The sequence below is a fragment of the Rahnella sp. ChDrAdgB13 genome, assembly GCF_017655185.1.
GTDB classification, from domain to species: domain Bacteria; phylum Pseudomonadota; class Gammaproteobacteria; order Enterobacterales; family Enterobacteriaceae; genus Rahnella; species Rahnella contaminans.
Window position 1 is genome coordinate 1 of sequence record NZ_JAEMGT010000035.1, and the last position, 112,203, is coordinate 112,203.

The 112,203-nt window shown below is 52.9% G+C and carries 118 protein-coding genes, 1 other RNA gene and 1 pseudogene (1 of these 120 only partly in view); 63 read left to right on the forward strand and 57 right to left on the reverse strand.

All coding sequences use genetic code 11. From position 1 onward, the window contains the following. Positions 1-59: 59 nt before the first annotated feature. The 3 genes and pseudogenes from J8X26_RS27650 to J8X26_RS27655 form a co-directional block, all read left to right on the forward strand. Positions 60-374 (forward strand): DUF6387 family protein, encoded by a 315-nt coding sequence (locus J8X26_RS27650; RefSeq protein ID WP_307803470.1) that lies wholly within the window; start codon positions 60-62, stop codon positions 372-374. A 109-nt stretch (positions 375-483) separates the two neighbouring features. Beyond that, a complete protein-coding gene (locus J8X26_RS11985) occupies positions 484-708 on the forward strand; it encodes an AlpA family transcriptional regulator (protein ID WP_244370531.1) in 225 nt (74 codons plus the stop codon). Between the two features lie 35 nt (positions 709-743). Beyond that, positions 744-1,082: pseudogene (locus J8X26_RS27655) on the forward strand (ORF6N domain-containing protein); the annotation flags it as partial. Positions 1,083-1,402: 320 nt separating this feature from the next. On the opposite strand, the gene J8X26_RS11995 reads toward J8X26_RS27655, so the two are convergent. Then, positions 1,403-1,594: a YlcI/YnfO family protein gene (locus tag J8X26_RS11995; protein ID WP_208951021.1), complete on the reverse strand. Its 192-nt coding sequence runs from the start codon at positions 1,592-1,594 to the stop codon at positions 1,403-1,405. Between the two features lie 205 nt (positions 1,595-1,799). Between J8X26_RS11995 and J8X26_RS12000 the strand changes: the two genes are divergently transcribed. The 10 genes from J8X26_RS12000 (at position 1,800) to J8X26_RS12045 (ending at position 7,357) form a co-directional block, all read left to right on the forward strand. Next, entirely contained in the window at positions 1,800-1,994 is a 195-nt protein-coding gene (locus J8X26_RS12000; RefSeq protein WP_208951022.1) for a host cell division inhibitor Icd-like protein, read from the forward strand. Next, a complete protein-coding gene (locus J8X26_RS12005; protein ID WP_208950987.1) occupies positions 1,987-2,178 on the forward strand; it encodes a hypothetical protein in 192 nt (63 codons plus the stop codon). Before J8X26_RS12000 ends, J8X26_RS12005 begins: the two co-directional genes overlap by 8 nt. After that, the gene (locus J8X26_RS12010) at positions 2,171-2,527 is read left to right on the forward strand and encodes a hypothetical protein (protein ID WP_208950988.1); all 357 of its coding nucleotides are present in this window, start codon (positions 2,171-2,173) and stop codon (positions 2,525-2,527) included. Before J8X26_RS12005 ends, J8X26_RS12010 begins: the two co-directional genes overlap by 8 nt. 9 nt (positions 2,528-2,536) lie before the next feature. Next, positions 2,537-2,779, forward strand: coding sequence for a DUF4222 domain-containing protein (locus J8X26_RS12015; RefSeq protein WP_208950989.1), 243 nt, complete (start codon positions 2,537-2,539; stop codon positions 2,777-2,779). Further along, a complete protein-coding gene (locus J8X26_RS12020; RefSeq protein ID WP_208950990.1) occupies positions 2,769-2,999 on the forward strand; it encodes a hypothetical protein in 231 nt (76 codons plus the stop codon). Before J8X26_RS12015 ends, J8X26_RS12020 begins: the two co-directional genes overlap by 11 nt. Further along, positions 2,996-5,131, forward strand: coding sequence for a DUF927 domain-containing protein (locus J8X26_RS12025; RefSeq protein ID WP_208950991.1), 2,136 nt, complete (start codon positions 2,996-2,998; stop codon positions 5,129-5,131). Before J8X26_RS12020 ends, J8X26_RS12025 begins: the two co-directional genes overlap by 4 nt. 340 nt (positions 5,132-5,471) lie before the next feature. After that, the gene (locus J8X26_RS12030; protein ID WP_208950992.1) at positions 5,472-5,930 is read left to right on the forward strand and encodes a single-stranded DNA-binding protein; all 459 of its coding nucleotides are present in this window, start codon (positions 5,472-5,474) and stop codon (positions 5,928-5,930) included. A 14-nt stretch (positions 5,931-5,944) separates the two neighbouring features. Continuing rightward, the gene (locus J8X26_RS12035; RefSeq protein WP_208950993.1) at positions 5,945-6,469 is read left to right on the forward strand and encodes a ProQ/FINO family protein; all 525 of its coding nucleotides are present in this window, start codon (positions 5,945-5,947) and stop codon (positions 6,467-6,469) included. Continuing rightward, on the forward strand, positions 6,466-6,690 hold the full coding sequence (locus J8X26_RS12040; protein WP_208950994.1) for a PerC family transcriptional regulator: 225 nt from the start codon (positions 6,466-6,468) through the stop codon (positions 6,688-6,690). The genes J8X26_RS12035 and J8X26_RS12040 overlap by 4 nt, the downstream gene beginning before the upstream one ends. A gap of 19 nt (positions 6,691-6,709) precedes the next feature. Next, positions 6,710-7,357: a hypothetical protein gene (locus tag J8X26_RS12045; RefSeq protein ID WP_208951023.1), complete on the forward strand. Its 648-nt coding sequence runs from the start codon at positions 6,710-6,712 to the stop codon at positions 7,355-7,357. Between the two features lie 951 nt (positions 7,358-8,308). Here J8X26_RS12045 and J8X26_RS27970 read toward each other — a convergent pair. Beyond that, positions 8,309-8,446 carry a hypothetical protein gene (locus J8X26_RS27970; protein WP_208950995.1) on the reverse strand — a complete coding sequence of 46 codons (138 nt, stop codon included), beginning with the start codon at positions 8,444-8,446 and terminating at the stop codon, positions 8,309-8,311. Positions 8,447-8,473: 27 nt separating this feature from the next. Here J8X26_RS27970 and J8X26_RS12055 point away from each other — a divergent pair, with 27 nt between their 5' ends. Genes J8X26_RS12055 through J8X26_RS12065 form a run of 3 tightly spaced genes read left to right on the forward strand, consistent with a single transcriptional unit; the run spans position 8,474 to position 9,707 of the window. Beyond that, on the forward strand, positions 8,474-8,908 hold the full coding sequence (locus J8X26_RS12055; protein WP_208950996.1) for a Dabb family protein: 435 nt from the start codon (positions 8,474-8,476) through the stop codon (positions 8,906-8,908). A gap of 43 nt (positions 8,909-8,951) precedes the next feature. Then, on the forward strand, positions 8,952-9,293 hold the full coding sequence (locus J8X26_RS12060; RefSeq protein WP_208950997.1) for a hypothetical protein: 342 nt from the start codon (positions 8,952-8,954) through the stop codon (positions 9,291-9,293). Positions 9,294-9,326: 33 nt separating this feature from the next. Next, positions 9,327-9,707: a hypothetical protein gene (locus J8X26_RS12065; RefSeq protein WP_208950998.1), complete on the forward strand. Its 381-nt coding sequence runs from the start codon at positions 9,327-9,329 to the stop codon at positions 9,705-9,707. A 79-nt stretch (positions 9,708-9,786) separates the two neighbouring features. On the opposite strand, the gene J8X26_RS12070 is transcribed toward J8X26_RS12065, so the two are convergent. From J8X26_RS12070 to msrP, 13 genes are all read right to left on the reverse strand, one after another. Then, positions 9,787-11,010 (reverse strand): XRE family transcriptional regulator, encoded by a 1,224-nt coding sequence (locus tag J8X26_RS12070; protein WP_208950999.1) that lies wholly within the window; start codon positions 11,008-11,010, stop codon positions 9,787-9,789. Further along, a complete protein-coding gene (locus J8X26_RS12075; protein ID WP_208951000.1) occupies positions 11,007-11,591 on the reverse strand; it encodes a hypothetical protein in 585 nt (194 codons plus the stop codon). The genes J8X26_RS12070 and J8X26_RS12075 overlap by 4 nt, the downstream gene beginning before the upstream one ends. 701 nt (positions 11,592-12,292) lie before the next feature. After that, positions 12,293-12,589: a DNA-binding transcriptional regulator Fis gene (gene fis, locus J8X26_RS12080; protein ID WP_004097144.1), complete on the reverse strand. Its 297-nt coding sequence runs from the start codon at positions 12,587-12,589 to the stop codon at positions 12,293-12,295. A 21-nt stretch (positions 12,590-12,610) separates the two neighbouring features. Continuing rightward, positions 12,611-13,576 (reverse strand): tRNA dihydrouridine synthase DusB, encoded by a 966-nt coding sequence (gene dusB, locus J8X26_RS12085; protein ID WP_152327373.1) that lies wholly within the window; start codon positions 13,574-13,576, stop codon positions 12,611-12,613. 399 nt (positions 13,577-13,975) lie between these two features. After that, a complete protein-coding gene (locus J8X26_RS12090) occupies positions 13,976-14,713 on the reverse strand; it encodes a carbonic anhydrase (RefSeq protein ID WP_208951001.1) in 738 nt (245 codons plus the stop codon). 147 nt (positions 14,714-14,860) lie between these two features. Next, positions 14,861-15,745, reverse strand: a complete 885-nt coding sequence (gene prmA / locus J8X26_RS12095; protein WP_208951002.1) for a 50S ribosomal protein L11 methyltransferase — start codon at positions 15,743-15,745, stop codon at positions 14,861-14,863. A gap of 44 nt (positions 15,746-15,789) precedes the next feature. Beyond that, entirely contained in the window at positions 15,790-17,235 is a 1,446-nt protein-coding gene (panF, locus tag J8X26_RS12100; RefSeq protein WP_208951003.1) for a sodium/pantothenate symporter, read from the reverse strand. Then, on the reverse strand, positions 17,225-17,473 hold the full coding sequence (locus tag J8X26_RS12105; RefSeq protein WP_104924224.1) for a YhdT family protein: 249 nt from the start codon (positions 17,471-17,473) through the stop codon (positions 17,225-17,227). The genes panF and J8X26_RS12105 overlap by 11 nt, the downstream gene beginning before the upstream one ends. A 75-nt stretch (positions 17,474-17,548) precedes the next feature. Next, positions 17,549-18,898: an acetyl-CoA carboxylase biotin carboxylase subunit gene (accC, locus tag J8X26_RS12110; RefSeq protein ID WP_101074928.1), complete on the reverse strand. Its 1,350-nt coding sequence runs from the start codon at positions 18,896-18,898 to the stop codon at positions 17,549-17,551. 11 nt (positions 18,899-18,909) lie between these two features. Continuing rightward, complete coding sequence (gene accB, locus J8X26_RS12115) at positions 18,910-19,374, reverse strand: acetyl-CoA carboxylase biotin carboxyl carrier protein (RefSeq protein ID WP_104924226.1); 465 nt, start codon at positions 19,372-19,374, stop codon at positions 18,910-18,912. A 32-nt stretch (positions 19,375-19,406) separates the two neighbouring features. Beyond that, on the reverse strand, positions 19,407-19,859 hold the full coding sequence (gene aroQ / locus J8X26_RS12120; RefSeq protein ID WP_152327367.1) for a type II 3-dehydroquinate dehydratase: 453 nt from the start codon (positions 19,857-19,859) through the stop codon (positions 19,407-19,409). A gap of 241 nt (positions 19,860-20,100) precedes the next feature. Then, entirely contained in the window at positions 20,101-20,703 is a 603-nt protein-coding gene (gene msrQ / locus J8X26_RS12125; RefSeq protein ID WP_152327366.1) for a protein-methionine-sulfoxide reductase heme-binding subunit MsrQ, read from the reverse strand. 16 nt (positions 20,704-20,719) lie between these two features. Then, on the reverse strand, positions 20,720-21,721 hold the full coding sequence (gene msrP, locus J8X26_RS12130; RefSeq protein ID WP_208951004.1) for a protein-methionine-sulfoxide reductase catalytic subunit MsrP: 1,002 nt from the start codon (positions 21,719-21,721) through the stop codon (positions 20,720-20,722). Between the two features lie 397 nt (positions 21,722-22,118). On the opposite strand from msrP, the gene csrD reads away from it, so the two are divergent. From csrD to tldD, 8 genes are all read left to right on the forward strand, one after another. Then, positions 22,119-24,053: an RNase E specificity factor CsrD gene (gene csrD / locus J8X26_RS12135; RefSeq protein ID WP_165061326.1), complete on the forward strand. Its 1,935-nt coding sequence runs from the start codon at positions 22,119-22,121 to the stop codon at positions 24,051-24,053. A gap of 355 nt (positions 24,054-24,408) precedes the next feature. Further along, positions 24,409-25,452: a rod shape-determining protein MreB gene (mreB, locus tag J8X26_RS12140; RefSeq protein WP_013577291.1), complete on the forward strand. Its 1,044-nt coding sequence runs from the start codon at positions 24,409-24,411 to the stop codon at positions 25,450-25,452. Between the two features lie 256 nt (positions 25,453-25,708). Beyond that, positions 25,709-26,716 carry a rod shape-determining protein MreC gene (gene mreC / locus J8X26_RS12145; protein WP_152327362.1) on the forward strand — a complete coding sequence of 336 codons (1,008 nt, stop codon included), beginning with the start codon at positions 25,709-25,711 and terminating at the stop codon, positions 26,714-26,716. Further along, positions 26,713-27,201, forward strand: coding sequence for a rod shape-determining protein MreD (gene mreD, locus J8X26_RS12150; protein WP_120508332.1), 489 nt, complete (start codon positions 26,713-26,715; stop codon positions 27,199-27,201). Before mreC ends, mreD begins: the two co-directional genes overlap by 4 nt. 7 nt (positions 27,202-27,208) lie before the next feature. Continuing rightward, on the forward strand, positions 27,209-27,802 hold the full coding sequence (locus J8X26_RS12155; RefSeq protein ID WP_152327361.1) for a nucleoside triphosphate pyrophosphatase: 594 nt from the start codon (positions 27,209-27,211) through the stop codon (positions 27,800-27,802). Continuing rightward, on the forward strand, positions 27,792-29,261 hold the full coding sequence (rng, locus tag J8X26_RS12160) for a ribonuclease G (RefSeq protein WP_013577287.1): 1,470 nt from the start codon (positions 27,792-27,794) through the stop codon (positions 29,259-29,261). The genes J8X26_RS12155 and rng overlap by 11 nt, the downstream gene beginning before the upstream one ends. A 98-nt stretch (positions 29,262-29,359) precedes the next feature. Then, positions 29,360-33,187, forward strand: a complete 3,828-nt coding sequence (yhdP, locus tag J8X26_RS12165; RefSeq protein WP_208951005.1) for an AsmA2 domain-containing protein YhdP — start codon at positions 29,360-29,362, stop codon at positions 33,185-33,187. 139 nt (positions 33,188-33,326) lie between these two features. Continuing rightward, positions 33,327-34,772 carry a metalloprotease TldD gene (gene tldD, locus J8X26_RS12170; RefSeq protein WP_165061332.1) on the forward strand — a complete coding sequence of 482 codons (1,446 nt, stop codon included), beginning with the start codon at positions 33,327-33,329 and terminating at the stop codon, positions 34,770-34,772. Positions 34,773-34,826: 54 nt separating this feature from the next. On the opposite strand, the gene aaeR is transcribed toward tldD, so the two are convergent. After that, complete coding sequence (gene aaeR, locus J8X26_RS12175) at positions 34,827-35,765, reverse strand: HTH-type transcriptional activator AaeR (protein ID WP_152327357.1); 939 nt, start codon at positions 35,763-35,765, stop codon at positions 34,827-34,829. A gap of 286 nt (positions 35,766-36,051) precedes the next feature. Here aaeR and aaeX point away from each other — a divergent pair, with 286 nt between their 5' ends. The 3 genes from aaeX to aaeB are packed head-to-tail and all read left to right on the forward strand — an operon-like array spanning position 36,052 to position 39,167. Then, a complete protein-coding gene (gene aaeX, locus J8X26_RS12180) occupies positions 36,052-36,255 on the forward strand; it encodes a p-hydroxybenzoic acid efflux pump operon protein AaeX (RefSeq protein WP_152327355.1) in 204 nt (67 codons plus the stop codon). A 7-nt stretch (positions 36,256-36,262) separates the two neighbouring features. Beyond that, positions 36,263-37,198 (forward strand): p-hydroxybenzoic acid efflux pump subunit AaeA, encoded by a 936-nt coding sequence (gene aaeA, locus J8X26_RS12185; protein ID WP_152327354.1) that lies wholly within the window; start codon positions 36,263-36,265, stop codon positions 37,196-37,198. A gap of 10 nt (positions 37,199-37,208) precedes the next feature. Next, a complete protein-coding gene (aaeB, locus tag J8X26_RS12190) occupies positions 37,209-39,167 on the forward strand; it encodes a p-hydroxybenzoic acid efflux pump subunit AaeB (RefSeq protein ID WP_165061334.1) in 1,959 nt (652 codons plus the stop codon). 66 nt (positions 39,168-39,233) lie between these two features. Here the strand turns inward: aaeB and J8X26_RS12195 are convergent, their stop codons facing one another. Next, a complete protein-coding gene (locus J8X26_RS12195; protein ID WP_208951006.1) occupies positions 39,234-39,815 on the reverse strand; it encodes a maltose acetyltransferase domain-containing protein in 582 nt (193 codons plus the stop codon). Between the two features lie 185 nt (positions 39,816-40,000). Between J8X26_RS12195 and J8X26_RS12200 the strand changes: the two genes are divergently transcribed. The 3 genes from J8X26_RS12200 to J8X26_RS12210 all read left to right on the forward strand — a co-directional run bounded on the left by J8X26_RS12200 (position 40,001) and on the right by J8X26_RS12210 (position 42,299). Then, positions 40,001-41,461, forward strand: a complete 1,461-nt coding sequence (locus J8X26_RS12200) for an NAD-dependent succinate-semialdehyde dehydrogenase (protein WP_165061338.1) — start codon at positions 40,001-40,003, stop codon at positions 41,459-41,461. A gap of 77 nt (positions 41,462-41,538) precedes the next feature. Continuing rightward, positions 41,539-42,000: a ribonuclease domain-containing protein gene (locus J8X26_RS12205; RefSeq protein ID WP_152327350.1), complete on the forward strand. Its 462-nt coding sequence runs from the start codon at positions 41,539-41,541 to the stop codon at positions 41,998-42,000. Between the two features lie 5 nt (positions 42,001-42,005). Continuing rightward, complete coding sequence (locus J8X26_RS12210; protein WP_165061611.1) at positions 42,006-42,299, forward strand: barstar family protein; 294 nt, start codon at positions 42,006-42,008, stop codon at positions 42,297-42,299. 47 nt (positions 42,300-42,346) lie between these two features. Here the strand turns inward: J8X26_RS12210 and yjgA are convergent, their stop codons facing one another. Further along, complete coding sequence (yjgA, locus tag J8X26_RS12215; RefSeq protein WP_101074947.1) at positions 42,347-42,898, reverse strand: ribosome biogenesis factor YjgA; 552 nt, start codon at positions 42,896-42,898, stop codon at positions 42,347-42,349. 216 nt (positions 42,899-43,114) lie between these two features. Here yjgA and pmbA point away from each other — a divergent pair, with 216 nt between their 5' ends. Both pmbA and cybC read left to right on the forward strand, forming a co-directional pair. Then, positions 43,115-44,455 (forward strand): metalloprotease PmbA, encoded by a 1,341-nt coding sequence (gene pmbA / locus J8X26_RS12220; RefSeq protein WP_015690526.1) that lies wholly within the window; start codon positions 43,115-43,117, stop codon positions 44,453-44,455. A 162-nt stretch (positions 44,456-44,617) separates the two neighbouring features. Beyond that, positions 44,618-45,004 carry a cytochrome b562 gene (gene cybC / locus J8X26_RS12225; protein WP_152327349.1) on the forward strand — a complete coding sequence of 129 codons (387 nt, stop codon included), beginning with the start codon at positions 44,618-44,620 and terminating at the stop codon, positions 45,002-45,004. Between the two features lie 667 nt (positions 45,005-45,671). On the opposite strand, the gene rnk is transcribed toward cybC, so the two are convergent. Beyond that, positions 45,672-46,082, reverse strand: a complete 411-nt coding sequence (gene rnk / locus J8X26_RS12230) for a nucleoside diphosphate kinase regulator (protein WP_152327348.1) — start codon at positions 46,080-46,082, stop codon at positions 45,672-45,674. Between the two features lie 399 nt (positions 46,083-46,481). Here rnk and J8X26_RS12235 point away from each other — a divergent pair, with 399 nt between their 5' ends. The 10 genes from J8X26_RS12235 to J8X26_RS12280 all read left to right on the forward strand — a co-directional run bounded on the left by J8X26_RS12235 (position 46,482) and on the right by J8X26_RS12280 (position 55,391). Beyond that, positions 46,482-46,832, forward strand: a complete 351-nt coding sequence (locus tag J8X26_RS12235; RefSeq protein WP_152327347.1) for a PRD domain-containing protein — start codon at positions 46,482-46,484, stop codon at positions 46,830-46,832. Between the two features lie 46 nt (positions 46,833-46,878). After that, positions 46,879-47,244, forward strand: a complete 366-nt coding sequence (locus tag J8X26_RS12240) for an SFCGS family glycine-rich protein (protein ID WP_152327346.1) — start codon at positions 46,879-46,881, stop codon at positions 47,242-47,244. Next, entirely contained in the window at positions 47,244-47,543 is a 300-nt protein-coding gene (locus tag J8X26_RS12245; protein ID WP_152327345.1) for a DUF4312 family protein, read from the forward strand. Before J8X26_RS12240 ends, J8X26_RS12245 begins: the two co-directional genes overlap by 1 nt. Before the next feature lie 32 nt (positions 47,544-47,575). Then, the gene (locus J8X26_RS12250; protein ID WP_101074954.1) at positions 47,576-48,352 is read left to right on the forward strand and encodes a DUF4311 domain-containing protein; all 777 of its coding nucleotides are present in this window, start codon (positions 47,576-47,578) and stop codon (positions 48,350-48,352) included. Positions 48,353-48,365: 13 nt separating this feature from the next. Beyond that, positions 48,366-49,013, forward strand: a complete 648-nt coding sequence (locus J8X26_RS12255) for a DUF4310 family protein (RefSeq protein WP_101074955.1) — start codon at positions 48,366-48,368, stop codon at positions 49,011-49,013. Between the two features lie 70 nt (positions 49,014-49,083). Continuing rightward, positions 49,084-50,217: an amidohydrolase/deacetylase family metallohydrolase gene (locus J8X26_RS12260; RefSeq protein ID WP_165061340.1), complete on the forward strand. Its 1,134-nt coding sequence runs from the start codon at positions 49,084-49,086 to the stop codon at positions 50,215-50,217. Then, a complete protein-coding gene (locus tag J8X26_RS12265; protein WP_208951007.1) occupies positions 50,207-51,334 on the forward strand; it encodes a DgaE family pyridoxal phosphate-dependent ammonia lyase in 1,128 nt (375 codons plus the stop codon). Before J8X26_RS12260 ends, J8X26_RS12265 begins: the two co-directional genes overlap by 11 nt. Continuing rightward, complete coding sequence (locus J8X26_RS12270) at positions 51,331-52,071, forward strand: KDGP aldolase family protein (protein ID WP_208951008.1); 741 nt, start codon at positions 51,331-51,333, stop codon at positions 52,069-52,071. Before J8X26_RS12265 ends, J8X26_RS12270 begins: the two co-directional genes overlap by 4 nt. 118 nt (positions 52,072-52,189) lie before the next feature. Further along, complete coding sequence (locus tag J8X26_RS12275) at positions 52,190-53,389, forward strand: lactonase family protein (protein ID WP_208951009.1); 1,200 nt, start codon at positions 52,190-52,192, stop codon at positions 53,387-53,389. 82 nt (positions 53,390-53,471) lie between these two features. Further along, positions 53,472-55,391, forward strand: coding sequence for a transcription antiterminator (locus tag J8X26_RS12280; protein ID WP_208951010.1), 1,920 nt, complete (start codon positions 53,472-53,474; stop codon positions 55,389-55,391). Positions 55,392-55,416: 25 nt separating this feature from the next. Here the strand turns inward: J8X26_RS12280 and npr are convergent, their stop codons facing one another. From npr to J8X26_RS12335, 11 genes are all read right to left on the reverse strand, one after another. Beyond that, positions 55,417-55,689: a PTS phosphocarrier protein NPr gene (npr, locus tag J8X26_RS12285; protein WP_112288366.1), complete on the reverse strand. Its 273-nt coding sequence runs from the start codon at positions 55,687-55,689 to the stop codon at positions 55,417-55,419. Further along, on the reverse strand, positions 55,686-56,540 hold the full coding sequence (gene rapZ / locus J8X26_RS12290; RefSeq protein WP_101074959.1) for an RNase adapter RapZ: 855 nt from the start codon (positions 56,538-56,540) through the stop codon (positions 55,686-55,688). Before rapZ ends, npr begins: the two co-directional genes overlap by 4 nt. A gap of 67 nt (positions 56,541-56,607) precedes the next feature. Next, the gene (ptsN, locus tag J8X26_RS12295) at positions 56,608-57,078 is read right to left on the reverse strand and encodes a PTS IIA-like nitrogen regulatory protein PtsN (protein ID WP_152327340.1); all 471 of its coding nucleotides are present in this window, start codon (positions 57,076-57,078) and stop codon (positions 56,608-56,610) included. A 109-nt stretch (positions 57,079-57,187) separates the two neighbouring features. After that, positions 57,188-57,475 carry a ribosome hibernation promoting factor gene (gene hpf / locus J8X26_RS12300; protein WP_013577259.1) on the reverse strand — a complete coding sequence of 96 codons (288 nt, stop codon included), beginning with the start codon at positions 57,473-57,475 and terminating at the stop codon, positions 57,188-57,190. A gap of 23 nt (positions 57,476-57,498) precedes the next feature. Next, complete coding sequence (gene rpoN / locus J8X26_RS12305) at positions 57,499-58,932, reverse strand: RNA polymerase factor sigma-54 (RefSeq protein ID WP_195815541.1); 1,434 nt, start codon at positions 58,930-58,932, stop codon at positions 57,499-57,501. A 99-nt stretch (positions 58,933-59,031) separates the two neighbouring features. Further along, positions 59,032-59,757, reverse strand: a complete 726-nt coding sequence (lptB, locus tag J8X26_RS12310; RefSeq protein ID WP_112288368.1) for an LPS export ABC transporter ATP-binding protein — start codon at positions 59,755-59,757, stop codon at positions 59,032-59,034. Positions 59,758-59,763: 6 nt separating this feature from the next. Beyond that, the gene (lptA, locus tag J8X26_RS12315; protein WP_208951011.1) at positions 59,764-60,321 is read right to left on the reverse strand and encodes a lipopolysaccharide ABC transporter substrate-binding protein LptA; all 558 of its coding nucleotides are present in this window, start codon (positions 60,319-60,321) and stop codon (positions 59,764-59,766) included. Then, the gene (lptC, locus tag J8X26_RS12320; RefSeq protein WP_152327337.1) at positions 60,299-60,868 is read right to left on the reverse strand and encodes an LPS export ABC transporter periplasmic protein LptC; all 570 of its coding nucleotides are present in this window, start codon (positions 60,866-60,868) and stop codon (positions 60,299-60,301) included. Before lptC ends, lptA begins: the two co-directional genes overlap by 23 nt. Continuing rightward, positions 60,865-61,431 (reverse strand): 3-deoxy-manno-octulosonate-8-phosphatase KdsC, encoded by a 567-nt coding sequence (gene kdsC / locus J8X26_RS12325; protein WP_152327336.1) that lies wholly within the window; start codon positions 61,429-61,431, stop codon positions 60,865-60,867. Before kdsC ends, lptC begins: the two co-directional genes overlap by 4 nt. A 16-nt stretch (positions 61,432-61,447) precedes the next feature. Then, entirely contained in the window at positions 61,448-62,434 is a 987-nt protein-coding gene (gene kdsD / locus J8X26_RS12330) for an arabinose-5-phosphate isomerase KdsD (RefSeq protein WP_152327335.1), read from the reverse strand. Positions 62,435-62,453: 19 nt separating this feature from the next. Then, a complete protein-coding gene (locus tag J8X26_RS12335; RefSeq protein WP_152327334.1) occupies positions 62,454-63,431 on the reverse strand; it encodes a calcium/sodium antiporter in 978 nt (325 codons plus the stop codon). 307 nt (positions 63,432-63,738) lie between these two features. Between J8X26_RS12335 and mlaF the strand changes: the two genes are divergently transcribed. The 7 genes from mlaF to murA all read left to right on the forward strand — a co-directional run bounded on the left by mlaF (position 63,739) and on the right by murA (position 68,627). After that, a complete protein-coding gene (gene mlaF / locus J8X26_RS12340; protein ID WP_152327333.1) occupies positions 63,739-64,542 on the forward strand; it encodes a phospholipid ABC transporter ATP-binding protein MlaF in 804 nt (267 codons plus the stop codon). A 10-nt stretch (positions 64,543-64,552) separates the two neighbouring features. Further along, positions 64,553-65,335 (forward strand): lipid asymmetry maintenance ABC transporter permease subunit MlaE, encoded by a 783-nt coding sequence (gene mlaE, locus J8X26_RS12345; protein WP_152327332.1) that lies wholly within the window; start codon positions 64,553-64,555, stop codon positions 65,333-65,335. Positions 65,336-65,338: 3 nt separating this feature from the next. After that, a complete protein-coding gene (gene mlaD, locus J8X26_RS12350) occupies positions 65,339-65,905 on the forward strand; it encodes an outer membrane lipid asymmetry maintenance protein MlaD (RefSeq protein WP_152327331.1) in 567 nt (188 codons plus the stop codon). 41 nt (positions 65,906-65,946) lie between these two features. Further along, entirely contained in the window at positions 65,947-66,579 is a 633-nt protein-coding gene (mlaC, locus tag J8X26_RS12355; protein WP_152327330.1) for a phospholipid-binding protein MlaC, read from the forward strand. Further along, on the forward strand, positions 66,579-66,887 hold the full coding sequence (gene mlaB / locus J8X26_RS12360) for a lipid asymmetry maintenance protein MlaB (protein WP_208951012.1): 309 nt from the start codon (positions 66,579-66,581) through the stop codon (positions 66,885-66,887). The genes mlaC and mlaB overlap by 1 nt, the downstream gene beginning before the upstream one ends. A gap of 160 nt (positions 66,888-67,047) precedes the next feature. Next, positions 67,048-67,302, forward strand: a complete 255-nt coding sequence (gene ibaG, locus J8X26_RS12365; RefSeq protein WP_152327328.1) for a BolA family iron metabolism protein IbaG — start codon at positions 67,048-67,050, stop codon at positions 67,300-67,302. A gap of 65 nt (positions 67,303-67,367) precedes the next feature. Next, positions 67,368-68,627, forward strand: coding sequence for a UDP-N-acetylglucosamine 1-carboxyvinyltransferase (gene murA / locus J8X26_RS12370; RefSeq protein WP_152327327.1), 1,260 nt, complete (start codon positions 67,368-67,370; stop codon positions 68,625-68,627). A gap of 81 nt (positions 68,628-68,708) precedes the next feature. On the opposite strand, the gene degS is transcribed toward murA, so the two are convergent. The 3 genes from degS to zapG all read right to left on the reverse strand — a co-directional run bounded on the left by degS (position 68,709) and on the right by zapG (position 71,791). Continuing rightward, positions 68,709-69,776 (reverse strand): outer membrane-stress sensor serine endopeptidase DegS, encoded by a 1,068-nt coding sequence (degS, locus tag J8X26_RS12375; RefSeq protein ID WP_152327326.1) that lies wholly within the window; start codon positions 69,774-69,776, stop codon positions 68,709-68,711. A gap of 87 nt (positions 69,777-69,863) precedes the next feature. After that, a complete protein-coding gene (gene degQ, locus J8X26_RS12380; protein ID WP_152327464.1) occupies positions 69,864-71,231 on the reverse strand; it encodes a serine endoprotease DegQ in 1,368 nt (455 codons plus the stop codon). Between the two features lie 158 nt (positions 71,232-71,389). Next, positions 71,390-71,791, reverse strand: coding sequence for a Z-ring associated protein ZapG (gene zapG / locus J8X26_RS12385; protein WP_013577242.1), 402 nt, complete (start codon positions 71,789-71,791; stop codon positions 71,390-71,392). A gap of 285 nt (positions 71,792-72,076) precedes the next feature. Here zapG and zapE point away from each other — a divergent pair, with 285 nt between their 5' ends. The 5 genes from zapE to sspB all read left to right on the forward strand — a co-directional run bounded on the left by zapE (position 72,077) and on the right by sspB (position 75,846). Next, a complete protein-coding gene (zapE, locus tag J8X26_RS12390; RefSeq protein WP_208951013.1) occupies positions 72,077-73,216 on the forward strand; it encodes a cell division protein ZapE in 1,140 nt (379 codons plus the stop codon). 318 nt (positions 73,217-73,534) lie between these two features. Beyond that, a complete protein-coding gene (gene rplM / locus J8X26_RS12395) occupies positions 73,535-73,963 on the forward strand; it encodes a 50S ribosomal protein L13 (protein WP_013577239.1) in 429 nt (142 codons plus the stop codon). Positions 73,964-73,979: 16 nt separating this feature from the next. After that, complete coding sequence (gene rpsI / locus J8X26_RS12400; protein ID WP_013577238.1) at positions 73,980-74,372, forward strand: 30S ribosomal protein S9; 393 nt, start codon at positions 73,980-73,982, stop codon at positions 74,370-74,372. A gap of 334 nt (positions 74,373-74,706) precedes the next feature. Further along, positions 74,707-75,348 (forward strand): stringent starvation protein SspA, encoded by a 642-nt coding sequence (gene sspA, locus J8X26_RS12405; protein WP_104924272.1) that lies wholly within the window; start codon positions 74,707-74,709, stop codon positions 75,346-75,348. 3 nt (positions 75,349-75,351) lie between these two features. After that, entirely contained in the window at positions 75,352-75,846 is a 495-nt protein-coding gene (gene sspB, locus J8X26_RS12410) for a ClpXP protease specificity-enhancing factor (RefSeq protein ID WP_152327323.1), read from the forward strand. Between the two features lie 137 nt (positions 75,847-75,983). On the opposite strand, the gene J8X26_RS12415 is transcribed toward sspB, so the two are convergent. Then, complete coding sequence (locus J8X26_RS12415) at positions 75,984-77,402, reverse strand: glutamate synthase small subunit (protein ID WP_152327322.1); 1,419 nt, start codon at positions 77,400-77,402, stop codon at positions 75,984-75,986. 9 nt (positions 77,403-77,411) lie between these two features. Continuing rightward, positions 77,412-81,869: a glutamate synthase large subunit gene (gene gltB / locus J8X26_RS12420; RefSeq protein ID WP_152327321.1), complete on the reverse strand. Its 4,458-nt coding sequence runs from the start codon at positions 81,867-81,869 to the stop codon at positions 77,412-77,414. 871 nt (positions 81,870-82,740) lie between these two features. On the opposite strand from gltB, the gene arcB reads away from it, so the two are divergent. Then, entirely contained in the window at positions 82,741-85,080 is a 2,340-nt protein-coding gene (gene arcB / locus J8X26_RS12425; RefSeq protein WP_152327320.1) for an aerobic respiration two-component sensor histidine kinase ArcB, read from the forward strand. A gap of 895 nt (positions 85,081-85,975) precedes the next feature. Next, positions 85,976-86,698: a monofunctional biosynthetic peptidoglycan transglycosylase gene (mtgA, locus tag J8X26_RS12430; protein WP_152327319.1), complete on the forward strand. Its 723-nt coding sequence runs from the start codon at positions 85,976-85,978 to the stop codon at positions 86,696-86,698. Between the two features lie 65 nt (positions 86,699-86,763). Here the strand turns inward: mtgA and dolP are convergent, their stop codons facing one another. From dolP to J8X26_RS12450, 4 genes are all read right to left on the reverse strand, one after another. After that, positions 86,764-87,339: a division/outer membrane stress-associated lipid-binding lipoprotein gene (gene dolP, locus J8X26_RS12435; protein WP_152327318.1), complete on the reverse strand. Its 576-nt coding sequence runs from the start codon at positions 87,337-87,339 to the stop codon at positions 86,764-86,766. 9 nt (positions 87,340-87,348) lie between these two features. Then, positions 87,349-87,939 (reverse strand): DnaA initiator-associating protein DiaA, encoded by a 591-nt coding sequence (gene diaA, locus J8X26_RS12440; RefSeq protein WP_013577230.1) that lies wholly within the window; start codon positions 87,937-87,939, stop codon positions 87,349-87,351. A gap of 30 nt (positions 87,940-87,969) precedes the next feature. Then, positions 87,970-88,338 carry a YraN family protein gene (locus J8X26_RS12445; protein WP_152327317.1) on the reverse strand — a complete coding sequence of 123 codons (369 nt, stop codon included), beginning with the start codon at positions 88,336-88,338 and terminating at the stop codon, positions 87,970-87,972. Between the two features lie 66 nt (positions 88,339-88,404). Continuing rightward, positions 88,405-90,432, reverse strand: a complete 2,028-nt coding sequence (locus J8X26_RS12450; RefSeq protein WP_208951014.1) for a penicillin-binding protein activator — start codon at positions 90,430-90,432, stop codon at positions 88,405-88,407. A 61-nt stretch (positions 90,433-90,493) separates the two neighbouring features. Here J8X26_RS12450 and rsmI point away from each other — a divergent pair, with 61 nt between their 5' ends. Both rsmI and rnpB read left to right on the forward strand, forming a co-directional pair. Further along, a complete protein-coding gene (rsmI, locus tag J8X26_RS12455; RefSeq protein ID WP_152327315.1) occupies positions 90,494-91,363 on the forward strand; it encodes a 16S rRNA (cytidine(1402)-2'-O)-methyltransferase in 870 nt (289 codons plus the stop codon). 25 nt (positions 91,364-91,388) lie between these two features. Continuing rightward, positions 91,389-91,767, forward strand: an RNA gene (gene rnpB / locus J8X26_RS12460) — RNase P RNA component class A. Positions 91,768-91,843: 76 nt separating this feature from the next. Here the strand turns inward: rnpB and J8X26_RS12465 are convergent. Next, positions 91,844-92,548, reverse strand: coding sequence for a pirin family protein (locus J8X26_RS12465; protein ID WP_208951015.1), 705 nt, complete (start codon positions 92,546-92,548; stop codon positions 91,844-91,846). Between the two features lie 110 nt (positions 92,549-92,658). Between J8X26_RS12465 and J8X26_RS12470 the strand changes: the two genes are divergently transcribed. Then, positions 92,659-93,564, forward strand: a complete 906-nt coding sequence (locus tag J8X26_RS12470; protein ID WP_152327312.1) for a LysR family transcriptional regulator — start codon at positions 92,659-92,661, stop codon at positions 93,562-93,564. Positions 93,565-93,606: 42 nt separating this feature from the next. On the opposite strand, the gene J8X26_RS12475 is transcribed toward J8X26_RS12470, so the two are convergent. The 10 genes from J8X26_RS12475 to J8X26_RS12520 all read right to left on the reverse strand — a co-directional run bounded on the left by J8X26_RS12475 (position 93,607) and on the right by J8X26_RS12520 (position 100,701). Further along, positions 93,607-94,590, reverse strand: coding sequence for a glutathione S-transferase family protein (locus J8X26_RS12475; RefSeq protein WP_208951016.1), 984 nt, complete (start codon positions 94,588-94,590; stop codon positions 93,607-93,609). Positions 94,591-94,725: 135 nt separating this feature from the next. Beyond that, entirely contained in the window at positions 94,726-95,118 is a 393-nt protein-coding gene (locus J8X26_RS12480) for a DoxX family protein (RefSeq protein ID WP_101074992.1), read from the reverse strand. A 242-nt stretch (positions 95,119-95,360) separates the two neighbouring features. Further along, positions 95,361-95,645, reverse strand: coding sequence for a YqjK-like family protein (locus J8X26_RS12485; RefSeq protein ID WP_152327310.1), 285 nt, complete (start codon positions 95,643-95,645; stop codon positions 95,361-95,363). Beyond that, complete coding sequence (locus J8X26_RS12490; protein ID WP_152327309.1) at positions 95,642-96,049, reverse strand: phage holin family protein; 408 nt, start codon at positions 96,047-96,049, stop codon at positions 95,642-95,644. The genes J8X26_RS12485 and J8X26_RS12490 overlap by 4 nt, the downstream gene beginning before the upstream one ends. A gap of 2 nt (positions 96,050-96,051) precedes the next feature. After that, positions 96,052-96,354 carry a YqjD family protein gene (locus J8X26_RS12495; RefSeq protein ID WP_152327308.1) on the reverse strand — a complete coding sequence of 101 codons (303 nt, stop codon included), beginning with the start codon at positions 96,352-96,354 and terminating at the stop codon, positions 96,052-96,054. Between the two features lie 136 nt (positions 96,355-96,490). After that, on the reverse strand, positions 96,491-96,868 hold the full coding sequence (locus J8X26_RS12500; RefSeq protein WP_152327307.1) for a DUF1090 domain-containing protein: 378 nt from the start codon (positions 96,866-96,868) through the stop codon (positions 96,491-96,493). 129 nt (positions 96,869-96,997) lie between these two features. Next, the gene (mzrA, locus tag J8X26_RS12505; RefSeq protein WP_208951017.1) at positions 96,998-97,381 is read right to left on the reverse strand and encodes an EnvZ/OmpR regulon moderator MzrA; all 384 of its coding nucleotides are present in this window, start codon (positions 97,379-97,381) and stop codon (positions 96,998-97,000) included. After that, the gene (locus J8X26_RS12510) at positions 97,381-98,061 is read right to left on the reverse strand and encodes a DedA family protein (protein ID WP_152327305.1); all 681 of its coding nucleotides are present in this window, start codon (positions 98,059-98,061) and stop codon (positions 97,381-97,383) included. The genes mzrA and J8X26_RS12510 overlap by 1 nt, the downstream gene beginning before the upstream one ends. A gap of 380 nt (positions 98,062-98,441) precedes the next feature. Further along, complete coding sequence (gene exuR / locus J8X26_RS12515) at positions 98,442-99,218, reverse strand: transcriptional regulator ExuR (RefSeq protein WP_152327304.1); 777 nt, start codon at positions 99,216-99,218, stop codon at positions 98,442-98,444. Between the two features lie 190 nt (positions 99,219-99,408). After that, positions 99,409-100,701, reverse strand: a complete 1,293-nt coding sequence (locus J8X26_RS12520) for an MFS transporter (RefSeq protein ID WP_152327303.1) — start codon at positions 100,699-100,701, stop codon at positions 99,409-99,411. A gap of 957 nt (positions 100,702-101,658) precedes the next feature. On the opposite strand from J8X26_RS12520, the gene uxaC reads away from it, so the two are divergent. The 4 genes from uxaC to J8X26_RS12540 all read left to right on the forward strand — a co-directional run bounded on the left by uxaC (position 101,659) and on the right by J8X26_RS12540 (position 106,819). Beyond that, a complete protein-coding gene (gene uxaC / locus J8X26_RS12525; protein WP_152327302.1) occupies positions 101,659-103,071 on the forward strand; it encodes a glucuronate isomerase in 1,413 nt (470 codons plus the stop codon). Positions 103,072-103,210: 139 nt separating this feature from the next. Continuing rightward, positions 103,211-104,662 carry a tagaturonate reductase gene (locus J8X26_RS12530; RefSeq protein WP_208951018.1) on the forward strand — a complete coding sequence of 484 codons (1,452 nt, stop codon included), beginning with the start codon at positions 103,211-103,213 and terminating at the stop codon, positions 104,660-104,662. 10 nt (positions 104,663-104,672) lie between these two features. After that, positions 104,673-106,163: a UxaA family hydrolase gene (locus J8X26_RS12535; RefSeq protein WP_152327300.1), complete on the forward strand. Its 1,491-nt coding sequence runs from the start codon at positions 104,673-104,675 to the stop codon at positions 106,161-106,163. Between the two features lie 92 nt (positions 106,164-106,255). Next, entirely contained in the window at positions 106,256-106,819 is a 564-nt protein-coding gene (locus J8X26_RS12540) for a YgjV family protein (protein WP_152327299.1), read from the forward strand. 23 nt (positions 106,820-106,842) lie between these two features. On the opposite strand, the gene J8X26_RS12545 is transcribed toward J8X26_RS12540, so the two are convergent. The 7 genes from J8X26_RS12545 to pyrB all read right to left on the reverse strand — a co-directional run. Next, positions 106,843-107,574: a proteasome-type protease gene (locus J8X26_RS12545; protein ID WP_152327298.1), complete on the reverse strand. Its 732-nt coding sequence runs from the start codon at positions 107,572-107,574 to the stop codon at positions 106,843-106,845. A 25-nt stretch (positions 107,575-107,599) separates the two neighbouring features. Next, on the reverse strand, positions 107,600-108,394 hold the full coding sequence (locus J8X26_RS12550) for a transglutaminase family protein (protein ID WP_165061380.1): 795 nt from the start codon (positions 108,392-108,394) through the stop codon (positions 107,600-107,602). Continuing rightward, the gene (locus J8X26_RS12555; RefSeq protein WP_152327296.1) at positions 108,394-109,335 is read right to left on the reverse strand and encodes an alpha-E domain-containing protein; all 942 of its coding nucleotides are present in this window, start codon (positions 109,333-109,335) and stop codon (positions 108,394-108,396) included. Before J8X26_RS12555 ends, J8X26_RS12550 begins: the two co-directional genes overlap by 1 nt. Next, positions 109,329-110,789, reverse strand: a complete 1,461-nt coding sequence (locus J8X26_RS12560; protein ID WP_152327295.1) for a circularly permuted type 2 ATP-grasp protein — start codon at positions 110,787-110,789, stop codon at positions 109,329-109,331. Before J8X26_RS12560 ends, J8X26_RS12555 begins: the two co-directional genes overlap by 7 nt. Before the next feature lie 208 nt (positions 110,790-110,997). Continuing rightward, a complete protein-coding gene (gene ridA, locus J8X26_RS12565; protein ID WP_101075009.1) occupies positions 110,998-111,384 on the reverse strand; it encodes a 2-iminobutanoate/2-iminopropanoate deaminase in 387 nt (128 codons plus the stop codon). A 53-nt stretch (positions 111,385-111,437) separates the two neighbouring features. Next, the gene (pyrI, locus tag J8X26_RS12570; protein ID WP_101075010.1) at positions 111,438-111,902 is read right to left on the reverse strand and encodes an aspartate carbamoyltransferase regulatory subunit; all 465 of its coding nucleotides are present in this window, start codon (positions 111,900-111,902) and stop codon (positions 111,438-111,440) included. A 13-nt stretch (positions 111,903-111,915) separates the two neighbouring features. Next, positions 111,916-112,203, reverse strand: the 3' portion of a protein-coding gene (gene pyrB / locus J8X26_RS12575; RefSeq protein ID WP_208951019.1) for an aspartate carbamoyltransferase. The gene runs 654 nt beyond the window's last position; the window shows 288 of its 942 coding nt (coding positions 655-942); its start codon lies beyond the right edge, outside the window; it ends in the stop codon at positions 111,916-111,918.

Sequence of the window (112,203 nt, forward strand, 5' to 3'; positions counted from 1 at the left end):
TGCCTGCCATACTTCCCTCAAAAATTGCCATTACTTATTAACTGACAATTCCTTTTGGGATAGGTTCTAAGTTACTTCCTGTATGGCGCAGTGAATTAAATATTAATGAGCCAGAAAAGAAAAGGAGCTGGAGTTATATTAGAGATAGGATTCTATCTTACAAAATCATACCTCTAATAGATTTACTAGAACTTGCGAAGATATATACGAATGGAACAAAGAGAAGGATTCCTAAGCGAGTGCTGTCATTGATGATTTATCCTAATGGCGAACGGGATGGCTTTGGCCTTGAGCAAACTGTAATCCCTTTTTTAGAAAAAATCAGGGCTAAAACTTATAAATTAATGGATGAGTATAAAATAAATAAAGACTGAATCCCTTTATGTTTTTCTTAAGAAGAATTTTTTTTGTTTTCATCCAGTGTAATAGCTAATTTGAGCTTAGAGAATGTCCTCGAACATTGATGAACGAGGACATTTCTTTATGAACAACGAAATTACGATTTCTGATCGCACTATACGTGAGCAGGAATGCAGACACCTTACCGGGCTTTGCCGTACAGCCCGCTATGAGCTGGAGAAAAAAGGGAAATTCCCTGCCCGCCGTAATTTGGGGGGCCGTGCTGTTGGTTGGCTCCATTCCGAAATTCAATCATGGTTGGCTGCGCGGCCTGTTGTAGCTGTAACAGGCAAGGATAAGGTGGGCTAACCATGCATAACGGCATAACCATACACAACAACTCTATGCCGCTGGTGGAGTTCCAAGGGCTGCGCGTGGTCACGTTCGCGATGGTGGATGCAGCCCATCAGCGTCCAGATGGCACCGCAGCGGCAACATTCCGCCGCCATCGTCATCGCTTTACTGAAAATCGGCACTTTTTTGATCTATCTGACGACGTATTACATCGGCAGACGTTCGCCGGCCTTTTCCCTGCGTCAACTGTCGATTGGGGGAGCACTGGATACTTAGACAGGGGGCATCAAACATACCGGCAAAAAAGTAACCAATTTAGCCAGGGGTATGAAACGCCCAGGCAAAAAATGAACAGCGCCATTCGCGGCAAGATCACGCTGATAACTGAATCAGGCTTCGCCCAGGTCGGGAACTTGTCAAAACTTGACATGCGCAGTCGTCTAGCTGGTGGGACAACGGCAAGAAAAAAGGGCGAGGATAACGGCCCCGCCCTTTGGTGCTGCCTGGATCAGAATCAGCCTTTTGGCTCAATACTCGAACAGTCAACAAATTTACCTAAATCCTTAGATTCTGGATCATGGCATAACTTAACCTCACCCGAAACCAGCCCTTTTAGCCAGGTGATGCCAGCATTACCAAAATATAAGACAACAATAACGGCAACAATCCATATTAGTGTTTTCAACATATTACGCGATCTCCTTGGTTCTCAGTCTTTTGACTTTTTCCGTTGCTCCGCCTTGAGTTTGCGCCCGCAGGCATCCAGCACCCAAGCGGAGAAATTGGCGGTAGGGTTATCTGTTTTCTCTCGCTCTACGCTGGTGTCGATGTTATCGATTAACTCATTAGGGAACCGTATTCCCTTGTATGTCGACTTGCCGTTTTTATTCCCTGTGGTCATTTCAAAGCCCATGGCTAGTGATATTGGTGTGTATACAAAATACAACATGCATGGCATAAAAAAAAGGGTTGATTTGTTTACACACCATGAGTTAATTTTGTTTACACACCTTATCCACAGGTGCTGCACAAATAGCGAAGCCCGGCAGTGTGGGGACACTAACCGGGCCTCTGACCACAACGATAGTCAACGTATCGAGGTAGCTATGAGAAATCATACCACAGCGCCGCAGCGCTTCACCTTCCTGTTTTTGGCCGTAGTCCGTGCCAATCCACAGGCCCACCCTCACCGCGAGCAGATCGCCGCCGCCAGCGAGCGCGAAGCCCGTTCTTTGCTGGTAGGCCGTTTTGTTCTGGTATTTGCTGGCCGTCTGCCGGCGCTGGGGGTGACACATGGTTAAAATCTTCCGTGTCACAGGCTACGCCGTAAATCGGCGCGGCCATACTGTCGGCATCCAATACGATGTGATCGCTGAAAGTGCAGAGCCAGCAACGGATGGTGCTCTACATAGCGCCATTGCAGAGGGTTATTGCCTCATTCGCTTTACGAGCGCGGTAGTGCTGGTGGAGGCCGACAATGCATAGTCAAACCCCTCTGCTTACCGTCAATCTGTATGCCGCCCCTGACTTCACAGGCCGCGTGATGCTTTATTTGGAGGATGGGCATGTTAAATCAGATATTCCCGTTCCCGGTGATCACTTGGTTTGTTCTCTCGATGCGTTTATTGAATTAGCCAGGCGTTGCGGCGATGGGTTCCAGAAAATTACGGTTCCGACGAAGTTTACCGGACAAATCCTTGTGACCGCGCTGAACGGCGAAGTGATCCGCCAGCAAGAATTATCACCTAACCACGTTGTGACGACGCTCGGCGATATTGCCGAGGTGGCGCAGCAAGTCGGCATTATCACGAAAAAGCCAGACACCAAACAGTAAGGGGAAATAATGAGCAGAAAATTAACCGGCCACCAGCCGGGGGCTAAACTCACCCCGAAAACAGAGAACGCCGATATTCCTTACTCCGGCCAGTGCTGGAAAGATAATCGCGGAAATAAGGTAACGGTGACCGGGGCCAGTATTTACCGAGTGAAATTTATTCGTGATGGGTATGAATTTCCGTGTGAAATGCCCACGTCACGTTTCCTTAGCGATTTCACGTTAACGGTAGGATCTCACCATGAAAATTAATTCGTCCAATCAGAGTGCATCCACGATTACCGTTACCGTGGATCTGAATATCAAAGCAGGTTTTACCGGCATGATGATTGTGCAGATGGAGAACGGCGTAGAAAAGGGTCATTACCCACTGCGCAGCAATGAATTTACCGGCTCGCTTGAGTCCTTTCTGAATGCTGCCGGCATGGCGGGTTATCTGGTTATTCCACCAGCGGCACAGGTGACAGCATGAAATTCGCACCGAACGTTAAGCAACTGCCAAAGGATAAACTCACTGAGGCAATTATTTTCGCCGGGGCTGACGCTTACGCCCACGCTCAGCACTGGATTGAGAGCGAGGGGAAAAGGCACGGTGATAATATTCCGCCTATTTATCTGGGCGGCAAACAACTGGCCGAGCTGGGTAACCTGCGCATTATCGACAAAGGGCGACAATCTGCCCGCGTTTATTTAGCTGGCGAGATCGAACCCCTCCAGATTAATGCCATTGGCGAAAAATTAGCGCTGGCGGGCGTGCAGGAGGCGAAACTCTACAAGGGTATTCCCGACAGGGAACCGGAAAACTGGCGGGGGTATCTGGCCAGGCTGCGTGATGATGCTGAACGGGGGGAAAGCCTGGTTGAGGAAATGCGCAAGGCAAGCGGTCATCGTGCACCGGCGGATGAGCTGGCCCCCCGCGTAGAATCCCGCACTGGCGGCTTGTATTGGGTGACGCCCAAAATTGATAAGCAGTCTGGGGAAGTGATCCGCCCTGGGCAATGGCTGTGTGGTGCGGTGGACGTGCTGGGAGCCGGTGAAGGTGACGGCAGCGACTTTGTTATTTTGCGCTGGCAACCGACCGGAAACCGCCCCGAGCGAACGGAGGCTATCCCGGCCGGTGATATTGGTAATCGTGAAGGTTGGGCAAGGCTGAGTAATCGGGGGCTGCGCGTCACGGCGAAACCTCACCTCCGCGCTATCCTTGCCGACCATTTGACGGACAGTGATACCGGGGAACTGTGGAACGTCGCCACACTGTCTGGCTGGCAGCACGGCGTTTATATCATGCCTGACGGGGAGATTATCGGTGACAGCCAGAGGCGCGTTGTATTCCATGGCCGCAGCGCTACCGCTTCGGGGTATACCGTGGCAGGCACGGCGGATAGCTGGCGTGACAATGTGGCCGCGCTGGTGGCGGGCAATCCGTCTATGATGCTGGGCGTTGCTGCTGCGCTGGTTGCGCCATTGGTGGGGCTGGTGGGCGCTGACGGTTTTGGTGTGCACTTTTTCCAGCAGTCTAGCGCCGGGAAAACCACCACAGCGAATATTGCCAGCAGCCTCTACGGTAATCCTGAAATGCTGCGCCTGACGTGGTACGGCACCGCATTGGGTATTGCCAACGAAGCACAGGCGCACCATGACGGGCTGCTTGCGCTGGATGAAGTCGGCCAGGGGGCAGATCCCAAATCTGTCGCCACCTCGGCTTACACGCTGTTTAACGGTTCGGGAAAACTGCAGGGTGCTAAAGATGGCGGCAACCGTGAGTTAAAACGCTGGCGAACGGTAGCGATCAGTACCGGGGAAATGGACATTGAAACCTATCTGCTGAGCCACGGCATTAAACCCAAGGCCGGCCAACTGGTGCGCTTACTCAATGTGCCGATGGAGAAAACGACCATATTTCATGGTCTACCGTCAGGCAAGGCCCATGCGGACGCCCTGCGTGATGCTTGGACGGCTCACCATGGCGCGGCGGGTCGTGAGTGGGTGCGTTGGCTTGCCGACCACCAGCAGGAGGCGCAGGAGGCCGCAGGCGCAGCGCGTGAACGTTGGCGCGGACTTATCCCGGAAAGTTACGGCGAACAGATCCACCGTGTCGGGGAAAAATTCGCGTTGATGGAAGCGGCGCTGATACTGGCGGCCCATATTACCGGTTGGGATGCGCAGGCGTGTCGAGATGCCATTCAGCACAGCTTTAACGCCTGGGTAAAGGAATTCGGTACCGGCAACAAAGAGTACCAACAGATTATTGAGCAGGCAGAGGAATTCCTTAATGCCTATGGTATGAGCCGGTTCGCCCCACTGGACTATGACCCGCGAGATTTGCCGATCTCCGAACTAATGGGGTATCGCGATAACGGCGAACAGTTCGATGATCCTATGTTGTTCTATGTGCTGCCTGCACCGTTTAAAAAACACGTTGCTGGAACTCACAACAAAGACGCCGCCGCGCGAGTTCTCCATGAAGCCGGAATGCTCAAAAGGCCCGCCAGCGGCAAAAATTGGCAAATAAGAACCCCGCGGTTGAAGCACTTAAACAACGCCCGTCCATGGACTTACGTTCTGCTCTTTGCGCCGGAATCAGAGGAAAGCGAAGCCGAATAGCTTACATGTGCGTGTAAAAACACTTATCCCACTTATCCCAGAGGTATGCTTTATTGGTTAACCTGTTGTTATATATGGATGTGAAAGTGTTGTTCTGGGATAAAAGTGGGACAAGTCGAGGGCGTTTTGGGATAAGTCGTGGCAATTTTGGGATAAATCTTCGCTGCTGGTACCTGGGACAAGTCGAAAACGGGCCAACTTGTCCCAAAATGAGGGTGACTTATCCCAGAAATAAAACTCAGTACCAACTAAATCATTGAGTTACGCTTGCTGGGATAAGTGGGACAAGTGGGATAACTACTTTTGTTGATCTATAGGTGTTTTTTATTGGAGTAAGAGCATGACAGCACAAATAGCAGCATACGGCCGGCTGGTGGCCGATGTGCAGAGCAAACCCACCAGCAATGGCAATACGATGGCATTCGCACGGCTGGTGGTATCTCTGCCGTGCCACAGTGCAGAGAACGGCGAGGCTCCTTTCTGGCTGGGCGTTGTGGCCTTTGGTAAACAGGCCGATGCGCTGGCGCGTCACAGCAAGGGCGATATGGTGAGCGTGTCCGGCAATATGCAGGTTAACCAGTGGACAGCGCAGGACGGCAGCACCGCCAGCGGCTACCAGGTGGTGGCTGATTCGGTGGTCAGCGCCAGAACGGTGCGACCAGGCAGCGGGCCAACCAATCAGAAAAACGCCTCAAATCAGGGCGTAAAACCGGAAGCACAGCAGGCAGGGCAGCGACCAGCACCTTACCAACAGCCGGAAGATTTCGACCAAACCCCGCCGTATGACGCGCCATTTTGACCGAGGACAGATCAGTGAGCACGATCCAAGAGCAGTTGCAGCAGGTTAAACAGCAGATGCGCCAACAAGGAGAGCCAGCACCATCGGTGACTAAACCCACCCAACGCACGGCTACCACGACAAAAACAGCACCACGCCCCACCGGCGCAGCAGGACAGGTAAAAAAATCCCAGCATGGTGCTGGTGGTTGGAAATCCCCGCATATTCAGCGAGCGCAGGTTCATTACCCGCAGGTGTTCAACCGCCGGGAGGTCAAACCGGTTAAGGTTGGGATCAACGACGATATGCAGGCCGATGCTGCCACACGACAATTACCGCTAACGGTGAAGCATATTGCGTGGGCGCTGGCGTCACTGACTCAAACGCCGTGCTACTTGCGTGCAATTGCTGCCGGTGGCCAGCGTTATGATCTGCACGGCCAGCCATGCGGCGAGGTAACGCCTGAACAGCAGGAAAACGCCCGGGTGTTGCTGGCAGGGCTGAAATCCACCAGCAAGAAAAAGCGCGCGGCGCAGCAGGCCCAGAGTGTGGACGAATGACAGCGGAGAAAGCCGAGGCATTAGAATTGGCCGGGTTATGGCGTCGTGCCGCTCGTTACTGGCTGGATGTGATGGACAGCAGTACCGACGATGCGGAAAGGGAGCGGCTCGCATTACGCCGGCAGCATTGCATAGCGATGGCGAACGGCATCACACCAGACCAGCGCCGCTATCAGAACGAACAGCGCTACCGGGAACAGCAATCCGGGGCTGGATATTAGAGTGACAGGAGAAAACCGTATGTTGATGAGCAAAGCGGCCTATGCCAAACATCGCGGCGTCAGTCGCCAGACCGTCTACGACTGGATAGCCAAGGGCGATGTTGTGATGTCCGGTAGCAAGATTGATGTGAATGCTTCAGAGCGGAAATTGAAAAATAGTCCGGCGGTTCATCCGTGGCACGACCCAGATAAAAAGGTGAATATTTCCCCCAGGGCAGCGCTGTATTCAAAAGGTGAAGATTTATCCGATGTCAAAAATCAGCCTTTTACCGTTTCAGTACAGGAGGCGGCTAACATGGTGCTGACACTCGACGATATTTATCCACCAGCGGAAACGGAGGATGAGTTGAGGGATCGCGTTCTGGATGCAGCGGAGGCGTTAGGGCTGGAGGTCAGAACGGTGGATGTTGACGGCGACGAAGAATACATTATCGGCATTGAGCTTTACGACGCTAAGCAGGATAAAACGGTTCACCGTTTCGATTCATACCTGTTTGAGCTTGAGGCGCTGACCTTTCTGCGCTGGTTGGTGGTCACTAAACGTCTGGACGATACCGAGTTGGAGAATGTCACAAAAGCCGGGTTGGCTGCACTATCAGAGCCATTCGTAAGTAACGTGAAGGCCGTTTATGCTGATCGGTTTGAATCAGACGCTGACGAAGTGTAAGGCGTGCAGCACACTTTCATTAATTCGCCCAGATACGAAACCCGACAGGTTTACACTTTTACGACGACTCACGAAAGTGTAAACCTCGCTATACCCCTTGTGGAGGCTGGGGCTATCGTATTTTTTCGAGAGTCGATGTATAGATTTGTTAAGGTTAAATCACGAAAAGCGTCAACCCGATGTATCGGAATGTATCGCTCAATTCGCGAATTTTCCCGAAAAGTGTCAAGTTGCCCCACGAATTCGGAGTTCGGTATACAGTTTTATATAGGCCAACTACCGGGATCCCCCGCCTTATTCGCGAAAAGTGTCAACCTCGTGTACAGAACGGATAAGGTTTCCTGCGAAAAACGAAACCGATTCGAAAAAGTGTAAACCAGCAGGAAAGCCGCGAGTTTGCTGGCCTTGAGGTAATTCGCTGGCTTTTCGATGTATAGAAAACCCAACATCAATTCGCGAATTTGCGCAAAAGTGTCAACCAGCCGATCCGAAATGATCCGGAGTTTGCGTAGAAAGTGTCAACCTAACGAATCCTAACGCTTTATAACGGTTGGGGTGGTCGACGTGCCAGCGCTGGCGCACCAATCGGCAACACGAACGCGGTGAAACACGGCGAACGGAGCCGGTGGCCAGATGATAAGTTTTGATAAGGTTCTGCCGCTGGTGGGAACGCGACAAATTGCGACGTTTGCCGCCCCGAATGTATGCAAATGTTAACGTTCAGCCCATCTACTCGCTGGTAGTGCCAATAGTAAGAAATAGTAAGGTTCAGCACCGAAAGATAGGAACAAATAGGAACGCTCACGCCTCCCGCGAACAGGTAAGCCGGATGATAACATTTGATAACATCCAAGCCGCGAGAGCCAAACCATCCCGGGAGGTAACACCGTGTTAGATCACCACTCCATAGAACAGGCACTAATCAGCGCAGCCCGTCAGCAGGGCGTCACCCTAGACAGCAAAGACCTGCTGGATCTGCGCACTGGTGTAGCGGCCACCCTGGCAGCTAAGGAACGGCACCGGCAACGCATGACGACGCCCGCCGATCAGTGGAAGAAGCCGGTACCAAGGCGATAGTCGAATAGCCAAATTTTTGACAGGGTATGACGGATTGGAATGGCTGAAATCGTGCCAAGCTTTGCCTTGTATGGGGCAGGACAGCGTTACAGCTTGCGACTTGTCCAGAAAATGACGCTAAAAGCTATAGAGAGGATTTTGATGATACGCCACATTTTGTTGATAACGTTCACCACTGATGCCTCAACCGAAGCCATCGAGCAGGTGCGCGAAGCCTTTTTGCACATCCCGGAACACATCGAGGGCGTGCAGGCTGTTGAATGGGGTATTAACGACAGCCCGGAAGACAAGAACGCCGGTTACACTCACTGCGTGCTGATGACCTTCCAGGACGAGCAGGCCCGGCAACGTTATTTACCGCACCCCAGGCATGAGGCGTTGAAGGCGATATTTCGTCCGCTACTGGGCAATATTGTTGTTCTGGATTACCCGGTGCTGCCGCCAAACAGCAGCGTTTCGAGCGCAGCATATTGATTTTAATCGTAGCCCGTATCGGGTCATGGGAGACCACCAGCAAATGATCGACATTGAACGGCTGTCAGAGGCCGAATTGATAGCGCTGCACAACCGCATTGTTGACCGGTTACGGGAGTTGCAGCGCCAGCAGGCGCAGCAAGGTATGACACAGTTTCGCCCTGGCGATGTGGTGCGCTTCACGACGGACGAAGGTGAGGTCGTCGGTGTGCTGGTGCGCCTCAACAAGAAATCGGTAACAGTGCACACCGAAGGCGGCAGACGCTGGAACGTGGCACCGCAACTGGTGACGCTGGTCAAACGTCCGCTTGAGTTGGACGAACTGGAACGCGAATTCGATAAAACCCGCATAGACGGTAGGTCGCACAGCGGAAAAATTCATTAGCCCCCTTGCCCGGTATAACCATAGGAACGGACGATGTTACTTACCCTGGAATTGATGCTCACCCATGACCCAAAGCGCAGCCTACTGACGCTGGATGAATTGAATATCGGCTATGGGCCGGAATTGATAGAAGCGATTGATGGCTATGTGGGGAAACATGCCATGACGCCGCCCGGTGTATGGATGCGAAAATACAATGGCCTGCATTACCTGACGCAGAGTGTGCCGGCGTTGCCGTTCTTCAACTTCTTGCGACCTTGGGCCTCAGTTCCGATCGTCGGGGAGTTTCTGGCAAAGAATTACCGTTTCGCTCTGCCGTCTCCCGGTACTGCGCCAGATGCATGTTTTAACGTTTGGGTTAACCGGCTTGATGAACCAGAGGCAATGGTCGTTGCTATGGCGCAAACGGCATAATTCCGAGGATAAAAAGGGCCGAAATATATAAGCCCTTTTATTGTGTTGTATGTCATGGCAGCAGCGTTGCTATTAATAATCAAGAAGTTGATCGTTTTGAGGGCCGCCTGAACTCTACTAATGTTCCACCTTGCTGAGCACTATGTTCTTCGCGACGTTCAGACAACATCGATTTCAAACGAGCCAAATGTACCACCGCTGCTTTTTTGCTGGTGAGATAGCCCTCAGGTAAACCAACCAACATTTCTACATCAATAGCGGATAACCCTGCAAAATTCGATAAGCCATCAACTGCAATGATCCCGGAAGATGCGAGAAGTTCGACAGTCCGTTTAAGTAGACGCGGTTTTTCCGGTTCTCGATAATCATCACCTGGTTCAGATTTAACCCCCCAGCGTGCCGAACGGCGTTTATAGAGGTTCTGTTTCTCTTCATCTGAAATGATATTTAACGCATGTAGGCGCATTATGCTGGCTGCAACAGATATTCCATAACGTTGCTTAGTCAGAAGAAGGGTATCAAGAGTCACGGGTGTTTTCACTTCCTCGGCAAACGTTTCAGCAGGTAATAGAAGCGCCCCGGCAAATTTGTGAGCCTGGCTTTCCTTAAGCTTGTATCGTTCTGCTTCCAACTCATTCCCGACGTAACGATGAAGTATCAGATGTCCAATTTCATGAGCAAGATCGAAGCGACTACGGAATGCATTACCTTTATCAGAAGAAAGTAAAACGTAGGGAATTCCAAGGGATTCATTCCAGGCTGATAACCCTTCTATCTGAGCAATCCCTGTTTCCTCTCTCACCAAGACAATACCATTACTTTCTGCTGCCAGAGCTAGGTCGGGGATCTCTTTTGTACCAAGATTCCAAAGTTGGCGGCATTCGTTGGCAGCATCTTCAATATCAGCATCGCTTATTTCATCAATATTCGTGAAATTTCGATAAGGTAGCTTCAATTCAGGAAGATCTACAAACTCAGTTAGCTTGGTAACTAACTCATTAGCCCATTCAAGACGGGCTTCAAGCATTGCCCGTGCGGCCACATGCGCAGAAGCGTTGCTCCGGAACAGCGGTTTAGACATGCTAGGAAGCATGGGACGGGTGAACCATTCGGGGGTTACATTCACCACTGAGGCCAGTCGCTCCAATGCATCGGACTCCGGGGCTTGCTGACCAGAGCGCCATTTACTTATCGTTGCTGGCGACACTCCAACCATCGTGGCTAATTGAGTTTGTGATAGCCGCCGGGCCGCAAGTACTTGCATCAATCGATCCGGTTGAAATTCAGTGATTCCACGGCTCATACATCATCTTCCTCAGTACCATCTTTCGGGATAGAGCCACGTTTAAGCGTCGGATTAGCATCATCCTTCTGAACAGGTACTACATTATAACGGTTCAAAAATAACTCTACTGGCTCACGAAATAACCAATGTTTCATATCAGCACTCGGTATCACAATTTCTACAGAAATAGGTGTCTCGGGTTGTGTGATAAGACTACCGGAAAAGCGAGCTAGAAAAAACGCAGTGACTACAGGGATTTTATCAGGCGTATCGAAAAGACCAGGCTGAATCAAAGATTCAACATATTGGTTGTAGGAGGCTAGATCACGGCGTGTTTTGCTACGACCTAAGTTGTTCCATGCAACATTGTTATCATTGATGCGGCCTACGTTTACAATCCCACTTTTCCCGACAACCAACTGATTGCCCTTTAACTTTGTAGCCGTGCACTCAGCAGCGAGAAGCGCCTTAGAAAACTCCTCATTCATACACCAGTTGCGTAAGTTACCAAGGATCGTTTTTCTATGACCGTCATTGTCATATTTTGAACGAGTATAAGCTCGCTCAGCACCTGCGATAAGTGCATCGTAAATACCCATGACCAGATCCTTGGGCAAGTTTTCAACCAGAGTACGGGGGATGTCATCTCGCATGCTTATACGCCTTTGTTATTTTCGTTAATCGAGATTTTACACCTTATTTTTTTCGTGTGTCCAGATTTAAATGTGATTTCACCATTTCTCATACCGACAACTGTAGCAAGTTCTAAATGGTTCATCCTGCCTGGATGGAAAAGCATCATATGCCCCCAGTTCGCCCCCTACCATTTGGGGGATGTGATTTTTTAGCAATTGGTTTTTCGCTGTACCCAAAGTAAAAGCGCTTCATAAAAAATCAGCATTTAAATTGTTTTAACATATTGATTAAATAAGAAACGTTTGTCATGACTGATAATCTTGCTGTGTTATTGGAGTCGGAGAAGCACAGCCTGTACCCGATGTGCAAGTAATCGGGTTTGACTTGCTGGCACAAGGGCTGATGATTCACCAGCGGGGAAGTGGTTAACAGTGACCGGCGCGGCTGGTTATCACAACGGCTATCAGATCACTGCGCGTGAGGTAATCAGCAAAGGATTGGGGGCTGGCCGACCAGTGTAAGGAGTTAGCATCGTGACGCTTTTTATAGTCGATATTTTGAGCACACAAATTGCTGTGTATCACGTGGTGTATCACGTAAAAAGAAAAAGGCGCTCACCGTTTAAGATAAAAGCGCCTTTTTTCAATACGTTAACTGGATACTATCAGTTCATGCCGTATTTTTTCAATTTCTTACGCAGCGTACCGCGGTTGATACCCATCATCAGGGCCGCACGAGTCTGGTTGCCACGGGTGTACTGCATCACCATGTCCAACAGTGGCTGTTCAACTTCAGCCAATACCAACTCATACAGGTCATTCACGTCCTGACCATTCAATTGAGCGAAATAGCCCTTAAGTGCTTGTTTTACCGAGTCACGCAGAGGTTTTTGAGTCACCTGGTCTTGTGAGTTTACGGTAGAAACGGTCAGTACGTCAGAATTCACGCGTTGTTCGAACATAGTTCTGTCAGCTCTTTTTTGTTACGCAAGATTTTCGAAATATGCTTCCAACGCCTCCAGCTGTTCGCTGGCATCCTCTATGGCGTTGAAGGAGCGCCGAAACTGGTCATTCGGGGCATGCTCCTGGAGATACCAGGAAACGTGCTTACGGGCGATACGGAATCCCTTGCCTTGACCATAAAAGTCGTGCAATTCCCGTACGTGCCCTATTAACAAGCGCTGAACCTCACCCATAGGCGGTGGAGGTAACAGCTCCCCTGTGTCCAGATAATGCTGGATTTCCCGGAAGATCCAGGGTCTCCCCTGAGCGGCACGTCCTATCATCAGAGCATCAGCTCCGGTGTAGTCGAGCACCGCCCTGGCTTTATGCGGGTCAGTTATGTCGCCATTCGCGATAATCGGAATGGAAACACTCTGCTTAACTGTCCGAATACTGTCGTACTCTGCCTCTCCATTGAAGAGACAGGCACGGGTTCGGCCATGAATAGTCAGGGCCTGAATTCCACAGTCTTCAGCCAATTGGGCAATTTGTACACAGTTACGGTGTTCCGGTGCCCAACCAGTACGAATTTTCAACGTGACTGGCACATCTACCGAATTCACAACGGTAGTGAGGATTTGTTTAACCAAATCCGGATACTGCAATAATGCAGAACCTGCCAGTTTGCGGTTCACTTTCTTGGCCGGGCAGCCCATATTGATATCAATGATTTGCGCACCGCTTTCCACGTTAATTCGTGCAGCCGCCGCCATATCTTCGGGGTCACAGCCGGCAATTTGCACGGCACGGATCCCGGGTTCATCGTTATGTACCATGCGCAAACGTGACTTATCCGTCCGCCATACCTCCGGATTGGAGGAGAGCATTTCAGATACTGCCATTCCAGCCCCCATCGCATGACATAAGGCACGAAATGGTCGGTCAGTGATACCGGCCATTGGGGCCGCAATCAGGCAATTTGTGAGCTGGATGTGTCCGATGCGCATGAACTAGGAATGACCATACTGATGTCCGCAAGGGCGCGTATATTACGCATTTTCGTTGCGATATGAAAGGCCAAACTTTGAGCAATTGGATAAGAAAATACCTTGCCAATGGTGAAATTCAGCGCAACTAGATTTTTTATCTTGGTTTTACATTGGGTTATGTGACAACGGTCAAATTGTGCGCTTGTGCAAATTCCTGACATCTCTCTGAAACATCCTGTTATATCAGTTGAATCTAAGGGTAGATTTGTCGTTTTAAGCAGCAACTACCACAAAATTCTGTGATGCAGATCGTCTTTTGGTCAGAAAGTGACTTATTTTACGTTCGGATGATTTCTTGTTTTCAGAAAGGTTTCAGGGCGACAAAGGCCGGTTCTGTGGCCCTGATGTTCTGAGGTTTTATTCCGCGACAATCACGCGACCGTGAAGGCTTTGTACGGGGCGGTTATTTGCATGATGAAGAACATGCTGAAATTTCTCTAACTGCTGCTCAGAGAGCGTCAGAGGCTGTTTAATCACCAGCCAGCGAACGCCTTCAGTACACGGCGGCGTGGTCAGCGAGCCGCTGAAGCGGTAATGCGCCAGATTTTTCGGCAGTAAGCCGGACAGCGCGACGTTGCTTTTCAGCGTTACCGTTTCACCCATTTTTTCCGGCATCTGTTGCAAGATTTTTCCCAGCTCAGGATTGGCGGCACCGGTTTCAAACATCACGGCCACCACGGCAATCTCGCCGTCTGCATCCATGTGTACAAAATGCGCTTCCATCGGGAAGGATTTACCATTGATGGTGTTTTCGCTTGGCGCATGGAAATGGAATTGCTGAAGCACGAACTTCTCGCCATCAAGGGTAATAAAATCACCTTCCCGGACATTCACCTGCACGCTGTGGCCGTTATTGACTACGTTCACCGGCGGTAAGGTGTAGCTGAGTTCCAGCGGGTGCGGATGCACTTTCATGGCGTCTTTGATATCGACGGGGGACTGCATTTTACCCTGTTCGCAAAGATGAAAATCCGGGCTGAGTTTTGACCAGTTTTGCGGGGCTTCGTCGCCATTGTAAGACCAGTGCGGGGTTTCACTGGCGTAAGCCGAAAATGTCAAAGCGGTCAGCACAACTGACAGTAATGCGCGTTTCATGTAATATCCCTTTCATAACATTGAGTAAAAAAACCGTGCTGATATTAAGGGTTTTAGCCGGAAGGGAACAGAGTGACAGGAGGGCAGGGAGGATTTTCGGATAAAACTAACCCTTTCTGCAAAACAGAAAGGGTTGTACGGAACAAATCAGGCTTTTTTAACGCCTGTAATACGGCACCATTCTTCTTTCTCAGCAACCGCATCCAGTTCGAACCTATCACGGTAAGCGTCAGCGACGCTTGGCGCCTGGCTGGCCAGAATGCCTGATAATCCCAGATGGCCACCAGCAACCGGCAGCACGCTGATAAGCGGGGCAAGCTCGCGCAGCGGGCCTGCCAGAATGTTTGCGACAACGACGTCGGCAGACAGGTTCTCCGGCTGGTCTTTTGGCAGATACAGCGACAGACGATCCGAAACGCCGTTACGTTCTGCATTATCACGGCTGGCCTGAATTGCCTGCGGATCGATGTCGATCCCGACGACGTGTTTAGCGCCTAATTTCAGCGCGGCGATCGCCAGAATGCCGGAACCGCAACCGAAGTCGATCACGGTTTTATCGGTCAGATTCAGACTGTCGAGCCACTGCAGACACATTGCGGTGGTCGGGTGCGTGCCGGTACCAAATGCCAGACCCGGATCGAGCATGACGTTCACAGCATCCGGATCCGGCACATCGCGCCAGCTCGGGCAAATCCACAGACGCTCGCCAAAACGCATCGGATGGAAGTTGTCCATCCATTCGCGTTCCCAGTCTTTGTCTTCGAGTTGTTCGATTTTATGCACGAAACCTTTGCCCAGCAGCGGTTCGTTTTCCAGCATAGCGACCACTTCTTCCATGTCGGTTTCGGCGTCGTACAGGCCAATTGCGTCGGTATCGCCCCACAGCAGGGTTTCGCCCGGCAGCGGCTCAAATACCGGATTATCGTGCGTATCCTGGAAGGTGACGGACACTGCGCCACTTTCGATAAGTGCGTCACTCAGCGTTTCCGCGTTTTCACCGGTAGTATTAATTTTCAGTTGGATCCAAGGCATAGCCATTCTCTTCTTAGCAATCTGTAAAAATCAGTACCGCCCGCTCAGGACGGCTTCAGTGCGGTTTCGCGCGCCGGGGAGCCAAATCTGTTGCCGATATAAAACGCCAGCAGACTTAGCGAAAGCGACGGCACAATCGGATGCAGACCGGCGATGTGCAGGTCGATACTGGCGAGCAGGGTATAACAAACCGCGCCAACAATCATTGAGCTCAGCGCACCCGTCGCGTTCGCGCGTTCCCAATATAAACCGAGTACCAGCGGCCACAGGAAGACGGCTTCCAGCCCGCCGAAAGCCAGCAAATTCAGCCAGATAATCATTTCAGGCGGACGCCAGGCGGCCAGCAGAACCAGTAAACCCAGCACAAACGTCGCCCAGCTCGAGAAGCGTTTTAGCTTGCGCTCGTTCGCCAGCTGGTCCGGTTTGATGCCAAGGTATAAGTCTTTAACGATAGTCGCAGATGACTGTAAAAGCTGTGCGTTGATGGTCGACATAATCGCAGCCATCGGTGCGGCAAGGAAAATACCGGCAGCGTAAGGCGGAAGCACCGTAATCATCAGCGTCGGGATCACCTGATCCGGAATCTTCAGATCCGGCAATATTGCGCGCCCGAGTGCACCGGCAAGATGCATACCGAGCATCAGGACCGCGACGACAATCGTACCGAGCACAATCCCGCGATGTACTGCTTTACTGTCTTTGTAGGAAATACAGCGGACGGCGGTATGCGGCAGGCCGATAACGCCAAAACACACCAGTATCCAGAACGATGCCATAAACGGCAGTGAAAGAACGTCATCTCCGCCGTGAACGGAAACAAGTTTCGGGTCAATCTGTTGCAGTTTATCGATGGCTGTATGCAGGCCACCGGCGGCGTGGATCACGGCAAACAGCAGCAAAATAGTGCCCAGCAACATCACCAGCCCTTGCATGGCATCGTTGAGCACGCTGGCGCGGAAGCCGCCAAATGCGGTGTACAACGCGATGCTGATACCAAAAATCAGCAGACCGGTGTCGTAGGGAATTCCGGCGGCGGTTTCCAGCAGGCGGGCGCCGCCGATGAACTGCACGGTCATCGCACCCAGAAACGCCACCAGCAAGCTCAGGCTCGCCAGCCAGACCAGCAAACGGCTCTGGTAGCGCGCAAACAGCATGTCATTGAGCGTAACCGCATTGTAGCGGCGCGCCAGAATCGCGAATTTTTTACCCAGAACGCCCAGCGACAGCCACACGGCTGGCAACTGGATCATCGCCAGTAATACCCATCCGAGGCCAAATTTATAAGCTGCACCGGGGCCGCCGATAAAAGAACTGGCGCTGATATAGGTGGCGGTCAGGGTCATGGCCAGCACAAAGCCACCCATCGAGCGGTTACCGAGGAAATATTCGGTCAGAAAATTGCCCTGCTGGCGGCGGGTATAGGCATATACCGACAGGCCGAAAACCAGCAGCAAATAGGCGATCAACGGCAATAAAACTTCAGTTTGCATCTTGATCCTCCAGCGGAATATCGCGGTAAATCACGCGAACCATCAGCCAGCTTAAAAGAATGAAGACCAGAGGTACCAGCAGACAGGCCATCTCGAACCAGTGCGGCAACCCTGTAATGCCCTGTTTATCATCAGGAATATAGGCGGCGAAACACCACGCCAGCAGATAGGCAATCGTCAGCCCAAAGGCCCAGCGGGCTTCGCGGTTAGCTTGCAGAAAACGCTTATCAGTGATCATTTTCCTGTCCCCCCAAAACGTAAAAAAGGCCGGAATATCCGGCCTTGATAAGAGAGTACGCAACGGTACGGTCTTTTATTTTTCCTGCAAACCGAGTTTCTTTTCCAGATAGTGGATATTGGTTCCACCGTGCTGGAAGTTCTCGTCGTCCATGATACGCATTTGCAGTTCAATGTTGGTTTTGATGCCGTCGATGATCAGCTCAGCCAGCGCATTTTTCATGCGGGCAATGGCCACTTCACGGGTTTCGCCGTAAGTGATCAGTTTACCAATCATGGAATCGTAGTACGGAGGCACAGTGTAGCCTGCGTAAATGTGCGATTCCCAACGAACACCGAAGCCGCCTGGTGCATGGAAGCGAGTGATTTTGCCCGGGCTCGGCAGGAAGGTGTTTGGATCTTCCGCGTTAATACGGCATTCCACCGCGTGGCCTTTGACATGCACATCGCTTTGTTTGATTGACAGTGGCTGGCCGGACGCAATGCGCAGCTGCTCTTTAATCAAATCCACACCGGTGATCATCTCGGTAACCGGATGCTCAACCTGAATACGGGTGTTCATTTCGATGAAGAAGAACTCACCGTTTTCGTACAGGAACTCGAAAGTACCCGCACCGCGGTAGCCGATATCCACACAAGCTTTGGAACAACGTTCGCCGATGAAACGACGCAGTTCTTCCGTAATGCCTGGTGCTGGCGCTTCTTCCACCACTTTCTGGTGACGGCGCTGCATGGAGCAGTCACGTTCAGCCAGATAAACGGCGTTGCCCTGACCATCTGCCAGTACCTGAATTTCCACGTGACGTGGGTTTTCCAGGTATTTTTCCATGTAAACCATGTCGTTGTTGAAAGCCGCTTTGGCTTCCGCACGGGTCATGTTGATGGACTGCTCAAGGTCTTTGTCGCTGCGCACAACACGCATACCACGACCACCGCCGCCGCCAGAGGCTTTGATGATGACCGGATAGCCGATGCGTTTTGCGAAGCCACGGTTTAAATCCATGTCGTCGCCCAGCGGGCCGTCAGAGCCTGGTACGCAAGGTACGCCAGCTGCTTTCATCGCGTGGATCGCAGAAACTTTGTCACCCATCAGGCGGATAGTTTCAGCTTTCGGGCCGATGAAGATAAAACCAGAACGTTCAACCTGCTCTGCGAAATCCGCATTTTCGGACAGGAAACCGTAGCCAGGGTGGATAGCCACCGCGCCAGTGATTTCCGCCGCCGCGATGATGGCAGGGATGTTCAGATAGCTTTTTACTGAAGGTGCAGGGCCGATACAGACGGTTTCATCTGCCAGCAGCACGTGTTTCAGGTCGCGGTCAGCGGTGGAGTGCACAGCAACGGTTTTGATGCCCATTTCTTTACAGGCACGCAAAATACGCAGGGCAATCTCGCCGCGGTTCGCGATAACAATTTTATCTACCATGGTACGCCTCGTTATTCGATGACGACCAGCGGCTCGTCGAACTCAACCGGTTGGCCGCTTTCTACCAGGATTGCTTTAACAACACCGGATTTGTCTGCTTCGATTTGGTTCATCATTTTCATCGCTTCAACGATACACAGGGTATCGCCCGCGGTGACTTTCTGACCCACTTCGATGAAGGCTTTCGCGTCAGGGCTTGGCGTGCGGTAGAATGTACCCACCATTGGAGAACGAACGATGTGACCACTGATTGCAGCTGGAGCCGCTTCTACAGGCGCAGCAGCTGGCGCAACCGCAGCAGCCAGACCTGGCTGTGGTTGTGCAGGCATCGCGTAAGCCTGTTGCATCATAGGATAAGCCTGCACAGGTGCAGCACGGCTGATACGAACTGACTCTTCACCTTCAGAAATTTCCAGTTCAGAAATACCTGATTCTTCAACCAGTTCGATCAGTTTTTTAATTTTACGAATATCCATGGGTGTGATTCCGTACTCTTTTTGCGTAGAAATTAGTGGGTTTTTGACAAGCGGTTAACCGCTGCCTGTAATGCAAAGTGGTAGCCATCTGCGCCAAGTCCGCAAATAACGCCCACTGCGATGTCGGAAAGATAGGAATGATGCCGGAACGCTTCACGGGCATGTACATTCGACAGATGGATCTCGATAAACGGAATCGACACCCCCAGTAATGCATCGCGCAGCGCCACGCTGGTATGGGTAAAGGCCGCGGGATTGATCAATATAAAATCGACATTACCGCGTGCCTGATGAATGCGTTCAATCAGGACATGTTCTGCGTTCGATTGCAGATGGCTCAGTGCGACCTCAGCGGCTGCAGCCTGAACTTCCAAACCTTTAACAATATCGTTGAGCGTGGTGTGTCCGTACGTTTCGGGCTCACGGGTGCCTAACAAATTCAGGTTAGGACCGTTAAGTAGCAAAATGTCAAACTTATGCGCCATTGTGAGCCTATCTCCGGCAATTAGACAAAGATTGTAGAAAATACCCTGATGTCACCGATTTGTCACCTATTTCGCGGCAAATCGACCCGACTCTTCGGCATGAGGTCGGGCATTATAATGATATCGTGGCAATTCGCAGCTAAATACTGGTCTTATCAGCGAAGATAATCAACCCTCGTCCTGAGAATGAGGGGGGGATTACCCGAATTATGAGGGGCTGAACACAGAAAAATTCCGGCTCTTATCGCAGCCACTGGCGGAATTTTTTATAGCGAAATGCCAGCAAGATGATGGCAAGTGTTGCGTAAATGATCGGTTGTGGCGACAACACTTTCACCGACCAAAGGTAGTGGATCGGCGCAAGAATTGCGATCAGGTAAATAAAGTTATGCAACTTTTGCCAGGATGCGCCCATTTTACGCTGCGCCCACAGTGTTGAGGTGCAGGCCAGTGCCAGCAGCAATATCCAGCAAATAATTCCCAGCGTGAGGTACGGGCGCGAAATCAGTTCGCTACCGAGCAGACGGATATTGCTGATGCCCAGTTCCAGGAACGAATAGCTGAGAAGGTGCAGCGTTCCCCACGCAAAACACCACAAACCCAGTAAACGGCGGGTGCGGATAAGCAGCGGCTGTTTGCCGTAGCGCGCGAGGGGCGTGACCAGCAACGTCACCAGTAAAAATTTCAGAGTCATCCTACCGGTAAAATGCTGAATATCTTTCGCGGGATCGGCGCTGAACCAGCCCTGATCGACGGAAAGCACGAGCCAGAAAAACGGCAAAATGGCAGCAAGCCAGATGATGACTTTCAGCCAGGTGATATTTGCAGGGCGTAAACGACGCATAATAAAGTGGCCTTCCTTAATAGAACTTGCGCAAATCCATACCGTGATACAACGAGGCGACCTGTTCGGCATAACCGTTGAAGAGCAGTGTCGGCTGGCGCTGAACGTCGAGCAATCCGCCTGAACCGATAAACCGTTCCGTGGCCTGCGACCAGCGCGGATGATCAACATGCGGATTCACGTTGGCGTAAAAACCGTATTCATTGTTCGCAATCTGGTTCCAGGTCGTCGGGGGTTCGTCGTGGGTGAATTTGATGCTCACGATCGACTTAATCCCCTTGAAGCCGTATTTCCACGGCACCGTCAGGCGAATGGGCGCACCGTTTTGCGGCGGTAATGCTTTGCCGTAAACGCCGACGGTCAGCATGGTCAGCGGATGCATCGCTTCATCTACACGTAATCCTTCGACATAGGGATAATCCAGCCCGCCGCCGATAAACCGGTCTTTCTGTCCCGGCATATGCGCCGGATCATAAAGGGTGGTGAACGCGACATAGCGCGCATTGCTGGTCGGTTCGGCCAGTTTGAGCAGATAGCTCAGCGGGAACCCGATCCACGGCACGACCATTGACCAGGCCTCCACGCAGCGCATGCGGTAGATTCGCTCCTCCAGCGGGAAGCGCTTCATGATGTCGTCCATATCGAGTGTGAGCGGTTTAGCCACTTCACCGTCGATTTTTATTGTCCAGGGTGACGTCACCAGTTGCCCGGCATTAGCGGCCGGATCGGCTTTATCCAGCCCGAATTCGTAGAAGTTGTTGTAGCCTTCCACTTTATCTTCCGGGGTAAGTGTGAGTGAATTCTGATAGGCGGCGGGTTTGGTGAAATCCAGTGGTTTTCCCGCGGGCGCGGCCGGGCGGTCATGGCCTTTGAACCAGGAAAGAATATCTGCCTGCGCACTGGCCGGGATCGCCAGTGCGGCAGCGCTGATCCCCAGCGCCTGCAAAACTTTACGACGATCCTGAAAGATATCCTCGGGGGTGACATCAGCTTCCGTCAGCTTGCGAAATTTGGACATTGCAGTCTCCGGTATTCATCTTATTAATGTTTTTATCGTTATGTAGACAGCATGGCGTGAAACACAGGGTTTTGCGAGACAGGCAAATAAAATAGCGATTTTTAATCCCCCGTTTTGGCGCATTTCTCCTGACACCATAAGAATTCTAAATTGATTAACTTTTGAGTTGCTATGCTATGAATGTATGTAAATGCAACTTTCCCGGGTACAAAATGGTCAGATATTGTCGAATATCAGACCCTGCGCCCGCCAATGCCCGTAACATTCCTTCATGCCTGTTTGGTAAATTTCTCCTGCCGGCGGGTTTTTCTGTTTTATAGTAGCGGCGTTTTTTTCGTAGCAGGCTCAGAGAATACGGGCGCTGTTTCCACCTCACCGTAGCGAGTAAGGCACAGGGATGCGATTTACTACCAGACTATCGGCACTGATTTCGATGTTAGTTGCGCTGGCAATGTTGTTAATGTTGCTTGGCGTGACGTTTAGTTTTATCTACCTCAACAAGCAAAGTACCGAACAGCACTTACAGGCGCTGGCGACCACTTATGATCAGTCGTTACTGACTCATACTCCGGCGGAAGCCGAGCGCTGGCTGCCGCAGGCGATGCGCATGCTTGACGTCACCGATATCGAGGTAAAGCTCGATAACTCCACGGTCTATGAATATCACGAGCGCCCGGATTTGCACCGTTCGTGGGACAGCGTGATGCCAGAATATGACACGGTAGTTATCCCCCTGATGCAAAACCACGCAATGTCGCTGCGTGTTTCTTATATTGATCCCGTCAGCAGCTATATCCGCTCCATGCGTTCAACGCTCGCAATCAGCCTGGCTATCGTGGTCATGCTCGCGATGTTAATGCTGAGTTTCCGCTGGTTACGTAATGAAACCGAAGGTGTGGAAAAACTGGAAGACCGCGCCGTCAGGATTTTGCGCGGTGAACGGGAAGGGCTGGCTGGCACTGTCGGGGAATGGCCGCATTCTGCCAGCAGCGCTATCGATCTCCTGTTAACCGATCTTAATGAAGCGCGCGAACAGCGCAGCCGCGTCGATACGCTGATCCGCGCGTACGCCCAGCGGGATGCGCAAACCGGGCTCAGCAACCGGCTGTTTTTCGACAATCAGCTGGCGACGCAGCTCGAAGAAGCGGGCGCGCATGGCGTACTGATGCTGCTGCGGCTGCCTGATTTTGACATGATGCGCGAAATCCACGGGCAGACGGTGGTTGAAGAATTACGGTCGGCGATGGTGAACCTGTTATCGACTTTCGTGATGCGTCATGTCGATGCGCTGCTGGCGCGCTACTTCCACAGCGATTTTGCTGTGCTCCTTCCGCACCGCACGCTGAAAGATGCCGAAGTGATGGCCGCGCAGTTAATTAATGCGCTGGGCGTGCTGCCGACGTCTTCTCTGATCGACCGGGACGCCCTGATGCACATCGGGATCACCGCGTACCGTTTCGGCCAGACGCCGGATCAGGCTATGGATATGGCCGAACAGGCAACGCGCCACGCGGCCTTCCAGGGCAGCAACAGCTGGTTTATCTACGATAAAAACGTGCCGGAAAAAGGGCGTGGCAGCGTCCGCTGGCGCACCTTGCTGGAAAACACTCTGGCGCGCGGCGGTCCGCGTTTGTACCAGAAACCGGCGTTTGGCAGAGACGGAAAACTCGATCACCGCGAGATTCAGCGGCGCGTCTTTGATGGCGAACAGGAACTGCTGGCGGCCGAGTTTATTCCTCTTGTCGTGCAATTCGGGCTGTCTCAGAGCTTCGATCGGGTGATGTTAAGTCAGATTATTCCGTTACTTAACCGCTGGCCGGACGAAACGTTAGCATTTCACCTGACGGTTGATTCATTATTGCAGCGCTCATTTGTTCGCTGGCTGCGCGATACGCTGCTTCAGTGTGAAAGAAAAAAACGAAACCGAATTTTGATTGAACTTGCTGAGGCAGATCTCTGTCAACATACCGACCGGCTGCGCCCTGCGATCCGTTTATTGCAAGGTTTGGGCTGTCGGCTGGCGGTTTCACAGGCCGGTCTGACGGTGGTCAGCACGTCGTATCTGAAAACTTTTCCGGTGGAAAGGGTTAAGCTTCACCCCGGACTGGTGCGTGATATTGATAAAAGGGTGGAGAATCAGCTCTTTGTTCAAAGTCTGCTCAGCGCATGTGAAGGGACTCAGGCGCTGGTTTTTGCAGCCGGCATAAGGACAAAAGAAGAGTGGAACACCTTGCAGAAAAGCGGTATCCACGGCGGCCAGGGGGATTTTTTTGCCGGACCACAGCCTGTTGAACCGGTCGGTAAAAAATATTCACACAACCGCGATGTTTAAGTGACCGTTATTGGTTTATTTAACGTAGAATGAGCCAGCTTTTAACCGACACCCTTACCTGGCATCCGGTGCACGCTTTATGGCCGCAGGTGGACGGAATATGTGGGTGAAAGTGTAAGAATTTATGTGCGGTGTTGCTACTTCGCCTGGGTGCCTGCCCGAGGTAAACCGAGCCTGCGATACAGAATTATTTCGCAGTGCCATCAGCCTCAAAAAGTAACAACCAGTGAATGGCGACATCGCGGACAATTTTCACGGAAGCAGGACGTTTTTGCGCCTTGTCGCTGCTTCGCGTGGTTGGTAAAGTAGGCGGATTTTATTTTCCGCCCCCAGCTTGCAGGATTATCCTTTCGTTATGTTTAAGAAATTTCGTGGCATGTTTTCCAACGACTTGTCCATCGACCTGGGTACCGCCAATACCCTTATCTATGTAAAAGGACAAGGCATCGTGCTGAATGAGCCATCTGTTGTGGCTATTCGTCAGGATCGTGCTGGTTCACCTAAAAGCGTTGCTGCTGTAGGTCACGACGCAAAACAGATGCTGGGTCGTACTCCTGGCAATATCGCGGCTATTCGTCCGATGAAAGATGGCGTTATCGCTGACTTCTTCGTGACTGAAAAAATGCTGCAACACTTCATCAAGCAAGTTCATAGCAACAGCTTCATGCGCCCAAGCCCTCGCGTGCTGGTGTGTGTGCCTGTCGGCGCAACTCAGGTTGAACGCCGCGCTATCCGTGAATCTGCACAAGGTGCAGGCGCGCGTGAAGTGTTCCTGATTGAAGAACCGATGGCTGCGGCAATCGGTGCGGGTCTGCCAGTTTCAGAAGCTACCGGTTCCATGGTTGTGGATATCGGTGGTGGTACAACGGAAGTTGCCGTGATTTCCCTGAACGGCGTCGTGTACTCTTCTTCTGTCCGTATCGGCGGCGACCGCTTCGATGAAGCCATCATCAATTACGTTCGTCGTAATTATGGGTCACTGATCGGCGAAGCCACGGCAGAGCGCATTAAGCACAGCATCGGTTCTGCGTATCCGGGCGATGAAGTGCATGAAATTGAAGTGCGTGGCCGTAACCTGGCTGAAGGTGTTCCTCGTGGTTTCACGCTGAACTCCAATGAAATCCTGGAAGCGTTGCAAGAGCCGCTGACCGGTATTGTTAGCGCTGTGATGGTTGCACTGGAACAGTGCCCGCCAGAACTGGCTTCCGATATTTCTGAGCGCGGCATGGTGCTGACCGGCGGTGGCGCATTACTGCGTAACCTCGATCGCCTTCTGATGGAAGAAACCGGTATTCCGGTGGTTGTCGCAGAAGATCCACTGACTTGCGTAGCGCGCGGCGGTGGTAAAGCACTGGAAATGATCGACATGCACGGCGGCGACTTATTCAGCGAAGAGTAATCTCAGCGAAGACTTGTTGTTTTTGACAAGACCCGTTGCAAGCAGAAATAGTCTGCCCGGGAAGGTGGTTGTCCGTCAGGTAAAACCTGCAACGTGAAGTGTGCAGTGTTCAATGTGGATCCGCGCAAACACTGTCTGAGCTTAATTGTTCAGGCGGTGTTTTTGGCTATCCCATGAGATTGCCGCCTTTTCTGTCAGATGAAGCACCGACTTCGACTGGCTGAAACCTTCTGTTGCCGAGGAACTCGCATATTTTATGAAGCCAATTTTTAGCAGGGGGCCTTCCCTGCAACTGCGACTTTTTTTGGCTATTCTTACGGCCATTGTCCTGATTGTTGCCGACAGTAAGATAGGTACGTTTGTTAAAATCCGCACCTATATGGATACTGCCGTAAGTCCCTTCTATTTCCTATCTAACGCCCCGCGTGAATTTTTAGATCAGGTTTCCTCGACTTTTGCGACACGTGGCCAGCTTGAATTGGAAAACCGCGCACTGCGTCAGGAATTGCTGTTGAAAAACAGCGATCTGATGTTGCTTGGTCAGTACAAACAAGAAAACGCCCGTTTGCGTGAATTGCTGGGTTCACCACTGCGTCAGGACGAGCACAAGATGGTGACGCAGGTACTTTCCACCAGTAATGATCCGTACAGCGATCAGGTTGTCATCGATAAAGGCAGCAACAACGGCGTTTACATCGGGCAGCCGGTGATCAGCGATAAAGGTGTAGTCGGCCAGGTTGTGGCCGTTGCCGCACTGACCAGCCGCGTTCTGCTGATTTGCGATGCTTCCCATGCGTTGCCGATTCAGGTGTTGCGTAACGATATCCGCGTGATTGCGGCGGGTAGCGGTTGTGCTGACGATTTGCAACTCGAGCATCTTCCAAGCAATACCGATATTCGTGTCGGCGATGTGCTGGTGACTTCCGGGTTGGGTGGGCGTTTCCCTGAAGGTTATCCGGTGGGCGTGGTGTCTTCTGTCAAAGTGGATAACCAGCGCGCGTACACCGTGATTCAGGCTCGTCCTACAGCCGGTCTGCAACGTCTGCGCTATCTTCTGTTGTTGTGGGGTTCTGACCGGAATGGCGAACATCCGCTTGCGCCGGACGAAGTGCATCGTGTTGCCAATGAGCGTCTGATGCAAATGATGCCACAGGTTCTGCCGCCGCCGGGTGATATGGGGCCTCCGGCACCTGTTCCCGCTCCTGCCACAGGCACGGTGACGGCGCCTGTCAGCGCTCCGCCTGCACAGGGAGCCACACAATGAACAGTTACCGGAGCCACGGACGTTGGATTATTTGGCTATCCTTCCTGATAGCCATGTTGCTGCAAGTGATGCCGTGGCCTGAGCAGATTTACATGTTCAGGCCCTCATGGCTGATGCTGATCCTGATTTATTGGGTGATGGCCTTGCCGCACCGCGTCAATGTGGGTACCGGTTTTGTTGTCGGCTTCATCATGGATTTGATCCTCGGTTCAACGCTGGGGATCAGGGCGCTGGCATTTGCGATTACCGCTTATCTGGTCGCCTTTAAATTCCAGTTATTCCGTAATCTGGCACTCTGGCAGCAGGCGCTGATTGTCATGGTGCTTTCACTGGCCGTGGACGTCATGGTGTTCTGGGGGGAATTCCTGGTCGTTAACGTTTCGTTCCGGCCGGAAGTTTTCTGGAGCAGTGTGGTTGACGGTATTCTGTGGCCATGGCTGTTCCTGCTGATGCGAAAAATTCGTCGTCAGTTTGCCGTGCAATGAGGATGTTATGACTGCACTTTATCTGGCCTCCGGCTCTCCGCGTCGCCGTGAATTACTGACTTTGCTGGAACTGCCTTTCGAGCGTCTGTCGACAGATGTGGCAGAAGAACGTCAGCCCGGAGAAGCGCCGCAGGACTATGTTTTACGCCTGGCGAAAGACAAGGCGCAGGCCGGTGTGGCGGTGGCATCAGAAGATTTGCCGGTACTGGGCGCAGATACGATTGTGGTACTTGACGGTAAAGTGTTGGAAAAGCCACGTGACGAAGCGCAAGCCGCTGTTATGCTTAAGGCATTGTCCGGAAAACAGCATCAGGTGATGACCGCCATCGCCTTTGCGGATCGTCGGGATTGCCTCTGTACGCTGGTTGTGACCGATGTCACCTTCCGTTCACTATCCTCCGACGACATTGCACATTATATTCTGAGCGGTGAGCCCATGGATAAAGCGGGCGCTTATGGTATTCAGGGAAAGGGCGGTTGTTTCGTCCGTGAAATTCGCGGCAGTTACTATGCAGTTGTGGGTCTTCCTCTGGTGGAAACTCAGGAACTGCTAAATGAATTTTCTGCCTTACGCGAGCTTAGGAGTAAACATGACAGCTGAATTACTGGTCAATGTCACCCCGTCTGAAACCCGCGTGGCCTACATTGACGGTGGCATTCTGCAGGAAATCCATATTGAGCGTGAGACCAAACGCGGGATTGCCGGCAACATTTATAAAGGACGTATCAGCCGTGTATTGCCTGGGATGCAGGCAGCATTTGTAGATATCGGCCTTGAAAAAGCAGCGTTTTTGCACGCTTCAGACATCATGCCTCACACCGAATGTGTGGCGCGCGATGAGCAGAAAAATTTCCATGTGCGCGATATCGCAGAGCTGGTGCATCAGGGCCAGGATCTGATGGTTCAGGTGGTGAAAGATCCGCTGGGTACCAAAGGCGCGCGCCTGACGACCGACATTACTTTGCCATCCCGTTATCTGGTGTTTATGCCGGGAGCGTCTCACGTTGGTGTCTCCCAGCGCATCGAAAGCGAAGCAGAACGTGACCGCCTCAAACGCATCGTTTCAGAATATTGTGACGAACACGGAGGCTATATTATTCGTACCGCGGCCGAAGGCGTGGGTGAAGAAGAGCTTAAGCAGGATGCTGCGTATTTAAAACGCCTGTGGACCAAAGTCATGGAACGCAAGCGTCGTAACAAAACCAAGTGCAAGCTGTATGGCGAACTGGCGCTGGCGCACCGCGTGCTGCGTGATTTTGCCGGCGAAGCGCTGGACAGGATCCGCGTTGACTCCCGTCTGACCTATGAATTACTGGTGGAATTCACCAGCGAATACATGCCGGAAATGACCAGCAAGCTGGAGCATTACAGCGGCAAACAGCCAATTTTCGATCTGTTTGATGTGGAAAATGAAATCCAGCGTGCGCTCGAGCGCAAGGTTGAGCTGAAATCGGGTGGCTATCTGATCATCGATCAGACCGAAGCCATGACCACCGTGGACATCAACACCGGTGCGTTTGTCGGCCATCGTAATCTGGAAGACACCATCTTCAACACCAACACCGAAGCAACACAGGCTATCGCCCGGCAGCTCCGGTTACGTAATCTCGGTGGCATTATCATCATCGACTTCATTGATATGTCGAATGAAGATCACCGGCGTCGCGTGTTGCACAGCCTCGAGCAGGCATTATCCAAAGACCGCGTCAAAACCGGTATCCACGGTTTCTCCGCGCTCGGTCTGGTGGAAATGACCCGCAAACGTACCCGTGAAAGCGTGGAGCACGTATTGTGCAGCGATTGCCCGACCTGTCACGCGCGTGGCACGGTGAAAACGGTCGAAACAGTGTGCTATGAAATTCTGCGTGAAATCGTGCGCGTGCATCACGCCTACGATTCTGACCGTTTCCTGGTTTACGCTTCTGCGGCCGTGGGGGAGGCGCTGAAAGGCGAAGAATCACATGCGCTGGCCGAAGTGGAAATCTTCGTCGGTAAACAGGTCAAAGTGCAGATTGAACCGCTCTACAGTCAGGAGCAGTTTGACGTGGTGATGATGTGATTTGATGGCCGCAAGCCAGCAACATCGAGAAGTTAAAGGTTTCCATTGCCGTCTGTACGGGTGAAAACCCGTATGGAATGGGAAACAAGGAGAGAAGTTTGAGGCGACTGCCCGGTATTTTATTAACGACCAGCGCAACCCTTGTCGTGATAGTGGCTTTGGTGATCAGTGGCTTGCGTCTGGCATTGCCTCAGCTCACCCGCTTTCAGACACAACTGGTCAGCAAAGTAGAATCCGCTACGGGCGTGCCGATCGAGTTGTCGCAAATCAGTGCCAGCTGGCAAACTTTTGGCCCTGTCATGGAAATCCGTGGTCTGCATGTGACCCTGCCGGATTCTGACTGGCAGGTTCAGCGCATCACGATGGCGCTCGACGTCTGGCAATCCCTTCTCCATTTCCGCTGGCAGTTCCGCGATCTCACTTTCTATAATTTGCAGCTGGATCTCAACAGCACGCTGGGCGGCGATACCAATAAAGGGAACGGCATTCAGCCAAATCGCATCAGCGACATCTTCCTCAGGCAGGTCGATCATTTCGATTTGCGTAACAGCCGTATTTCTTTTCTGACGCCTTCCGGCCCGCGCGCTGAATTCGATATTCCGCAACTGACCTGGCTGAACACGCACAACCGTCACCGGGCCGAAGGGCAGCTGAGTTTATCCAGCTTCAACGGGCAGCACGGCATTGTCCAGGTGCGTATGGATCTCAACGATACCGACGGTCTGCTCAATAACGGCAAAATCTATTTGCAGGCCGACGATATTGATATGAAGCCGTGGTTCAGCCGCTGGCTGCGCAGCAATACCGGTTTAGAAAACGCCAATTTCAGCCTTGCGGCCTGGCTGACGGTGCGTAACGGCGATATTTACGCGGGCGATGCGCTGTTGAAAAACGGCTCGGCGACCTGGAAAACGGGCGCGGATGAACACCGTCTGGACGTTGATAACCTGGCTCTGCACGGCAGCCGTCAGGGCGATGGCTGGCAGGTTGGTACACAACAGCTGAACCTGAAAACTGACGGCATAGAGTGGCCGAAAGGGCGTCTCGAAGCGCTGTACCTGCCTGAAAATAATGATTTCCTCGGGCCCACGCAGGGCGAAGAATTACGTATCCGCGGTACAAATCTGCAACTCGAACGTTTAGGGCCGATTATTCCGACTTTTTCCTTCCTGACACCGTCGCTGCTGGAGCGCTGGCAGGATCTGAAACCGGCAGGGAATGTCGATCGCCTCGCGCTGGATATCCCGCTTAAACAGCCGGATCAGACCCGTTTTGATGCCAGCTGGAATGGTGTCAGCTGGCAGCGCTGGGAACTTCTGCCCGGTATTAACCACTTTAAAGGCAGCGTGAAAGGCAGCATGTCGGGCGGGCAACTGACCGTTAATTTACAGGACAGCCTTCTGCCATATGGTGAAATGTTCCGCGCGCCGCTGGACGTGAGTGTGGCAACAGGTACATTCAACTGGACCAGCGGCAAAGACGGCTGGGCGCTGTCGGGCAAAGACGTGGATGTCAAAGCCAACGCGCTGTGGGCGAAAGGTGATTTCAGCTACAAGCAACCCGCTGAAGGTGAGCCGTGGCTGAACATTCTGGCCGGTATCCGCCTGTATGATGCGGGCCAGGCCTGGCGCTATTTCCCTGAACCGCTCATGGGCAAACATCTGGTGGATTATCTGAGTGGCGCGATTCAGGCCGGGCAGGTGGATAACGCGACGCTGACCTTTAACGGCAATCCGCATCATTTCCCGTTTAAAAAGAACGAAGGGCAGTTTCAGGTTTGGGTTCCGCTGCGCCATTCGACCTTCCAGTTCCAGCCGGAATGGTCTGCGCTGACCGATCTGGATATCGACCTCGACTTCCTGAATGACGGCCTGTTTATGAAAGCCGCGCACACCAAACTGGGCAATGTCGATGGCAACAACGTCGTGGCAAATATTCCGGATTATCTGAAAGAAAAACTGTTCATCGATTCCGACCTGCGCGGGCAGGGTAAAGACATCGGCGATTACTTCATGGATACGCCACTTCACGACACGCTGGGTTCTGCATTGCAGGAGCTCCAGATTGGTGGCGAAGTAAATGGTCGCTTACATCTGGACATTCCGCTGGACGGGGAACTGGTGCGCGCATCCGGTGGCGTAACGCTTAACGATAACAGCCTGTTTATCAAACCGCTGGACAGCAAAATCAGCCATCTCAGCGGCCAGTTCAGCTACGACAACGGCAATCTTCAAAGCAATCAGTTAACCGGTAACTGGTTCGGGCAACCGATCAACGTGATGTTCAGCACGCAGGAACTGCCGGACGATTTCAAAGTGCAGGTTGGTCTGGATGCTAACTGGCAGCTGTCAAAAATTCCAGGCATGCCTGCCGCGGCGGCCAGCAAAATTTCCGGCGGTACGCCGTGGAAAGGCAACGTCAATATCACCCTTCCGCATAAAGGTACGCCGACGTATACCGTAGACGTGAATGCTGACCTGAAAGATGTAAGCAGTCACTTACCTGATCCGCTGAACAAAAAGCCCGGTCATTCGATGCCGCTGGTGGTGAACGTCAAAGGTGATTTGCACAGCTTTAATCTGGAAGGTGTGCTGGCGGGTAAAAACCATTTCAACAGCCGCTGGTTGCTGGGCAAACAGCTGAAACTGGACCGCGCCTCGTGGCAGGAAAACACCAAAAAAACGCCGCCGTTGCCGGATGACAGCAGCCTGACGCTGCATCTGCCACCGCTGGATGGTGAAAACTGGCTTGGCCTGTTGTCGCCGGACAAAGCGACGCAAAGCGCCAGTACTAAACTGTCCGGATTCAGTTTCCCGCACCAGATTATTCTGACCACACCGGCGCTGACGCTGGGCGGACAGGTCTGGAATGACCTGAAGATTCAGTCGGTTCAGAGCCATCAGGGCATGGAAGTGACTGCCAAAGGTAAAGAAATCGACGGCACGCTGAATATGAATGACAACGGTCCTTGGCTGGCGAATCTGCATTATCTGTATTTTAACCCGCAGTGGACCGTGGACGACGTGGCCAGCAGCGGCCAGCCTGGCGGGAACCCGTTTGCCTCGAGTAAGATTTCTTTCGCGAACTGGCCTGCATTGCAGCTCCGGTGTGAAGCGTGCTGGTTCCTCGGGCAGAACTTCCGCAAGGTGAATGCTGACCTGACGCCGCAGGGCAAATTGCTGATGCTGCGTAACGGCCTGATTGATACCGGTGTGGCAAAACTGGACGTGCAGGGCGACTGGAAGCAGGACGAACAGGGTGAAAATACCGGTCTGAAAGGGAAACTGTCGGGCAAAAATATCGAACAGGCGATGTCCTTCTTTGGCGTGACTACGCCACTTAAAGATGCGCCGTTTAATGTGAACTTCGATCTCCACTGGAAATCGGTACCGTGGAAGCCGGATATCAGCACGCTGAACGGCACGCTGAAAAACGAGCTGGGCAAAGGCGAAATTGCTGATATTGGTGGCGGTCGCGCCGGACAGTTGCTTCGTCTGGTGAGCTTCGACGCGCTGCTGCGTAAGCTGCGTCTGGATTTCAGCGACACCTTTGGTCAGGGATTCTATTTTGATTCCATCAAATCCACCGCGTGGATTAAAGATGGCACGCTGCACACCGATGACCTGCTGGTTGACGGGCTGGCGGCGGATATCGCCATTACCGGTAAAGTGAATTTCGTAAACCAGCAGCTCGATTTAGAAGCGGTGATTGCGCCGGAAATTTCAGCCACCGTGGGCGTGGCGACGGCATTCGTGATTAACCCGGTGGTCGGCGTGGCGGTTTTTGCGGCCAGTAAAGTGCTGGCACCGCTGTGGAATAAAATCTCGCTGATCCGCTACCAGATTAGCGGGACGATTGCTGAACCGCATATCAATGAAATTTTGCGTAAACCTGCTGTCCCGCCAAAAGAGGCCACCGCGCAGTAACGTTTCCGAGACGGCGCAGGAAAGCTCGTTCGGGCTGTGTTAGGCTGTTAATAACGTTGTAACAATGGATTGTCCGGCAGGCTGACTGATTACCTCAGAGCCAGCACTGCCGGATTTTCGTCTAAAAGAGAGTGAATCTATGAGTCTGGCCTTAGTCAGTGAGCAGTTACTAACTGCCAATAATCTGAGTCATCAGGATCTGTTTTCCGTTTTGGGCCAGTTGTCAGAACGTCGCCTTGATTATGCCGATCTCTTTTTCCAGTCCAGTTTCCACGAAGCCTGGGTTATTGAAGACAGTATCATCAAAGACGGTTCTTACAATATCGACCAGGGCGTCGGTGTCCGTGCGGTCAGCGGTGAAAAAACCGGTTTTGCTTATGCCGATCAGATCACACTGAACGCGCTGAATCAAAGCGCGACGGCGGCGCGAAGCATCGTCCGCGAGCAGGGCAATGGCAAAGCGCATACGCTGGGCGAAATTGCTTACAAATCCCTTTATACGCCACTGGATCCGCTGCAAAGCCTGCCGCGTGAAGCGAAAATTGAGCTTCTGCACCGTGTCGATAAAATTGCCCGCGCTGCCGATAAACGCGTTCAGGAAGTCAGCGCCAGCATTACCGGCGTCTACGAAACCGTACTGGTCGCCGCAACCGATGGCACGCTGGCGGCGGATATCCGTCCGCTGGTGCGTTTATCTGTCAGCGTGCTGGTCGAGCAGGATGGTCGTCGCGAGCGTGGCTCAAGCGGCGGCGGTGGCCGCGTCGGTTATGATTATTTCCTCGAAACCGTCAATGGTGAAGTGCGCGCAGAAGCCTTCGCCCGTGACGCCGTGCGTATGGCGTTGCTGAACCTGACCGCCGTTGCGGCACCTGCGGGCGGCATGCCTGTGGTACTCGGCGCGGGCTGGCCGGGCGTGCTGTTGCACGAAGCGGTCGGGCATGGCCTCGAAGGCGATTTCAACCGTCGCGGAACGTCAGTCTTCAGTGGCCAGATGGGTAAACTCGTGGCTTCTGAGCTGTGCACGGTTGTTGATGACGGCACAATGCCAGGCCTGCGCGGCTCGCTGGCCATCGACGATGAAGGCGTGCCGGGGCAATACAACGTGCTTATCGAAAACGGCGTGCTGAAAGGCTACATGCAGGACAAACTGAACGCGCGTCTGATGGGCGTTGCGCCAACCGGTAATGGCCGTCGCGAATCCTATGCGCACCTGCCAATGCCGCGTATGACCAATACCTACATGCTGGCCGGGAAATCAACGCCGGAAGATATTATCAGCAGCGTGGAATACGGCTTGTATGCACCGAATTTCGGCGGCGGTCAGGTCGACATTACCTCCGGCAAATTCGTGTTCTCCACCTCTGAAGCCTATCTGATTGAAAAAGGCCGCATCACCAAACCGGTGAAAGGCGCCACGCTGATTGGCTCCGGGATCGAAGCGATGCAGCAGATTTCCATGGTGGGCAACGATCTGGCCATCGATAAAGGCGTGGGCGTGTGCGGTAAAGAAGGTCAGAGCCTTCCGGTCGGCGTCGGTCAGCCAACCCTGAAGCTGGATAATCTGACGGTGGGCGGTACGGCGTAACCTCAGGTTTTTCAGCGATTAGCCTCCCTTTGCGGGAGGCTATTTATTTCCTGCCTAATTCCACTGCGTCACTTTCTTACCCTGCCGGTAACCCTGATACACCTTACTCACCCGTTTGAAATAATCCGTCAGATAATCAATGCAGACCTGCACTTTCAGCGGGAGTTTGTCTTTTTCCGTGTACAGCGCGTACACCGGGCGCGGATCGGACTGGTAGCTTCTGAATAAAATTTCTACTTCGCCGGCATTAATTTCCTCAATCACCCACATCAGCGGGACATACGCAATGCCAACACCCGCTTTCAGCCAGCGGATCATGGTCTGCGAATCGTTGGTGACGAAACGCCCTTGCGGCGTGATGCGCGTCGAAATGCCTTCCGGTGCGATCAGTTCAAATTCACTGTCGGGACGCACGCTGTATTCCAGCCAAGAGAAATTCACCATATCGGCAGGTTTTTCCGGCGTACCGTGCTGCGCCAGATAGCTGCGTGCCGCACACACCACCATCGGCATGGACCCTAATCGGGTGCAAAACAGGCTGGAATCCTGCAACGCACCGACGCGGATCACGACATCCAGCCCGTCGGCGATTAAATCGGGCGCGGGAATGCCGGTGACCAGATTCACCGTCAGGCCGGGATATTCGCCGAGCATTTCGGCGGTCATGGCAGCAAGAACATTTTGTGCCATTGTCGATGAGCTGCCGATGCGCAAAGTGCCGGTCGGCGTGTTATTGAAGGCATACAACTGTTCATGCACTTCACGCACGTCATGCAGCATTTTCCGGCATCCCTGATAGTAAAGCTTTCCGGCTTCTGTCAGGCCGATACTGCGGGTGCTGCGGTTTAGTAATTTGATTTGTAAGTCATTTTCCAGCTTTGAAATGGTCTGGCTGATGGCGGAAACGCTCATGTCGAGGCGTCGTGCGGCGGCGGTAAAAGAACCGCTTTCCACGACCTGAGCGAATATCGACATGCGTTTTAATCGATCCATTGTTAACTCTGGCTTAAAAGTGATTTAGATCACAGAACGTTGATTACTTGATAATAAGCACGCTAATATACTCGTCCGGGCGATAAAACTCAGGTTTCTGATTTCCTGAATCAATGCTTACCTTCGCACACTTCCCTGGCAACCCCACAGTTTCATTGAGCACTTCCCAGTGAATTATTTATCTCCGGGGACGCGTGGCATTGCCTAAAATAATGAATAATGCGTGCGCGGGACGAGCAGATCTGCCCGCCGTCACTGCTGCTGGTAATAATGTAAGGAATTTTTGATGAGTTTGCTTCCGGTAATGGTGATTTTCGGATTGTCGTTTCCACCGGTATTTTTTGAAATACTGCTGGCGCTGGTGGTGTTTTTCCTGCTCCGGCGGATATTACAACCGACTGGTATTTATGACTTTGTCTGGCATCCGGCTTTGTTTAACACAGCATTATATTGCTGTCTTTTTTACCTGATTTCCCGCTTGTTCGTCTGAGGCCGTTGTGAAAAATTTCTCTATAAAAATAATACGTTATGCAATTACGCTGATTCTTGTCGTTCTGGCTGTCATCGCAATCTTCAGAGCCTGGGCGTTCTATACGGAATCTCCGTGGACCCGTGATGCCAAATTTACCGCTGACGTTGTGTCGATTGCGCCGGATGTGACCGGTTTAATCACTGACGTGCCGGTGATTGATAATCAGCTGGTGACCAAAGGTCAGGTGCTGTTCAAAATTGACCAGCCGCGTTATCAGCAGGCGCTGGACGAAGCGAGTGCTGACGTCGCTTATTATCAGGCGCTGGCCGCCGAGAAAAAACGCGAAGCCGGACGCCGTGTGAAACTGGGCGTTCAGGCAATGTCGCAGGAAGAAATTGATCAGGCGAACAACGTACTGCAAACCGCGCAGCATCAGCTGGCAAAAGCGCAGGCCGCGCGCGATCTGGCGGTACTGGATTTAGAGCGTACCGTGGTTGTCGCACCGGCGGATGGCTGGGTCACTAACCTCACGGTTCATCCCGGCAACTACATTAACCGGGGTTCGACCGCCGTGGCGCTGGTGAAGAAAAACTCTTTCTACATTCTGGCGTATCTGGAAGAAACTAAATTGCCGGGCCTGAAAAAAGGTGACCGTGCGGAAATTACTCCGCTGGGCAGTAACCGCATTATGCACGGCACGGTAGACAGCGTCGCTGCTGCGGTCACCAACAGCTCATCTTCGGCGGCGACCAATGGTCTGGCGACTATCGACAGCAACCTGGAATGGGTGCGCCTGGCGCAGCGCGTGCCGGTGAAAATCGTGCTCGACGATAAAGACCAGCAGCATCCGTACCCGGCGGGGACGACGGCCACCGTCGTAATTACCGGCAGTCATGATCGTAAACGAGATGAAGGTTCTCCGTTCCTTCGTCTCCTGCATCGCCTGAGAGAGTTTGGTTAAGGCCGGAAAGATGAATAGCGTACTTATCCCGCGCATACGTTTTGCCTGCAAGCTGACGTTCGCGATCCTCGGCGCTCTGGTTCTCGGGTTTTATCTGCAACTCGAGACCCCGCGCTGGTCGGCCATGACCGCCGCCATTGTGACCTCCGGCCCTGCGCTGGTGGCGGGCGGCGAACCTTTTGCCGGTGCTATTCGTCACCGTGGTTTCCTGCGCGTTATCGGGACGTTTATCGGCTGTATCGCGGCTCTGGTGATTGTTATCGCCACCGCCCGCGCGCCGGTCGTGATGCTGCTTTTATGCTGTATATGGGCGGGCATCTGCACCTGGTGGTCTTCACTGGTGCGCATTGAAAACTCCTATGCGCTGGGGCTGGCGGGTTATACCGCGCTGATTATCGTGGTGACTTCCGCCAGCGCACCGTTACAGACACCGCAGTTTGCCGTTGAGCGTTGCAGCGAAATCGTGATCGGTATTTGCTGCGCCATCGTGGCTGATCTGCTGTTTTCTCCGCGTTCCATCAAAAAAGATATCGACCGCGCCGTCAGTCAGCTGATGTTGGATCAGTTTGCGCTGATGCGGATTTGCGTGAATGTCGGCTCCAAAGAAGATATCGACAAATCCTGGAATAATCTGGTCAAAAGCACCACAGCGCTAAACGGTATGCGCGGCAGCCTGATGATGGAATCATCGCGCTGGCAGCGTTGCAATCAGCGTCTGAAGGCGCTGCACAGCACCTCGCTGAGCATGATTACCCAGGCCTGTGAAACCTATCTGATTATGCAGGACACGCCGGAAAGGCTTTCTCCCGAGCTGAAAGCGTTATTTGCTGAACCGGCAGAAACCGTTGCGGATGTTCACCGTCGCCTGAAACAGCTGCGCCAGATTATTACCGGCATGCACAGCGATAACGTACTGGTGACGCTCAGCGCCTGGGCCGGGGCAGGGACCCGTGCGCTGTTGCTGATGAAAGGTGTTCAGACCAACAGCAGCATCAGCAGCATTGAAAGCGGCGTGCTGGAAGGCGAAGTGGTAGTGCGTCCGGTGTCAGCAGAACGGCATCATGCGCTGATCAACGGCCTGCGTACCTTTACTGCGACGGCGATTGGCTGCCTGATGTGGTTGTGGACCGGCTGGACGTCGGCCAGTGGCTGCGTGATTATTATCGCCGTGGTGACCTCGCTGGCGATGCGCACGCCGAACCCGAAAGGCATGGCGATGGATTTTATCGTCGGTATGTTACTGGCGATCCCGGTTGGCTCGATGATGTTTATGCTGATCATGCCTTCGACGCAGCAAAGTCTTTTCCTGCTGTGTCTGATGCTGGGGATTTTTACCTTCTTTATCGGTATCGAAGTGACCAAGCGTCGTCTCGGAATGCTCGGTCTGCTGGCGGGCACCATCAATATTCTGGTGCTCAGTAACCCGATGAAATTTAACGTAACATCGTTTCTCGATAACGCGCTGGGGCAGGCGATCGGGACAGTCATTGCGATGGCTGTGTTGCTGATTATTCGCGATAAGTCCCGCGATAAAACGGGGCGCACATTGCTGAACCGCTTTATGAGCAGTGCAGTATCGGCGCTGACCACCAAGGCGTACCGTCGTCGTGAAAACCACCTTCCGGCGCTGTATCATCAGCTCAATCAGCTGCTGGTCATGTTCCCAAATGACATCGGTAAATACCGCCTGGCGCTGATGCTGATTATCGCTCACCAGCGCATGAAACTCGCCGAAGTGCCGGTGAATGATGAGCTGTCAGCGTTCCATAAGAAAATCCGCAACACGGCAGATCACGTAGTTTCTGCGTCGGGCGAAGGCAAGCGGACTTACTACTACCAGCGTCTGCTCAAGGAGCTGGCTGAGTATCAGCAGAAGCTGGTCGATTACGATGCACCACTGAAAGTGACCGAGCCAGTGCGGCGCCTGACCGAAATGCTACATCGTTATCAGCATTCATTTGTGGCGTAATTGTCTGCAAAAACATAAGGCCGGTGTTTAACTACACCGGCCTTTTTTATTGTCGTGCTCCGCGCATTATTTCATGAACGCTTCGCGGTCGGCGGCGGTAATCTGACGTATTACCCGACAGGGAACGCCAGCTGCCACCACACCGGCGGGAATGGACTTTGTTACCACGCTGCCCGCACCAATCACGCTGTTGCGCCCGATTGTCACGCCCGGATTTACCATCACTCCGGTGCCCAGCCAGACGTTATCTTCGATGACAATCGGCAGGGAGAATTGCTGTCCGGTGGCGCGGATTTCAGGGTCGATCGGGTGACCGGCTGTCGCCAGCGTCACGTTTGGCGCGAACATCACGTTATCGCCAATCGTCACCGTGGCGTCATCCACCACCGTGAGATTGAAGTTAGCGTAGAAGTTCTTGCCGATATGAATATGCGTGCCGTACGCGACGCGCAGCGGCGGCTCGATCCAGCCGTTTTCGCCGATGCTGCCCATCATGTCTTTCAGCAACCGCTGGCGTTTGTCTTCTTCAGACGGGCGGGTCAGATTGTAATCGTACACCCGCTCTTTTCCGGCGCGGCGCTCTTCAGGCAGTCCTTCGCCCATGTCTGTATAAAGCTCGCCAATGTTCATTTTTTCGCGTGTCGACATACTTTCGTCCTTTTTAAAATGAGTCAGATTGGAGACAGTTTACGGAGTGCTACACGGGCTGTGAACGTATGACATTCAACTTTGCGAGCTGTGTCTCTCAGTGCTGTCTGACAGACGCTTTCTTCTCAGCCGCTATACTTAACGCAATCCCGTGCGTTAAACAGCACAAATCAGGAGGATCCCTAATGTCTGCCCATTCTCAAAAACTGTCCGCGCATCCTTTATTCAAGACCGGCTATTTTGTCGGCGGCGAATGGCATGAAGCCAAAAACACCTTCGATGTCCTGAATCCGGCGAGCGGCGATGTGGTGGCTAAAGTGGCCAAGGCCGGTAAAGCCGAGACCGAAGCCGCCGTCAAAGCCGCCAGCGACGCTTTCCCCGCATGGCGGAAAACGACCGCAAAAGCCCGTTCGGAGATTTTGCACCGCTGGTATGAACTGATGCTGGAAAACAAACAGTTTCTCGGCGAACTGATGGTGGCTGAACAAGGCAAACCGCTGAAAGAGGCGCTGGGCGAAGTCGATTACGCCGCCAGCTATCTGCAATGGTTCAGCGAAGAAGCCAAACGCGCCAACGGTGAAATCATTCCGCCGGCCAAATCCGGTTCCCGGATCCTTGCCACGCGCGAACCGGTCGGCGTTGTCGCGGCCATCACGCCGTGGAACTTCCCGCTGGCAATGCTGACCCGCAAACTCGGTCCGGCGCTGGCCGCAGGCTGTACCGGCCTTATCAAACCGGCGAATAATACGCCACTTTCCGCTTTTGCGTTGTTGCAGCTGGCGAAAGACGCGGGCGTGCCGGATGGCGTCATCAACGGCGTGGCGGGCGATACGCAGGCTATCAGCGACGTGATTATGGCCAGCGATAAAGTAAGAAAAGTGTCCTTTACCGGTTCTACTGAAGTCGGGAAAACGCTGGTTCGCAACAGCGCCGACACCATGAAAAAAGTGTCGATGGAGCTGGGGGGTAACGCGCCGTATATCGTGTTCGACGACGCTGATATTGAGGCCGCCGTGAAAGGGGCCATCACCTGCAAATTCCGTAACACCGGACAGGTCTGCGTGTGTATCAACCGCATCTACGTTCAGGACGGCGTTTACGAAGCGTTCACCTCGCGCCTGGTCGAAGAAGTGCGCAAGCTGAAAGTCGGTAACGGCATGGATGAAGGCGTGATAGTCGGCCCGCTGATTGACATCAAAGGGCTGGAGAAAGTGGAGGAACATGTTAAAGACGCGCTGGAGAAGGGCGCGAAACTGATGGAAGGCGGGCAGCGACATAAGCTGGGCGGTAACTTCTTCCAGCCGACGGTGATTATCAATGCAACCGACGACATGAAAGTCGCGCGCGAAGAAACCTTTGGTCCGCTGGCAGCCTGTTTCCGTTTCAAAACGGAAGAGGAAGTGATTAAGCGCGCCAACGATACGCCGTTCGGACTGGCCGCGTATTTCTACAGTCAGAATCTGCAACGTATTTTCCGCGTTGCCGATGCAATTGAAAGCGGCATGATCGGCATTAACGAATGTGCGATTTCCAATGAGGCCGCGCCGTTTGGCGGGGTAAAAGAGTCCGGTCTGGGGCGCGAGGGCTCCGTGCTGGGGCTGGAAGAGTATTTGCAGGTGAAAACATTACATTTGGGAAATCTATAAGTCCGCTTTCCCGAAACTCTGTTTTGAGAAAAAATATTCAGCAACCGACGGTTTTTCGCATTATAAAAGGGACGTCAATGAAGGCATTCAACGGGCTGCGTTCGCGCACTTTTTCTCGCAATCTGATCATGGCCATCGCCGTCATTCTCGGGCTGGCCGGTGTTGCCGGACACGTTGTCGCAAAATCGACATATAATCAGGGCACAATCGTTGCGGGTACTGATGAACAATCCGTGGTGAATTATTTGCGCCAGAATCACAGATTGCCTGATAACTACATCACCAAGAAAAAGGCACGCGAAGCGGGCTGGGATGCGCGTTCCGGCAACCTCTGCGATGTATTGCCGGGAAAAGCCATTGGCGGCGACCGGTTCTCAAACCGGGAAGGGCGTTTACCGGCGGCTAACAAACGCGTATGGCGTGAGGCAGATATCAACTATCGCTGCGGACGCCGCGGTGCTGACCGCGTGCTGTTTGCCAGCGACGGACTGATTTATGTCAGCCGTAACCATTATCAGAATTTTGTTCGGGTGGAGTAATGTCGATGAAAAAAGTGAGCTTCGATTTTAATCACATCCCGGATTTACCCGCATTCTACGGCGAGTTTGCCCGTCAGTTTGAACTGACCGACGAATTCGGCGCGAATCTGGACGCACTTTGGGATGAGGTGACCGGCGGAATAGCGCTGCCGGTTGAAATTGATTTCTTAAATCTGAACGCCAGCCGCAAACGGCGATTTGGTGCGCTGATTCTGCTGTTTGAAGAGGCGGAAGAAGAGCTGGAAGGCGAGTTGCGGCTGAACCTGCTGGAGAAACCTGCCGCGAAAGCGAAAGGCTAAAAAGAAAAACCCCGCCATTTCGGTGACTCAAAAGGCGGGTTTTTATTTTAGTCCTGGCCTTCAGCCAGTTCGCGCAGATACTGGAAAATCTGGCGGTAAGATTTCGGCGGCTTGTTCGTCGCTTTCTCTTTTTGCGCGTTGCGGATCAGCGCGCGAAGTTGCTGACGGTCAGCTTCCGGATAGAGAACTAAAACGGAAGGAATGACATCGTCGCCTTCTTCGACCAGACGGTCACGCAGCATTTCCAGTTTATGGAACAGCGAAACCTGCTGGTTGTGGCGGTTTTTCAGTTTATCCAGCGCGGTCTGGATCGGCTCAACGTCACGGGAACGCAGCATTTTACCGATCAACTGCATCTGGCGGCGACGGCCTTCTTTCTTGATCTTTTGCGCAAGATTGATGGCGGCGCGGAGATCTTCATCCAGCGGCAATTTGTCGAGCGAGTTATTACCCAGATCAACCATTTCTGCACCGAGATCTTTCAGCGCCTCGGCGTCACGTTTGATTTCACTTTTACTGACCCAGATGATCTCATCATCTTCTTCGTTCGCGTTGTTATCCGGAACGTCGTCGTGCCAGTCGTCAATTTTCTTTGTCATGGGCGCTTCCTCTTAACGAGGTAATCCTGTCAGTTTGATTGTGCTTTATTGCTTCGGCCGCATTATGCCACAGTCCTCTATATTCTGTTGCAACTTCGGTTTAACACTCTCGGACTGAAAGCGAAATTATGGCGAGTCTCTGTTAGACTCAAAGGTAATCGTCTTCATAATTCAGTGTAGAACAATCCCTTTTATCTCATAAGCGATGGCATGCCGATGAACGTAGTCAATCAAGTTGCGCAGCAGCGTAAAACCCTGGAACAGGCCGTCTCACAGGCACTGGAGCTGGCGAAAGCAGGCTCAGATGCCGCAGAAGTGGCGGTCAGCAAAACCACCGGTATCGGCGTCAGCACGCGTTTTGGCGAAGTTGAGAACGTAGAATTCAACAGCGATGGTGCGTTAGGCATCACGGTGTATTACCAGAACCGCAAGGGCAGTGCTTCTTCCACCGATTTAAGCCCTGACGCGATTTCCCGCACCGTGCAGGCTGCGCTGGATATTGCCCGTTATACGTCACCGGATCCGTTCGCGGGCGTGGCGGATAAAGAGATGCTGGCGTTCGATGCGCCGGATCTGGATTTATTCCATCCGGAAGAATTGGATCCAGATCGCAGTATCGAACTGGCCGCCCGTGCTGAACAAGCCGCATTGCAGGCGGATAAACGAATCACTAACACTGAAGGTGGCAGTTTCAACAGCCACTACGGCATCCGGGTTTTCGGCAATAGCCACGGTATGTTGCAGAGCTATTGTTCGACGCGTCACTCCATTTCTGCTTCGGTTATTGCTGAACACGAAGGTGACATGGAACGCGATTACGCCTATTCCATCGCCCGTAAAATGAGCGACCTGAAAGACCCTGAATGGGTCGGCGCAGAGTGTGCACGCCGCACGTTATCGCGTCTGGCACCGCGTAAATTACCGACCATGCAGGCACCGGTTCTGTTCGCTTCCGAAGTGGCGACCGGTTTGTTCGGTCATCTGGTCGGGGCGATCAGCGGCGGCAGCATATACCGCAAATCTTCCTTCCTGCTCGACAGCCTCGGCAAGCAAATTCTGCCGGAATGGCTGACCATTGAAGAACATCCGCATCTGCTGCAAGGTCTGGCTTCGACGCCGTTCGACAGCGAAGGTGTGCGCACCGAACGCCGTGATATCGTTAAAGACGGCGTGCTGCAAAACTGGCTGATGACCTGTTATTCCGCGCGTAAACTCGGTCTGCAAACCACCGGCCATGCGGGCGGTATTCACAACTGGCGCATCGCGGGTCAGGGCGATGATTTCGCGGGTATGCTGCGTAAACTCGACAAAGGTCTGGTTGTTACCGAACTGATGGGCCAGGGCGTCAGCGGCGTGACCGGTGACTATTCCCGCGGTGCGGCAGGTTTCTGGGTCGAGAATGGCGAGATCCAGTATCCGGTGAGCGAAATCACCATCGCCGGTAATCTGAAAGATATGTGGCGCAATATGGTCGCCATCGGCAGCGATATTGAAACCCGCAGCAATATTCAGTGCGGCTCTGTGCTGTTGCCTGCGATGAAAATCGCCGGCGAATAATCCTGACTTAAAAGCAGCGATCGCCCGATCGCTGCTTCCTCCTTTACTACCTTTCTTTACAAAAAATTCATCCCGTTTTCCTCTCTCTCAGCCTATTTTTATAAAGCCTTACAAGCAATGTCGTTTTAACTAACAAATAAATAACAATAGAGAGAAAAGAATATGCGCAAACAACTGATGGCGTTGGCGGTAATCGCCCTGTTAGGAAGCAGTACGGCGGTTCTGGCCGCAGATTTAGAAACGGACATGGACACGATTGCGGATAACTACAGCAAAGTGCTGAAGACCAATGATCAGGCAGAACTTACGACCAGCCTGGCGAACATGAAAGCGGCAGCGGAAGACGCGAAAAAAGCCACACCGCCGAAGCTGAAAGGCAAAGCGCCGGACAGTCCGGAGATTCAGGATTACCACAAAGGGCTGGATACGCTGATTGGGCAGATTGATTCGGCATCAGCTTTGGCGAAAGCCGGCAAAGTAGATGAAGCGAAGAAAGAAGCCGAAGGGTTTAAGGCCACAAGGAATGAGAACCACAAGAAGTTTAAGTAAGCAGATGGCCGCTGCTTAGGCGGCTTTTCATGCTGATAGCAGCGTAAGTTTCGGTTTCTCAATAACGGTTATCACACGGCCTCTCGTGCCGAAACCGACCAAAGAGGGCTAAGACGAGCCCTCTTTGGAATCTCCACGTCTTAAACTGCGCGCTATTGCAATCACGACGGACATGTTCCGGGACATTGGCAGGTGGCGCAAAATGTCCTCGCTGCGCGATTCCCTCATTTCAGGTTTCGAGCCTCAGGTCTCGAACCGTTCATTCGGTGCCATTTTCGAGCACGCCAATCGACTTTTGTAAAAGATAAAACCTTTCTGCCTTTGAATTCACGATCCCACGGGCGATACAAAAACCGCTGTTGAATTTAGGAACTTGCGGGCGATTCAGAAATCTTGCTGAACGTAGCGGCTTCGAGACCTATGGCTCGAAGACCGAGAGAAGGGACCGCGCAGCGGCGAGATTTCCAGCCTGTCTCCGCGTTACCTGAAACATAGCCGCCAGCGACAGCGCGCAGTAAAAAAGCGGGGAGAGATCCAAGAGAGGGAAAGCACTTCCCTCTCTTGGGCGGTTTCGGCGCTGCGCGTTGAGTGATCACTGCAGGTGAGAAACCGAAATTTTCTCATCCTTAAGTAAAGCCGCCATTGCAGCGGCTTCTGCAAAAAAATCTTAACTTCTCAGTTCCCCGGCCGCCTCCGGCTGATACAACAACTCCAGCACGGTAATATGGCTTTCTTCGCCATTGGGCATTTCCCACGTAATGCTGCCGCCGACGCGCAGGCCTAAAAGGGCAGCGCCGAGCGGGGCCATCACCGACAGTTGCTCATTGCTGTCTTTCAGCGCCGCCGGATAGACCAGTGTACGGATGTGCTCTTCGCCTTCTTTACCTTCCGTAAAGCGAACCTTGCTGTTCATCGTAACTACGTCGGCAGGAATTTCCCCGGGCGGCAAAATCTCTGCGCGATCCAACTCTTCATTCAGGGCATCGGCGACCGGGCTGCTGGCAAATGCCGGTTGCGCCAGCAATGTGTCCAGGCGTTCTGCGTCAAGTTCATTGATGATCAGTGTCGGTTTACTCATAACATTCTCCATGGTTCCTTTTGCATCACCCGCTTCATGCGAGTGGGGTGCCGGTCGGCAAAAAATAACACCCCCGCGGGTAAGCGCGGGGGTGTCAGTGTTCTGCATGTGTTCTTTGATACTAGGCATTCTTATCGGTAAAAGAAAGCGTTGTAAGGGAATTAATCCGCATTGCGAAAAATCCGATTACCAGTGAAATACGCTGCTACAGACGGTAATACTCAGTGATATGACGACTTAACTTTTCGTTTTGCGAATTAGATCTGCTCAGCTCACCGTATTTCCACTTCGAACTGGAAAAAGACCCACTACACAGGAAATCTCTCCAGGGTTAGGGTAAAGACAGACGAAATAAACGACTGAAAATAGAAAGTCAGGCAAGGAGAGAGGTAACCGCGAGTGAATAACGGAACCGCATCTGTGAAGGGTAACGGGCAGACAGAATTGGAAGATGCTCCTGCAATAACAGAGAAAGTATTAAAAGATATTCAGGCAATGCAAAGTGCGAAGAATATCTACACCACAGATGTTCAGTTACAGATGTTAACGTCACACGTTAAAGCCATGGTATTACGCTCAATCACCGGCGAACCATTGCCTGAAGTCGAAAAAGATTTATTTGACGAAATTTCTGATGAGTCCATGAAAATGGCAGAAGAAGTTGTCAGCTGGTTCGGAAATTTACCGATTGAGGAAGCGTATTTGCTCTCGGTGCATTTTGAAGTCGCAAGAGACAACGAACCGAAATAATCCTGATTTTTGATTTAACGAATTAACCAAACTGGAGAAGTAAATTATGGGACAAGTATTAGTTGTGATTGGCGACCGTTTAGGTAAAGGCCAGAAAGTGGCAGCAGGCGTGGAAGCGGCTGGCGGAAGAGCCATTGTTGTCCCAGGCATGGCAGCCGATATGAAACTCGGCGACGTGATGAAAACAGAAGGCGCGACCTTTGGTATTTCCTTCTGCGGCAGCGGCGGCGCCGGTGCGATTACCGCACAAAACAAATACGGATATAAAGCCAAGTACGGGATGCGTTCAGTGGATGAAGGTGTGACGGCAATTAACGAAGGCTGTCTGGTATTAGGGTTCGGATTTATGGATAAAGAAGAACTGGGGCAGCGCCTGGTTGAAGCTTATAACAAGAAGTATGGTCAGGCGTAATGAAGCAACAATTAAGCACGACAGTTCGGGTTGAAGGAAAAGGCGAAAATAAGGCTGCCGCCTTTTCTTCCGCACTGAGTCAGGTTCAGAGAACGGTTCTCAAATCTTCTGCCAATAATGTCTTGCTGCGTATTGAACCGCAGGACGTCAAGGTAATAAAGGCAGAAGAGTCAGTGAAAAGAGAAAAGTTTCTGTTCTTTTTTCTGGCCAGGGAAAGAAAGAGTTATTACGTGGCGTTAGACATTACCGTCAACCTGACTGTTATTAATACGGAACAGGTAGTTTTTGTCACGAAATAAAAACGTTAGCTATAAATGACAAGGATATACTGATGTTTTTAATTATTTTATTTAAGTCGCTTATTATCGGCGGACTGGTTGGCGTGGGGGTAGGTGCAGGTGCTGCACGTATGTTCCACGCGCCTACCGTGCAAGGGATGGGGGCTTTTCGTACTCTTGGGGAATTAAATTCCTGTGAAGGCGATCCGGCTTCGCATTTCTCATTTGGTCTGGGCTTCTTCTTTAACGCCTGGGCTTCTTCCGTTGCGGCGGGTTCTTTCACACAGGACGTCGACCACCGCATCATCCCTCACTGGGCGACCGCTGCTCTGATGTTCAAAAACCGCAATGTGGCTGAAACCATGCACGACCCGCGCAAGATGGCGATTGCGGGCGGCATCATCGGCATGATTGTGGTGGCATTCCTGAATACCACCGCATCCGCGGTACCTGCGGCTTTACAGGTGACGGCGATTAAAGTGCTGGTGCCTGCGGCCAACCTGCTGGTGAACACCGTCATGCCCGTAATTTTCTGGCTGGCGGCGATTGATGCAGGGCGTCGTTCCGGTTTCTGGGCCACCATCTTCGGCGGTCTGGCGCAGATGATCATGGGTAACGCCGTGCCGGGTCTGGTGCTGGGTATTCTGATCGGGAAAGGCGTTGAAGAAAGCGGCTGGAACCGCGTCACCAAAGTGATGATGGCGGCGATTATCGCGCTGTTCGCACTCAGCGGCTTCTTCCGCGGTTTCGACGTCAAACTGTTGCAGTCTTTCATGCTGGATGTTCCCGCGTGGCTGAACGGCATTCACAACTCACTCAGCGGCAAGTAAGAGGAACATGACAATGGAAGAACAAGCCAAACGTGGTTTCTGGTACGCCGAGTGGTCGTTCCCGATTTTTGTCGGACTGCTGTCGTCAGGCGTTTTCGCCGGGACACACATGTATTACCTGTATGGCATCGGCGCGTTTAACGAAGTGGCGTTTGTGTCGATGTTGCGTTCAGGCATGGACACCGGCGTGTACGGCGCAGTGGCGGCCTTCGGTGCCAGCTTCCTGTTTGCCCGCATTATCGAAGGTTCGCTGGTCGGTATTCTGGATATCGGCGGCGCGATCCAGACCGGTATTGGTCTGGGCGTTCCGGCACTGTTGCTCGGCGCGGGGATTATCTTCCCGGTAGCGAACTTTGCGGCTTCGCTGGTGACCGGCCTGATCCTCGGTTTAGCCGTGGGTTATATCATTATTCTGGCGCGTAAATTCACCATCAATCAGAGCAATTCCACCTACGGTGCGGACGTGATGATGGGTGCGGGTAACGCCTCCGGCCGGTTCCTCGGGCCGTTGATTATTCTGTCAGCGATGGCCGCGTCGATTCCAATCGGCCTGGGTTCACTGCTTGGCGCGCTGGGCTTCTACCTGTGGCAGAAACCTATCACCGGCGGTGCCATTCTCGGTGCGATGGTTCTGGGCGCTATCTTCCCGGTATCACTGTAAGTACTTCAATAAGAAAGCAGTAATCAGGCGTCAGGATTTCTCTGGCGCCTGAGATTATGGAGAACGTCGTATGTATGACTTAATCATCCGACAGGCAAAAAGCACAGACGGCAGCCTGACTGATATTGCAATTCAGGGCGGCAAATTCGCCGCCATCGGCACGCTGGCACCCGACGCCACAGCCCGCCAGACACTCGACCTTCAGGGCAAAGTTTACGCCAGCGCAGGCTGGATTGACTCCCACGTTCACTGTTACCCGAAATCACCCATTTATCATGACGATGCCGATTTGATTGGCATCGCCTGTGGTGTCACCACGGTGGCGGATGCCGGCAGCACCGGCGCGAATGATGTCGACGATTTCTATCAGATCACCCGAGCGGCGAAAACCAACGTCTACGCGTTCCTGAATATCGCGCGCACCGGCATCGTCACGCAGAACGAACTGGCGGATATGACGCAGATCGACAAAGTCGGCGTGCGTGACGCCATCGCGCGAAACACCGGTTTTATTATCGGCATCAAAGCGCGCATGAGCAGCAGCGTGGTCGGCCAGAACGGTATTAAACCGCTGGTGCGCGCCAAAGAAATTCAGCAGGAAAACAACGGTCTGCCGCTGATGGTGCATATCGGTAATAACCCGCCGAACCTCGATGAAATCGCCGATTTGCTGACATCAGGCGACATCATCACGCACTGCTATAACGGCAAGCCAAACCGCATCCTCTCGCCAGAAGGTGTACTGCGCGATTCCATTAAGCGCGCGCTGAGCCGCGGCGTGCGGCTGGATGTCGGTCACGGGACCGCAAGTTTCAGTTTTGAAGTGGCGGAACGGGCGATTAAGCAGGGCATTTTGCCCCACACCATCAGCTCCGATATTTACTGCCGCAACCGCATGAACGGGCCGGTGCATAGCCTGGCGACCGTCATGTCGAAGTTCTTTAGCGTAGGCATGACACTGACGCAGGTGATTGATTGCGTCACTTCACACGCCGCCGATGCTTTACGCCTGCCTGCCAAAGGCCGTCTCGAAGTGGGCGCTGACGCCGACCTGACCCTGTTCGAGCAGCGTTTTGCGCCGCAGGTATTTGTCGATTCCGAAGGACAGTCCGTGAAGGGCGAAAGTTTGCTGGTACCTCTGGCCGCTGTGGTCGCGGGTGTCACTCTGTTAACCGAAGAAGGGAAATCTGCTCATGTCTTCTGAACAATCTTTGTATGAAAAATATCAGCTGAAACAGGTGATTAACGCGTCCGGTCGCATGACGGCGCTCGGTGTTTCCACGCCGCGTGAAGAAGTGGCGGCGGTGGTCAACACCGGCCTGAATCACTACTTCGAGATGAAGGATCTGGTGAACAAAACCGGCGCTTATATCGCCAAACTGCTGAACGTGGAAAACGCGGTGGTGGTGTCCTGTGCGTCTGCCGGGATTGCGCAGTCGGTCGCGGCGGTGATTGTGAAAGATAACGCCTGGCTGCTGGAAAACCTGCATGCCGCACCGCTGGAAGTCCCTCACGACATCGTGCTGCCAAAAGGCCACAACGTGAATTTCGGTGCGCCGGTGGGCACGATGGTGACAATGGGCGGTGGCAAAGTCGTGGAAGCCGGTTATGCCAACGAATGTTCAGCCGCCCAGCTTGCGGCCTGCATTACGCCACGCACTGCCGCCATTTTGTACATCAAATCACATCACAGCGTGCAGAAAAGCATTCTTTCGGTGGCGGAAGCCGCTGCCGTTGCCCGTGAGCATAACCTGCCGCTGATCGTTGATGCTGCCGCAGAAGAAGACCTGACCTGTTATTACGAAATGGGCGCAGATCTGGTGATTTACAGCGGCGCAAAAGCCATCGAGGGCCCGACCAGCGGTCTGGTGCTCGGCAAAAAACAGTACGTCGAATGGGTGAAACTGCAATCGGGCGGGATTGGCCGTGCGATGAAAGTCGGCAAAGAGGGCATTCTCGGCCTGACGCAGGCCATCGAAAGCTACATCACGCAACCCAAAACCACCGGGCAGGAAATGGTCGACAAGATGACGCCATTTATCGCCAGCCTGAATGAAATTAACGGCGTCACCGGACGCGTGGTCTGGGACAGCGCGGGGCGTGATATTGCGCGTACGGAAATTACGTTCGATGAAACGGTACTGGGCTGGAAAACCAAAGCCATCGTGGACGCCATGAAAACCGGCGATATCGCGATTTATTTCCGTGGCTACCGCGCTAACGAAGGCAAGATTGAAGTCGACGTGCGCAGCGTGACGCCGCCGCAGCTCGCCATTGTCGCCGACCGTTTCAAACAACTTTTCAGTGGAGAGAAAGCATGAAGCTGACCCCAAATTTCTACCGTGACCGCGTGTGCCTGAATGTGCTGGCTGGCTCGAAAGACAATGCCCGTGACATCTACGAAGCCGCAGAAGGGCATGTGCTGGTTGGTGTGCTTTCCAAAAACTACGCGGATGTCGCAAGCGCCGTCGCCGACATGAAGGAATATGCGGCGCTTATCGAAAACGCTTTGTCCGTTGGCTTAGGTGCGGGAGATCCGCGTCAGTCGCTGATGGTCAGCCAGATTTCACAACACGTTCAGCCGCAGCATGTGAATCAGGTCTTCACCGGTGTCGGCACCAGCCGTGCGCTGCTTGGTCAAAACGACAGCGTGGTCAACGGCCTGATTTCTCCTACAGGTAAACCCGGCTTTGTGAAGATCAACACCGGCCCGCTAAGCTCCGCGGCCAGTGACGCCATCGTGCCGGTGGAAACTGCGATTGCGCTGCTCAAAGACATGGGCGGCAGCTCGGTGAAATATTTCCCGATGGGCGGCCTGAAAACTCGTGAAGAATTCGCTGCCGTGGCGCGTGCCTGTGCAGAACAGGATTTCTGGCTGGAGCCAACCGGCGGTATCGATCTGGAAAACTTCGAGCCAATCATGGAAATCGCACTGGCCGCGGGCGTGACCAAAATCATCCCGCATATCTACAGCTCAATCATCGACAGCGCGTCGGGCAATACCCGTCCTGAAGATGTGAAAACCCTGCTGGCCAGCGTCAAAAAACTGGTGGGCTGAAGGTTCTGACCTTTCCTGCGCGGTAAGCCGTCTGCGCGGTTAAACACTCAGCGTCCTTCATCCACTGAACGGGCGCTGAGCCTCTCGTTTGTCTGACAACCCAGGTTTGAGGAAATGTATGAGAAACTGGTTTCTGATTTCAGGTTTAACCTCTGCGATGCTGGCAGTCTGCGCCGCGCCGCTTTATGCAGCAGAAAAAACAATGACGTCGACGACTCCGCATTATGCTTACGTCGGCACCTACAACCCGAACGGGGAAGGTGTCTACCGCTTTAAGTTCGATCCTAAAACCGGCGCGCTGAGCGATAAAACGCTCGCCAGCCAGTTGCCAAATCAGGCGCAGATGGTGCTCAGCCACGACGGTAAAACGCTGTTTATCGGCAGCGAAATTGATCATTACAACGGTGGCAAACATGGTTCAGTGGCGGCCTATCGCATTGCGCCTGAAGATGGCAGCCTGACGCTGATTAATCAGGTGGATTCGCAGGGCGCAGGGCCGGTGTATCTTTCGCTGACGCCAAAAGGTGATCATCTGCTGGTGGCGAACTACATCAGCGGCGTGGTTGCCGTCTTCCCGGTGGATATCAGCGGGAAGCTGAGTGAAGCCAGCAACAGCCAGCAGGACTCCGGTCCTGCAGGCGCAGGCAAACCGGCCGCGGCGGCGGAGGGCAGTTTTGCCATCAGCGACCACAACGGGCCACACGCGCACATGATTGCCACCGATCCTTCCGGCAAATTCGTGTTCTCTACCGATCTGGGGCTGGACCGGATTTATCAGTGGAAGCTCAACGGTGAAACCGGCGTACTGGAGGCCAACGATCCGCCGTTTATCAAGGCGTCTTCCGAAGGTGCTGGACCCCGCCATTTCGTGTTTCATCCCAACGGTAAAGTGGTTTTCCTGATCAACGAAGAGGCTTCGACGCTGACCAGCTATCGTTTTGACGCCGTAAAAGGCACGCTCAGCGAGCTGCACAGCTTGTCCACGCTGCCGGCCGGTTTCAAAGGCACGAACTTCGCCGCGGGCATTGTGCTGAGCAAAGACGGCAGGCATCTGTATGTAGCGAACCGTCTGCATAACAGCATTGCACAAATTAATGTGACCGGTGAAGGGGCGATGACCTGGAGTGATGAAACCTGGACGCGCGGTGACTATCCAAGAACGCTGACGTTGTCACCGGACGGTAAATATATTTACGCAATGAATCAACGAAGCGATAACATCACCAGATTCAAGGTATCTGGCGAAAACGGCAAACTGTCATTCGTGGATGACTATGTGGCTGTGGGCAGCCCGTCACAGATGGTGATTGCGCCTTAAGCGGTGCCGCAACAGAAACAAACTCCGTTCACGACGTGTTTTGTTCGTGAACGGAGCCTCGTTGAAACGAACTGGAAGAACAATGGTGAGATTTCCCAATCAACGTCTGGCGCAGTTATTTGATGCGCTGCAAACCGAAACCCTTCCTCAGGATGAACTGGCAAAACGTCTGTCTGTTTCGACGCGCACGGTGCGTGCCGATATTACTGCGCTGAACGAAATCATCGCCGATTTTGGTGCGACGTTTGTCCACAGCCGGGGCAGCGGATATCAGTTGCGCATCGATGATGCGGCGCTGTTTTCGTCGTTACAGCAATCAACACAACGTAAACCGAACCCGACGCCGCGCACCGCCGCCGGACGGGTGAAGACGTTGCTGATCCGCTTTTTGACCTCAGCTTTTTCATTAAAGCTGGAAGATCTGGCCGATGAATGGTTTGTCAGCCGGGGAACCCTGCAAAATGATATGGCTGAGGTGAGGGAGCATCTGGCGCGCTATCACCTGAATATCGAAACCAAGCCGCGCTACGGCATGAAATTGTTCGGTGCTGAACTGGCGATCCGCGCCTGTCTGACCGATTTGCTGTTCCAGCTGGATGCCGAAGAGCAGGCGAATCCGCTGCTAAAAGCAGAAAGTCTGGAGCCGGAAGCGCTGGTGCCGCTGACGCGTTTTATGCATCAGTTGCTGACGCAGTCTTCCATTCAGCTGACGGATGAAGGCGAACAGTATCTGATCCTCTATTGCGCCGTGGCGATCAAACGCATTACCGGCGGTTATCCGCTGACCGATTTTGATGCCGAAGACGGTGATCCGGCGGTGAAGCAGGTTTCTGTGCGGCTGGCGGCGGAGCTGAAAAATCTGGTTGGTAAGGAAATTCCGGCCTCAGAGGAAGCTTATCTGCGGGTGAATATTGCCGCGCGCCGCGTCCAGCAGATTTTACCGACGGACATTAACGCCGACGACGATGAGTCGCTGGTCGATTACATTCTTTCGTACATCAATTCGCACTATAACTATGATTTGCAGGGTGATAAGCAGCTGCGAGCGGATCTGCTGACGCACATCAAAACCATGATTACGCGAGTGAAATACCAGATTAATATCCCCAATCCGCTGCTGAGCAATATCAAACAGCATTATCCGATGGCGTATGACGTCACGCTGGCGGCCGTTTCCAGCTGGGGTAAATACACGCCTTACACGCTGAGTGAGAATGAAATCGGCTTTCTGGTGCTGCATATTGGCGTCGGGCTGGAGCGGCATTACAACATTGGCTACCAGCGCCATCCGCAGGTGATGCTGGTGTGCGACACCGGCAATTCAACCATCCGTATGATCCAGGCGCAGATTAACCGTAAGTATCCTCAACTGGTGATGAAGCAGGTGGTTTCGCTGCGTGATTACGAGCAGCTGGAGCACATCGACGAAGATTTTATTATCTCCAACGCCCGTATCACCGAGAAGAATAAGCCGGTGGTGGTGCTGTCGCCGTTCCCGACCGAATACCAGATGGAGCAGCTCGGCAAGCTGGTACTCGTCGACCGCACGCGCCCGTATATGCTGGAAAAATTCTTCGACGAAAAGCACTTCATGATCGTCAATGAGCCGATGACACAGGCGGAGCTTTTTCGCCATGTTTGTTCGCAGCTTGAAGAAGAAGGGGTTGTCGATCAGGCGTTTTATCCTTCGGTGGTGGAGCGCGAGGAGATTGTCTCGACCATGCTGGGCGAAGGCATTGCGCTGCCGCATTCGCTGGGATTGCTCGCAAAGAAAACCGTGGTGATCACTTTGCTTTCGCCGCAAGGCATTGCCTGGGGCGAAGGGGAAACGGCGCACGTGATTTTCCTGCTGGCGATCAGCAAGGCGGATTACGAGGAAGCAATGGCGATTTACGATTTGTTCGTGACGTTTGTGCGGGAACGCTCGATGAGCCGTTTGCTGAGCAGTGAGAATTTTGAAAGCTTCAAGGCGATTGCTATCGACTGTTTAAGCCGCATTTAATACGGCTTAAACAGTCCGTTAACCATCAGTCTTCGTCAAAACCTGAATTAATCAGATTTACGACGGCGCTGAGAGCCTGTTCTTCATCGGGGCCGGTGGCTTCGATTTCGATTTTCTGGCCTTTCGGGGAGTCCAGCATCAGCAGTGCGATCACGCTGCTGGCTTCCGCCTCGATGCCTGTGCCGTTGCGCAGCATCACTTCTGACTCAAAACTCTGTACCAGTTCAAATAACTTCATCGCCGGACGGGCGTGCATCCCTAACCGGTTTTTGATTTCTACCGTTTGTTTAACCGTCATGATTTGCGTTTTTCCAGCGTGCGATGGCGGGACTGGACGTTCTTCCCGCGGGAACGGAAATAGTCAGCCAGCTGTTCTGCGATATACACCGAACGGTGCTTACCGCCGGTACAGCCAATGGCGACGGTCAGATAACTGCGGTTGTTGGTTTCCAGCGCGGGCAGCCATTGTTCAAGATAGCTGCGCGTCTGATAGATAAAATTATGTACTTCGGTATGACGGTCGAGGAACGCAGCGACCGGTTTGTCGAGGCCGGTCATCGGACGCAGTTTCGGATCCCAGTGCGGGTTAGGCAGGAAACGCACGTCGAAAACGTAATCCGCATCAATCGGAATACCGTGTTTGAAACCAAAGGATTCGAAGACCATGGTCAGCTCACGTTCGCGTTTGCCCAGCAGGCGCGTACGCAGCATTTCTGCCAGTTCGTGAACGGACATCTCGGAGGTGTCGATGATCAGATCCGCGGAAGAGCGCAAAGGCTCCAGCAAATCGGCTTCTTCATCGATTGCACTTTCAAGGGACAGGTTTTTGCTGGAGAGCGGGTGCAGACGACGGGTGTCGCTGTAACGGCGGATCAGGGTATTACGGTCAGCGTCGAGGAACAGCAGCTGTGGCGAGAAGCTTTCCGGCAGCTGTGACATCGCATGCTCATAAACTTCCGGTGTTTCTGGCATGTTGCGAACGTCAATGCTGACGGCCGCAGACGTATTGCGTTCAACAAGTGTCTGGGCGAGCTGCGGCAACAACACCACCGGCAGGTTATCCACACAGTAAAAACCCATGTCTTCCAATGCCCTTAGGGCAACCGACTTCCCGGAACCGGAACGGCCGCTGACAATCATCAGCACCATGGTGTCACTCCCCTGGCATTCAGTGTTCAGAATTCATTTTCCCGGCGCGCAACCGGGAATCAGTAATTTATTCGTTTTCAGTCATTATCTGGAACAGTTCTTCGTCACTTTGCGCTCCGCGCAGACGACGACACACCCCTTTATCCGCCAGCTTTTTGGCGACTAAAGACAAGGTATGTAAATGGGTTTTACATTGATCTGCCGGAACCAGCAAGGCAAAAAGCAAATCCACAGGCTGATTATCGATAGCGTCAAAAGCGATCGGCTGTTCAAGCTGAATGAACACCCCGACGGCACGTAAAGTGTCTTCTTCCAGCTTTCCGTGCGGAATAGCGATCCCGGCACCGATCCCGGTGCTGCCCATGCGTTCACGGGTCAAAATGGCGTCAAAAATCACCTGCGGTGATAAATTTAGCTGTTTGGCCGCCAGCTCACTGATGATTTCCAGTGCGCGTTTTTTGCTGGCGCAATGAACGCCGCTTTTGGTGCATTCGGCATTAAGCACCGACGTTAATTGCATTGCAGTATCGTTAATCATGTCATCTTCACTTTGGCGCTGTTTCACCCTTAAAGCTATATCGGCTCGTTTCCCGAAGGTCACAAGCCGATGCCCGAAGGTTTGTAGCACAGGGTTGGCTACATGAATGTCAGTGCTGTTTCAGTTTGTCTTTGTGCTTGTTCAACTGACGAGCCAGTTTATCAACCAGGCCGTCAATTGCCGCGTACATATCCTGATGCTCCGAGGTGGCATGCAACTCGCCTCCGTTCACATGCAAAGTGGCTTCCGCTACTTTCTGCACCTTTTCAACGCTCAACACCACATACACCTGATTTATCCGGTCGAAATACTGTTCAAGCTTAGCCAGCTTCGACGTGATGAATTCTCTCAGGGGATCCGTGATCTCAATGTGATGTCCGGTAATGTTGAGCTGCATAATGTCTTCCTTCTCTGTTGAGGTCAAACTAACTGTTTACGTTGGTTTGAGGGCGGGATGGACAAAGACTCTCGGTATTTGGCGACGGTTCGTCGTGCCACCATAATTCCCTGATCGGAAAGGAGGGTGGCTAACTTACTGTCACTGAGCGGTTTTACAGGATTCTCCGCTGCGATTAATTTCTTCACCAGCGCCCGGATCGCGGTTGACGATGCCTCGCCGCCGCTGTCTGTACTGACATGGCTGGAAAAGAAATACTTCAGTTCGAAAATTCCACGCGGGCTGTGCAGAAACTTCTGCGTCGTCACGCGTGAAATCGTCGATTCGTGCATTTCTACGGCGCTGGCGATATCGGCCAGCACCATAGGCTTCATAAATTCTTCACCCAGTTCAAAGAACGCCTGCTGCTGCTCAACGATACAGCGCGTGACTTTCAACAGCGTGTCATTACGGCTTTCCAGGCTTTTGATTAACCACTTGGCTTCCTGCAGGTTGCTGCGGATAAATTGCCCGTCGCTGTCGCTGCGCGCGGAATTGCCCATCGCGGCGTACTGCTGGTTAATCTTAAGACGCGGAATGCTGTCGGAATTCAGTTCTACCGTCCAGACACCTGACACTTTTCGCACCAGCACATCGGGGATCACGTACTCGGATTCACCGGTGTTGATCGATTGTCCCGGACGCGGATCAAGAGACTGAATCAGAAGCATCGCTCCTTTCAGTGTATCTTCTTTTAGCCGGGTTGAACGCATAAGTGCGCGGAAATCATGGTTCGCCAGCAAATCCAGATGTTCGCTGATAATCAGGCGCGCTTCGGTGATGAAAGGCGTATCTGTGGCGTACTGTGAAAGCTGGATCAGCAGGCAATCACGCAGGTCACGCGCCGCCACACCAACCGGATCAAAACGCTGCACACGTTTTAAAACGGCTTCCACTTCGTCCATGCTGACGTTGTCGTCACCGATACTTTCGAGGATGTCGTCAAGGGAAACGGTCAGATAACCGGTATCGTCTACCGCGTCGACAATGGACGTGGCAATCGCGGCATCGGTGTCGGAAAACGGCGTCAGTTCCACCTGCCACATCAGGTAATCCTGAAGCGTCTGCGTGGTTTCACCCTGATAAATTGGCAGCTCGTCGTCGCTGTAATCGTTGCCGGTGCCGGAAGGCGTGCCCGCGGTATAAATCTCGTCCCAGGTGGCGTCCAGCGGCAACTCTTCGGGCATGTCTTTCTGCTCGAGCGCTTCGCGGGTATCTAACGCTTCGTTGTCGGTGGCTTCTACCGAATCGATTTCATCATGAAGGTCGGTTTGTTCCAGCAGAGGGTTGCTCTCCAGCGCGAGTTGGATCTCCTGTTGGAGCTCAAGCGTGGACAGTTGCAACAGGCGGATGGCCTGTTGTAACTGAGGAGTCATTGCCAGTTGTTGGCTGAGTCTTAGTTGCAAACCTTGCTTCATATCTTGGTTTTATTTCCGTTGATTACAAACTGAGTAACTTCTGTCAGAGACCTCCCGTCAGACTTTACGTCGAAACGGGCACGGTTCCGGCGGCACAGATCACAGACGGAATTCTTCACCAAGATAAACGCGTTTAACCTGTTCATCAGCAAGAATGTCGGCTGGCGTGCCGTGGGCGATCAATTTCCCCTGACTGACGATATAGGCACGCTCACAAACGTCGAGCGTTTCGCGAACGTTGTGGTCAGTGATCAGTACGCCGAGGCCGCTGTCACGCAAATGCTCAATGATTTTTTTGATGTCGATGACGGAAATCGGGTCAACGCCGGCGAAAGGTTCATCCAGCAGGATAAACTTGGGATTCGCTGCCAGTGCGCGGGCAATCTCAACACGGCGACGTTCACCACCGGACAAGGACTGACCGAGGTTATCGCGCAAATGAGAAATATGGAACTCTTCCATCAGTTCATTAGCGCGATCGTTACGCTGTTCTTTGTTCAGATCATCGCGGATCTGCAGTACGGCCATCAGGTTATCAAACACGCTGAGACGACGGAAGATGGAGGCTTCCTGCGGAAGATAGCCAATGCCGCGACGGGCGCGGGTATGCAATGGCAAAAGGCTGATGTCTTCATCGTCAACGATGATACGGCCCGCATCACGTTGCACAATCCCGACGACCATGTAGAAGGTGGTGGTTTTACCCGCACCGTTTGGCCCCAGCAATCCGACGATTTCGCCGGAGTTCACCATCAGGCTGACATCTTCTACAACCTTGCGGCCTTTGTAGGCTTTTGCCAGATTCTCTGCGATTAATTTTGCCATAAAATATCAGTTACTCTTTTGGGTCGGCTGGCCGCCCGCGGCAGGCGTTTTTTGTTGCAGCTGCGAAGGAACCAGAACGGTCGTCACGCGGTTGCCTTTATCACTGAAGGCTTCCATTTGCTGTTTCTGCACCAGATAGGTAATACGGTCGCCTTTCACGTTGCTGTCGAGCTGTTCGAGGTATGCGTTACCGGTCAGGGTCACGAGATCGTTTTCCACTTCATAGCGGACTTTCTGCGCATGGCCTTTTACCGGCTTGCCGTTGTCCTGCATCTGGTAAAACGTCACCGGATTGCCGTAACCTTCCACCACTTCTTTGCCGGATACGCCCTGAGGACGGATCACGACAACTTTATCGGCTTTCACCTGAATAGTGCCTTGATTGACTACGACGTTACCGGTGAAGGTGGCCGTGTTGGTGTTCACATCCAGCGCCTGATTGGCGGAATCAATGGTGATCGGTTTCGTTGTGTCATCTTTTAAGGCGAACGCCGGAATGCTCACGGCTAACAACGAGCTGACGATCAGGAGATCACGGATTTTATTTTTTGCTTTGAATTTCATAAGAGGTCGTTACCTTTTCGATCAGCTGTGCTGTCTTATCACGCAGATTACCGCGCATTTTCATGCCGTTAGATGTAAAACCTGTGCCATAAAGCGTTACTTCATCGTCTGAGGCAACGTCCTGTGTCGTCAGGTTAACCCGGGCATTATCCGTTTTGATTCTTTGAAGCTGTGATGTCTCAGGCGTCAGGCTATCAGCCTGCACATGCCCGTAAAGATAAAGCATCTTATCCTGAGTCAACTTGGCTTTATCAGAACGCAGCACCCAGGTTGGTGTTTTATTCTTGTCAAACATGGTCGCGACCGGGTTGGTAAACCATGTCACCTGATCGGCGGCGTAGTATTTTACCTGGTCCGAAACCAGTTTATAGGTCAGGCTACCCGTTGGGTCATAGACCATCGTGACCGTGTGGGATGTCTGGTAAGTGGGATCCTGATCGTTAACGGCCTGCGGTGCGTCATCGCTGCTATCAGACAATGACCAGCCCACCAGAACCAGAACGATGGCCGTCAGAACAAGGATAATCCAAAGTTTTGTTTTACTCATATCGACAGCCCTTTGGCGTCCTCCAGCTTACCCTGCGCCAGCAGAATCAAATCACACAATTCGCGTACGGCGCCACGCCCGCCAGCGATGCGGGTAACGTAATCGGCCTTCGGCAACAGGATCGGATGTGCATCCTGAACCGCCACGGAAAGACCGACTTCGGCCATGACCGGCCAGTCAATCAGATCATCCCCGATATAAGCCACTTCTTCGGCCCGCAGGGACAGTGTATCTAACAGTTCGCGGAAGGCCAAAAGCTTATCCGATTGCCCCTGATACAAGTGGCGGATACCGAGGGTTTTAGCGCGATCTTCCAGTAATTTTGCATTGCGGCCTGTAATAATCGCGACCTCAATGTCAGATGTCAGCAGGCAACGGATACCGTAACCGTCGCGAACGTTAAAACTTTTTAGCTCTTCGCCCTGATTTCCCATGTAGATCAGGCCGTCGGACATGACGCCGTCCACATCGCAAATCAGCAGGCGAACGGCTTTGGCGCGTTCCAGCACGTGGGCGCTGACCGGACCGTAGCAGGTCTCCACCAGGGCTGCGCTATTACTCATTCGGGCTATTCCTCAATTAGACTACGCCAGCGCGCAGCATATCGTGCATATGTAACACACCTAACAACTGGTCACCATCAGCAACCATTACGCAGGTAATGTGTTTTTCCTGCATCAGATTCAGTGCGTCAACCGCCAGAAGCGAAGGGCGAACACGGATCCCGCCGGTCGTCATCACCTCGGCAATCGCCGCATTATTAATGTTCACGCCCATATCAAAGATGCGGCGTAAATCACCATCGGTAAAGATCCCTTCGATTTTCATCAAATCGTTGCAGATGACCGTCATGCCCAGATTTTTGCGAGTGATTTCCAGAAGGGCATCGCGCAAAGACGCATCACGGCTGACGTGCGGGATTTCATCGCCGGTGTGCATGATATCGCTGACGCGCAACAAGAGCTTGCGACCCAGTGCTCCGCCGGGGTGAGAAAGGGCGAAATCTTCAGGGGTGAATCCGCGGGCTTCAAGCAGGGCCACTGCCAGCGCATCGCCCATAACCAATACCGCCGTGGTGCTGCTGGTCGGTGCCAGACCCAGCGGGCAGGCTTCTTTCGGCACACGGACGCAAAGATGCACATCGGCGGCTTTGCCCATCGTGCTTTCCGGATTGGACGTCATGCAGATAAGCGTAATGCTCAGCCGTTTCAGCACCGGGATCAGCCCCAGAATTTCATGCGCTTCGCCGGAATTGGAAATCAGGATAACGATGTCCTGCTTTGATACCATGCCCAGATCGCCGTGACTGGCTTCACCCGGGTGGACAAAAAATGCCGGAGTCCCGGTACTGGCAAATGTGGCGGCCATCTTGCGGCCAATATGACCCGATTTGCCCATACCCATCACGACGACTTTTCCGGTGCAACCGAAGATTTTTTCGCACGCACGGGTAAAATCACCGTTAATGTATTGATCTAACTGCTCAAGTCCTTCACGTTCTGTTTTCAGCACATCACGCCCGACGGCCTGGAAATCAAAGTCGGAGGCGAAGGTAAAGTTAGCCATAGTCAATTCCTGACAGAGTTCAGAAGGCGATGCTGTCCGGTAACAGGAACAGCACCGCCATATAGGCGATAAATCCGCACAGCAATAATGCTCCGGCCAGATGCCCGATCCGGTGTTTGCGCATCAGGCACAAACCGGAAAGCACCACGCTGACCGCCAGCATCACCCAGTAGTCGCGGTGAAACGCATCCGGGTTGAACGAACCCGGTGCCACCAGTGCGGGTAATCCCAGCACCAGGCAAGTGTTAAAAATATTGGCGCCGATGATATTGCCCAGCGCGATATCATCTTCACCTTTAATCGCACCGGCGATAAACGTTGCCAGTTCCGGCAGGCTGGTGCCGATAGCGATGACCGTCAGACCAATCACCAGTTCGCTCACGCCTAAATATCGTGCAATCACTGTACTGTTGTCGACAATCATGCCTGACGCCAGTGGCATGATAATAAAGCCCAATGCCAGCCACAGAAATGCCACAGTGTTGCTGCTGTCTTGCGGAAGTTCAGACATTTGCTCGTACGTCAGCGTGTCCAGCCCTTCTTTTTCAGCCGCCCGGGCGATTTTAATCACCAGCATCATAAACGCGGCGGCACTGGCCAGCAGTAAAACGCCATCGAGCCGGCTGAGTTCCCCGTCACTGAGCAGAAAACCGCACAGCGCTGTGACCAGTAACAATAGAGGGAGTTCGCGGCGTAATATATCAGAACGAACGGAAAGTGGATGAATCAGGGCGGCACCGCCCAAAATCAGAAGAATATTAATGATATTCGAACCAATTGCGTTTCCAACGGCCAAATCCATTTGATCGTTGATGGCGGCGGTGGTGGAAACCACCAGCTCAGGCAGTGATATGCCCACGCCGACGACGGTCATGCCAATCACCAGTGGCGGCATGCCCAGCGAGCGTGCCAGCACAGCGGCTCCGTACACCAGACGATCGGCGGCGTAAACAAGCAGTAACAGGCCGACAATCATCAGTACGATAGCGAGAAGCATGAAACATCCTTTATTGGGTATAATGCGAGGTTCGTCGCCTTGAAAGGCAGGCGATTCCTTCGTCAACATGAGCTAAGGCGACATTTTGTCTGAAAACGCGGCCAGCAGGTTCCTGTATGTTAGACGATGAAGGCTTTTAATTTAAAATGGTAATTCGTTGATTTTGACCGTCTGTGACGGAAAAGTAAATCGATGGCAACTTTGGTAACGAAAGCGGGGTAAGTTTTTGTAAAAATACCAAAGTTATACGACGCCCCACCCGGGTCAGACGTATTCTTAGCGAAAGCATTCCGAAGGGATAAACTGAATGAGTCAAAGCGAATCGAATCTGGTTGAGATCAAAGGCATGAGTTTCGTGCGCGGCGATCGTCCCATTTTCGAAGAGATAAACATGACCGTGCCGAAAGGCAAAGTCACCGCCATTATGGGGCCTTCGGGGATCGGTAAAACGACGCTCCTGCGTCTTATCGGCGGCCAGCTTACGCCGGATAAAGGTGAAATCTGGTTCGACGGAGACAACATTCCTGCGCTGTCACGCCGAAAACTTTACGAATCACGCAAAAAAATGAGCATGCTGTTTCAGTCCGGTGCATTGTTTACCGACCTCAATGTGTTCGAAAATGTCGCGTTCCCGTTACGTGAGCACAGTAAATTACCGGAAGAACTGCTGCGCAGTACCGTGACCATGAAGCTCGAAGCCGTCGGGCTGCGTGGTGCCGGTGAACTGATGCCTGCGGAATTATCCGGCGGCATGGCGCGTCGTGTCGCGCTGGCGCGTGCCATTGCCCTTGACCCTGAACTCATCATGTTTGATGAGCCTTTCGTGGGGCAGGATCCGATCACGATGGGCGTGCTGGTCAAACTGATCGACGAGCTGAACCATGCGCTGGGCGTGACCTGTATTGTGGTTTCCCATGACGTACCTGAAGTGCTGAGCATTGCGGATTACGCGTATATTGTTGCAGCACAACATGTTATTGCTGAAGGAACGCCCGAGGAGCTGCAAAATAATCCTGATCCGCGGGTTCGTCAGTTCCTTGATGGTATTGCCGACGGACCGGTGCCTTTCCGTTTCCCTGCCGGTGATTACAAAACCGAGCTGCTCGGATGATGGAGTACCCATGTTAATTAAGGCATTAGCCTCAGTCGGGCGCAGCGGGATAAACACCTGTGCGTCCTTTGGCCGTGCCGGTTTAATGCTCTTCCGGGCATTAGTCGGTAAGCCGCAATTTGCCAAGCAATGGCCGCTGCTGATAAAGCAACTCTACAGCGTTGGCGTGCTTTCTCTGTTAATCATTCTGGTTTCCGGGTTGTTCATCGGCATGGTTCTGGGGTTGCAGGGATATCTTATTTTGACCACGTACAGCGCCGAAGCCAGTCTGGGCATGATGGTGGCGTTGTCGTTATTGCGTGAGCTTGGTCCGGTCGTGACCGCGCTGCTGTTTGCCGGGCGTGCGGGTTCTGCGTTAACCGCTGAACTGGGTCTGATGAAAGCCACTGAGCAAATCTCCAGTCTGGAAATGATGGCGATTGATCCGCTGCGCCGCGTTGTGGCACCGCGCTTCTGGGCCGGTCTGATTTCCATGCCCCTGCTGACGGCGATTTTCGTTGCCGTCGGGATTTGGGGCGGTTCACTGGTTGGCGTGGACTGGAAGGGGATCGACAGCGGTTTCTTCTGGTCTGCGATGCAAACTGCCGTAGACTGGCGGACAGATTTGCTTAACTGCCTGATTAAAAGCCTTGTTTTCGCTATCACCGTGACCTGGATTGCGTTGTTCAATGGCTATGATGCGATCCCGACATCCGAAGGGATCAGCCGGGCAACGACACGTACTGTGGTGCATTCGTCACTGGCGGTGCTGGGATTGGATTTTGTGCTGACAGCACTGATGTTTGGAAATTAAACCATGCAAACGAAAAAGAGTGAGATTTGGGTTGGCGCATTTTTAATCATCGCGTTGATTGCGGTGGTCTTTTTGTGCCTGAAAGTGGCTGACATCCGTTCTATCGGTTCGGATCCGACTTACCGTATTTCTGCGGACTTCGACAATATCGGTGGCCTGAAAAGCGGCTCGCCGGTGAAAGTTGGCGGTGTGGTGATCGGTCGCGTCAGCAGCATTACGCTGGATAAAAATTATTCTCCGCGAGTGGAAATGGATATCGACCAGAAATACAACCAGATCCCAAGCACCAGTACGCTGGCTATCCGTACCTCGGGTTTACTGGGTGAACAATTCCTGGCGCTGAACATTGGATTTGAAGACCCGGAGATGGGAACGACTATCCTTAAAAACGGTGGCGTCATTCAGGACACGAAATCCGCACTGGTTCTCGAAGACCTGATTGGCCAGTTCCTTTATAAAAGCGGCGACGGCAAGGCTGACCCTGATGCAGCGGCTGCTCCGGCAGCAACTGAAGGGAATGCCGCACCTGCACCTGACGCTAATACGGCGCCACAGCCGGCTGCCCATTAAGAATTGCTATCACGGATTCTCCATAAAAGAGGAAAATAAGTATGTTTAAACGTTTAGTGATCGCTGCACTGCTGGTGGTGATGGCTCCGCTGGCCAACGCCGCTGTGGATAAAACCAATCCTTACAGCGTGATGAATGAAGCGGCGAATAAAACCTTCACCCGCCTGAAAACCGAACAGCCTAAAATCAAGCAGGATCCTAACTACCTGCGCCAGATCGTTCGTGATGAACTGCTGCCGTACGTGCAGATTAAATATGCCGGTGCGCTGGTATTAGGCCGCTATTACCAGCAGGCAACGCCTGCACAACGTGACGCATACTTTGCGGCGTTCTCTGAATATTTGCAGCAGGCCTATGGTCAGGCACTGGCGATGTACAACGGCCAGAGCTACACCGTGCAGCCTGAACAGTCTTATGCGGACAAAGATATCATCGCTATCCGCGTCACCATCACCGATCCCAATGGCCGTCCGCCAGTACGTCTGGATTTCCAGTGGCGTAAAAATAGCCGCACCGGTGAATGGCAGGCATATGACATGATTGCAGAAGGCGTGAGCATGATTTCGACCAAGCAGAACGAGTGGGCGGACATCCTGCGTCAGAAAGGCATCGATGGCCTGACTGCCCGTCTGAAACAAGCCGCTGCTCAGCCGATCACACTGGATAAGCAATAATGAGTGAAGCTCTGCGCTGGGAATCGCAGCCGCCGCGACTGACCTTGCAGGGTGAGTTGGATCGCGAAACGCTGGTGGCTTTTTGGGATGCGCGTAAAAAACTGATGTCCGGCGTGACCACTCTGGACGTGTCCGGGCTTGAACGCGTGGATTCTTCGGGCCTGGCGCTGTTAGTGCATCTGCGCGAAGAAGCCAGCCAGCAGGGGAGGGCGCTGACCATCGCAGGCATTACCTACCGGCTGCATACGCTGATTGCGTTATATAATCTTCAGGACATTATCCCGACTGACTCACTGGCAAATAAGTGAACAGTTACGGGAGGTTAGGCGGTGTGATGTAAATCGTTGCCTTAATGTCCACAAAGCCCCTGTGCGAAACTCTTCCTCAGGGGCTTTTTCGTGGTTTAAGATTTGGTCCGATCCCTATAAGATATCGGGCTGTTATGATTCTTCAGAAGAATAGATCCCTATGGAAACGAGTGAAATTAAAGAAGTGCTGATGAACGCGTTGGCACTGGATGAAGCCCACATTACTGGCGATGGCAGTCATTTTCAGGCCATTGTCGTTGGTGCGATGTTTGATGGCATGAGCCGCGTGAAAAAACAGCAGACCGTTTACGCCCCGCTGATGGAATACATCGCCGACAATCGAATTCATGCGCTGTCTATTAAGGCTTATACCCCGGAAGAATGGGCGCGTGACCGTAAACTGAGCGGTTTATAAGACTGCCGGAGCGCCGGCAGCTTCCTCGTATTTAATCAGAGTTGAAATTTAAGAGAGCAGTCATAATGGATAAATTTCGTGTACAGGGTGGGACTCGTCTGAGTGGCGAAGTTACTATCTCTGGTGCAAAAAATGCCGCACTTCCTATTTTGTTTGCCGCACTGCTTGCTGAGGAACCTGTTGAACTCCAGAACGTTCCTCACCTGAAAGACATCGATACCACTATCAAATTACTGAACCAGTTAGGCACCAAAATCGAACGCAACGGTTCTGTGTTCGTGGATGCCAGCGCGGTCAATGAGTTTTGTGCGCCGTATGATCTGGTGAAAACCATGCGTGCCTCCATCTGGGCTCTCGGTCCTTTGGTGGCGCGTTTTGGTCGTGGTGAAGTTTCCCTGCCGGGCGGCTGTGCGATCGGCGCGCGCCCTGTTGACCTGCACATTACCGGCCTGGAACAGCTCGGTGCGACTATTGTGCTGGAAGAAGGTTATGTAAAAGCATCCGTTGATGGCCGTCTGAAAGGCGCGCATATCGTGATGGACAAAGTCAGCGTGGGCGCCACCGTGACCATCATGAGCGCAGCGACCTTGGCGGAAGGCACGACCATTATCGAAAACGCCGCGCGTGAGCCGGAGATTGTCGATACCGCTAATTTCCTTAACACGCTCGGTGCAAAAATCACCGGTGCGGGTACCGATAAGATCACCATCGAAGGCGTCGCACGTCTGGGTGGCGGTGTTTACCGTGTTGTTCCTGACCGTATCGAAACCGGGACTTTCCTGGTTGCAGCGGCTATTTCCGGTGGCAAAATTACCTGCCGTGAAGCCCGTCCTGACACGCTGGATGCTGTACTCGCAAAACTGCGTGAAGCCGGTGCCGATATCGAAGTGGGCGAAGACTGGATCAGTCTCGACATGCATGGCAAACGCGCTAAAGCAGTCAACTTCCGCACTGCGCCGCATCCGGGCTTCCCGACTGATATGCAGGCACAATTCAGCCTGCTGAATCTGGTGGCGGAAGGTACCGGTGTGATTACCGAAACTATCTTCGAAAACCGCTTCATGCACATCCCTGAGCTTATCCGTATGGGCGCTCATGCTGAAATCGAAGGCAGCACCCTGATTTGCCACGGCGTTGAGAAACTGTCTGGCGCGCAGGTAATGGCGACGGATTTACGCGCGTCTGCCAGCCTGGTTCTGGCCGGTTGCATCGCAGAAGGCGTGACTGTCGTTGACCGTATTTATCACATCGATCGTGGCTACGAGCGCATCGAAGATAAACTGCGTCAACTCGGCGCCAAAATTGAGCGTTTCAAAGGCGAGTAAACTTTACGCCGCGCGCATTAAAAAAGCCGGAAGGGGAAACCTTTCCGGCTTTTTTCTTTATCTGTTCAACGGTTACGTAAATCAGTGTTCAGGATACTCCTGCACGGTGACCTGCAATGTCAGCTTCTGCCCGTTGCGCATAATCTCAACCGGAATCACCGTACCAGGGCGGACTTCAGCCACCTGATCCATGGTTTCGATGGCGGAAATCGCAGGCTTATTATTCACGTTAACAATTACATCGCTGACCTGCATTCCCGCATTCGCCGCCGGGCCGTTAGCGGTTACTTCGTTAACCACAATTCCCTGAATATGATCCAGCCCGTTGTTCGGCCCGTGCAGTGGCGAAACTTCACGCCCGCTGATGCCGATATACCCGCGAATGACGCGACCATCGCGGATGAGCTTGCCCATCACCTTGGTCGCCAGCGCAGTCGGGATGGCAAAGCCAATGCCTTCCGGGGTCGCGCCATCGTTGCTCTGGTCAAAGGACAGGGTATTGATCCCCATCAGCTCGCCCAGTGAGTTGACCAGCGCACCGCCGGAGTTGCCCTGGTTGATCGAAGCATCGGTTTGCAGGAAATTCTGACGGCCGGAAGGGCTGAGGCCAATACGACCGGTGGCACTGATAATACCCTGCGTCACGGTCTGGCCGAGGTTGTAAGGATTTCCGATTGCCATGACCACATCGCCAACGTGCGGCGTTCTGCGCGGGTTAATCGGAATTACCGGCAAGTTGCCGGCGTTGATTTTGAGAACGGCCAGATCGGTCAGGCTGTCTGAACCCACCAGCAGGGCTTCAAAAACGCGGCCATCCTGCAGGGCAACAATAATCTGGTCGGCATTATTCACCACATGTTTGTTGGTGAGGATATAACCGTTGTCATTCATGATCACGCCGGAACCCAGCGTGCGGATCGCCAGCTCGTTTTGCGAACTGTTGCCCATATTACGGTTATAAACATTCACAACCGCAGGCGCTGCATGACGGACACCGCCGTTAAAGCTGACAGGCTGTTCGCTGTCCTGATTGAAATTACGGTTAAATATCGGTTCTGAGATGTTTTTACGCAACATAGGGACCGCCGCCAGCAAAATGCCAGCGACAATCAGGCCGATAACAGCAGATCTCAATAGCTTAACAAACATGGATATATGGGGTGCGAGAGGAAAAGTGACTGAAGGATAGCATGAGTTAATCGGACGCAGCAGCATCTGCATCCGATTTTCAACGCATTACGGCATGAATAAATAGATATTTTGACCTTTACGCAAAATACTCAGCGCGATCAGGTCGGGTTTGCTTTCGAGGATTTTGCGGAATGCCGCCAGATTCTCGAGAGGCTCACGGTTTACGCCGATAATGACATCGTCTTTCTCAAGGCCGATCTGATCCGCTGGCGTGCCTTTTTTCACGTCATCGACATGAACGCCTTTGGTGTTCTTATCGGCCGGGTCACTCAACGTGACGCCCTGAAGTGCCGGATTGAGTTTCTCAATGCTGACTTCCACCGCCGGGCTTTTATCCAGCGTGACGCTGACGGTCATTGGTTTGCCGTCGCGCAATAAACCGATTTGCATAGTGACGCCTGGCCCCGCGGTCCCGACTTTCGCCCGCAATTCAGCGAAACTGCTCAGGGTTTTGCCTTGCAGCGTCACCAGAACGTCACCGGATTTAATGCCCGCTTTCGCCGCAGCCGAATCAGGCAGAACTTCGTTGACGAAAGCCCCGCGCTGGCTGTCCAGCTTAAATGCCTGAGCCAGTTCTGGTGTCATTTCGCTGCCACGAATCCCCAGCAGACCGCGCCTCACTTCGCCGAATTCGATCAACTGATGACTGAGATTTTTGGCCATGTTAACCGGAATGGCAAAACCGATGCCGACGCTGCCGCCCTGCGAGGAAATAATGGCGGTGTTAATACCAATCAGTTCACCTTTCAGGTCAAGCAATGCGCCGCCGGAGTTACCGCGGTTAATCGAAGCATCTGTCTGGATAAAGTTTTCCAGCCCTTCAAGATTCAGGCCGCTGCGACCCAGCGCCGAAACAATGCCGGATGTGACGGTCTGGCCGAGGCCAAACGGGTTACCCACGGCAATCGCAAAATCGCCGACGCGAAGGTTATCGGAATCGGCCATCGTAATTTGGGTCAGATTTTTGGCATCAATCAGCTGGATCACGGCAATATCCGACTGATCGTCTTTGCCGATAAGTTTGGCTTTGTATTCGCGACCGTCGTTAAGCTGAACGCTGATTTTATCGGCGTTATTCACCACATGGTTGTTGGTAAGCACGTAGCCTTTTGCCGCATCAATAATGACGCCAGAACCCAGCCCTTCGAAAGGCTGCGGCCCGGTATTCGGCTCAGGATCTTGCTGACCGAAGAAGAATTTATATTCCGGAGGAACGTCCGCACTCGGCGGCTGCGTGCCGGAAACCTGAACGCCAACCACAGCGGGCAGCACTTTTTCAAGCACCGGAGCCAGGCTGGGCAGGGGCTGTCCCTGAACTTCCGTAGGTAAAGCAGCACTCGCCATAGGCGCAGAAGCGAAAGTTAATCCAAGGCTAACAGCTAACACACTGAGCAAAAATGACTTTTTCTTCATCACGATAACTCTCTCGCTTTCTGTAATGGACGTCAGTTAGGAACAATAGAACAGTGATTCACAGCACGGGAAGGATCAGGTCAGAAGAACGGCACATGCATGAAACATGCGCCGTTATAAGCACCGGTGCCGTGGATCGCACCGGTTAATGACGTCTGTTATTTACGAACCGGACGCTCGCCGCGCAGCAGACCTGATGCGCCGTCAGAATAATCGCGTGGCATCTGAACCGGAACCTGATCGTTATCGGCTTCAGACCCTGTCAGACGGTAGTTGAACGGATTATCCTGCTCAGGCATATCCGGCAGAAGGTTGTTAGAACTTTTTGCCATATGCTGATAAAGCTGACGGTAATCAGTCGCCATGTTATCAAGCAACTCGGCGCTGCGGGCAAAGTGGCCCACCAGTTCCTGACGATACTCATCGAGTTCTGCCTTGCTTTTCTCCAGCTCGTTTTTCATGACTTGTTGATCACGTAATTTACGATTACCAAAGCGCATCGCCACCGCACCAATCGCGATACCGACCACTAATCCAATGAGTGCATACTCCCAGGTCATAATGACTCCTATTTTGACTTCGTTGTCCCGCAGGGCTTTTTCACGTAACTTTTATGACTTAACTTTTTTTGACAATGGTTTTAACGTAATTGTCACACGAATTCGTCATGCAATAGCTCCACTATAACCGTTAACCTTGTCAGAGTGGAATCCTGCCGGGAAAATCACTGCCACCTGTCGTTTTTTTCATACACAGACAGCAGGGAAATGCGGCGAACCCACGGCAAAAAAGCAGCTAAACAACGTGAAAAACGTAAATTTTTTTTCTCAGGGACGTTAACTACGATGCAACCCAAATCACCCCTTACCCTTTATCAGAGTGCAGTTGATGCCGGTGAGTTCCAGCCGGATGCCGTTCAGAAGCAGGCCGTAGCGCAGCTGGATGTTATTTATCAGGCGCTTTCCGCTCTGCCAGCGTCGGCGCCTGCTACGGCAGCACGCGGTGGCTTGCTGGGGCGTTTGTTCGGCAAAGCGCCGGTAAAAACAGCCCAACGCCCGGTTCAGGGCCTTTATATGTGGGGCGGTGTCGGGCGCGGTAAAACCTGGCTGATGGATTTGTTTTTCCACAGTCTGCCCGGCGAACGCAAACTGCGCCTGCACTTCCACCGTTTTATGCTGCGTGTGCATGAAGAACTGACGCAGCTTCAGGGGCAGGAAGATCCGCTGGAAGTGATCGCGGATAAATTCAAAGCCGAAACTGATGTCCTGTGTTTCGATGAGTTTTTTGTCTCGGATATTACCGACGCGATGCTGCTGGCGACGCTGTTGCAGGCCTTATTTGCACGCGGTATCACGCTGATTGCGACGTCTAACATTCCGCCTGATCAGCTTTACCGTAACGGGTTGCAGCGCGCGCGTTTCCTGCCCGCCATCGATCTGATTAAAGAATACTGTGACGTGCTGAATGTGGATGCAGGTATTGATTATCGTCTACGCACATTAACGCAGGCGAATTTGTGGCTGTCTCCGGCGGGCCCGGAAGCGACGGTGGCGATGCAAAGCATGCTGGGGAAACTGACCGGCAATCACAGCGGAGATTCTGGTGCTGAACCGGTCATGCTGGAAGTGAATCACCGGCCGTTGCAGGCGCTCGCGGCGATAGACGGCGTTTTGGCGGTAGAATTTCATACCTTGTGTGAAGAGGCGCGCAGCCAGCTTGACTATATTGCGCTGTCGAAAATCTATCACAGCGTATTGCTACATAACGTTCCGGTGATGGCTGCTGACAGCGAGAATGCGGCGCGGCGTTTTCTGGCGCTGGTTGATGAGTTCTATGAACGTCATGTGAAACTGGTGATTTCAGCGGCGGTGCCGATGTTTGAGATTTATCAGGGCGAACGGCTGAAGTTTGAATACCAGCGCTGTTTGTCACGCCTTCAGGAGATGCAAAGCGAGGAATATCTCAAACGTCCGCATCTGCCCTGATTATGGATTGGTTATTATTCGCCCGATTTGTGATATAAAAGCGTCTGCCGGTTATGCAAAGTGAACCCTCCGGGCGACGTGAGGGAAATCTTTCTTTTTGTCGAAAAAGGGTTCGATCTTTGCAGAGGACTTCTCTATAATCTTGCGACCCCACGTTACTACAAAGTTTTTTTCCCGAAACTTTATAAGTGCCAGCATTGGCTATTCGAAGGGGTAGGTTTGCTGGACGATGGTCGTGTGAACCTCAAATACTTATTTTATAAACAAGTAAGCGTTCGGGTGTTCGCCAACGTGTAACTTTAATTGGGTAAGCTTTTAATGAAAACTTTTACAGCTAAACCGGAAACCGTACAACGTGACTGGTTCGTAGTTGACGCTACCGGCAAGACCTTAGGTCGCCTGGCCACTGAACTGGCCCGCCGTCTGCGTGGCAAACATAAAGCGGAATACACTCCGCACGTTGATACTGGTGATTACATCATCGTTCTGAACGCAGAAAAAGTTGCTGTAACCGGCAACAAGCGTAACGACAAGATTTATTACCATCACACCGGCCACATCGGTGGTATCAAGCAAGCGACCTTTGAAGAGATGATCGCTCGCCGTCCTGAACGCGTGATCGAGCTCGCGGTTAAAGGCATGTTGCCAAAGGGCCCGTTGGGTCGTGCAATGTACCGTAAAATGAAAGTTTACGCGGGTAACGAGCACACTCATGCGGCGCAACAACCGCAAGTTCTTGACATTTAATTCGGGATTATAGGCAATGGCTGAAAATCAATACTACGGCACTGGTCGCCGCAAAAGCTCCGCCGCTCGTGTTTTCATCAAACCGGGTAGTGGTAACATCGTAATTAACCAGCGTAGCCTGGAACAGTACTTTGGTCGTGAAACTGCCCGCATGGTAGTTCGTCAACCACTGGAACTGGTCGACATGGTTGAGAAATTCGACCTGTACATCACCGTTAAAGGTGGTGGTATCTCCGGTCAAGCTGGTGCTATCCGTCACGGTATCACCCGTGCACTGATGGAATATGACGAAAATCTGCGTGGCGAACTGCGTAAAGCAGGCTTCGTAACTCGCGATGCTCGTCAGGTTGAACGTAAGAAAGTCGGTCTGCGTAAAGCACGTCGTCGTCCTCAGTTCTCCAAACGTTAATTTTCTGCTGCTTATGCAGCTCAGTGCTTCGGCACGAAAATCAGCGTCAAAAACCCGGTGTTTCACCGGGTTTTTTTATGCCCACTATTCCGATTTTTCGGAAGAAAAGATCTCCTGACACACAATTCACCATGAAATCGTCTCAGCGTCCCCCACAGCGTGCGTAAAATCTGGTAAACTATCACACACTTTTGTGCCTGTTCGCCGAGCAGTTGACGTTGCCGCGCTTCCTGGCTGGGTTCGCCTTGCCAATGGTTGTCTATGAAACTACGGGACAAAAACTGCAGGCTGGCGATAACTCGCTGTAATATTCTAGATAAACTTGGAGGTTTTCATGGCTGTCGCTGCCAACAAACGTTCGGTAATGACGCTGTTTTCCGGCCCGACCGACATTTTTAGCCATCAAGTACGTATCGTACTGGCGGAAAAAGGTGTCAGTGTCGAGATCGAGCAGGTTGAGATGGATCACCTGCCGCAGGATCTTATTGACCTCAACCCTTATCGCACCGTGCCAACGCTGGTCGATCGTGAGCTGACGCTGTTCGAATCCCGCATCATCATGGAATATCTTGATGAGCGTTTCCCGCATCCACCACTGATGCCGGTTTATCCGGTTGCCCGTGGCGAGAGCCGTCTGATGATGCACCGTATCGAAAACGACTGGTATTCTCTGATGCGTCAAATCGAGCAAGGTTCTGCGACCGAAGCGGATGCTGCGCGTAAACAACTTCGCGAAGAGTTGCTGGCGATTGCGCCAATCTTCTCCTACATGCCTTACTTCAAAAGCGAAGAGTTCAGCCTGGTCGATTGCTACCTGGCTCCGTTGCTGTGGCGTTTGCCAGAACTGGGCATCGAGCTGTCAGGTGCCGGTTCTAAAGAGCTGAAAGGTTATATGACTCGCGTCTTTGAGCGTGATGCATTCCTGGCTTCCCTGACCGAACCCGAGCGCGAAATGCGTTTGCATACCCGAGGTTAAGGTATGGAGATGACCGACATGTCTCCGCGTCGCCCTTATCTGTTGCGGGCTTTTTATGACTGGTTGCTCGACAACCAGTTAACCCCGCATCTGGTGGTTGACGTGACGATGCCTGGCGTGATGGTGCCGATGGAGTTTGCGCGTGACGGACAAATTGTTCTGAACGTTGCGCCGCGCGCTGTCGGCAATCTCGAACTGGGCAACGACGATGTACGCTTCAATGCACGTTTTGGTGGCGTACCGCGTAACGTTTTTGTACCGATCGCCGCCGTTCTGGCAATTTATGCCCGTGAGAACGGAGCCGGTACCATGTTCGAGCCTGAACCTGCTTATGAAGCCGAAGGCGCCTTTGCTGGCGATCTGAGTGTGGAAGAGCCGACAGAGCCGACCATGTCAGTCATTGACGGCGATTTGCCAGATGTGGCTGAAGAAGATCCGGATGATGAGCCGCCGGCTCCGCCACGTGGTGGTCGCCCGGCCCTACGCGTTGTGAAATAACACCGCGCTTCTGATGTCGTCCAGCCAAAACCCTGCGTTGTTACGCGGGGTTTTTTATTGCCTGAATTCGGCGACGGGTATCACCGTATCCCATAAAAAAGGCCGCTTTCGCGGCCTTCGTGAAGGGCAAAATGAAATTACACTTCGAGGTAGTTCATGATGCCTTCTGCGGCCTTGCGGCCTTCAGCGATCGCCGTTACCACCAGATCAGAACCGCGAACGGCATCGCCACCGGCGAAGATTTTCGGGTTGCTGGTCTGGAAAGCGTTGTCGCTGCCTTCCGGAGCCACAATGCGTCCGGATGAATCGAGTTCTACGTCGTGCGACGCCAGCCATTCCATTTTGTGAGGGCGGAAACCAAATGCCATCACCACGGCATCGGCTTCCATCACATGCTCTGAACCGGCCACGATTTCCGCACGGCGGCGGCCAGCAGCATCTGGCGCACCGAGTTCAGTACGAGCCATCCGCACACCACACACACGGCCAGAATCGTTCAGTTCAATGCTCAGCGGTTGCAGGTTGAATTTGAAATCAACGCCTTCTTCGCGCGCATTCTTCACTTCGCGACGTGAACCCGGCATGTTCTCTTCATCACGACGGTACGCACAAGTGACGTGCGTTGCGCCCTGACGGATTGAAGTACGCACACAGTCCATCGCGGTGTCACCACCGCCCAGCACCACGACGCGTTTCTTATCCATCGTGATGTAAGGCTCTTCCTGACTGTCGTCGTAGCCCATCAGCTGTTTGGTGTTAGCGATGAGGAAAGGCAGGGCGTCGTAAACACCCGGTGCATCTTCATTCTGCAGGCCACCGCGCATGGACTGATAAGTCCCAACGCCGAGGAAGACAGAATCATATTCTGCCAGCAAGGCTTCCATCGTGATGTCCTTGCCGACTTCCGTATTGAGCTGGAACTCAATACCCATCTCGGTGAAGATTTCACGACGCTTGGTCATCACTGATTTTTCCAGCTTGAAGGCTGGAATACCGAATGTCAGCAAACCGCCGATTTCCGGATGACGATCGTAAACCACCGCTTTCACGCCGTTACGGGTCAGCACATCAGCACAGGCCAGACCTGCCGGACCTGCACCGATAATCGCCACACGTTTGCCGGTTGGCTGCACGTGAGACATATCCGGACGCCAGCCCATTTCGATCGCTTTATCGTTGATGTAGCGCTCGATGTTACCAATGGTCACCGCACCGAATTCATCATTCAGGGTGCAGGAACCTTCGCACAGTCGGTCCTGCGGGCAGACACGCCCGCAAACTTCCGGCAGGCTGTTGGTCTGGTGCGCGAGGTCGGCGGCTTCCATGATGCGACCTTCGTTTGCCAGCTTCAGCCAGTTCGGAATGTAGTTATGTACCGGACATTTCCATTCACAGTAAGGGTTACCACAAGACAGGCAGCGGTCTGCCTGCGATGCGGCCTGAGTTGCTGAGAACGGCTCGTAAATTTCCACAAACTCAATTTTACGGATCTTCAGCGCTTTTTTCGGCGGATCAACACGCTGTAAGTCGACAAATTGATAAACGTTTTGACTCATCTTAACCTCTTACTGCGCTTGTACCCGCAGCTCAGCTGCGGAACGACTACGGTGACCCAACAATGCTTTGACATCACTGGACTTCGGTTTTACCAGGGCAAATTTAGGCGCCCATTCCGGCCAGTTCGCCAAAATCTCTTCACCACGGGTCGATGCGGTCAACTGTACGTGTTCGATGATCAAACCGCGCAGATGCTCTTCATGGATAGCCAGATCGGCCACTTCCAGGACTTCAACCAGTTCCGGGTTAACGCGTTTGCGGAATTCGCCGTCTTCATCAAGAACGTAAGCGAAGCCACCGGTCATGCCTGCCCCGAAGTTGACGCCGGTGCGGCCCAGCACACATACAATGCCGCCGGTCATATATTCACAACCGTTATCGCCAATGCCTTCGACTACGGTGATAGCACCGGAGTTACGCACGGCGAAACGCTCGCCTGCACGGCCAGCCGCGAACATCTTGCCGCCGGTTGCGCCGTAAAGGCAGGTGTTACCGATGATGCTGGCTTCATGGCTGCGGAACGCTGAACCGATTGGCGGACGAATAGCTATACGGCCACCGGCCATGCCTTTGCCCACGTAGTCGTTCGCGTCGCCGGTCAGCATTAAATCGACGCCGCCTGCGTTCCAGACACCGAAGCTCTGACCTGCGGTGCCGTTGAAGTTAATACGCACCGGATCTGCCGCCATACCCTGATCGCCATGCTTTTCAGCAATCGCACCGGACAATGTGGCACCAACTGAACGGTCAGTGTTGCGGATATCGAAGTAGAACGCTTTGCTCTGCTTAGAATCGATATGTGGCGCAGCCTGTTCCAGAATGTCTTTGTTCAGCTGGCCTTTGTCGAACGCCGGGTTGCCTTCGGTGCAGTACACCGCTTTGCCTTCGTGCGGCGTCGCTGTTGCCAGCATCGCGGACAGATCCAGATTGTTTTGTTTTGCTGTGAAGCCATCGAGTTCGGTGAGCAGATCGGTACGACCAATCAGATCCACCAACTGGCTGACACCCAGTTCTGCCATGATTTCACGGGTTTCCTGCGTGATGAACCTGAAGTAGTTCGTCACACGCTCTGGCAGGCCGTGATAATGGTTACGACGCAGTTTGTCATCCTGAGTTGCCACACCCGTTGCGCAGTTATTCAGGTGGCAAATACGTAGGTATTTACAACCCAGCGCCACCATCGGGCCGGTACCGAAACCGAAGCTTTCAGCGCCAAGGATTGCCGCTTTGATGATGTCCAGACCGGTTTTCAGGCCGCCATCCACTTGTAAACGAATCTTGTGACGCAGGCCGTTAGCCACTAACGCCTGTTGTGTTTCCACCAGACCCAGTTCCCACGGACAGCCCGCGTATTTGACCGAAGACAGCGGGCTTGCGCCGGTGCCGCCGTCGTAACCTGCGATGGTGATCAGGTCTGCATACGCTTTTGCCACGCCGACCGCGATGGTGCCCACGCCCGGTTCTGAAACCAGTTTTACCGAAATCATTGCTTTCGGGTTGACCTGTTTCAGGTCGAAGATCAGCTGTGCCAGATCTTCGATGGAATAAATATCGTGGTGCGGCGGTGGAGAAATCAGGGTCACGCCCGGCACGGAATAACGCAGCTTCGCGATGTACGGCGTCACTTTATCACCCGGCAACTGGCCGCCTTCGCCTGGTTTTGCACCCTGCGCCACTTTGATCTGAATAACGTCTGCATTCACCAGATAGGCTGGCGTTACACCGAAACGACCCGATGCGACCTGCTTGATGCGTGACACTTTATTGGTGCCGTAACGCGCAGGATCTTCGCCGCCTTCGCCGGAGTTAGAACGTCCGCCGATGCTGTTCATCGCTTCGGCCAGAGACTCATGCGCTTCAGGGCTTAACGCACCGATAGACATTGCCGCGGTATCGAAGCGGGTAAACAGACCTTCGGCCGGTTCTACCTGATCAACCGGAATCGGCTGGCCTTTCGGCGTGACTTTCAGTAAGTCGCGCAAGGTTGCTACCGGACGTTCGTTCACCAGTTTTGCATAGACTTTATAGTCGTCGTAATCGCCGCTGTTTACTGCGGTTTGCAGCGTGGTGACGACGTCAGGGTTGTATGCGTGATATTCGCCGCCGTGGACAAATTTCAGCAGACCGCCCTGATCCAATGTTTTGCGTTTCAGCCAGGCACGTTTGGACAGGTTCAGCAGATCCTGTTCAAAGTCGCTGTAACCGGCACCGCCGATACGGCTGACCACGCCGTTGAAGCAGGTGTTGCACAAATCTTTCGCCAGGCCGACGGCTTCAAACAGTTTCGAACAACGGTAAGAGGCGACGGTGGAAATGCCCATTTTGGACATGATTTTGTACAGACCTTTGTTGATGCCGTTACGGTAGTTCAGCATCACTTCACGGTATTTTTTCTCGATGACCTGCGAATCCACCAGCTTGGCCAGCGTTTCGTAGGCCAGATATGGATAAACCGCGGTCGCACCGAAGCCGATCAGCACAGCAAAGTGGTGCGGGTCGCGTGCGCTGGCGGTTTCAACAATGATGTTGGCGTCGCAGCGCAGGCTTTTTTCCACCAGACGCAACTGCAACGCGCCGACGGCCATTGGCGCAGGCAGCGGTAAGCGGTTTGGTGCGATGTTGCGGTCAGACAGCACCAGCAGAACCGCGCCGTTACGCACTTTCTGTTCGCCTTCGTCACAGAGTTTCTGAACGAACTGCTCCATATTCTGCTCGGTCGGATCGTAAGTCAGATCCAACGTTTCCGCGCGATAGTGTTTGCTGTCGAGCGTGGTGAGCTGTTTGAAATCAGACCACAGCAGGATTGGCGATTTGAAGCTCAGACGGTGCGCCTGACCTTCTGCTTCGCAAAATACGTTCATCTCGCGGCCAATGCTGGTCGCCAGAGACATCACGTGCGCTTCACGCAGCGGGTCGATTGGCGGGTTGGTCACCTGCGCAAACTGCTGGCGGAAGTAGTCATACACGATGCGCGGACGGCTGGAGAGCACGGCAAATGGCGTGTCGTCGCCCATTGAACCGACGGCTTCCTGACCGTTCTCACCCAACACGCGGATGATCTGATCGAGTTCTTCGCTGCTGTAGCCAAACTGTTTCTGGAAGGTTTCCAGCGTACTGTCATCGAGCTCGCGGCTGCCGACCTGATCTTCCGGCAGGTCTTCGAACGGCACCAGGCGCTGAACGTTTTTCTCCATCCATTGCTTATAAGGGTGGCGGCCTTTCAGGTCGTTATCGGTTTCAGCTGAGTGGTGAATCTTGCCGCTGCGGGTGTCGATCACCATCAGCTCGCCTGGTCCGACGCGGCCTTTTTCGACCACTTCATCCGGCTGGTAATCCCAGATCCCTACCTCAGAGGCACAGGTGATGAGCTTATCTTTGGTGATGACATAACGCGCCGGACGCAGACCGTTACGGTCGAGGTTACAGGCGGCATAACGACCGTCTGACATCACGATACCGGCCGGACCGTCCCACGGCTCCATATGCATGGAGTTGAAGTCGAAGAATGCGCGTAAATCGTCATCCATATCCGGGTTTTGCTGCCAGGCTGGCGGAACCAGCAAACGCATGGCGCGCAGCAAATCCATGCCGCCTGCCAGGAACAGTTCCAGCATGTTATCGAGCGAGCTGGAGTCCGAGCCGGTTTCATTCACGAACGGTGAGGCATCTTGCAGATCGGGGATCAGCGGCGTTTTGAATTTATACGCACGGGCGCGGGCCCACTGGCGGTTACCGGTGATGGTGTTGATTTCGCCGTTGTGCGCTAGGTAGCGGAAAGGCTGAGCCAGTTGCCAGCGCGGTACGGTGTTGGTCGAGAAACGCTGGTGGAACAGGCAAATTGCTGATTCCAGGCGCAGGTCGGCCAGGTCTAAATAGAAGCGCGGCAGATCCGCAGGCATACACAGGCCTTTGTAGATCGTGACCACGTTGGAGAAACTGCATACATAGAAGTCTTTATCCTGAATGCGTTTCTCAATACGACGGCGCGCCATATACAGACGGCGTTCCATGTCACGCGGACGCCAGCCGGCGGGCGCGTTAACAAAAATTTGTTCGATGCGGGGCAGGGAGGAAAGCGCGATTTCACCGAGTACGTCCGGGTTAGTCGGAACGTCACGCCAGCCCACCACGGACAGCGTCTCGTTTTGCAACTCTTCTTCAACAATGCGACGGCTCGCCTCAGCTTCTTTTTCATCTTTGCTGAGGAACAGCATGCCGACGGCATAGTTTTTCGCCAGGCGCCAGCCGCGCTCTTCGGCAATCATGCGGAAGAAGCGGTCAGGTTTTTGTAAATGCAGGCCGCAACCGTCGCCGGTCTTGCCGTCAGCAAGGATCGCGCCACGGTGTTGCATACGGGCCAGTGCGTGGATCGCGGTACGCACGACCTTATGGCTAGGTTCGCCTTCTATATGGGCGATCAGGCCGAAACCACAGTTGTCCCTCTCTTGGGATTTATCGTACAACATAACGTGAACCTCCCCAGGCTCTGCGAGACTCTCACACCAACCGCGAGCGGACTTATTCACAGAGCGGACCCGCAATTTCGCGCACTCTTGCGGTGCGTTAATTGCCCGGGCATCTCCGTCAAAGGCCTCTCGTGATGGTTCTCACAAGTGGTGGTTGACTTGTTTTAATGAGGGAGTCTTCAATTACTGCATAAATATGACGAGTTGCTCACCCGTCGAGATTGCTTCCAGCGGACTCCCAACTTAGCGAGAAAGCACAAGGAGGTCAAATGGCGAATTAACTTATATTAAAAGTGATATAAAGACATTTAATTATTTGAAATATATATGATTTATGGTGTTTTTAATGGCGTAATGTCGGTGGGGTAATGCGTGTAAAGTGTGAGCTGACTCACTATGGGAAAAGCTTCATATCTCCGAACCGTGCTGGCAGGTCCGTAATTCCCAGTATTTTATACTGGAAAACACTGCGGGCATGCGGTTTGTCACTGTTTTTAACCTGACAGTAATAATGTACTAATCGGCTCTTCGTAATAAGAATTATTTATACTGGCGTGAATGATTTTATTTGCAGTAATAATGAATAGTTATGCCTGCGCGGAGTGCGCCGGCTGAGAATGAATTCGGAGAGAATAAGGAAAAGATGTTTGCTGCGCGGCAGTTGGCAAAGCCTGTGACGAAATTAAGCCGGCCGATATTAATAATATCACGGCGTAAATTAGTCAATAACTCTGCCCTTATTTCCTGCATTGCACCATGGCAAGCCCCCGCAAGGTGCATCTCACAAACTTCACGCTCAATCTTGCCTGCAGACTCACCACGGCGAGGTTTTGCGGTATGATTCAGGCGACTTCGTTTTAAGGGAACCGTTATGAAGCAAATCCGGGTTTTAGCGCAGTATTATGTCGATCTGATGGTCAAGCTGGGGCTGGTGAGATTCTCTCTGCTGCTGGCGTCTGCGCTGGTGGTGCTGGCGATGATTGTCCAGATGGCGGTGACCATGCTCCTGCGCGGGCAGGTTGAAAGTATCGACGTCGTTCGCTCCATCTTCTTTGGTTTGCTGATTACGCCCTGGGCGGTGTATTTCCTGTCGGTGGTCGTTGAGCAGCTTGAGGAATCACGCCAGCGTTTAGCGCGTCTGGTGGATAAGCTCGAAGAAATGCGCCACCGCGATCTCGAACTGAACCAGCAGCTTAAGGACAACATTACGCAGCTGAATCAGGAAATCGCCGACCGCGTGAAAGCCGAAGAGGCGCGTCTGGCAGTGGTGGACAAGCTGAAGCTTGAAATGCATCACCGCGAACAGGCGCAAATCGAACTGAGCCAGCAATCGGCGCTGTTACGCTCATTCCTCGATGCTTCCCCGGACCTGGTTTACTACCGCAATGAAGATAAGGAATTTTCGGGCTGTAACCGTGCGATGGAATTGCTGACCGGCAAAAGCGAAAAACAGCTGATTGGCCTCACGCCGAATGATGTGTATACCCCGGACATTGCCGAAAAAGTGGTGGAAACCGATGAGAAAGTCTTCCGCCACAACGTTTCCCTGACTTACGAACAATGGCTGGTCTATCCGGACGGGCGTAAAGCCTGCTTCGAGCTGCGCAAAGTGCCGTTCTACGATCGCATTGGCAAACGGCATGGGCTGATGGGCTTTGGCCGCGATATAACCGAGCGTAAGCGTTATCAGGACGCGTTAGAGAACGCCAGCAGGGAAAAGACCACTTTCATCTCTACGATCAGCCACGAGCTGCGTACGCCGCTTAACGGCATCGTCGGGTTGAGCCGCATTCTGCTGGACACCGAACTCGACAAAGAACAGCACAGTTATCTGAAAACCATTCACGTCAGCGCAATCACGCTCGGGAATATCTTCAACGATATTATCGAAATGGACAAAATCGAGCGCCGCAAAGTGCAGCTCGACAATCAGCCGGTGGATTTCACCGAGTTCCTGTCCGATCTCGAAAACCTCTCCGGCCTTCTGGCACAACCGAAAGGTCTGAAATTCGTCATGGATCCGGATTTACCGCTGCCGCGCAGTATTACGACGGACGGCACGCGTTTACGCCAGATCCTGTGGAACCTGATTGGTAACGCCGTCAAATTCACCCGCGAAGGGGAGATTGTGCTGAGCGTCCATTACGAAGCCAACGACATGCTGCGTTTCGTTGTCCGCGATTCCGGCATGGGCATCCCGCAGGACGAGCAGGACAAAATTTTCGCCATGTACTATCAGGTGAAAGATCAGAACGGCGGCAAACCGGCGACAGGAACCGGTATCGGGCTGGCCGTTTCAAAACGTCTGGCGCAAACCATGGGCGGCGATATCACCGTCAGCAGCGAACCGGGCAAGGGTTCCTGCTTCACGCTGACAGTGCGCGCGCCAACGCTCGATGCGCCGGTCGCCGAAGTGGATGAAGAAGAGGATATGCCGCTGCCCGCGCTGCACGTGCTGCTGGTGGAAGATATCGAGCTGAACGTGATTGTGGCGCGTTCGGTGCTGGAGAAACTCGGGAACAGCGTGGAAGTGGCGATGAACGGTCACGACGCGCTGGAGATGTTCGATCCGGACGAATTTGACCTCGTCCTGCTCGATATCCAGCTGCCGGACATGACCGGGCTGGATATCGCCCGCAAACTGCGTACCGATTACGCAGGCAAGCATCTGCCGCCGCTGATTGCGCTGACCGCCAACGTCCTCAAAGATAAGAAAGAGTATCTCGATGCCGGAATGGACGATGTGCTGAGTAAGCCGCTGTCCGTCTCTGCGCTAACCGGCATGATCCAGCAGTTCTGGGATCACCAGCCTGAAGTTTCAGTAATGGAAAAGGAACCTGTCGAAATGAAAAACAGCGAAACGTTGCTTGATACCGCCATGCTTGAACAGTACATCGATTTGGTCGGGCCGAAACTGATTTATCAGAGCGCAGATATGTTCGAAAAGATGATGCCGGGCTATCTCGCGGTGCTGGATTCCAACATGACCGCGCGCGACCAAAAAGGGATTGCGGAAGAAGGCCACAAAATCAAAGGAGCGGCGGGTTCCGTAGGGCTTAAGCACCTGCAACAACTGGCGCAACAAATTCAGACGCCGACGTTGCCTGCGTGGTGGGATAACGTTCAGGAATGGATTGATGAGCTGAAAGCAGAATGGCGTCATGACATACAGGTGTTACGTGACTGGACGGCAAACGCTGAAAAAAAATAACCCCAGCCGAAGCCGGGGTGCGCGAATACTGCGCCAACACCAGGGAAAGAGGTAACCCACGATAGTTATAAGGGTTCGGTTTTCGCAGGTCTTGGAATTCAGTCTTAAAGTCTAATACATCCTGTAGCAATCAACATAACAAATATAAGCAGGACTGTTACAACATTCATTAAAAACTGTGATGTAGATTAGTCTTTGTCTATACAAAACATCAAGTCTTTATCGCAGGATTTTTGACAGAATACAAATGAAGCCTGTTGATGTTGTACCGGTGTCATGCAATTTTGCTTATGGAAGTGAACAATGTCATGCCATTTTGCTGCTTGTTTCGCCGTTAATTTAACCTGAAAATCGGCGGTGGAATGGCTGGATTCACTGACAAGTACTTGTTATTCATCATTTATGCGATTATTGCGTTGTCTTCAGTATTTTGATTTCGACCCATTTTTAAAAATTGTGATGAGTGAAAAAATTTCACTTAGGATGATCAGGTTTTTATCGGGTTAAGTCGCCAGTCTGCAGGCAGTTTTCTGCCATTTTTTACTGTGCGATTTGACTTAGTCAGCGCCACGGTAAACCGGAAAGTGGTGAAAATTCGTTCACTTTTGGTATTTTTATTTATTAGCATTGTTAATGTTTATTTATTGAGTTTATTCACAAATAATTTACATGCTGTCTTTAAATACCCGATGAATGAAAAACTGGAAATGCCGACTACTATGACGGAACCCCTTGATGCCAGTGATCAAAACGCAATTTTGAAATGGAGTTTTTAAGGATGAGTTATGCTTTTTCGCACAATTGTTAGCAGGATTGTGGAGCATTTCGCTAGCCCGCATTATCGGGTCTCCGTTGGGATTGATTAGATGGTCAGATGTGTTGTGGAAACCGCAGAATGAAGAAATTTGCTGGAAAGGGCATTTGGGGAAAACCGGTATTATGGCTGAAACGTGCCGTAATACTTTTGTTTGGCTTATGGGTTGCGGGCATCGTACTTTTTGCTTTTTTACCCGTTCCTTTTTCTGCCGTGATGGTCGAACGTCAGGTTTCCGCCTGGCTCACCGGTGATTTCGGGTATGTGGCGCATTCCGACTGGGTGCCTATGAGCGAAATTTCTGCGCCAATGGCGCTGGCGGTAATGGCTGCGGAAGATCAAAAATTCCCCGAGCATTGGGGCTTTGATGTGGATGCCATCCAGTCAGTTCTGGATAAAGACGGCGGAAAAATGCGCGGAGCATCTACGCTTTCCCAGCAGACGGCTAAAAATCTCTTTCTGTGGGATGGCCGCAGTTGGGTGAGAAAAGGGCTGGAAGCGGGTCTGACCGTGGGGATTGAAACGGTCTGGACGAAACGCCGGATCCTGACGGTTTACCTGAACATTGTTGAGTTTGGCGACGGTGTGTTTGGCGTCGAGCAGGCCTCACAGCATTTCTTCCATAAACCCGCCAGCCGCCTGACGGCTTCGCAGGCCGCATTGCTGGCTGCCGTATTGCCGAATCCTCACCTGTTTAAAGTCAACGCACCGTCGGCCTACGTGCTGCGTCGTCAGCAGTGGATCCTGAGGCAAATGAGCCAGCTCGGTGGGGAATCTTTCCTGCAAGAGCATAAACTGCATTAATTCATGCGGTTTCAGGGCGTAAAAAAGGACAGCCTGAGCTGTCCTTTTTGCGTTAACCGACTGAATTATTTAACGTAAGTAAATGCTGTCGTCACGTGTTTCACGCCACTGACACCGGCAGCAATCCCCGCCGCGGATTTACCTTCTTCCTGCGTGACCAGGCCGAGCAGGAACACTTCCCCATTCTCGGTCGTCACTTTGACGTTGGAAGATTTAACGGAATCGCTGGTCAGCAGCTGAGAGCGAACTTTCGTGGTGATCCACGTATCCACAGAGGCGGTGCCCATGCTGACTGGTTTGCCGGTGCGGATCTCGTTATACACTTCCGTTGCGCCTTCTACGCCCATCGCAATTTGTTTCGCACGGGAGGCCATATCAGCGGACGGCGCCTGACCGGTTAACAGGACTTTACCCTGATACGCGGTGGCGACAATGCGGGCTTCATCTTTCAGTTGTTTATCTTTGCTTATCGCGTTGGAAACACGGGCTTCCAGCGTGCTGTCATCAACCTGAGTGCCCACAGTGCGCGGGTCAGTGGTGGTTTTAGTTGCGACACCGGCTGCACCAACAACCGCAGCCGCAACACAGCCTTGTAACAGAAGGGCGCTTAACAATACAGCTAAGAGAGGGCTCGCCTTCATTGGATCTCCTTAATCGTCCTGGTGTGGGAACAGCGTATTATCTATCAGGTCACAGAGGCAGTTTACTGTGAGCATATGCATTTCCTGAATGCGGGCGCTGCGATGGGAGGGGATCCGGATCTCAACATCATGAGGCCCCAGTAAACCCGCCAGTTCGCCGCCGTCATAACCCGTCAATGCGACAATCGTCATATCGCGGGTGACCGCTGCTTCAACGGCTTTGACAATATCACGGCTGTTGCCGCGGGTAGAAATCGCCAGCAAAACATCGCCAGCCTGACCTAAAGCGCGCACCTGTTTGGCATAGATTTCTTCGTGCAGCCGGTCATTAGCAATCGCTGTCAGAACAATATTGTCTGCACATAGTGAGATTGCAGGAAGGCTCGGACGTTCAGTTTCAAAACGATTAATCAGACTAGCGGAAAAATGCTGCGCATTTGCCGCAGAGGTGCCGTTACCGCAACACAGGATTTTGTTGCCGTTGAGCAGCGATTGCACCAGCGTCATCGCGGCACGGGAAATCGCGTCAGGCAAGGCTTCAGCCGCTGCAATCTGGGTTTGGATACTTTCGGTAAAGCAGACTTTGATTCTATCCAGCACGGGTTTTCGTCCAGTCAGTCGTCGTAATATTTATTCCGCATTGAATGCATCGGGCAGCCATTCTAACTGGCTGCCGGTGATGGCTAAAACATCAAAACGGCAAGGTGATGTGTCAAAGCTTGCGTTGTGGCTTGCAAGCCAGAAAGATGCCGCGCGTAACAAGCGCTGTTGTTTTTGACGCGTTACGCTGGCCGCAGCGCCGCCAAAATTTGCATTGCGCCGGTAGCGAACTTCAACAAACACCCAGGTTTGTTGGTCACGCATGATCAGGTCAATTTCACCTGCACGACAGGCCACATTGGCCGCCACAAAAGTTAATCCGGCTCTTTCAAGATAGCGTCGCGCGTAAGCTTCATATTCGGCTCCGCACGACCGCGTTTTTGACAAAAAATTTATCATCAGTACGTCCTTGTACTTATTTCGTACGGAGAATTCCGGTTTCTCTGCGCAAGTTAACTGCGTTTCTTATGAAGAAACCGGAACCAGCGAGCCCTGACGGTATTGCAGCCACGGCAGTTTGCGATGAATCACGCAGTTTTCATTGGCACTTAAATCACCGGTACTGCCGGAGACCTGGAAGCCAGGCAGCGTCCGCATTTGTGAGAAGTGATTTGCCAGACTCCAGGCATCAATCCCCATCGCGTACAGACGAACCAGCGAGTAATCGTTGCCGAATTTCGCCGCGGCCTGCTGCATCAGCGCAGGGTTAGAACCCGCCAGTAATGGAATGTCGCTAAATTCCACGCCTTCCATTTCCAGACGATAGTCCGGGCCCGCTCCCGCCTGATAGCTGCGTGAACTTGCGTAGACGGATGGATGAGAGCGGCCACTAACCGCCAGATCCAGCATCGGTTTAATCAGCGTGAGTTCGCTCTGAGTCGCTACGACGTAAACGGAATCCACCGCACCGCCGGTGCTGCCTTGCGTAATCTGCGCATCGGTTGGCGGAGCCGGAATGGTAATACCGCCAATCGTGACACCCTGCGCTTGCGCGGGAACTGCACTGTCGCTTGCGGTAACCGGCGTACCGGTCAGGCGGATGCCGCTGCCAATAGATGAACGTAATTCACCGGCAGAGCCCAGCCCTTGTTTCAGGACAGTTTGCCCGCCCAGTTTCTGCCATTCATTGGCAAATGCCTGCGCAATACGGTCACCGAAGGCACCGCGTGGAACCAGTAACAACGGCGAACGTTTCTGTTCTGCCCACATATGGCGGGCGGCATCCTGTGCTTCGTCTTCCGGCGAGAGCGCAAAGTAACAGATATTCGGACTGTTTTTCTCAGTTTCTGGCTGATTGAGCGCTAAAACATTCAGAGGCGTCTGGGCGTTACCCAGCTCATTCACCTGATCTTTCAGCAACGGCCCGACCACCAGTGTGGCGCCGTCCTGTTGTGCCTGCGTCAGTAACGCTGCCAGAGGCTGACCGTTGGTGTCATAAACTTTTACCTGCGCATTGCTGCTGGCAACCGGCGCAACGTCAGGCGTTGGTGCAGGCTGGGCTGGTGCGGTTTGTGGCTGCGCAGTGGTATCCGGGGCGGACGTGCTGACCGCAGCATTCGGATCAACCGGCGTTGTCTGCGCTTGTGCGTTAGGATCGGCTGGCGTTGCCGGTTGTGGCGCGGCCTGACTGACCTGGCCGTTCATCGCCGCGTTGAAGCCCTGCTGAATAGCATTGCCGTAAACCTGTGCAGGCCCGCTCATTGGCAGGAACAGCGCAATTTTACCGGTAGACGCAGGCTGGAAAGTCAGCACATTATTCAGCTGTGTCGGCAGGGTTTTGGCCGCAGGATTGACCGGATAACGGCGCTGCCAGTCTTTGATACCGGCTTTCAGTAAATCAGGATTTTGCTTGTTGCTCTGCCAGACACTCAGCAAATCCAGCCAGCCTTGCAGGGTATTTTCATCCGCGTTAATCACGATGCTGTTAACGTCCTGCGCAGACATTTGTGTCAGCGCGGTCCAGGTTTCATCAATGTTCGTCTGATGAAGCTGGCCCTGCAACAGCGGTTCCTGCGCGATGTAAGCACGGATCAGGCCAAGGCTGGTACGGCCCTGGCTGGCATCGATTTGCGCCTGGTAATAACGGGCTTTCTGATCATTGTTCAGTTTGGCCGGGTCGACCTGGCTCAGAGTGGTTGCCGCTGCCGGGTAATTCTTCTGGGCCACCTGAACTTCTGCACTGGTCAGCTGCTGTTCAACTGTTTGTGCTGCGGTCAGATTTTGCGGCACTTTGGCGAGTTGTTCGGCGGCCTGAGGCACTTTGCCTTCACGTATCAGGGCACGGACTGCAAGCAATTGCCAGTCAGCCTTGTTATCATCACCGCTTTGTTGTGCCTGCTGCAGATAATAATCAGAGCTGCCGGACGCTGCACCCTGGACACTTTCAGTCGGTGCCTGCGGCGCCTGACCGGAACAGCTGGCGAGAAGCATAGCCACGATGATGGCAGGGAGTAAACGTCCCGAACGGGTACGAAAAGTCATTGAGGAAGGCATTCAGTTTCCAGTGATGTTTTTTCAAGATGCTCAATATTAAATCGGCAATCCGGATGAAACAATGAATCAAGACGATCAAGCAGATATTTCTGCCTCAACGCTGTATATCGTACCGACGCCAATTGGCAATTTAGGGGATATTACCCAACGCGCGCTGGCCGTACTCAACAGTGTAGATTTGATTGCCGCAGAAGACACCCGCCATACCGGATTGCTGCTGCAACACTTCGCGATCAGCGCCAAAATGTTCCCTCTGCATGACCACAACGAACAGCAAAAAGCCGAGCATTTGCTGGCGAAATTGCAGGAAGGCCAGACTATCGCGCTGGTTTCTGATGCCGGTACGCCGCTGATTAACGATCCGGGTTATCACCTCGTGCGCCGCTGTCGTGAAGCGGGCATCCGTGTCGTGCCTTTGCCGGGGGCATGTGCTGCCATTACTGCGTTGTGCGCCGCCGGTTTGCCCTCCGACCGTTTCTGTTACGAGGGGTTTCTGCCTGCTAAAACCAAATCCCGTAAAGACACTTTGCTGGCGCTGATCGAAGAACCGCGCACGCTGATCTTCTATGAATCCACGCATCGTCTGATCGACAGTTTGCAGGATATGGTCGAAGTTTGGGGGCCGCAGCGTTATGTGGTGCTGGCGCGTGAACTGACCAAAACCTGGGAAAACATTCACGGCGCGCCGGTTGGCGAACTGCTGGCATGGGTGCAGGAAGTGGAAACCCGCCGTCGCGGCGAAATGGTGCTGATTGTGGAAGGCCATAAAGTCGATGTGGAGGCGTTGCCCGCTGAGGCCCTGCGTACGCTGGCGCTGCTGCAAAAAGAGTTACCGTTGAAAAAGGCCGCCGCGCTGGCCGCAGAAATCCATGGCGTGAAGAAGAATGCGTTGTATAAATACGCGCTTGATGAGCAAGAGGGTGACAAATAGGGTGTAATACCCTATTATCCGCCGCGGAGTTGACCAGACAGTCGCCGCTTCACTGCCGTCCCTTTCGGGGGATACAGGTGGAGGGGAGGAAAGTCCGGGCTCCATAGGGCAGGGTGCCAGGTAACGCCTGGGAAGCGCGAGCTTACGACAAGTGCAACAGAGAGCAAACCGCCGATGGCCCGCGTAAGTGGGATCAGGTAAGGGTGAAAGGGTGCGGTAAGAGCGCACCGCGCGGCTGGCAACAGTTCGTGGCAAGGTAAACTCCACCCGGAGCAAGGCCAAATAGGGGTTCACATGGTACGGCCCGTACTGAACCCGGGTAGGCTGCTTGAGCCAGTGAGCGATTGCTGGCCTAGACGAATGACTGTCCACGACAGAACCCGGCTTAACGGTCAACTCCCTCGTCAAAAGAAAGCCCGCGCAGGTTACTGCGCGGGCTTTCGCCTTTCTGCTATCCGCAAAATCCGTTATCCGCGAATGTTAAACCGGCATGTCGATCAGCAAAGCGCGTAACGGCGTGCTGGCAGAAACAGTCAGGCTGTTTTCCTGATGAATAAACGCCCCGTCTCCGCAGGCCAGTTTTTGCGATTCGTGGCTGACCGCACCCAGCGCATCAACTTGTCCGTGAATCGATTGCAGATACGCCCGCGGGCCACGAACTGGCAGGGAAATCTGTTCACCCGGTTTTAAATCCAGATGATGTATCCAGACATTTTGCCGCAATTGCAGGCTGCCGTTTTTGCCGTCCGGTGATGCCAGCAGGAAATGTTTCGCATCCGGCAGCGTCATTTTCTGGGTTAACGGATTTTCATGTTCGGGGCAGGCGTCCAGCCATAACTGCATGCGCGTCAGCGGCTGGTTCGCGCGGGTATTCAGTTCGCTGTAACTGACGTTTGCCTGCGTGGAAAGCAGCGCCGCTTCACCGGCTTCGACCCGCACGCTGTTACCTTCGCTGTCGCGGTATTCCGCCGAGCCCTGTAAAACCAGATTCAGCACATCAACCCGCGGATAAGTCCGTGGCTGGAAGCTGGCACCCGGCGCCAGCACTTCCTGATTCAAGACGCGCAGCGACGCATAGCCCATCAGCTTCGGATCAAAGTAATGTCCAAAGGAGAAAGTGTAACGTGCCTGCAGCCAACCAAAGTCAGCGGTGCCGCACTCTTTTGCCGTTCTGCTGGTGATCATGGCGGTCGCCTCTCTTAAAAATTTCGATGTATAAATGGTAAGCGTCTGGACGTGTGATTGTTAGCCAGTTAATCTGGTCGCTATATTCAAATTTCCTGACAGAGAAAAGAATGGCTAAGGATCGCGCACTCACACTGGAAGCATTACGGGTCATGGATGCCATTGACCGCAGAGGAAGTTTTGCCGCCGCCGCTGATGAGCTGGGCCGCGTCCCGTCTGCGTTGAGCTATACCATGCAAAAGCTGGAAGAAGAGCTGGACGTGGTGTTATTTGACCGTTCAGGTCATCGGACAAAATTCACCAATGTGGGCCGGATGTTGCTTGAGCGTGGCCGTGTCCTGCTCGAAGCCGCCGACAAACTGACCGTCGATGCCGAAGCGCTGGCGCGCGGCTGGGAAACGCACATCACCATCGTTTGCGAAGCGTTATCGCCTGCCGCGCAGTTGTTCCCGCTGATTGAAAAGCTGGCGCTGAAAGCCAATACGCAGGTTTCTCTGATAACGGAAGTGCTGGCCGGTGCGTGGGAGCGTCTGGAGCAGGGGCGTGCGGATATCGTCATCGCACCCGATATGCATTTCCGCTCTTCCACCGAAATTAACAGCCGCAAGCTGTACAAACTGGTCAGTGTCTATGTGGCAGCGCCGGATCATCCTATCCATCAGGAAGCCGAACCGTTATCGGACGTCAGCCGGGTGAAATACCGCGGGATTGCTGTCGCCGATACTGCCCGTGAACGCCCCGTGCTCACCGTTCAGTTACTGGATAAACAACAGCGGCTGACGGTCAGTACGATTGAAGAAAAACGTAAGGCGTTGCTGGCCGGATTAGGCGTAGCGACGATGCCTTATCCGATGGTCGAGAAAGACATCGAGGAAGGGCGTCTGCGGGTGGTCAGTGCGGAATATAACCGTGAAACCGACATCATTATGGCGTGGCGTCGCGACAGCATGGGCGAGGCAAAAGCCTGGTTCCTGCGTGAAATTCCAAAGTTACTGGCAACGCGGGAAGCGAAGTAAAATGCCCTTCCCCTTTATGAAGGGGGAAGGGAAAAGACAAGATTAAAAGCGTTTGTCGCGGCCGTGCTCAGATTCTAAATCCTGTGCCGGTCCGGTCGAAATAATGCCGTACGGATTGATGGTCGCGTGGCTGCGGTAATAGTGATTACGGATATGCGCAAAATCCACCGTTTCACGAATTCCCGGCATCTGGTAAATATCGCGCAGGAAATCGTACAAATTCGGATAATCGCTGATGCGGTGACGGTCGCATTTGAAATGCGTGACGTAGACCGGATCAAAGCGAACCAGCGTGGTCCACAGACGGAGATCGGCTTCGGTGAGCTTGTTGCCTGTCAGATAGCGGTGTTTACTCAGTAATTCCTCAGCGCGTTCCAGCGCATCAAACACGCCATTCACCGCTTCGTCGTACGCGTCCTGAGAGGTCGCAAAACCGGCTTTATACACGCCGTTGTTGATTTGCGGATAGACCCACTCATTAATCTCATCAATCGACGGGCGTAACGACGGCGGATAATAATCCCCGGCTTTTGCGCCCACGGCATCAAACGCGCTGTTAAACATGCGGATGATATCTGCCGATTCGTTGCTGACAATCGTCTGCTGCTTTTTGTCCCACAAGATCGGTACAGTCACGCGGCCTGTGTAATCATTCTGCGCACGCAGATAGATTTCATACGCATAATTCAGATGATACAAATCATCGCCGGTAGCGGCCGGGAAATCGGTTCCGAACGTCCAGCCATGTTCCAGCATCAGCGGGTGTACGACGGAAACAGGGATAATGTCTTCGAGCCCTTTCAGGGCGCGCATCAGCAGTGTCCGGTGTGCCCACGGACAGGCCAGTGAAACATAAAGATGATAGCGGTCTCGCTCAGCGGTAAAACCGCCGACGCCGTGCTCGCCCGGTGCACCATCGGGTGTGATCCAGTTACGGAACTGCGCCGCAGAACGTTTGAAATGACCGCCGGTAGATTTGGTGTCATACCAGGTGTCCTGCCATTTGCCTTCGACCAGTTGTCCCATGATATTTTCCTTACTGTCAGTGACCTTTCAGAATTAAAAAGGGCGAGGTGATTAATCACATCGCCCTACAGGTGCTTTTTTATTGTCTTATTGAATTATAGCCTGGGTTACAGCGCCCTGGTGCCGGAGCAGTGATTACCAGTTTTTCTTGATCAGACGGTCGATGCTGAATGCGCCCGGGCCTGAAGCAAACAGAACGAAGAAACCGCCAGCGATGGACAGGTTTTTCATGAACATCATCTGGTTCACGCCCTGTGCAAAATCAGTATGGAAGATCAGCGCCGTCAGGATGGTGAAGATGGCTGTGATCAGCGCAGTAGTGCGGGTGAAGAAGCCGAACAGGATTGCCAGACCGCCGCCAAATTCTAACAAAATAGTCAGTGGCAGGAAGAAGCTTGGAACGCCCATGGAAGTCATGTAACCCGCGGTTGCGGTGTAACCGTTAATTTTTCCCCAACCGGCAACGATGAACAGAATTGGCATCAGGATACGGGCTACCAGTAAAGCTGTGTCTTGTAACTTAGTCATTTTCTTCTCCAAAACGTAGTGTGCTCAAATTGAGCTTAAAGTGTTACCGGTCCGGTCAGAAAATGTTTCTCGCCGTTACCGCATCAGTTGATGACGAGATAATAAGTCTAACGATTACGCTTTGTTAGCAAGTAAAACTGTTGGAATGATTCAAATAAATTGAACGGCGGAAGGATTGTTATTCAAAAAGAAAAGGGTCGGATGAATAGTCATCCGACCCTTTGATGTGAATGTCGCTAAGCTTATTTGCTGGCGAAAGTCTTGCGGAAAAGCCGGACGGTGCCCCAGATACCAAATGCCCGCCGTGACCAGCGCACAATGCTGCTGGGATGGCGGATGCCGTAGACGGCAATCAGGCTGGAACCCACGACCAGATACTTACGCATATCCACGATTTTCACCCAGCCGCGATCAATTTTCGCTGTGGCATCCAGCCAGTCAGAACCCGCCTCAGATAGCTCGGCGCGCTGGCGCTCAATCTGGCGCAGAAGTCTGACTTTTTCGATAGCGCGGTTTGGGATACTCATAGATTGTCATCCTTTTCCAGCAACGCCCGATCGATATCCAGCTGTTTGCGGGTGAGGCTCAAAAGCGTTGAACGTTTGGCTTTTGCCAGCGTCATCGCGCCTAAAACCACAGCAAGGAACAGCAGAACACCGGTCGCCGTGCCGATCGCAATCAGGCGATACGCCGGGTCAATTGCCCAGAAAAGGAGGACCAGCAAACTCATAAGACCAAAGGCGGTAAAAATCAGGGTAATGCCAGCCATGAGCAGCAATTGGAAAATATTGGCCTTTTCCTCTTCCAGCTCAACAACAACCAGCCTGACACGCGTTTCAACCATGCCCACCACCACGGTGGCGATGCGTGAAACGATGTCAAAAAGCCCTTTACCCGGTCCCTGTGGTGCCGGTTTTATCGGTTCAGACATAATTAGCGACGGGCTAACAGAACGCCAATCACAACACCGACAGCGGCACCAATACCGACGCCTGTCCACGGTTTTTCATGTACGTAATCATCGGCTTTGCCAGCGATTTCTTTGGTCTGAGTGGCAATCTTATCGCCCGTATCGCTCAGACGTTCGCGGGTATCTTTCAGCAGGGATTCCGCTTTGCCGCGTAACTTATCGAGTTCAGCTTTCGGCTTATCGGTAGAGGTCTGAAGAACTTCTTCCAGCGTATCTGCCAATGACTTTAATTCAGCGCGCAGTTGTTCTGATGTATTACTAGCCATGTGTAAGTCACTCCATACGTTAACTGATTCGAACTTTTAACATAGCGGATATTCAGGTGATCGCAAATGCGAATTGTCTGTTTTAAAAAGCAAGATCCCGCATTAAAGCGCCGGCCGGGCGCTTTAAGAGAGGGGATTACAGACCCTGAGCCTGTTTAAGTTCAGACTGTGCTTCTTCCAGTTTTTGCTGCTTTTTGGCGATTTTTTCGTGATTGCCATTCGCCTGAGCTTCTTTCAGTTCCTGCTCACGTTCGCGGACTTTCTCACGTTTTTCTTCGACACGTTTCTGGTTTTCAGCTTTAAGCCCAGCATCTGTGCAGTGCGCTTTATTCTCACGCAGTGCCTTTTCCAAACCGTCGACGCGGTTCTCGTTTTTGTGCAGGCGGGCTTCGTCGATCTGTTTCTGAATTTCGTGCTGTTTCGTCACGCAGCTTTCTGGCTGAGGCGCAGCAAAGCTTGCGGTGGTGAATAACATTGCCGGGGCTAAAACGAGTGCAGATAAAGTGATTTTCATCGTCGGGCTTCCTTTTGATGGTTAAGTGATTGTGGCACTTATTTCCGTGAGTAGAGATTTTTTGAATAACTAGCCTTGAAAGCATATCACTGACAAATGGGTTGTGATATCAGACAAATCCGCTGTCAGTTACCCAACCTTTAAACGATCACGGTCCAGCTTGGTCAGCCAGGCTTTGGTATGTGGCGGTTCGCAATATTGAATCACAAAGCCTGCGGGCAAAATGGTTTGCAACACGTCCTGTGCCATTTTGCGCTGTGCAGCAGAATCGAGCTGAACGACCAGACCATCTTCCAGCGGAGTAATACTTTTGATGTGAATGCCGCGCTCGGTCAGGCTCTGGTAAACATAAAAACCATCGGGCAGTGCCACGCCAGAACGTGCCGGGCGGATTTGCAGCGCGCTGGCCGGTGCCGGAAGACGCGATATCGCCAGCCCAATCATGGCCGCGACGGCCAGCAGGATAAACAGCGCTGGCCAGATAAATGAGTGCTTTCTCAACAGGCGATTCATTATGCGCTTTTGCCTTTGTTCTGGCGGTCAGCGTGCTTTTTACGCCACAAAACGACAATGGAACCGATCAGCCCGCCAATCAGCAAAAGCACCGGCAGCAGCATCAGGCAATTCATCACCAGATCTTCGTATTTTAGGAACAGCGGCGTTTTGCCGAGGAAATACCCTAACGAGGTCAGGATCAGGATCCAGAGCAGACCGCTCACCCAGTTGAAAAACTGGAAACGGCTGTTGCTCAGGCCCGATAAACCGGCAATTGTTGGCAGCAGAGTGCGGACAAAGGCCAGAAAACGGCCAACCAGCAGCGCGGAAAGCCCGTGTTTATGGAACAAGGCGTGTGCACGTTCGTGATATTGCACCGGCAAATGGGCCAGCCAGCTTTGTACTATCCGGTTATTCCCCAGCCATTTCCCCTGCGCATAACTGAGCCAGCAGCCAAGGCTGGCGGCGGTCGTCAGCAGGAAAATCGTCAGCGGGAAATTCATGGCACCTTTGGCAATCAGTACTCCCACGAGGATCAGCAGGCTGTCGCCAGGTAAAAAAGCCGCAGGCAGTAAACCGTTTTCCAGAAAGATGATCATGAATAAAATCAGGTACAGCGCCCAGACCAGAGAAGGGTTGGCGAGGGTGACATAATCTTGTTGCCAGAGGGCATCGATAAGCGAGCTGATAATTTCCATCTGTCGTGTAAAACTCCATCATTTCAGTGGGTCAGCATTGACATCAGCGGAGAATATGTCTCGACGCGGCCTGTAAGCTGATAAGGTCGCCATTTCCCTGGCGGGCTATCTGGTTTTGAATTCATCGGGGATTTACACGTTTATAGCGCTGTTTCATGCCTCGTAAACGCGTAAAAAAACGGGTCTAACTGTAACAAAATAACAATAACTCAGACAGGTAAATATAGCGCGTTGAGACCGATCATTTAAGTCCGGCGCACGTAATGGAAAGGGGTTTTACATTGGCTGACACTACTCGACAGTGTCTGACAGGATAATGCGAAATCACGCAGATGGGGAGAAAAGGCCGGTTAGAGAGAATTTCCGGCCTTAAGGGGAATTTATTTGGTATTAAGCAGCGGTGGATCCAGATGAACAACCGGATTTTCTGAATAGAGATAACGGTCTACGTTAAATTCAAAATCATCGCTTGTGGCGCGGAAAAGCATTTGTTTGGTATTTTCCAGATGCTGCCACATGGCAAGTTTCGAGGCATGCGGATCACGGCGAATCAGTGCTTTAAGGATCAGGTCGTGATCTTCGCACCAGCTCTCAATCGATTTCTCATCGATGTGCTCGTGCAGCTTACGCCAGTAAGGGTTATGCAATCGCTGGCTCCACATTTTTTCAACGATAGTTGAAAGCGCATTATTCTGCGTGGCCTGCGCTACCTGCACGTGGAATTTCAAGTCCCATTCGGAATCACGGAAACGATCTTCCTGGCGCGCGTGTTCCTGAATTTCCATCAGGCGCATGATGTCCTGTTTGGTCACCTGCGTGGCGGCGAACTCCGCGATATTGCTTTCAATCAGCTGACGCGCCTGAAGCAGCTCGAACGGGCCGGCGGTGCCAAACTCGATGCCATTATCAGGTACCACCAGATGGCGCTGCTGATTTGACATCACATGAATGCCCGAGCCTTTACGGACTTCCACATAACCTTCAACTTCCAGCATGATGATCGCTTCGCGCACCACGGTGCGGCTGACGTCCATCTCATCGGAAATGAGACGTTCAGCAGGTAACTTCTCGCCAACCGGATACACACCTGTTTCGATTCGTTCCTTGAGCGTGGCAGCCAGTTGTTGGTAAAGGCGTCTGGTGTCTGTGGATTCCATATGAGTGCTCTTTAAAAGTAGTGAAACCTGCAAGATGCGAGTGTCGGACAGACCTGCAAACCTATTATACAACTACCAGTATACGATTTACGAAAGGTTGATGCACCGTGCATCGGCCACAAAGGCACTGGAGAAATGTCAGAAAGAGACAAACCCGGCAAAGAATTTTACCGGGTTTGTGATTGGCGGATCAGGCTTTCGCGGTTTTCAGCGGAGCCGGGGCTGCTTCTACTGCGGAACGGTTCTGCAGTACGGTCCAGATGATGATTGCACCAAGCAGGTCGAAGACGGCAAGAGCGGCAAACAGCGGGCTGAAACCGATGGTATCGGCCAGCGCACCGACGACCAGAGCAAACATGGTACTTGCCATCCACGCCGCCATTCCGGTCAGACCGTTGGCTGTCGCCACTTCGTTACGGCCAAACACGTCAGAAGACAGAGTAATCAGCGCGCCGGACAGTGACTGGTGAGCAAAACCACCGATGCACAGTAAAGCGATTGCCGCGTACGGGCTGGTGAACAGGCCAATCATGCCAGGGCCGATCATCAGGACCGCACCCATGGTAACCACCAGTTTACGGGAGACAATCAGGTTCACTTTGAAATACTTCTGGAACAGCGGAGGCAGGTAGCCGCCAAGGATACAACCGAGGTCAGCGAACAGCATCGGCATCCACGCAAACATCGCGATTTCTTTCAGGTTAAAGCCATACACTTTGAACATGAACAGCGGGATCCAGGCGTTGAATGTGCCCCAGGCAGGTTCAGCCAGGAAGCGTGGCAGCGCGATGCCCCAGAACTGGCGGTTACGCAGGATCTGCCAGGCAGACATTTTCTTGCCGTTGGTGGTCTGGTGCTGTGCTTCCTGACCATCGAGAATGTAATCGCGTTCTTCGTTACTCAGTTTTTTCTGATCTTTCGGGTGCTTGTAGAACACCAGCCAGCTCAGTGCCCAGATCAGGCTCAATGCACCGGTGATGATGAAGGCGAGCTGCCAGCTGTGCATCAGGATGCACCAGACAACCAGCGGTGGCGCAATCATCCCGCCGATTGAAGAACCGACGTTAAAGTAGCCCACGGCGATAGAACGCTCTTTGGCCGGGAACCATTCGCTGCTGGCTTTAAGGCCGGCAGGGATCATCGCGGCTTCAGCCATACCGACAGCACCACGGGCGATCGCCAGACCGCCCCAGCTGCTGGCCAGCGCGGTCGCCATACAGAAGATGGCCCACATAATGGCGAACATGGCGTAACCGACTTTCGTGCCCATGACGTCAAGAACATAACCGGCAACCGGCTGCATCAGGGTATAGCAGGCGGAATAAGCCGCGATAATATAAGAATATTGCTGAGTGGTGATGTTGAGCTGAGTCATCAGCGTCGGTGCTGCGGCGGCAATGGCGTTACGTGTTAAATAGCCTAATACAGTGCCGCATGTCACCAGTGCGATCATGTACCAGCGTAACCCTTTAATCTTACCCATTTAACTCTCTCCCAGTAAATAATCCGGCAATGACAACGCACGCTGTCATGGCGTATTTCGCACCACGCTGCCTGAGCATGGGCTTCTGGCTTCCTTAAAGTGTTTTCCGGGGATATCGCCGCCAGATGATTTCACTGGGAGCGGCCCGATGTTTACGCACTGGTTTATTGTTATCTGTGCGTAAGATCCGATGAGCGTCCTGAACACCAGAATTGTTGCTTCGCCATGAGGCTGACTGCGCCTGGGAAGTGTTTTGCCCGGGCAACAGCGAAAGGACGTGGCAGGTAATCTCTGACGCTCTTGTCCGGGCGAAGCAAAGATAACTTGTCATACAGATTTAAAATTTGAATGACATCACAAAACCACATTTAAATTGTGTGGTTACTTAATTTTTTTAACTACACACTTATTTAATTGAATTTATTGAAAAAATTGATTTTTAGTTGATCCTGTTCACACTTTTATGTGACGGATTAACATCAGAGACCGGATCACTGAAACGAAATTGGTGTAACAACTTTACGGGTTGATCACATTTCGTCCGTACGCTTAACGCGGCGGCGTTTTGAGTACAGATCGTGCGTTTTATTGTGCTGTTAATCAGAAGAACCCGAGGAAATGGCGCAGGTGCGAGGCGGGAGAGGCTGATCAAACGGCGGCATCACGTGGAAAAGGTGAAATTGGTTTTGTCACATTTGGTACGAAATAACCTGTCATACAGATTTAAAGTTTGAGTGACATCACAAAATGACACTCTGATTGTGAGGATAATAAGCACCCGTGCAGTAAGGCTTCAACGTTATTATTTTACAGAGAGTTAGTGAGTTTACTGGGTCCTGGATTGCCTGCTATTACCGGCACATACCCCTAAAAAGAGCTGGACGACAACCTGAATTGGTGTGATAACTTCGCACCATTGAGAGACAACTCTACAGATTTCATGATGAGGAACCTAAGATGGCGCAGTTTTTAACAGAAGACTTCCTTCTCGACACTGAATTCGCACGTCGCCTGTATCACGACTACGCGAAAGATGAGCCAATTTTCGACTACCACTGCCATTTGCCGCCTGAGCTGATTGCTCAGGACTACAAATTCAAAAACTTGTATGACATTTGGCTGAAAGGCGATCACTACAAATGGCGTGCGATGCGCACCAACGGTGTTCCTGAACGTATGTGTACTGGCGACGCCACTGACCGCGAGAAATTTGACGCGTGGGCCGCTACGGTTCCTCACACCATCGGTAACCCGCTTTATCACTGGACGCACCTTGAGCTGCGTCGGCCGTTTGGCATTACCGGCAAACTGCTTTCCCCGTCCACCGCAGGCGAAATCTGGGAACGCGGTAATGAATTACTGGCGCAGGACAACTTCTCTGCCCGCGGCATCATGAAACAGATGAACGTGAAAATGGTCGGCACAACCGATGATCCGATCGATTCTCTGGAACATCATAAAGCTGTCGCCCAGGACACCCGCTTTGATATCAAAGTGCTGCCAAGCTGGCGCCCGGACAAAGCTTTCAACATTGAAGCCGCCACGTTTGCGGATTACGTGAAGAAACTGGAAGCTGCGGCTGATGTTTCCATCACCCGATTCAGCGATCTGCGTGATGCGCTGAAAAAACGTATGGATCACTTCGCGGCGCACGGTTGCAAAGTTTCCGACCACGCGCTGGACGTTGTGGTGTATGGCGAAGCGGATGACGCCACGCTGGACGGCATTCTGGCCCGCCGCCTGAACGGTGAAACGCCAACCACAGAAGAAATCGCCCAGTTCAAAACCGGCGTGTTGCTTTATCTGGCTTCTGAATATCAGCGCCGTGAATGGGTGCAGCAGTACCACATTGGCGCGCTGCGCAATAACAACACACGTATGTTCCAGCTGATCGGCGCAGACGTCGGTTTCGACTCCATCAATGACCAGCCGCTGGCAGAACCGCTGTCCAAACTGCTGGGCGCGCAAGGTCTGGCCGGTGGCCTGCCGAAAACCATTCTGTACTGCCTGAACCCGCGTGATAACGAAGTGATCGGCACCATGGTCGGTAACTTCCAGGGTGAAGGGATGCCGGGCAAAATGCAGTTCGGCTCCGGCTGGTGGTTCAACGACCAGAAAGATGGCATGCAACGTCAGATGACGCAGCTCGCCAATTTGGGCTTGCTGAGCCGCTTCGTGGGGATGCTGACCGACAGTCGCAGCTTCCTGTCTTATACCCGTCATGAATATTTCCGTCGCATTCTGTGCCAGATGATTGGCCGCTGGGTAGAAGACGGCGAAGCGCCGGCAGATATCGAACTGCTGGGCAATATGGTGAAAAACATCTGCTTCGATAACGCCAAACAGTATTTCCAGATTGAACTGAACTAAAAGTACGACGGAGCGCAGATTCCTGCGCTCCTGATAAAACACATAAATAACAAACTATTATCCCAATAAAGAACGACGGCCACGGGACAAACTGATGTCCTCAAAGACCGGCGTCTGACCAAATTAAGGTGAATGTGAGATGCAAAGGTTAAATCGCCGTGACTTCCCAGGCCGTCAACATCCAGACAAAATTATCCAGTTCGGTGAAGGCAACTTTTTGCGGGCGTTTGTCGACTGGCAAATAGATTTGCTCAATGAACATACCGATCTGGATGCCGGGATCGTGGTCGTTCGCCCGATTGACACCGATTTCCCACCTTCACTGAGCACGCAGGACGGTCTGTACACCACGATCATCAGCGGCCTGAATGAGCAGGGCGAAACCGTGCGCGACACGCGCATCATTCGTTCCGTAAACCGCGAAATCAATATTTACCATCAGTTTGACGAATATCTGGCACTGGCCCGCGATCCGAATATCCGCTTTGTGTTTTCGAACACCACCGAAGCGGGTATCAGTTATGTCGAAAGCGACAGCCTGAACGACGCGCCTCCGGCCAGCTTCCCGGCCAAACTGACCCGTCTGTTGTTCGAACGCTTCACTCACTTCTCCGGTGCCGCTGATAAAGGCTGGGTTTTACTGCCGTGTGAACTGATTGATTATAACGGCGAAGCCTTACAGGAACTGGTGTTGCGCTACGCACAGCAATGGGCATTGCCGGCGGCGTTCACACAGTGGCTGGAAAACAGTAACACCTTCTGCTCGACGCTGGTTGACCGCATTGTGACGGGCTACCCGCGCAGCGAAATCGACAGCCTGCAGGAAGAACTCGGTTATCAGGACAGCTTCTTCGACAGCGCCGAACACTTCTATCTGTTCGTGATCCAGGGGCCAAAAAGCCTGGCGCAGGAACTGCGTCTGGACAAACTGCCGCTGAATATCCGTCTGGTTGACGACATCAAACCGTATAAAGAACGCAAAGTGGCGATCCTCAATGGCGCGCACACGGCGCTGGTGCCGGTGGCCTTCCTGGCAGGTCTGAACACCGTGGGCGAATCAATGAATGATCCGCAAATCAGCCGCTTTGTTGAACTGGCCATCGCCGAAGAAATCTCGCCGGTGCTGGATTTGCCACAGGATGAACTGACGTCCTTCGCGCAGGCGGTGCTCAGCCGTTTCCGTAATCCGTTCATTCAGCATCAGTTGCTGTCGATTGCCCTGAATGGCATGACCAAATACCGCACCCGCATTCTGCCGCAGCTGCTGGCGAGCCAGGCAAAGAATCAGCTTCTGCCTCCGCGCCTGACCTTTGCCCTGGCAGCGTTGCTGGCGTTTTACCGCGGGGAACGTAACGGTGAAATTTATCCTCTGCAGGACGATGCCCACTGGCTGAGCCGTTTCTCCGGACTGTGGAGCGATGTGCGTAACGGCAGCCTGCCGTTAATCGGGCTGGTCGAAACCGTGCTGGCGGATGAAGAACACTGGGGACGTGACCTGAATACCGTGCCGGGTCTGACGGCGAAAGTGACCGAACAATTGCAGGCGATTGAAGATCGCGGCATGCGTGATGCGTTGGCGGCTTATAGCTAAGAGAGCAACTATGCAAAGTATCATTCAAATTCATACCGCTGATAACGTCGCTGTGGCTTTACGCGATATCGGGGCGGGCGAGCAAGTTGAAGCGGGCGGGTATCGTGTTGTTCTGGCTCAGCCTGTGGTCCGTGGTCACAAATTTGCTCTGCGCCCGATAGCGGCCGGGGAAAATATTGTGAAATATGGCCTGCCGATTGGTCATGCGCTGGCGGCGATCGAACCGGGCGTGCATATCCATTCACAAAACGCTAAAACCAATCTCAGCGATCTGGACGAATACCAGTATCAGCCGGATTTCGCCACCGTGCCTGAACAGATGGCTGATCGCGAAGTGCAGATCTACCGTCGTAAAAACGGTCAGGTTGGGATCCGGAACGAGATTTGGCTGATCCCAACAGTCGGCTGCGTGAACGGGATTGCGCGCCAGATCCAGTCACGTTTTCTGAAAGAAACCAATGACGCAGAAGGCACCGACGGCGTTTTCCTGTTCACCCATCCGTTTGGCTGTTCGCAACTGGGCGATGACCACGTGAACACCCGCACCATGCTGCAAAATATGGTGCGCCATCCGAACGCGGGCGCGGTGCTGGTGATTGGTCTGGGTTGTGAAAACAATCAGGTAGACGTCTTCCGTGAAACGCTGGGTGAGGTTGACGAAGATCGCGTGCGCTTTATGACGTTGCAAAAATTCGACGACGAAGTGGAAGCGGGTCTGGAACGTCTGCGTGAACTGTATGCCGTAATGCGTGACGATAAACGCGTTCCCGGTAAACTCAGCGAGCTGAAATTCGGTCTGGAATGTGGCGGTTCTGATGGCTTGTCCGGTATCACCGCGAATCCGCTGCTCGGGCGTTTTTCCGACTATGTGATCGCCAATGGTGGCACTTCGGTGCTGACCGAAGTGCCTGAAATGTTTGGTGCCGAACGTATTCTGATGAGCCGCTGCCGCGATGAAGGCACGTTTGAGAAAACCGTTCACATGGTGAATGATTTCAAACAGTACTTCATCGAACATAATCAGCCGATTTACGAGAACCCCTCCCCGGGCAACAAAGCGGGCGGTATTACCACGCTGGAAGAAAAATCGCTGGGCTGTACGCAGAAAGCAGGGCAAAGCCCGGTGATGGATGTGCTGAAATACGGCGAACGTCTGACGACGCCGGGCCTGAACTTGCTGAGTGCGCCGGGTAACGACGCCGTGGCAACCAGCGCGCTGGCCGGTGCCGGTTGTCATATGGTGCTGTTCAGTACCGGTCGCGGCACGCCTTACGGCGGTTTTGTTCCGACGGTAAAACTGGCGACCAACAGCGAACTGGCGATGAAAAAGCCACACTGGATCGACTTCGATGCAGGTCGCCTGATCCACGATGTCAGCATGGATCAGCTGCTGGGTGAGTTTGTGGATCTGATCGTTGCGATCGCGGATGGCCGTAAAGCCAAAAACGAAATTAACGATTTCCGTGAACTGGCGATCTTTAAAAGCGGTGTCACATTGTAACTCTTCCGGATACTCGTTAGAATGAAACGGCGTTTCAAATATGAAGCGCCGTTTGCTTTTTCTACGCATCCTACGAATGAGATCTCCGAAAAATGACGTATTACTGGTTTGCCCAGTCAGTCGGTGTTCTGGCCTTTGTGGTCGGTATCACGATGTTTTTCAACCGCAGCGACCGTCGCTTTAAACAGCAGCTTTCCGCTTACAGCGCCATTATCGGCGTGCATTTCCTGATGATGGGAGCCGCACCGGCAGGCATGAGCGCCTTGCTGAACTCCCTGCGAACCCTGATTTCCCTGCGTACGCGCAATCAGTGGATCATGGTAATTTTCATCGTGCTGACGCTGGTTCTCGGCCTGAGCCGCGCACATCACTGGGTGGAATTATTGCCGGTCGGCGCAACGGTCGTCAGCACCTGGGCGCTGTTTCGCACCAGCGGGCTGACCACGCGCTGCATCATGTGGTGCTCAACCTGCTGCTGGGTATTCCACAACATCTGGCTTGGTTCGATAGGCGGTTCGCTTATCGAAGGCAGTTTCCTCGTCATGAACGGCTTTAACATTATCCGCTTCCGCCGGTTACAGCTGCGCGGCATCGATCCGTTCGAGGTCGAGAAAAAGATTGTGCAGAAGATGGATGAAAATAAAGCGACGGAGTAGGGATCACTCCGCCGGAAGAGAATTTACTCGTCTAATTTCAGCGGCGGCAATTGAGAAAATATACTCAGCAGGCCTTCGCCCCAGCCTTTGCGGATCATGTCAAAATACGGATGGGTTTCGGTGATCCGGTGCTGCTGCGCAGCACTGAAACTGTGGGTCGGATAGGTCATCACATCCAGCGGCAGGCCGACGGAAAGATTGCTGCGCAGCGTAGAGTCCATCGAAATCAGCGCGCATTGCATTGCCTGATCCAGCGGCGTCTCGAAGTTCAGCACGCGATCAATAATCGGTTTTCCGTACTTGCTTTCGCCAATCTGGAAATACGGCGTATCGTGCGTGGCCTCGATGAAATTCCCCTGCGGATAAACATGGAATAACCGCAGACCTTCGCCTTTTATCTGGCCGCCCAGCAGCAAGTTGCAGCTGAAATCCGTGTTTCCGCCCTGGTTCGCACCGCTGTCGCGGGCGATGACTTCGCGAACCGTGTCGCCCAGCAGGCTCGCGGCGTCATACATGGATTTCACGTTGAGCAGGTTTTCCCGCTCATCGTCTACGCAGCGGCGATGCAGCAGGCTGATAATGCTCTGTGTGGTCGCCAGATTTCCGGCGCTCTGGATCACCAGCACGCGCTCATCACTTTGATGAAAAACATGCAGTTTACGGAAAGTGGAAATATGGTCCACTCCGGCGTTGGTGCGTGAATCTGAAACAAACACCAGGCCAGAGGACAAGCGCATGGCCACACAGTAAGTCATAAAAAATTTTCCTCAGGCGTCAGGTTTATTGTGGCACGTCGAGCATCGCAACGGCTGCGACAGTGCGCATATCTTCGCTGCCTCCACCCAGCCGGATACCGCGGACCGGGCACGCATCAAGATAATCTATGCCGATAGCCAGTTTCAAATGCTGATTCGGTTTGCAGGTGTTGTTGGTAACATCAAAGCTCTGCCAGCGATCATCCAGCCAGGCTTCCGCCCAGGCGTGCATGGCAACATGTGTCGAATCTTCTGAGTATAGATATCCGCTGACGTAACGCGCCGGGATCCCCAGACTGCGGCAGCAGGCGAGGAAAACGTGGGTATGATCCTGACATACGCCGGTTTGCGCTGAAAAAGCCTGCGAGGCACTGTCTTTCACCGTGGTGCTGCCGGGGCTGTAAGGCATTTTCAGCAGTAATTCGCCCATCAGATTGCACAGACTTTCATGCTGATCCTGCGGGCGATAATAGCGGCTGGCGAAATCGCGGATCGCGCCGTCGGCCTGTGTCAGCGGGCTGGTGCGCAAAAAAACCAGCGGCGATAAATGCCCGCAATTATCATCTTCTGTGTTGTCTTCAATTTCGACCACGCCGTTGGCTTCGATAGTGATTGCCTGATGCGGCTGATCCAGCGTCAGCACGTGTAATACGTTGCCGTATGCGTCCAGCGTTCGGGTGGCGTACTCCGGCAGCGTCAGATCCCATGAAAGGATCTTCTGATGGCTGGAATCCTGCGGCGTCAGGCGCAGATATTGCGTACTGTGTTTGACCTGCTGCGCATAGGTGTAATGCGTCTGATGACTGACATTCAGTTTCATTATTGTGCCTCCAGATAGGTTTGATGAATGCTCTCAGCGATGGCGTTGGTCTGGCCAAGAAACTGCATTAACCACGGGCTGAGGCCCATTTCGACTATCTCGTCCATTTCGGTGAAGCGGAGCTGAGCGTGAAGGGTATGAATGCGGCGACGCGGCAAATTTCCCGCTGACCCGCCGATTTCCTCCAGCTGTTCGGCGATAATTTCTACACAGGACAACAGGGATCGCGGCAGTTCGCGGCGCAGTACCAGCAGTTCGGCAATGCGTTTCTGGCTGAGCTGCTGTTTGTAGAGCGTATGGAATGCTTCGCGGGCACTGACGGCGCGCAATAAGGTGTCCATCCGGTAGTATTCGCGCACAGGATCCTCATCGGCATTGAGCAGCTGATTTTTGGCGTCCAGCAGCCTTGCGGTGCTGTCAGCCCGCTCAAGCATGGTGCCCAGGCGGATGAAATTCAGGGCATCGCTGCGCAGCAAAGTGCCAAACATCGCGCCACGGAACAGATGTGAGCGCTCCTTAACCCAGTCGAAGAAGGAATCCGCGCCCGCCGATCCGACGCCCTGACGTCGGATCAGTTTCATCTCAATCCAGGTGGCATTGATGCTTTCCCAAACTTCAGAAGACAGACTACCGCGCACCGCGTGCGCATTGTTCCAGGCCATTTGCAGACAGCTGAAAATGCTGCTGTGGTTGAAACTGTCCAGCGCGAAAAAGTTGAGCAGATTGCCCATTGTTTCCTGCGGATAGTGTTCATTGAATAATGTGCGGGTGCCGGTCATGGTCAGCGGGACCAGCAGATCGTTATTTTCGTCGCGGGCGCTGACGTCACGGATCGACATCATCGACAGCTTATTGGTCACGTCCAGCAGGCGTGCGATATTCTCGGCGCGTTCCAGATAACGCGCCATCCAGTAAAGTTCGCTGGCTGTTCTGCTTAGCATGCGTCACCCTCCGTCGGATCTTCCGACTCTTCTTCCAGCACCCAGGTATCTTTGGTGCCACCGCCCTGAGATGAATTTACCACCAGCGAGCCTTCCGCCAGCGCAACGCGGGTTAAGCCGCCAGGCACCAGACGGATTTCAGCGCCGGTCAGGGCGAAAGGCCGCAAATCGATATGCCGCGGGGCCAGCCCGTTCTCCACAAACGTCGGGCAGGTTGAGAGCGCCAGCGTTTCCTGCGCGATGTAGTTTTCAGGCCGCGTTTTCAGCAACTGGCGGAAGCGTTCGATTTCAGCCTTGCTGGCGGTCGGGCCAATCAGCATGCCGTAACCGCCTGCACCATGAACCTCTTTCACCACCATTTTTTCCAGATTCGCCAGCACGAAAGACAGGTCACTCTCTTTGCGGCATTGCCAGGTCGGGACGTTATTAAGGATCGGATCTTCGGCCAGATAGTAGCGGATCATTTCCGGCACATACGGGTAGATCGATTTGTCATCGGCGACGCCGGTGCCAATTGCGTTCGCCAGCACCACGCCACCGGCGCGATAAACCGACAGCAGGCCGGGCACGCCGAGCATTGAATCCGCGCGGAAGGCCAGCGGATCGAGGAATGCGTCGTCGATACGGCGGTAGATCACATCGATTTTGCACGGGCCCGCGGTTGTACGCATAAACACCGCGCCGTCCTTCACGAATAAATCGACGCTTTCCACCAGTTCCACGCCCATTTGCTGTGCAAGGAAACTGTGCTCGAAGTACGCACTGTTGAACCTGCCGGGCGTCAGAACCACGACGGTCGGATCGTTAACCGGTGTGCTTTCACGCAGCGTTTGCAGCAGATGGGAAGGGTAGCGAGAAACCGGCGCAATGCGCTGTTCTGCGAACAGTTCCGGGTATAACCGCATCATCATTTTGCGGTTTTCCATCATGTAAGAAACGCCGGACGGTGTGCGCAGGTTATCTTCAAGCACGTAATATTCGCCGTCGCCACCCCGCACCATATCGGTTCCGGCGATGTGCGCGTACGTATCCCGGTGAAGATCGATGCCCTGCATACAAGGCTGATACTGATCGTTTGCCAGAACCTGTTCGGCCGGAACGATCCCTGCTTTCAGTATTTTTTGATCGTGATAGATGTCGTGCAGAAAAGCATTCAGCGCCTGAACGCGCTGACGAATGCCGCGATCGAGCATTTGCCATTCGCTGGCCGGGATGATCCGCGGAACGCTGTCGAACGGGATTAAACGTTCTGCGCCATCATCTTCACCGTAAACGTTAAAGGTAATTCCCACCCGATGGAATAACAGCGCGGCTTCCTCTTTTTTGCGCTGAACCGCCTGTTGATCGGCTTGCTGCAACCATTGCCAGTAGGCCTGATAATGGCTGCGGTGCGTCCCGTCAGCCATTAACATCTCATCAAAAAAGGGTGAATCGGAAAGGTCAATCTTGATCATCATCACCTCACAAACTGGACAGGCCGCAATTGAATCGTTCAATAACAATGAAGATCAGGCATAAAGTGTGCCAGCGTGCAAAACGGGCTGAAAATCAGGGGAAATAAGGGGGGACTGCTTAATTATAGAGCGTTAAAGGGTTTCTTTGCCTGAAAATAGGGCAAAAAAAACCAGCCCGCAGGCTGGTCTGGTGCATCGGGGACGCGGATTAACGGCGGACGGCGATGGCTTCGATTTCGATTTTCACGTCTTTAGGCAGGCGGGCAACTTCAACGCATGAACGGGCCGGGAAAGGCGCTTTGTGCTCGGTGAAGAAAGCTTCGTACGTGGCGTTAACGGTGGCGAAGTCGTTCAGATCTTTCACGAAAACGGTAGTTTTCACGATGTCTGACACTTTCAGGCCAGCGGCTTCAACGATAGCCTGGACGTTTTCCAGAGACTGACGCGCCTGAGCGGCGATGTCGTCGGCCACGGCACCGGTTTTAGGATCAACAGGGATCTGGCCTGAAGTGATGATCATACTGCCCAGATCCACGCCCTGAACATAAGGACCGATTGCGGCGGGTGCGTTTTCAGTACTGATTTCGCGGGACATAATGTCTCCTGATTTTGGGTTATGGGTAAAAATCCGGTCGTCAGTATACCTGCTCAGTCGTTGTTGAGCACAACCTGATGTTCGAACTCTTTCTCACAGTATTTGCATTTCAGGTGAACGCCATCTGCGCGCTGTTTCACCGCAAAGCTGGAATCCACCGGTTCAAAGCGGCTGATGCAGTTGCCGTTCGGGCAGCGTAAAACCCCGATAATACGGTCCGGCAACGTCGGCATCAGCTTCTTCACAACTTCATAATTATCAATGCGGTTCACCGTAGCGCGCGGGGCATAGACCGCCAGCTGATTAACCTGTTCGTCGGTCAGAAAGGTGTTTTCAATTTTGATAATATCTTTGCGGCCAAGCTCGCCGGAAGGCAAATTCAGGCCGACGGTAACGCGTTGTTCTGTCTGCGTAAATTTAAATAACGACAGCAATTTAAAGCCGACCTGCGCCGGAATATGGTCGATTACCGTGCCGCATTTAATGGCTTCAACCTGAAGTTTATTGTCGTGAGTCATGATCGTTTTCTCCTCAAGCTGACTGTGCAATATCTGCGTTCAGAACCAGCGCCAGTAAAGCCTGACGCGCAAAAATCCCGTTACCGGCCTGCTGGAAATACCAGGCGTATGGCGTTTTATCGACATCCGGCGTGATTTCGTCGATGCGTGGCAGCGGGTGCAGGACTTTCAGGTGCGGCTGAGCGCCGTTCAGATCCGCCGCGCGCAGGACAAACTGGGCTTTAACGTTGGCATATTCAGACGGGTCCAGACGCTCTTTCTGTACGCGGGTCATGTACAGAATGTCGATTTCCGTCACGAC

What these genes read in the sequence shown, in the direction of transcription:
- J8X26_RS11985 (WP_244370531.1), top strand. Translation starts at nt 484, where the DNA reads ATGAACAACGAAATTACGATTTCTGATCGCACTATACGTGAGCAGGAA.
- J8X26_RS11995 (WP_208951021.1), bottom strand. Translation starts at nt 1,594, where the DNA reads ATGACCACAGGGAATAAAAACGGCAAGTCGACATACAAGGGAATACGG.
- J8X26_RS12000 (WP_208951022.1), top strand. Translation starts at nt 1,800, where the DNA reads ATGAGAAATCATACCACAGCGCCGCAGCGCTTCACCTTCCTGTTTTTG.
- J8X26_RS12005 (WP_208950987.1), top strand. Translation starts at nt 1,987, where the DNA reads ATGGTTAAAATCTTCCGTGTCACAGGCTACGCCGTAAATCGGCGCGGC.
- J8X26_RS12010 (WP_208950988.1), top strand. Translation starts at nt 2,171, where the DNA reads ATGCATAGTCAAACCCCTCTGCTTACCGTCAATCTGTATGCCGCCCCT.
- J8X26_RS12015 (WP_208950989.1), top strand. Translation starts at nt 2,537, where the DNA reads ATGAGCAGAAAATTAACCGGCCACCAGCCGGGGGCTAAACTCACCCCG.
- J8X26_RS12020 (WP_208950990.1), top strand. Translation starts at nt 2,769, where the DNA reads ATGAAAATTAATTCGTCCAATCAGAGTGCATCCACGATTACCGTTACC.
- J8X26_RS12025 (WP_208950991.1), top strand. Translation starts at nt 2,996, where the DNA reads ATGAAATTCGCACCGAACGTTAAGCAACTGCCAAAGGATAAACTCACT.
- J8X26_RS12030 (WP_208950992.1), top strand. Translation starts at nt 5,472, where the DNA reads ATGACAGCACAAATAGCAGCATACGGCCGGCTGGTGGCCGATGTGCAG.
- J8X26_RS12040 (WP_208950994.1), top strand. Translation starts at nt 6,466, where the DNA reads ATGACAGCGGAGAAAGCCGAGGCATTAGAATTGGCCGGGTTATGGCGT.
- J8X26_RS12045 (WP_208951023.1), top strand. Translation starts at nt 6,710, where the DNA reads ATGTTGATGAGCAAAGCGGCCTATGCCAAACATCGCGGCGTCAGTCGC.
- J8X26_RS12055 (WP_208950996.1), top strand. Translation starts at nt 8,474, where the DNA reads ATGGCTGAAATCGTGCCAAGCTTTGCCTTGTATGGGGCAGGACAGCGT.
- J8X26_RS12060 (WP_208950997.1), top strand. Translation starts at nt 8,952, where the DNA reads ATGATCGACATTGAACGGCTGTCAGAGGCCGAATTGATAGCGCTGCAC.
- J8X26_RS12065 (WP_208950998.1), top strand. Translation starts at nt 9,327, where the DNA reads ATGTTACTTACCCTGGAATTGATGCTCACCCATGACCCAAAGCGCAGC.
- J8X26_RS12070 (WP_208950999.1), bottom strand. Translation starts at nt 11,010, where the DNA reads ATGAGCCGTGGAATCACTGAATTTCAACCGGATCGATTGATGCAAGTA.
- J8X26_RS12075 (WP_208951000.1), bottom strand. Translation starts at nt 11,591, where the DNA reads ATGGGTATTTACGATGCACTTATCGCAGGTGCTGAGCGAGCTTATACT.
- fis (WP_004097144.1), bottom strand. Translation starts at nt 12,589, where the DNA reads ATGTTCGAACAACGCGTGAATTCTGACGTACTGACCGTTTCTACCGTA.
- dusB (WP_152327373.1), bottom strand. Translation starts at nt 13,576, where the DNA reads ATGCGCATCGGACACATCCAGCTCACAAATTGCCTGATTGCGGCCCCA.
- J8X26_RS12090 (WP_208951001.1), bottom strand. Translation starts at nt 14,713, where the DNA reads ATGAAACGCGCATTACTGTCAGTTGTGCTGACCGCTTTGACATTTTCG.
- prmA (WP_208951002.1), bottom strand. Translation starts at nt 15,745, where the DNA reads ATGCCTTGGATCCAACTGAAAATTAATACTACCGGTGAAAACGCGGAA.
- panF (WP_208951003.1), bottom strand. Translation starts at nt 17,235, where the DNA reads ATGCAAACTGAAGTTTTATTGCCGTTGATCGCCTATTTGCTGCTGGTT.
- J8X26_RS12105 (WP_104924224.1), bottom strand. Translation starts at nt 17,473, where the DNA reads ATGATCACTGATAAGCGTTTTCTGCAAGCTAACCGCGAAGCCCGCTGG.
- accC (WP_101074928.1), bottom strand. Translation starts at nt 18,898, where the DNA reads ATGGTAGATAAAATTGTTATCGCGAACCGCGGCGAGATTGCCCTGCGT.
- accB (WP_104924226.1), bottom strand. Translation starts at nt 19,374, where the DNA reads ATGGATATTCGTAAAATTAAAAAACTGATCGAACTGGTTGAAGAATCA.
- aroQ (WP_152327367.1), bottom strand. Translation starts at nt 19,859, where the DNA reads ATGGCGCATAAGTTTGACATTTTGCTACTTAACGGTCCTAACCTGAAT.
- msrQ (WP_152327366.1), bottom strand. Translation starts at nt 20,703, where the DNA reads ATGCGTCGTTTACGCCCTGCAAATATCACCTGGCTGAAAGTCATCATC.
- msrP (WP_208951004.1), bottom strand. Translation starts at nt 21,721, where the DNA reads ATGTCCAAATTTCGCAAGCTGACGGAAGCTGATGTCACCCCCGAGGAT.
- csrD (WP_165061326.1), top strand. Translation starts at nt 22,119, where the DNA reads ATGCGATTTACTACCAGACTATCGGCACTGATTTCGATGTTAGTTGCG.
- mreB (WP_013577291.1), top strand. Translation starts at nt 24,409, where the DNA reads ATGTTTAAGAAATTTCGTGGCATGTTTTCCAACGACTTGTCCATCGAC.
- mreC (WP_152327362.1), top strand. Translation starts at nt 25,709, where the DNA reads ATGAAGCCAATTTTTAGCAGGGGGCCTTCCCTGCAACTGCGACTTTTT.
- mreD (WP_120508332.1), top strand. Translation starts at nt 26,713, where the DNA reads ATGAACAGTTACCGGAGCCACGGACGTTGGATTATTTGGCTATCCTTC.
- J8X26_RS12155 (WP_152327361.1), top strand. Translation starts at nt 27,209, where the DNA reads ATGACTGCACTTTATCTGGCCTCCGGCTCTCCGCGTCGCCGTGAATTA.
- rng (WP_013577287.1), top strand. Translation starts at nt 27,792, where the DNA reads ATGACAGCTGAATTACTGGTCAATGTCACCCCGTCTGAAACCCGCGTG.
- tldD (WP_165061332.1), top strand. Translation starts at nt 33,327, where the DNA reads ATGAGTCTGGCCTTAGTCAGTGAGCAGTTACTAACTGCCAATAATCTG.
- aaeR (WP_152327357.1), bottom strand. Translation starts at nt 35,765, where the DNA reads ATGGATCGATTAAAACGCATGTCGATATTCGCTCAGGTCGTGGAAAGC.
- aaeX (WP_152327355.1), top strand. Translation starts at nt 36,052, where the DNA reads ATGAGTTTGCTTCCGGTAATGGTGATTTTCGGATTGTCGTTTCCACCG.
- aaeB (WP_165061334.1), top strand. Translation starts at nt 37,209, where the DNA reads ATGAATAGCGTACTTATCCCGCGCATACGTTTTGCCTGCAAGCTGACG.
- J8X26_RS12195 (WP_208951006.1), bottom strand. Translation starts at nt 39,815, where the DNA reads ATGTCGACACGCGAAAAAATGAACATTGGCGAGCTTTATACAGACATG.
- J8X26_RS12200 (WP_165061338.1), top strand. Translation starts at nt 40,001, where the DNA reads ATGTCTGCCCATTCTCAAAAACTGTCCGCGCATCCTTTATTCAAGACC.
- J8X26_RS12205 (WP_152327350.1), top strand. Translation starts at nt 41,539, where the DNA reads ATGAAGGCATTCAACGGGCTGCGTTCGCGCACTTTTTCTCGCAATCTG.
- J8X26_RS12210 (WP_165061611.1), top strand. Translation starts at nt 42,006, where the DNA reads ATGAAAAAAGTGAGCTTCGATTTTAATCACATCCCGGATTTACCCGCA.
- yjgA (WP_101074947.1), bottom strand. Translation starts at nt 42,898, where the DNA reads ATGACAAAGAAAATTGACGACTGGCACGACGACGTTCCGGATAACAAC.
- pmbA (WP_015690526.1), top strand. Translation starts at nt 43,115, where the DNA reads ATGAACGTAGTCAATCAAGTTGCGCAGCAGCGTAAAACCCTGGAACAG.
- cybC (WP_152327349.1), top strand. Translation starts at nt 44,618, where the DNA reads ATGCGCAAACAACTGATGGCGTTGGCGGTAATCGCCCTGTTAGGAAGC.
- rnk (WP_152327348.1), bottom strand. Translation starts at nt 46,082, where the DNA reads ATGAGTAAACCGACACTGATCATCAATGAACTTGACGCAGAACGCCTG.
- J8X26_RS12240 (WP_152327346.1), top strand. Translation starts at nt 46,879, where the DNA reads ATGGGACAAGTATTAGTTGTGATTGGCGACCGTTTAGGTAAAGGCCAG.
- J8X26_RS12245 (WP_152327345.1), top strand. Translation starts at nt 47,244, where the DNA reads ATGAAGCAACAATTAAGCACGACAGTTCGGGTTGAAGGAAAAGGCGAA.
- J8X26_RS12250 (WP_101074954.1), top strand. Translation starts at nt 47,576, where the DNA reads ATGTTTTTAATTATTTTATTTAAGTCGCTTATTATCGGCGGACTGGTT.
- J8X26_RS12255 (WP_101074955.1), top strand. Translation starts at nt 48,366, where the DNA reads ATGGAAGAACAAGCCAAACGTGGTTTCTGGTACGCCGAGTGGTCGTTC.
- J8X26_RS12260 (WP_165061340.1), top strand. Translation starts at nt 49,084, where the DNA reads ATGTATGACTTAATCATCCGACAGGCAAAAAGCACAGACGGCAGCCTG.
- J8X26_RS12265 (WP_208951007.1), top strand. Translation starts at nt 50,207, where the DNA reads ATGTCTTCTGAACAATCTTTGTATGAAAAATATCAGCTGAAACAGGTG.
- J8X26_RS12270 (WP_208951008.1), top strand. Translation starts at nt 51,331, where the DNA reads ATGAAGCTGACCCCAAATTTCTACCGTGACCGCGTGTGCCTGAATGTG.
- J8X26_RS12275 (WP_208951009.1), top strand. Translation starts at nt 52,190, where the DNA reads ATGAGAAACTGGTTTCTGATTTCAGGTTTAACCTCTGCGATGCTGGCA.
- J8X26_RS12280 (WP_208951010.1), top strand. Translation starts at nt 53,472, where the DNA reads ATGGTGAGATTTCCCAATCAACGTCTGGCGCAGTTATTTGATGCGCTG.
- npr (WP_112288366.1), bottom strand. Translation starts at nt 55,689, where the DNA reads ATGACGGTTAAACAAACGGTAGAAATCAAAAACCGGTTAGGGATGCAC.
- rapZ (WP_101074959.1), bottom strand. Translation starts at nt 56,540, where the DNA reads ATGGTGCTGATGATTGTCAGCGGCCGTTCCGGTTCCGGGAAGTCGGTT.
- ptsN (WP_152327340.1), bottom strand. Translation starts at nt 57,078, where the DNA reads ATGATTAACGATACTGCAATGCAATTAACGTCGGTGCTTAATGCCGAA.
- hpf (WP_013577259.1), bottom strand. Translation starts at nt 57,475, where the DNA reads ATGCAGCTCAACATTACCGGACATCACATTGAGATCACGGATCCCCTG.
- rpoN (WP_195815541.1), bottom strand. Translation starts at nt 58,932, where the DNA reads ATGAAGCAAGGTTTGCAACTAAGACTCAGCCAACAACTGGCAATGACT.
- lptB (WP_112288368.1), bottom strand. Translation starts at nt 59,757, where the DNA reads ATGGCAAAATTAATCGCAGAGAATCTGGCAAAAGCCTACAAAGGCCGC.
- lptA (WP_208951011.1), bottom strand. Translation starts at nt 60,321, where the DNA reads ATGAAATTCAAAGCAAAAAATAAAATCCGTGATCTCCTGATCGTCAGC.
- lptC (WP_152327337.1), bottom strand. Translation starts at nt 60,868, where the DNA reads ATGAGTAAAACAAAACTTTGGATTATCCTTGTTCTGACGGCCATCGTT.
- kdsC (WP_152327336.1), bottom strand. Translation starts at nt 61,431, where the DNA reads ATGAGTAATAGCGCAGCCCTGGTGGAGACCTGCTACGGTCCGGTCAGC.
- kdsD (WP_152327335.1), bottom strand. Translation starts at nt 62,434, where the DNA reads ATGGCTAACTTTACCTTCGCCTCCGACTTTGATTTCCAGGCCGTCGGG.
- J8X26_RS12335 (WP_152327334.1), bottom strand. Translation starts at nt 63,431, where the DNA reads ATGCTTCTCGCTATCGTACTGATGATTGTCGGCCTGTTACTGCTTGTT.
- mlaF (WP_152327333.1), top strand. Translation starts at nt 63,739, where the DNA reads ATGAGTCAAAGCGAATCGAATCTGGTTGAGATCAAAGGCATGAGTTTC.
- mlaE (WP_152327332.1), top strand. Translation starts at nt 64,553, where the DNA reads ATGTTAATTAAGGCATTAGCCTCAGTCGGGCGCAGCGGGATAAACACC.
- mlaD (WP_152327331.1), top strand. Translation starts at nt 65,339, where the DNA reads ATGCAAACGAAAAAGAGTGAGATTTGGGTTGGCGCATTTTTAATCATC.
- mlaC (WP_152327330.1), top strand. Translation starts at nt 65,947, where the DNA reads ATGTTTAAACGTTTAGTGATCGCTGCACTGCTGGTGGTGATGGCTCCG.
- mlaB (WP_208951012.1), top strand. Translation starts at nt 66,579, where the DNA reads ATGAGTGAAGCTCTGCGCTGGGAATCGCAGCCGCCGCGACTGACCTTG.
- ibaG (WP_152327328.1), top strand. Translation starts at nt 67,048, where the DNA reads ATGGAAACGAGTGAAATTAAAGAAGTGCTGATGAACGCGTTGGCACTG.
- murA (WP_152327327.1), top strand. Translation starts at nt 67,368, where the DNA reads ATGGATAAATTTCGTGTACAGGGTGGGACTCGTCTGAGTGGCGAAGTT.
- degS (WP_152327326.1), bottom strand. Translation starts at nt 69,776, where the DNA reads ATGTTTGTTAAGCTATTGAGATCTGCTGTTATCGGCCTGATTGTCGCT.
- degQ (WP_152327464.1), bottom strand. Translation starts at nt 71,231, where the DNA reads ATGAAGAAAAAGTCATTTTTGCTCAGTGTGTTAGCTGTTAGCCTTGGA.
- zapG (WP_013577242.1), bottom strand. Translation starts at nt 71,791, where the DNA reads ATGACCTGGGAGTATGCACTCATTGGATTAGTGGTCGGTATCGCGATT.
- zapE (WP_208951013.1), top strand. Translation starts at nt 72,077, where the DNA reads ATGCAACCCAAATCACCCCTTACCCTTTATCAGAGTGCAGTTGATGCC.
- rplM (WP_013577239.1), top strand. Translation starts at nt 73,535, where the DNA reads ATGAAAACTTTTACAGCTAAACCGGAAACCGTACAACGTGACTGGTTC.
- rpsI (WP_013577238.1), top strand. Translation starts at nt 73,980, where the DNA reads ATGGCTGAAAATCAATACTACGGCACTGGTCGCCGCAAAAGCTCCGCC.
- sspA (WP_104924272.1), top strand. Translation starts at nt 74,707, where the DNA reads ATGGCTGTCGCTGCCAACAAACGTTCGGTAATGACGCTGTTTTCCGGC.
- sspB (WP_152327323.1), top strand. Translation starts at nt 75,352, where the DNA reads ATGGAGATGACCGACATGTCTCCGCGTCGCCCTTATCTGTTGCGGGCT.
- J8X26_RS12415 (WP_152327322.1), bottom strand. Translation starts at nt 77,402, where the DNA reads ATGAGTCAAAACGTTTATCAATTTGTCGACTTACAGCGTGTTGATCCG.
- gltB (WP_152327321.1), bottom strand. Translation starts at nt 81,869, where the DNA reads ATGTTGTACGATAAATCCCAAGAGAGGGACAACTGTGGTTTCGGCCTG.
- arcB (WP_152327320.1), top strand. Translation starts at nt 82,741, where the DNA reads ATGAAGCAAATCCGGGTTTTAGCGCAGTATTATGTCGATCTGATGGTC.
- mtgA (WP_152327319.1), top strand. Translation starts at nt 85,976, where the DNA reads ATGAAGAAATTTGCTGGAAAGGGCATTTGGGGAAAACCGGTATTATGG.
- dolP (WP_152327318.1), bottom strand. Translation starts at nt 87,339, where the DNA reads ATGAAGGCGAGCCCTCTCTTAGCTGTATTGTTAAGCGCCCTTCTGTTA.
- J8X26_RS12445 (WP_152327317.1), bottom strand. Translation starts at nt 88,338, where the DNA reads ATGATAAATTTTTTGTCAAAAACGCGGTCGTGCGGAGCCGAATATGAA.
- J8X26_RS12450 (WP_208951014.1), bottom strand. Translation starts at nt 90,432, where the DNA reads ATGCCTTCCTCAATGACTTTTCGTACCCGTTCGGGACGTTTACTCCCT.
- rsmI (WP_152327315.1), top strand. Translation starts at nt 90,494, where the DNA reads ATGAATCAAGACGATCAAGCAGATATTTCTGCCTCAACGCTGTATATC.
- J8X26_RS12465 (WP_208951015.1), bottom strand. Translation starts at nt 92,548, where the DNA reads ATGATCACCAGCAGAACGGCAAAAGAGTGCGGCACCGCTGACTTTGGT.
- J8X26_RS12470 (WP_152327312.1), top strand. Translation starts at nt 92,659, where the DNA reads ATGGCTAAGGATCGCGCACTCACACTGGAAGCATTACGGGTCATGGAT.
- J8X26_RS12475 (WP_208951016.1), bottom strand. Translation starts at nt 94,590, where the DNA reads ATGGGACAACTGGTCGAAGGCAAATGGCAGGACACCTGGTATGACACC.
- J8X26_RS12480 (WP_101074992.1), bottom strand. Translation starts at nt 95,118, where the DNA reads ATGACTAAGTTACAAGACACAGCTTTACTGGTAGCCCGTATCCTGATG.
- J8X26_RS12485 (WP_152327310.1), bottom strand. Translation starts at nt 95,645, where the DNA reads ATGAGTATCCCAAACCGCGCTATCGAAAAAGTCAGACTTCTGCGCCAG.
- J8X26_RS12490 (WP_152327309.1), bottom strand. Translation starts at nt 96,049, where the DNA reads ATGTCTGAACCGATAAAACCGGCACCACAGGGACCGGGTAAAGGGCTT.
- J8X26_RS12495 (WP_152327308.1), bottom strand. Translation starts at nt 96,354, where the DNA reads ATGGCTAGTAATACATCAGAACAACTGCGCGCTGAATTAAAGTCATTG.
- J8X26_RS12500 (WP_152327307.1), bottom strand. Translation starts at nt 96,868, where the DNA reads ATGAAAATCACTTTATCTGCACTCGTTTTAGCCCCGGCAATGTTATTC.
- mzrA (WP_208951017.1), bottom strand. Translation starts at nt 97,381, where the DNA reads ATGAATCGCCTGTTGAGAAAGCACTCATTTATCTGGCCAGCGCTGTTT.
- J8X26_RS12510 (WP_152327305.1), bottom strand. Translation starts at nt 98,061, where the DNA reads ATGGAAATTATCAGCTCGCTTATCGATGCCCTCTGGCAACAAGATTAT.
- exuR (WP_152327304.1), bottom strand. Translation starts at nt 99,218, where the DNA reads ATGGAATCCACAGACACCAGACGCCTTTACCAACAACTGGCTGCCACG.
- J8X26_RS12520 (WP_152327303.1), bottom strand. Translation starts at nt 100,701, where the DNA reads ATGGGTAAGATTAAAGGGTTACGCTGGTACATGATCGCACTGGTGACA.
- uxaC (WP_152327302.1), top strand. Translation starts at nt 101,659, where the DNA reads ATGGCGCAGTTTTTAACAGAAGACTTCCTTCTCGACACTGAATTCGCA.
- J8X26_RS12530 (WP_208951018.1), top strand. Translation starts at nt 103,211, where the DNA reads ATGCAAAGGTTAAATCGCCGTGACTTCCCAGGCCGTCAACATCCAGAC.
- J8X26_RS12535 (WP_152327300.1), top strand. Translation starts at nt 104,673, where the DNA reads ATGCAAAGTATCATTCAAATTCATACCGCTGATAACGTCGCTGTGGCT.
- J8X26_RS12540 (WP_152327299.1), top strand. Translation starts at nt 106,256, where the DNA reads ATGACGTATTACTGGTTTGCCCAGTCAGTCGGTGTTCTGGCCTTTGTG.
- J8X26_RS12545 (WP_152327298.1), bottom strand. Translation starts at nt 107,574, where the DNA reads ATGACTTACTGTGTGGCCATGCGCTTGTCCTCTGGCCTGGTGTTTGTT.
- J8X26_RS12550 (WP_165061380.1), bottom strand. Translation starts at nt 108,394, where the DNA reads ATGAAACTGAATGTCAGTCATCAGACGCATTACACCTATGCGCAGCAG.
- J8X26_RS12555 (WP_152327296.1), bottom strand. Translation starts at nt 109,335, where the DNA reads ATGCTAAGCAGAACAGCCAGCGAACTTTACTGGATGGCGCGTTATCTG.
- J8X26_RS12560 (WP_152327295.1), bottom strand. Translation starts at nt 110,789, where the DNA reads ATGATCAAGATTGACCTTTCCGATTCACCCTTTTTTGATGAGATGTTA.
- ridA (WP_101075009.1), bottom strand. Translation starts at nt 111,384, where the DNA reads ATGTCCCGCGAAATCAGTACTGAAAACGCACCCGCCGCAATCGGTCCT.
- pyrI (WP_101075010.1), bottom strand. Translation starts at nt 111,902, where the DNA reads ATGACTCACGACAATAAACTTCAGGTTGAAGCCATTAAATGCGGCACG.